This window comes from Shewanella sp. NFH-SH190041 (genome assembly GCF_024363255.1).
Classification (GTDB): domain Bacteria; phylum Pseudomonadota; class Gammaproteobacteria; order Enterobacterales; family Shewanellaceae; genus Shewanella.
On record NZ_AP026070.1, the window covers coordinates 2476648 to 2591990 of the forward strand.

At 46.6% G+C, this 115343-nt stretch carries 95 protein-coding genes, 3 tRNA genes, 3 rRNA genes, 2 pseudogenes and 1 riboswitch (2 of these 104 only partly in view); of the genes and pseudogenes, 47 read left to right on the forward strand and 56 right to left on the reverse strand.

Annotated elements, in window-relative coordinates; genetic code table 11:
- The 4 genes in view from pabC to apbC are tightly spaced (at most 32 nt apart) and all read right to left on the reverse strand, a layout consistent with a single transcriptional unit that may run on beyond the window.
- Positions 1 to 33 carry the 5' portion of an aminodeoxychorismate lyase gene (pabC, locus tag NFHSH190041_RS11025; protein WP_261921900.1) on the reverse strand. Its footprint begins 771 nt before the window's first position, so 33 of the gene's 804 nt are visible here — the first part of the coding sequence; it begins with the start codon at positions 31 to 33; its stop codon lies off the left edge, out of view.
- On the reverse strand, positions 33 to 617 hold the full coding sequence (gene dcd / locus NFHSH190041_RS11030; protein WP_261921901.1) for a dCTP deaminase: 585 nt from the start codon (positions 615 to 617) through the stop codon (positions 33 to 35). The genes pabC and dcd overlap by 1 nt, the downstream gene beginning before the upstream one ends.
- 32 nt (positions 618 to 649) lie before the next feature.
- Positions 650 to 1288: a uridine kinase gene (gene udk, locus NFHSH190041_RS11035; protein ID WP_261921902.1), complete on the reverse strand. Its 639-nt coding sequence runs from the start codon at positions 1286 to 1288 to the stop codon at positions 650 to 652.
- Between the two features lie 9 nt (positions 1289 to 1297).
- Positions 1298 to 2422 (reverse strand): iron-sulfur cluster carrier protein ApbC, encoded by a 1125-nt coding sequence (gene apbC, locus NFHSH190041_RS11040; RefSeq protein ID WP_261921903.1) that lies wholly within the window; start codon positions 2420 to 2422, stop codon positions 1298 to 1300.
- 159 nt (positions 2423 to 2581) lie between these two features.
- On the opposite strand from apbC, the gene metG reads away from it, so the two are divergent.
- Positions 2582 to 4603: a methionine--tRNA ligase gene (gene metG / locus NFHSH190041_RS11045; protein ID WP_261921904.1), complete on the forward strand. Its 2022-nt coding sequence runs from the start codon at positions 2582 to 2584 to the stop codon at positions 4601 to 4603.
- Between the two features lie 308 nt (positions 4604 to 4911).
- Here metG and NFHSH190041_RS11050 read toward each other — a convergent pair whose 3' ends face one another.
- Positions 4912 to 5484: a malate synthase gene (locus NFHSH190041_RS11050; RefSeq protein WP_261921905.1), complete on the reverse strand. Its 573-nt coding sequence runs from the start codon at positions 5482 to 5484 to the stop codon at positions 4912 to 4914.
- 216 nt (positions 5485 to 5700) lie between these two features.
- Here NFHSH190041_RS11050 and NFHSH190041_RS11055 point away from each other — a divergent pair, with 216 nt between their 5' ends.
- Positions 5701 to 7215: a DUF3612 domain-containing protein gene (locus NFHSH190041_RS11055; RefSeq protein WP_261921906.1), complete on the forward strand. Its 1515-nt coding sequence runs from the start codon at positions 5701 to 5703 to the stop codon at positions 7213 to 7215.
- A gap of 323 nt (positions 7216 to 7538) precedes the next feature.
- Here NFHSH190041_RS11055 and NFHSH190041_RS11060 read toward each other — a convergent pair whose 3' ends face one another.
- On the reverse strand, positions 7539 to 8291 hold the full coding sequence (locus NFHSH190041_RS11060) for a Nif3-like dinuclear metal center hexameric protein (protein WP_261921907.1): 753 nt from the start codon (positions 8289 to 8291) through the stop codon (positions 7539 to 7541).
- Between the two features lie 283 nt (positions 8292 to 8574).
- On the opposite strand from NFHSH190041_RS11060, the gene NFHSH190041_RS11065 reads away from it, so the two are divergent.
- Positions 8575 to 8886 (forward strand): hypothetical protein, encoded by a 312-nt coding sequence (locus NFHSH190041_RS11065; protein ID WP_261921908.1) that lies wholly within the window; start codon positions 8575 to 8577, stop codon positions 8884 to 8886.
- 684 nt (positions 8887 to 9570) lie between these two features.
- Here NFHSH190041_RS11065 and NFHSH190041_RS11070 read toward each other — a convergent pair.
- On the reverse strand, positions 9571 to 10056 hold the full coding sequence (locus NFHSH190041_RS11070) for a hypothetical protein (protein ID WP_261921909.1): 486 nt from the start codon (positions 10054 to 10056) through the stop codon (positions 9571 to 9573).
- 208 nt (positions 10057 to 10264) lie between these two features.
- A complete protein-coding gene (locus NFHSH190041_RS11075) occupies positions 10265 to 11125 on the reverse strand; it encodes a putative selenate ABC transporter substrate-binding protein (RefSeq protein ID WP_261921910.1) in 861 nt (286 codons plus the stop codon).
- A 278-nt stretch (positions 11126 to 11403) separates the two neighbouring features.
- Between NFHSH190041_RS11075 and NFHSH190041_RS11080 the strand changes: the two genes are divergently transcribed.
- Together NFHSH190041_RS11080 and NFHSH190041_RS11085 are read left to right on the forward strand one after the other, a co-directional pair.
- Positions 11404 to 12078, forward strand: coding sequence for a response regulator (locus NFHSH190041_RS11080; protein ID WP_261921911.1), 675 nt, complete (start codon positions 11404 to 11406; stop codon positions 12076 to 12078).
- Positions 12069 to 13412 carry an ATP-binding protein gene (locus tag NFHSH190041_RS11085; RefSeq protein ID WP_261921912.1) on the forward strand — a complete coding sequence of 448 codons (1344 nt, stop codon included), beginning with the start codon at positions 12069 to 12071 and terminating at the stop codon, positions 13410 to 13412. The genes NFHSH190041_RS11080 and NFHSH190041_RS11085 overlap by 10 nt, the downstream gene beginning before the upstream one ends.
- Before the next feature lie 32 nt (positions 13413 to 13444).
- On the opposite strand, the gene NFHSH190041_RS11090 is transcribed toward NFHSH190041_RS11085, so the two are convergent.
- Positions 13445 to 14155 carry a 2OG-Fe(II) oxygenase gene (locus tag NFHSH190041_RS11090; RefSeq protein WP_261921913.1) on the reverse strand — a complete coding sequence of 237 codons (711 nt, stop codon included), beginning with the start codon at positions 14153 to 14155 and terminating at the stop codon, positions 13445 to 13447.
- A gap of 226 nt (positions 14156 to 14381) precedes the next feature.
- Between NFHSH190041_RS11090 and NFHSH190041_RS11095 the strand changes: the two genes are divergently transcribed.
- Entirely contained in the window at positions 14382 to 14687 is a 306-nt protein-coding gene (locus tag NFHSH190041_RS11095) for a DUF3135 domain-containing protein (protein ID WP_261921914.1), read from the forward strand.
- 23 nt (positions 14688 to 14710) lie between these two features.
- Here the strand turns inward: NFHSH190041_RS11095 and corA are convergent, their stop codons facing one another.
- Both corA and NFHSH190041_RS11105 read right to left on the reverse strand, forming a co-directional pair.
- On the reverse strand, positions 14711 to 15658 hold the full coding sequence (corA, locus tag NFHSH190041_RS11100) for a magnesium/cobalt transporter CorA (RefSeq protein ID WP_261921915.1): 948 nt from the start codon (positions 15656 to 15658) through the stop codon (positions 14711 to 14713).
- A gap of 127 nt (positions 15659 to 15785) precedes the next feature.
- Positions 15786 to 16148 carry a hypothetical protein gene (locus tag NFHSH190041_RS11105; RefSeq protein ID WP_261921916.1) on the reverse strand — a complete coding sequence of 121 codons (363 nt, stop codon included), beginning with the start codon at positions 16146 to 16148 and terminating at the stop codon, positions 15786 to 15788.
- 331 nt (positions 16149 to 16479) lie between these two features.
- Here NFHSH190041_RS11105 and NFHSH190041_RS11110 point away from each other — a divergent pair.
- A protein-coding gene (locus NFHSH190041_RS11110; RefSeq protein WP_261921917.1) for an IS3 family transposase occupies positions 16480 to 17603 on the forward strand; the annotation gives its coding sequence in 2 pieces (ribosomal slippage) (positions 16480 to 16732 and positions 16732 to 17603; 1125 coding nt in all).
- 165 nt (positions 17604 to 17768) lie between these two features.
- Positions 17769 to 18740, forward strand: coding sequence for an IS481 family transposase (locus tag NFHSH190041_RS11115; RefSeq protein WP_261921918.1), 972 nt, complete (start codon positions 17769 to 17771; stop codon positions 18738 to 18740).
- 293 nt (positions 18741 to 19033) lie between these two features.
- On the opposite strand, the gene rrf is transcribed toward NFHSH190041_RS11115, so the two are convergent.
- The 7 genes from rrf to gmhB form a co-directional block, all read right to left on the reverse strand.
- Positions 19034 to 19149, reverse strand: a 5S ribosomal RNA gene (gene rrf, locus NFHSH190041_RS11120).
- A gap of 34 nt (positions 19150 to 19183) precedes the next feature.
- Positions 19184 to 19259, reverse strand: a tRNA-Val gene (locus NFHSH190041_RS11125).
- A gap of 85 nt (positions 19260 to 19344) precedes the next feature.
- Positions 19345 to 22237 (reverse strand): 23S ribosomal RNA (locus tag NFHSH190041_RS11130).
- 336 nt (positions 22238 to 22573) lie between these two features.
- A tRNA-Ala gene (locus NFHSH190041_RS11135) sits at positions 22574 to 22649 on the reverse strand.
- A gap of 107 nt (positions 22650 to 22756) precedes the next feature.
- A tRNA-Ile gene (locus NFHSH190041_RS11140) sits at positions 22757 to 22833 on the reverse strand.
- A gap of 195 nt (positions 22834 to 23028) precedes the next feature.
- Positions 23029 to 24571: ribosomal RNA gene (locus NFHSH190041_RS11145) — 16S ribosomal RNA — on the reverse strand.
- Together the 16S, 23S and 5S rRNA genes with 3 tRNA genes alongside form the textbook arrangement of a ribosomal RNA operon.
- A gap of 449 nt (positions 24572 to 25020) precedes the next feature.
- Positions 25021 to 25569: a D-glycero-beta-D-manno-heptose 1,7-bisphosphate 7-phosphatase gene (gene gmhB / locus NFHSH190041_RS11150; RefSeq protein ID WP_261925099.1), complete on the reverse strand. Its 549-nt coding sequence runs from the start codon at positions 25567 to 25569 to the stop codon at positions 25021 to 25023.
- Between the two features lie 474 nt (positions 25570 to 26043).
- Between gmhB and NFHSH190041_RS11155 the strand changes: the two genes are divergently transcribed.
- Entirely contained in the window at positions 26044 to 27111 is a 1068-nt protein-coding gene (locus NFHSH190041_RS11155; RefSeq protein ID WP_261921919.1) for a ketoacyl-ACP synthase III, read from the forward strand.
- Positions 27112 to 27192: 81 nt separating this feature from the next.
- Here the strand turns inward: NFHSH190041_RS11155 and NFHSH190041_RS11160 are convergent, their stop codons facing one another.
- A complete protein-coding gene (locus NFHSH190041_RS11160) occupies positions 27193 to 29415 on the reverse strand; it encodes an NADP-dependent isocitrate dehydrogenase (RefSeq protein WP_261921920.1) in 2223 nt (740 codons plus the stop codon).
- Between the two features lie 277 nt (positions 29416 to 29692).
- Between NFHSH190041_RS11160 and rluE the strand changes: the two genes are divergently transcribed.
- The 6 genes from rluE (at position 29693) to cysK (ending at position 35569) form a co-directional block, all read left to right on the forward strand.
- Positions 29693 to 30478 carry a 23S rRNA pseudouridine(2457) synthase RluE gene (gene rluE / locus NFHSH190041_RS11165; protein WP_261921921.1) on the forward strand — a complete coding sequence of 262 codons (786 nt, stop codon included), beginning with the start codon at positions 29693 to 29695 and terminating at the stop codon, positions 30476 to 30478.
- The gene (locus NFHSH190041_RS11170) at positions 30475 to 30927 is read left to right on the forward strand and encodes an NUDIX hydrolase (protein WP_261921922.1); all 453 of its coding nucleotides are present in this window, start codon (positions 30475 to 30477) and stop codon (positions 30925 to 30927) included. Before rluE ends, NFHSH190041_RS11170 begins: the two co-directional genes overlap by 4 nt.
- 146 nt (positions 30928 to 31073) lie before the next feature.
- On the forward strand, positions 31074 to 32192 hold the full coding sequence (gene mnmA / locus NFHSH190041_RS11175) for a tRNA 2-thiouridine(34) synthase MnmA (protein ID WP_261921923.1): 1119 nt from the start codon (positions 31074 to 31076) through the stop codon (positions 32190 to 32192).
- 3 nt (positions 32193 to 32195) lie between these two features.
- A complete protein-coding gene (gene hflD, locus NFHSH190041_RS11180; RefSeq protein WP_261921924.1) occupies positions 32196 to 32813 on the forward strand; it encodes a high frequency lysogenization protein HflD in 618 nt (205 codons plus the stop codon).
- Positions 32814 to 32857: 44 nt separating this feature from the next.
- Positions 32858 to 34228, forward strand: a complete 1371-nt coding sequence (gene purB / locus NFHSH190041_RS11185; RefSeq protein WP_261921925.1) for an adenylosuccinate lyase — start codon at positions 32858 to 32860, stop codon at positions 34226 to 34228.
- 372 nt (positions 34229 to 34600) lie between these two features.
- Positions 34601 to 35569 carry a cysteine synthase A gene (gene cysK, locus NFHSH190041_RS11190; RefSeq protein ID WP_261921926.1) on the forward strand — a complete coding sequence of 323 codons (969 nt, stop codon included), beginning with the start codon at positions 34601 to 34603 and terminating at the stop codon, positions 35567 to 35569.
- A gap of 478 nt (positions 35570 to 36047) precedes the next feature.
- On the opposite strand, the gene NFHSH190041_RS11195 is transcribed toward cysK, so the two are convergent.
- A protein-coding gene (locus tag NFHSH190041_RS11195; protein ID WP_261921927.1) for an IS3 family transposase occupies positions 36048 to 37123 on the reverse strand; the annotation gives its coding sequence in 2 pieces (ribosomal slippage) (positions 36048 to 36871 and positions 36871 to 37123; 1077 coding nt in all).
- 325 nt (positions 37124 to 37448) lie between these two features.
- Between NFHSH190041_RS11195 and NFHSH190041_RS11200 the strand changes: the two genes are divergently transcribed.
- Complete coding sequence (locus NFHSH190041_RS11200; RefSeq protein WP_261921928.1) at positions 37449 to 38417, forward strand: TDT family transporter; 969 nt, start codon at positions 37449 to 37451, stop codon at positions 38415 to 38417.
- A 120-nt stretch (positions 38418 to 38537) separates the two neighbouring features.
- Here the strand turns inward: NFHSH190041_RS11200 and yfcC are convergent, their stop codons facing one another.
- The 3 genes from yfcC to NFHSH190041_RS11215 all read right to left on the reverse strand — a co-directional run bounded on the left by yfcC (position 38538) and on the right by NFHSH190041_RS11215 (position 41833).
- On the reverse strand, positions 38538 to 40016 hold the full coding sequence (yfcC, locus tag NFHSH190041_RS11205; protein ID WP_261925100.1) for a putative basic amino acid antiporter YfcC: 1479 nt from the start codon (positions 40014 to 40016) through the stop codon (positions 38538 to 38540).
- 198 nt (positions 40017 to 40214) lie between these two features.
- A complete protein-coding gene (gene panF / locus NFHSH190041_RS11210) occupies positions 40215 to 41645 on the reverse strand; it encodes a sodium/pantothenate symporter (protein WP_261921929.1) in 1431 nt (476 codons plus the stop codon).
- Positions 41642 to 41833 carry a hypothetical protein gene (locus NFHSH190041_RS11215; RefSeq protein ID WP_261921930.1) on the reverse strand — a complete coding sequence of 64 codons (192 nt, stop codon included), beginning with the start codon at positions 41831 to 41833 and terminating at the stop codon, positions 41642 to 41644. The genes panF and NFHSH190041_RS11215 overlap by 4 nt, the downstream gene beginning before the upstream one ends.
- A 233-nt stretch (positions 41834 to 42066) precedes the next feature.
- On the opposite strand from NFHSH190041_RS11215, the pseudogene NFHSH190041_RS11220 reads away from it, so the two are divergent.
- Positions 42067 to 42582 (forward strand): annotated as a pseudogene (locus NFHSH190041_RS11220) (transposase); the annotation flags it as partial.
- Positions 42583 to 42750: 168 nt separating this feature from the next.
- Here NFHSH190041_RS11220 and NFHSH190041_RS11225 read toward each other — a convergent pair.
- Both NFHSH190041_RS11225 and NFHSH190041_RS11230 read right to left on the reverse strand, forming a co-directional pair.
- Positions 42751 to 44397 carry a methyl-accepting chemotaxis protein gene (locus NFHSH190041_RS11225; RefSeq protein ID WP_261921931.1) on the reverse strand — a complete coding sequence of 549 codons (1647 nt, stop codon included), beginning with the start codon at positions 44395 to 44397 and terminating at the stop codon, positions 42751 to 42753.
- Positions 44398 to 44587: 190 nt separating this feature from the next.
- On the reverse strand, positions 44588 to 46228 hold the full coding sequence (locus tag NFHSH190041_RS11230) for a methyl-accepting chemotaxis protein (RefSeq protein ID WP_261921932.1): 1641 nt from the start codon (positions 46226 to 46228) through the stop codon (positions 44588 to 44590).
- Positions 46229 to 46881: 653 nt separating this feature from the next.
- On the opposite strand from NFHSH190041_RS11230, the gene ycaO reads away from it, so the two are divergent.
- Both ycaO and NFHSH190041_RS11240 read left to right on the forward strand, forming a co-directional pair.
- Positions 46882 to 48642 carry a 30S ribosomal protein S12 methylthiotransferase accessory factor YcaO gene (gene ycaO, locus NFHSH190041_RS11235; RefSeq protein ID WP_261921933.1) on the forward strand — a complete coding sequence of 587 codons (1761 nt, stop codon included), beginning with the start codon at positions 46882 to 46884 and terminating at the stop codon, positions 48640 to 48642.
- 195 nt (positions 48643 to 48837) lie between these two features.
- Positions 48838 to 49740 (forward strand): LysR substrate-binding domain-containing protein, encoded by a 903-nt coding sequence (locus tag NFHSH190041_RS11240; protein WP_261925101.1) that lies wholly within the window; start codon positions 48838 to 48840, stop codon positions 49738 to 49740.
- Between the two features lie 109 nt (positions 49741 to 49849).
- Here the strand turns inward: NFHSH190041_RS11240 and focA are convergent, their stop codons facing one another.
- Positions 49850 to 50716 carry a formate transporter FocA gene (focA, locus tag NFHSH190041_RS11245; protein WP_261921934.1) on the reverse strand — a complete coding sequence of 289 codons (867 nt, stop codon included), beginning with the start codon at positions 50714 to 50716 and terminating at the stop codon, positions 49850 to 49852.
- Between the two features lie 830 nt (positions 50717 to 51546).
- Here focA and NFHSH190041_RS11250 point away from each other — a divergent pair.
- From NFHSH190041_RS11250 to pflA, 3 genes are all read left to right on the forward strand, one after another.
- Positions 51547 to 52584 (forward strand): IS630 family transposase, encoded by a 1038-nt coding sequence (locus tag NFHSH190041_RS11250; protein WP_261921935.1) that lies wholly within the window; start codon positions 51547 to 51549, stop codon positions 52582 to 52584.
- 965 nt (positions 52585 to 53549) lie between these two features.
- On the forward strand, positions 53550 to 55832 hold the full coding sequence (gene pflB / locus NFHSH190041_RS11255; RefSeq protein ID WP_261921936.1) for a formate C-acetyltransferase: 2283 nt from the start codon (positions 53550 to 53552) through the stop codon (positions 55830 to 55832).
- Between the two features lie 131 nt (positions 55833 to 55963).
- A complete protein-coding gene (gene pflA, locus NFHSH190041_RS11260; RefSeq protein WP_261921937.1) occupies positions 55964 to 56701 on the forward strand; it encodes a pyruvate formate lyase 1-activating protein in 738 nt (245 codons plus the stop codon).
- Between the two features lie 20 nt (positions 56702 to 56721).
- Here pflA and yfbV read toward each other — a convergent pair whose 3' ends face one another.
- Positions 56722 to 57165: a terminus macrodomain insulation protein YfbV gene (gene yfbV / locus NFHSH190041_RS11265; RefSeq protein ID WP_261921938.1), complete on the reverse strand. Its 444-nt coding sequence runs from the start codon at positions 57163 to 57165 to the stop codon at positions 56722 to 56724.
- Positions 57166 to 57350: 185 nt separating this feature from the next.
- Here yfbV and ackA point away from each other — a divergent pair, with 185 nt between their 5' ends.
- From ackA to NFHSH190041_RS11280, 3 genes are all read left to right on the forward strand, one after another.
- A complete protein-coding gene (gene ackA, locus NFHSH190041_RS11270; RefSeq protein ID WP_261921939.1) occupies positions 57351 to 58550 on the forward strand; it encodes an acetate kinase in 1200 nt (399 codons plus the stop codon).
- Positions 58551 to 58640: 90 nt separating this feature from the next.
- Positions 58641 to 60779, forward strand: coding sequence for a phosphate acetyltransferase (pta, locus tag NFHSH190041_RS11275; protein ID WP_261921940.1), 2139 nt, complete (start codon positions 58641 to 58643; stop codon positions 60777 to 60779).
- Positions 60780 to 61211: 432 nt separating this feature from the next.
- Positions 61212 to 61631 carry a hypothetical protein gene (locus NFHSH190041_RS11280; RefSeq protein ID WP_261921941.1) on the forward strand — a complete coding sequence of 140 codons (420 nt, stop codon included), beginning with the start codon at positions 61212 to 61214 and terminating at the stop codon, positions 61629 to 61631.
- 747 nt (positions 61632 to 62378) lie between these two features.
- On the opposite strand, the gene NFHSH190041_RS11285 is transcribed toward NFHSH190041_RS11280, so the two are convergent.
- Positions 62379 to 63290, reverse strand: a complete 912-nt coding sequence (locus NFHSH190041_RS11285) for a class I SAM-dependent methyltransferase (protein ID WP_261921942.1) — start codon at positions 63288 to 63290, stop codon at positions 62379 to 62381.
- Between the two features lie 321 nt (positions 63291 to 63611).
- Here NFHSH190041_RS11285 and NFHSH190041_RS11290 point away from each other — a divergent pair, with 321 nt between their 5' ends.
- A complete protein-coding gene (locus NFHSH190041_RS11290) occupies positions 63612 to 64493 on the forward strand; it encodes a TIGR01777 family oxidoreductase (RefSeq protein ID WP_261921943.1) in 882 nt (293 codons plus the stop codon).
- A gap of 195 nt (positions 64494 to 64688) precedes the next feature.
- On the opposite strand, the gene NFHSH190041_RS11295 is transcribed toward NFHSH190041_RS11290, so the two are convergent.
- Positions 64689 to 67154 (reverse strand): ABC transporter permease, encoded by a 2466-nt coding sequence (locus NFHSH190041_RS11295; RefSeq protein ID WP_261921944.1) that lies wholly within the window; start codon positions 67152 to 67154, stop codon positions 64689 to 64691.
- A complete protein-coding gene (locus NFHSH190041_RS11300; protein WP_410010827.1) occupies positions 67151 to 67999 on the reverse strand; it encodes an ABC transporter ATP-binding protein in 849 nt (282 codons plus the stop codon). The genes NFHSH190041_RS11295 and NFHSH190041_RS11300 overlap by 4 nt, the downstream gene beginning before the upstream one ends.
- Before the next feature lie 79 nt (positions 68000 to 68078).
- Between NFHSH190041_RS11300 and NFHSH190041_RS11305 the strand changes: the two genes are divergently transcribed.
- The 3 genes from NFHSH190041_RS11305 to NFHSH190041_RS11315 all read left to right on the forward strand — a co-directional run bounded on the left by NFHSH190041_RS11305 (position 68079) and on the right by NFHSH190041_RS11315 (position 69875).
- Entirely contained in the window at positions 68079 to 68645 is a 567-nt protein-coding gene (locus NFHSH190041_RS11305; RefSeq protein WP_261925103.1) for an arylesterase, read from the forward strand.
- A gap of 492 nt (positions 68646 to 69137) precedes the next feature.
- Positions 69138 to 69470: an SMI1/KNR4 family protein gene (locus tag NFHSH190041_RS11310; RefSeq protein WP_261921945.1), complete on the forward strand. Its 333-nt coding sequence runs from the start codon at positions 69138 to 69140 to the stop codon at positions 69468 to 69470.
- A 51-nt stretch (positions 69471 to 69521) separates the two neighbouring features.
- Positions 69522 to 69875, forward strand: coding sequence for a hypothetical protein (locus tag NFHSH190041_RS11315; protein ID WP_261921946.1), 354 nt, complete (start codon positions 69522 to 69524; stop codon positions 69873 to 69875).
- 127 nt (positions 69876 to 70002) lie between these two features.
- Here NFHSH190041_RS11315 and NFHSH190041_RS11320 read toward each other — a convergent pair whose 3' ends face one another.
- The 9 genes from NFHSH190041_RS11320 to NFHSH190041_RS11360 all read right to left on the reverse strand — a co-directional run bounded on the left by NFHSH190041_RS11320 (position 70003) and on the right by NFHSH190041_RS11360 (position 80501).
- The gene (locus tag NFHSH190041_RS11320) at positions 70003 to 71991 is read right to left on the reverse strand and encodes a TonB-dependent copper receptor (RefSeq protein WP_261921947.1); all 1989 of its coding nucleotides are present in this window, start codon (positions 71989 to 71991) and stop codon (positions 70003 to 70005) included.
- Between the two features lie 371 nt (positions 71992 to 72362).
- Positions 72363 to 73388 carry a protease SohB gene (gene sohB / locus NFHSH190041_RS11325; protein ID WP_261921948.1) on the reverse strand — a complete coding sequence of 342 codons (1026 nt, stop codon included), beginning with the start codon at positions 73386 to 73388 and terminating at the stop codon, positions 72363 to 72365.
- A gap of 109 nt (positions 73389 to 73497) precedes the next feature.
- Positions 73498 to 74751 carry an ABC transporter permease gene (locus NFHSH190041_RS11330; protein ID WP_410010828.1) on the reverse strand — a complete coding sequence of 418 codons (1254 nt, stop codon included), beginning with the start codon at positions 74749 to 74751 and terminating at the stop codon, positions 73498 to 73500.
- Positions 74748 to 75950: an efflux RND transporter periplasmic adaptor subunit gene (locus NFHSH190041_RS11335; protein ID WP_261921949.1), complete on the reverse strand. Its 1203-nt coding sequence runs from the start codon at positions 75948 to 75950 to the stop codon at positions 74748 to 74750. The genes NFHSH190041_RS11330 and NFHSH190041_RS11335 overlap by 4 nt, the downstream gene beginning before the upstream one ends.
- On the reverse strand, positions 75950 to 77134 hold the full coding sequence (locus tag NFHSH190041_RS11340; RefSeq protein ID WP_261921950.1) for an efflux RND transporter periplasmic adaptor subunit: 1185 nt from the start codon (positions 77132 to 77134) through the stop codon (positions 75950 to 75952). The genes NFHSH190041_RS11335 and NFHSH190041_RS11340 overlap by 1 nt, the downstream gene beginning before the upstream one ends.
- The gene (locus NFHSH190041_RS11345; RefSeq protein WP_261921951.1) at positions 77127 to 78113 is read right to left on the reverse strand and encodes an HlyD family secretion protein; all 987 of its coding nucleotides are present in this window, start codon (positions 78111 to 78113) and stop codon (positions 77127 to 77129) included. The genes NFHSH190041_RS11340 and NFHSH190041_RS11345 overlap by 8 nt, the downstream gene beginning before the upstream one ends.
- Positions 78103 to 78801, reverse strand: a complete 699-nt coding sequence (locus tag NFHSH190041_RS11350; protein ID WP_261921952.1) for an ABC transporter ATP-binding protein — start codon at positions 78799 to 78801, stop codon at positions 78103 to 78105. Before NFHSH190041_RS11350 ends, NFHSH190041_RS11345 begins: the two co-directional genes overlap by 11 nt.
- Positions 78802 to 79414: 613 nt before the next feature.
- On the reverse strand, positions 79415 to 79792 hold the full coding sequence (locus tag NFHSH190041_RS11355) for a hypothetical protein (RefSeq protein WP_261921953.1): 378 nt from the start codon (positions 79790 to 79792) through the stop codon (positions 79415 to 79417).
- A gap of 226 nt (positions 79793 to 80018) precedes the next feature.
- Positions 80019 to 80501, reverse strand: coding sequence for a hypothetical protein (locus NFHSH190041_RS11360; RefSeq protein WP_261921954.1), 483 nt, complete (start codon positions 80499 to 80501; stop codon positions 80019 to 80021).
- Between the two features lie 361 nt (positions 80502 to 80862).
- On the opposite strand from NFHSH190041_RS11360, the gene NFHSH190041_RS11365 reads away from it, so the two are divergent.
- Positions 80863 to 81543: a chemotaxis protein gene (locus tag NFHSH190041_RS11365; RefSeq protein ID WP_261921955.1), complete on the forward strand. Its 681-nt coding sequence runs from the start codon at positions 80863 to 80865 to the stop codon at positions 81541 to 81543.
- On the forward strand, positions 81543 to 82286 hold the full coding sequence (locus tag NFHSH190041_RS11370; protein ID WP_261921956.1) for an FprA family A-type flavoprotein: 744 nt from the start codon (positions 81543 to 81545) through the stop codon (positions 82284 to 82286). Before NFHSH190041_RS11365 ends, NFHSH190041_RS11370 begins: the two co-directional genes overlap by 1 nt.
- A 53-nt stretch (positions 82287 to 82339) precedes the next feature.
- Here NFHSH190041_RS11370 and NFHSH190041_RS11375 read toward each other — a convergent pair whose 3' ends face one another.
- Positions 82340 to 82888: an NAD(P)H nitroreductase gene (locus NFHSH190041_RS11375; RefSeq protein ID WP_261921957.1), complete on the reverse strand. Its 549-nt coding sequence runs from the start codon at positions 82886 to 82888 to the stop codon at positions 82340 to 82342.
- Between the two features lie 265 nt (positions 82889 to 83153).
- Positions 83154 to 83753, reverse strand: a complete 600-nt coding sequence (locus NFHSH190041_RS11380; RefSeq protein WP_261921958.1) for a DoxX family protein — start codon at positions 83751 to 83753, stop codon at positions 83154 to 83156.
- Positions 83754 to 84222: 469 nt separating this feature from the next.
- Between NFHSH190041_RS11380 and NFHSH190041_RS11385 the strand changes: the two genes are divergently transcribed.
- Positions 84223 to 84837 (forward strand): hypothetical protein, encoded by a 615-nt coding sequence (locus tag NFHSH190041_RS11385; protein ID WP_261921959.1) that lies wholly within the window; start codon positions 84223 to 84225, stop codon positions 84835 to 84837.
- Between the two features lie 238 nt (positions 84838 to 85075).
- Here the strand turns inward: NFHSH190041_RS11385 and NFHSH190041_RS11390 are convergent, their stop codons facing one another.
- The 6 genes from NFHSH190041_RS11390 to hinT form a co-directional block, all read right to left on the reverse strand.
- The gene (locus NFHSH190041_RS11390) at positions 85076 to 86479 is read right to left on the reverse strand and encodes an aminoglycoside phosphotransferase family protein (protein ID WP_261921960.1); all 1404 of its coding nucleotides are present in this window, start codon (positions 86477 to 86479) and stop codon (positions 85076 to 85078) included.
- On the reverse strand, positions 86476 to 87147 hold the full coding sequence (pnuC, locus tag NFHSH190041_RS11395; protein ID WP_261921961.1) for a nicotinamide riboside transporter PnuC: 672 nt from the start codon (positions 87145 to 87147) through the stop codon (positions 86476 to 86478). The genes NFHSH190041_RS11390 and pnuC overlap by 4 nt, the downstream gene beginning before the upstream one ends.
- Before the next feature lie 7 nt (positions 87148 to 87154).
- Entirely contained in the window at positions 87155 to 87415 is a 261-nt protein-coding gene (locus tag NFHSH190041_RS11400) for a hypothetical protein (protein WP_261921962.1), read from the reverse strand.
- Between the two features lie 175 nt (positions 87416 to 87590).
- Entirely contained in the window at positions 87591 to 89804 is a 2214-nt protein-coding gene (locus NFHSH190041_RS11405; protein WP_261921963.1) for a TonB-dependent receptor, read from the reverse strand.
- Between the two features lie 50 nt (positions 89805 to 89854).
- Positions 89855 to 89966: riboswitch (TPP riboswitch) on the reverse strand.
- Between the two features lie 176 nt (positions 89967 to 90142).
- Positions 90143 to 90559 (reverse strand): acyl-CoA thioesterase, encoded by a 417-nt coding sequence (locus NFHSH190041_RS11410; protein WP_261921964.1) that lies wholly within the window; start codon positions 90557 to 90559, stop codon positions 90143 to 90145.
- A gap of 45 nt (positions 90560 to 90604) precedes the next feature.
- Complete coding sequence (gene hinT / locus NFHSH190041_RS11415; RefSeq protein WP_261921965.1) at positions 90605 to 90967, reverse strand: purine nucleoside phosphoramidase; 363 nt, start codon at positions 90965 to 90967, stop codon at positions 90605 to 90607.
- Positions 90968 to 91103: 136 nt separating this feature from the next.
- On the opposite strand from hinT, the gene NFHSH190041_RS11420 reads away from it, so the two are divergent.
- Complete coding sequence (locus tag NFHSH190041_RS11420) at positions 91104 to 92867, forward strand: M61 family metallopeptidase (RefSeq protein ID WP_261921966.1); 1764 nt, start codon at positions 91104 to 91106, stop codon at positions 92865 to 92867.
- 231 nt (positions 92868 to 93098) lie between these two features.
- Here the strand turns inward: NFHSH190041_RS11420 and NFHSH190041_RS11425 are convergent, their stop codons facing one another.
- The 3 genes from NFHSH190041_RS11425 to NFHSH190041_RS11435 all read right to left on the reverse strand — a co-directional run bounded on the left by NFHSH190041_RS11425 (position 93099) and on the right by NFHSH190041_RS11435 (position 95937).
- Entirely contained in the window at positions 93099 to 93731 is a 633-nt protein-coding gene (locus NFHSH190041_RS11425; protein ID WP_261921967.1) for a LuxR C-terminal-related transcriptional regulator, read from the reverse strand.
- A 533-nt stretch (positions 93732 to 94264) separates the two neighbouring features.
- A complete protein-coding gene (locus NFHSH190041_RS11430) occupies positions 94265 to 94588 on the reverse strand; it encodes a cytochrome c3 family protein (protein ID WP_261921968.1) in 324 nt (107 codons plus the stop codon).
- A gap of 398 nt (positions 94589 to 94986) precedes the next feature.
- The gene (locus NFHSH190041_RS11435) at positions 94987 to 95937 is read right to left on the reverse strand and encodes an IS30 family transposase (RefSeq protein ID WP_261921717.1); all 951 of its coding nucleotides are present in this window, start codon (positions 95935 to 95937) and stop codon (positions 94987 to 94989) included.
- A 674-nt stretch (positions 95938 to 96611) separates the two neighbouring features.
- Between NFHSH190041_RS11435 and gloA the strand changes: the two genes are divergently transcribed.
- The 3 genes from gloA to NFHSH190041_RS11450 all read left to right on the forward strand — a co-directional run bounded on the left by gloA (position 96612) and on the right by NFHSH190041_RS11450 (position 98408).
- Positions 96612 to 97022, forward strand: coding sequence for a lactoylglutathione lyase (gloA, locus tag NFHSH190041_RS11440; protein WP_261921969.1), 411 nt, complete (start codon positions 96612 to 96614; stop codon positions 97020 to 97022).
- A 324-nt stretch (positions 97023 to 97346) separates the two neighbouring features.
- A complete protein-coding gene (locus NFHSH190041_RS11445; protein WP_261921970.1) occupies positions 97347 to 97766 on the forward strand; it encodes a secondary thiamine-phosphate synthase enzyme YjbQ in 420 nt (139 codons plus the stop codon).
- Positions 97767 to 98177: 411 nt separating this feature from the next.
- Entirely contained in the window at positions 98178 to 98408 is a 231-nt protein-coding gene (locus NFHSH190041_RS11450; RefSeq protein ID WP_261921971.1) for a hypothetical protein, read from the forward strand.
- An 88-nt stretch (positions 98409 to 98496) separates the two neighbouring features.
- On the opposite strand, the gene NFHSH190041_RS11455 is transcribed toward NFHSH190041_RS11450, so the two are convergent.
- The 4 genes and pseudogenes from NFHSH190041_RS11455 to NFHSH190041_RS11470 all read right to left on the reverse strand — a co-directional run.
- Positions 98497 to 99711 carry an RsmB/NOP family class I SAM-dependent RNA methyltransferase gene (locus tag NFHSH190041_RS11455; protein ID WP_261921972.1) on the reverse strand — a complete coding sequence of 405 codons (1215 nt, stop codon included), beginning with the start codon at positions 99709 to 99711 and terminating at the stop codon, positions 98497 to 98499.
- A complete protein-coding gene (locus NFHSH190041_RS11460; protein ID WP_261921973.1) occupies positions 99677 to 99838 on the reverse strand; it encodes a hypothetical protein in 162 nt (53 codons plus the stop codon). The genes NFHSH190041_RS11455 and NFHSH190041_RS11460 overlap by 35 nt, the downstream gene beginning before the upstream one ends.
- A gap of 232 nt (positions 99839 to 100070) precedes the next feature.
- Entirely contained in the window at positions 100071 to 101231 is a 1161-nt protein-coding gene (locus tag NFHSH190041_RS11465; RefSeq protein WP_261921974.1) for a cupin domain-containing protein, read from the reverse strand.
- 143 nt (positions 101232 to 101374) lie between these two features.
- A pseudogene (locus NFHSH190041_RS11470) lies at positions 101375 to 101989 on the reverse strand (DUF3334 family protein); the annotation flags it as partial.
- Between the two features lie 297 nt (positions 101990 to 102286).
- On the opposite strand from NFHSH190041_RS11470, the gene NFHSH190041_RS11475 reads away from it, so the two are divergent.
- The 11 genes from NFHSH190041_RS11475 (at position 102287) to NFHSH190041_RS11525 (ending at position 111565) form a co-directional block, all read left to right on the forward strand.
- Positions 102287 to 103876, forward strand: coding sequence for a methyl-accepting chemotaxis protein (locus tag NFHSH190041_RS11475; RefSeq protein WP_261921976.1), 1590 nt, complete (start codon positions 102287 to 102289; stop codon positions 103874 to 103876).
- 96 nt (positions 103877 to 103972) lie between these two features.
- Entirely contained in the window at positions 103973 to 104371 is a 399-nt protein-coding gene (locus NFHSH190041_RS11480; RefSeq protein ID WP_261921977.1) for an ACT domain-containing protein, read from the forward strand.
- 65 nt (positions 104372 to 104436) lie between these two features.
- Entirely contained in the window at positions 104437 to 104718 is a 282-nt protein-coding gene (locus NFHSH190041_RS11485) for an HPr family phosphocarrier protein (RefSeq protein WP_410010829.1), read from the forward strand.
- Positions 104718 to 106556, forward strand: coding sequence for a phosphoenolpyruvate--protein phosphotransferase (ptsP, locus tag NFHSH190041_RS11490; RefSeq protein WP_261921978.1), 1839 nt, complete (start codon positions 104718 to 104720; stop codon positions 106554 to 106556). Before NFHSH190041_RS11485 ends, ptsP begins: the two co-directional genes overlap by 1 nt.
- A gap of 45 nt (positions 106557 to 106601) precedes the next feature.
- Positions 106602 to 107114, forward strand: a complete 513-nt coding sequence (crr, locus tag NFHSH190041_RS11495) for a PTS glucose transporter subunit IIA (protein WP_261921979.1) — start codon at positions 106602 to 106604, stop codon at positions 107112 to 107114.
- A 109-nt stretch (positions 107115 to 107223) separates the two neighbouring features.
- Positions 107224 to 107580: an ArsC family reductase gene (locus NFHSH190041_RS11500; protein ID WP_261921980.1), complete on the forward strand. Its 357-nt coding sequence runs from the start codon at positions 107224 to 107226 to the stop codon at positions 107578 to 107580.
- The gene (gene dapE, locus NFHSH190041_RS11505; RefSeq protein ID WP_261921981.1) at positions 107553 to 108698 is read left to right on the forward strand and encodes a succinyl-diaminopimelate desuccinylase; all 1146 of its coding nucleotides are present in this window, start codon (positions 107553 to 107555) and stop codon (positions 108696 to 108698) included. Before NFHSH190041_RS11500 ends, dapE begins: the two co-directional genes overlap by 28 nt.
- Positions 108689 to 109372, forward strand: coding sequence for a M15 family metallopeptidase (locus NFHSH190041_RS11510; protein ID WP_261921982.1), 684 nt, complete (start codon positions 108689 to 108691; stop codon positions 109370 to 109372). The genes dapE and NFHSH190041_RS11510 overlap by 10 nt, the downstream gene beginning before the upstream one ends.
- Before the next feature lie 84 nt (positions 109373 to 109456).
- Positions 109457 to 110071, forward strand: coding sequence for a carbonate dehydratase (gene can, locus NFHSH190041_RS11515; protein ID WP_261921983.1), 615 nt, complete (start codon positions 109457 to 109459; stop codon positions 110069 to 110071).
- A 464-nt stretch (positions 110072 to 110535) separates the two neighbouring features.
- The gene (gene kdsB, locus NFHSH190041_RS11520) at positions 110536 to 111273 is read left to right on the forward strand and encodes a 3-deoxy-manno-octulosonate cytidylyltransferase (RefSeq protein WP_261921984.1); all 738 of its coding nucleotides are present in this window, start codon (positions 110536 to 110538) and stop codon (positions 111271 to 111273) included.
- 22 nt (positions 111274 to 111295) lie between these two features.
- Entirely contained in the window at positions 111296 to 111565 is a 270-nt protein-coding gene (locus NFHSH190041_RS11525) for a DUF2897 family protein (RefSeq protein WP_261921985.1), read from the forward strand.
- A 223-nt stretch (positions 111566 to 111788) separates the two neighbouring features.
- Here the strand turns inward: NFHSH190041_RS11525 and NFHSH190041_RS11530 are convergent, their stop codons facing one another.
- On the reverse strand, positions 111789 to 114881 hold the full coding sequence (locus tag NFHSH190041_RS11530; RefSeq protein ID WP_261921986.1) for an efflux RND transporter permease subunit: 3093 nt from the start codon (positions 114879 to 114881) through the stop codon (positions 111789 to 111791).
- Positions 114878 to 115343, reverse strand: the final stretch of a protein-coding gene (locus NFHSH190041_RS11535) for an efflux RND transporter periplasmic adaptor subunit (RefSeq protein ID WP_261921987.1). 620 nt of this gene lie beyond the right edge of the window; the window shows 466 of its 1086 coding nt (coding positions 621-1086); the start codon falls outside the window, past its right edge; the stop codon is at positions 114878 to 114880. The genes NFHSH190041_RS11530 and NFHSH190041_RS11535 overlap by 4 nt, the downstream gene beginning before the upstream one ends.

Below are 115343 nucleotides of genomic sequence, written 5' to 3' on the forward strand. Positions count from 1 at the left end.
GTTTGGCGCATCTGCCACCCAAATTTCTGTCATCAGGAATCCTGACTGATCCGGCTCGCAACCGCTTCTTGCTGATCCTTATATTTCGCGTTTTTACGCGTGTTATAAGGACGAGCAACCGGCTGTGCCAAACGTTCAAAATTCAGTGCACCAATCGTCATCATTGGCCGCAGTGCCAACGGCAATTTACCGCTGTTATAAAACTCCAGCACAATGCGGCCATGCCAACCCGGATCGATCCGATGAGCGGTCACATGCACCATCAACCCCAGACGAGCTAAAGATGAACGACCATCTAACCAGCCAACGATATCAGCTGGCAATGTGGCGCTTTCATAGGTCACGGCCAAAGCTAATTCTCCCGGGTGCAGGAAAAAGGCATCACCATTTTCAATGGTAATCTGCTCACTCATCACCCGATCCATCGCCTGTTGTACTTCAGCACTTGGGCCACTGAGATCTATATAAGGTGCGGTGTGGTCTTTAAATACCCGAAACTGGTTTCCCAGCCGGACATCAACACTGACGCCACTGATAGCATCCGGTGCCGGACGCGGTTCCATCACTATAGTGCCATTATCCAGACACTGTTCAATTTCAATATCGGTTAAGCGCATTACTGCGTACTCCTCCAGTCTGCCCCGTGCCGTTATTTTGCCAGCAGGTGCTGGATACGGGCCTTAAGAATATCAGTCGCGATACGGTTTTTACCGCCACGCGGTACAATAATGTCCGCATACTGCTTGGAAGGCTCAATAAACTGTAAAAACATCGGACGCACAGTTTTCTGGTACTGGGAAATCACTGATTCCATCGTACGGCCACGCTCTTCCACATCCCGGGTTAAACGGCGCAAGAAACAGATATCCAGCGGGGTATCCATAAAGACGGACGCATCCATCAGTTCACGCAGTTTAGGGTCGGTCAGCAGCAAAATACCTTCCAGTATGATCACTTTCTTAGGTGTCATGCTGTTAATTTCACTGGTACGGGTATGCTCTTTATAGCTGTATACAGGGATATCAACCGGCTGACCGGCTTTCAACTGCTTTAGGTGCTCACCCAAGAGTTCATGATCCAGCGCTTTAGGATGGTCATAATTGGTCAGTACCCGCTGTTCCATGGACAGATGGCCCTGATCCCGGTAGTAGGCATCTTCATTGATTACGCCAATTTGATTGGTGCCCAAATCACGGCACAGCTCTTCATAAATGGTTTTGGCAATTAAACTTTTGCCTGATGCAGATGCCCCGGCGATACCGATAATGACACATTGCGAAGAATTCATATTATTACCTTACTCGTCGTCTTCAACGCTGATAGAAACTTGAGGCTGGTTGTGTTGTAACACCAGCTGCGCCCCAACTTTGCGGGCAATTTCCCGGTATATTCCGGCAACATCACTGTCCGGCTGTGCCACCACCAGTGGCGCACCGTTATCCATGGATTCACGTAAATCCAACTGCAAAGGCATACTGCCCAGCAAAGGTACCTGATAGCGTTCAGCGATTTTGCTGCCACCATGGGTACCAAACGGATGATCCTTGTGACCACATTCAGGACAAATGTGGTAACTCATATTTTCAACTATGCCCAGTACAGGAATATTTACTTTCTGGAACATGGTGATACCTTTTTGAGCATCAGCCAAAGCAATATCCTGCGGTGTAGTGACAATAACAGCACCACTGACCGGTACTTTTTGGGACAGGGTCAATTGAATATCCCCAGTGCCCGGTGGCATGTCGATAAATAGATAGTCCAATTCAGGCCAGGCGGTTTCTGACAATAATTGTATCAGCGCACCTGCAGCCATAGGGCCACGCCATACCGCAGCTTGGTCATCGGTCAACATAAAACCGATAGACTGAGCTGCGACGCCGTACGCCTCTGCAGCCGTCATAGTCTTGCCATCTGGCGAGGTTGGGCGAAATTGGGTTAAGCCAAACATCAATGGAATGGATGGGCCATAAATATCCGCATCCAAAATACCCACCTTGGCCCCTTCTTGGGACATGGCCAGCGCCAAATTCACCGCAGTGGTGGATTTTCCCACCCCGCCTTTGCCTGAAGCAACAGCAACCACCTGCTTAACATTGGCAATGGGTGCCACTGCACTGTGCTGCGCCTGAGCCGGCTGAAAATCAATTTCACATTCGACCTCGTCAATGGCATCAAGTTGTGCCAATGCTTTGGTCAGTGTCATAACAGTGTCCCGGTACTGACTCTGACAGGGGTAGGCATATACCAGCCCAAGTTGCAGACGTTTACCGTCCAATGCCAATTTGCGTACACAGTTAGCCGTTACCAGCCCTTGGCCCAGATATGGGTCAATATGTGCATCCAAAATGGCCAGAACCGGCCCCAGAAGTGACGCTTCAAGACGGAAATCCACGGTGTTACCCAGCAGTGCTGATGACAAAACAGCTACCCCCTAAATTGAATTTGGCCAAGTGTATCAGATAATGGCAAAAACATTAGCGTAGAAATAACACAGTCAGACCGTCATTTGATGAAAATCCCACATTAATCGGTTAGTATCTAGGCCAATATTTCAGGACCAACACGATTTCGAGAAAAGATGGCAAATTCACAACGTAAAATTCTGGTGACCAGTGCACTCCCTTATGCCAATGGACCTATCCATCTGGGTCATATGCTGGAGTACATCCAAACTGATATCTGGTCACGTTTCCAAAAAATGCGCGGTCATGAGTGTCACTACATCTGTGCCGATGATGCCCACGGCACGCCAATCATGCTTAAAGCGCAACAACTGGGTATGGCTCCTGAAGAGATGATCGCCCAGGTCGCGGTAGAGCATCAGCAGGATTTTGCCGATTTCAATATCGCCTTTGATAACTATCACAGCACCCACAGCCCAGAAAACCGCGAACTGGCAAGCCAAATTTACCTGACGCTGCGGGATAAAGGCCATATCAAGAGCCGCACTATCTCTCAGCTGTTCGATCCAGAAAAGGCCATGTTCCTGCCAGACCGTTTCGTTAAGGGCACTTGCCCAAAATGTAAGTCTGAAGATCAATACGGTGATAACTGCGAAGTGTGCGGTGCAACTTACAGCCCAACCGAGATGATCAACCCTAAGTCTGCCGTATCTGGTGCGACACCTGTCATGAAAGACACTGAACACTTCTTCTTTGATCTGCCGGCATTTGAAAGCATGCTCAAAGAGTGGACACATTCAGGCGCCCTGCAATCTGAAATGGCTAACAAGCTGAACGAATGGTTTGAGCAAGGCCTGCAACAGTGGGATATCACCCGTGATGCCCCTTATTTCGGCTTTGAAATCCCAGATGCACCAGGTAAGTTCTTCTATGTATGGCTGGACGCGCCTGTGGGTTACATGGGGTCATTCAAAAACCTGTGTGACAAACGCGGCGATCTCAACTTTGACGAGTTCTGGGGCAAAGACTCCACCGCTGAGGTATACCACTTCATCGGTAAAGACATTGTTTATTTCCACAGCCTGTTCTGGCCAGCCATGCTGCACGGTGCCAACTTCCGTCAACCTACCAGCGTCTATGCCCATGGCTATGTCACCGTAAATGGCGCCAAGATGTCCAAGTCCAAAGGCACCTTTATTAAGGCCCGTACTTATCTAGACCATCTGAATCCTGAGTACCTGCGTTATTACTATGCAGCCAAACTGTCTAGCCGGATTGATGATCTGGACTTAAACCTAGAAGACTTTACTCAGCGGGTTAACTCTGATCTCGTCGGTAAACTAGTGAACTTGGCATCCCGTACAGCAGGTTTTGTGACCAAGCGTTTCGATGCCAAACTGGCCAAGCTAGAAGACACTACGTTGGTAGACAGTTTCCTCGCCAAGCAAGAGCAAATTGCTGAATTCTACGAAACCCGTGAATACGGTAAAGCCATGCGGGAAATTATGGCACTGGCCGATATAGCCAATGCCTATGTTGCCGATGCAGCCCCTTGGCAGTTGGTTAAACAAGAAGATCAGCAAGAACAGGCCCATCAGGTGTGCAGTGTTGCCCTGAACCTGTTCCGTATTTTGGTGACTTATCTTAAACCTGTACTGCCACGTCTTGCTGCTGATGTTGAAGCCTTTATGCAGCTGGAACTGACCTGGGATAACCTGAATATGGATCTGACCGGTCATGAAATCGCAACCTTCAAAGCAATGATGCAACGGGTTGATATGGATAAAGTCGCCGCCATGGTGGAAGCTTCCAAAGAAAACCTGCAGCCCCAAGTCACTGCCACCGGCCCACTGGTTGATGACCCGATCAGTGACACCATCAGCTTTGATGATTTTGCTAAAGTGGATCTGCGTGTTGCCCGCATTGCTAAAGCAGAACATGTTCCTGAAGCCAATAAACTGCTGAAGTTGCAGCTGGATTTAGGCGGTGAAATGCGTCAGGTATTCGCTGGTATCAAATCTGCTTACGCTCCGGAAGACTTAGAAGGCAAGCTGACTGTCATGGTAGCCAACCTGGCACCACGCAAAATGCGCTTTGGTATGTCTGAAGGTATGGTACTCGCAGCCGGTCCTGGCGGCAAGGAGCTGTGGATCCTAGAGCCACATGATGGCGCACAACCTGGCATGCGTATCAAGTAATATGTGGTAATGCCATAATAATGATGTCACGAAGCTAAGGTTTCTCTGAGATCATTGAACAACAAAAAAGGAGCTGACATCAGCTCCTTTTTTACAAGCTAAAACGGTTTTGGTCAGCAAAGCCAATTGAGTCAATACTCGGTGACATCATACAATTTGACTTATTTATTGTGCTCATTCAGTAGGGGCACAAACCTCTGAAAACAACATGTTAAACACATAACCTGCCGACCAAATCATCTTGATGCAGTTTCGCTGACTCAACACAGTCATCAATGCACAATCGAATTAACGTCATACAGCCCCAATTAGCCAAGTCGGTAGTTATCCCCATCCGTAGTGGTATAGCGGCGAGGATGGCTATCTGATCGCCCTTGAGACCCAAACAGTAAACTTATCCACATATTGCTGCCGCTACGAGGTTGTAATGCCGTTTCAATCATAATATCTGCAATCTGAGACATTGCCCCAGCCGTATGGGAAGCATCCATATCCTGCATGGTATCCGTCTGACAAGTGGCCAATAACAACTCGATATGGCCACCGTTAGGCATTTTAAATAACAAGGCTTCAGGCGCAGTTTTGCTACCGCACAGCGCCGCTAACTGCGCCGGTTGCTGTAAACCGGTATGACTGCCATCGGCAAAGAACACGAGCAGATGTTGGTAATAGACCAAATAGCTGCTGACATCTTGATGTGAGCCCTGCTGTAAAGGGCAATATTGATCTAAAAATTTAGCCCCTTGATGATGTAAAGACATCATCGCCCTATGCTCACCTGCCGAAACGCTTACATGACCGCGACCATGCTGCGATAAAGACGCTTGGCTATCCCGCGAATCATGCCCCTGTATTTGACCTGCTGTGGCTGCGATTACCATCCTATGCTCCCGTTTAATCTGCTAACTCATCGTTTAACTGCGCTTAATTGCCGTAGAGCCAATCCAAAACCACTCTGTCCCTTTTTCCAGCGATAGACACTGAATGACATGCGGCACACAAAGATGTAATGGCAATAACCTTGACTGACATTGCCAGCCTAATGTTATTTTTTATACAATTTGACAATAAAAATTTTACAGTGTGAATTTTACAAAATGCCCCGACATCAACGTATCAATCGCCGCAGCCATTTTCTTGGCACTAAAATCCGTCATTTACGTAAACGGCATGGCCTGACGATGGAAGATTTATCCGCTCGGTGTATTGGGGTTAATCCAGATGCTGCGCCATCGGTATCATATCTTTCCATGATTGAACGGGGAAAAAGGATCCCCAGCAACGCCATGCTCGCGGTAATTGCCACGGTTTTTCAAAAAGAGATAGGCTGGTTTCTAGATGATGAGCCCGCTGGTGAAGCCATCATCCCGGTGAAAGGTAACCGTGGGGGCATTAATGGCATGCCATTAGAGCCAAGTTTTTTATTTTCAAATGACATACTGCAAATTGCCATTCCAGAGTTATTATCTCAAGCGGGAATTAGCGGGCGAGAATTTGCCCATTTACTGATTAGGGCTTATCAGGAACATCATCAGAATCACTTTCCTGATCTGGAAAAGGCCGCAGAAGAGATTGGACAAAAACAACTGGGATTAACAGTCAAGCAATTAATGGCGCTGCTGCAGCGGCAAGGGATCAAAATCCGTTGGCTCTCATCATCCGCACTATCAGTTCAAGCGCTACATTCCCCCCAGCATGGACAAATCATCACCTCACACTTTGAATGCCCGGCAACACTTTGGCTTAATCCATTACTGCAACAACATCAGGCCAGGCTTAAGTATGATCTGGCGGTACATATCGGTCATTCAGTACTTCACGGTAATACAATAGAGCGAAGTGCTTTATATGCCGGAGAGGGCCTTCTGCGGAGCAATACCGCTATCAGCGCAGACAAAGCACCAGATGCAACAGATATTCTTCAGGCCTGGCGTGACTTTGAGGCCCGCTTTTTTGCCGGTGCACTCTTATGTCCCAAGGTGCCATTTCGTCAGTTATTAGATAGACAAGGCTACGAAATCAACCTGCATCAGAAACTCGGGATCTCCCCCGCGGTGGTCATGCGGCGTATGACCGTTGTCTCCCCCTATCCCCATTGGCACTATTTCGATGCTTATGCACCGGGAAAACTTAAAGCCATCTACCGCGGTAATGGCATCCCCCTACCTTGGGGTAACATGCGTCAAGTCGATGACCCCTGCCGTCATTGGGCCGTATTTAGATTGATCTCAGCAACTCAGCAGGCTAGTACCGCTCAGCTCTCTATTATGCACGTTGCGCAGCAGCCGCGTCTTTATTGCTGTGAGTCTCTGCCAGTCAAAGATCTGGCTGGTAATCATCATGTTCTCTGCACAGGAATAGATCTCACTCCAGCGATTGAGACTCAATTTGGCCAGGCTGACGAATTGCTTGATTCATTAAAACAGCATTGTATCGCACATGGCGGTAGCGCCTTGCTACCCAGCAAATTAAAAGCAAAATTACTTCCACTTGCCAAGCTATTAAACATTAATTGGATCCAGCGGGGAATTGATAATGAGGCCAGACTGATCTGTGCCAGAGGAGCAGCCTGTCCTAGACAGCCAGGCTGCTATCAACACAATAAAGCGTAATATGATGTTATCAGCAAAATAGCATTATTTACCCGGCTCGGATGTTATCAAATCCTACAACGGCTAATGACATCACTGATGTCCCACTAAGAGGTCAATAACGTTCAGTAACAATTAATAAGTCAACCAGATATACACAGCGACGTTAGGCGTTGTGGCCAAGCATAAACAGAGTTAGATTGCATATTTAGCAAAAAAACTAAAAGCTAAGCCGCCCAAATACCTTCCCTTGAGCAAATACACAGCCCTGATTAAGATTTTAATTGCCAGAATATCTACAGAGGGAGGTGTGACTATAATGAACCTCCCCCATTATCATTTCGTTATACCGGATTGGGGATATCAATAAACTGATGTTCTAACCCGAATTTATCAGCTAAATGCTGCCCTAAAGCTTGAATACCATAACTTTCGGTAGCATGATGTCCAGCGGCATAAAAACTGATACCTTGCTCCATCGCAGCATGGAAAGTTCGTTCAGACACTTCACCGGTAATAAACGCATCAACGCCAGCGGCAACAGCGATATCGATATAATCTTGCGCCCCGCCTGTACACCAAGCAAGCGTTTTAATCTGCTGTGCATTATCGCCAATATGCAATGGTGCTCTTCCCAATACTGTGGCAATTCGAGTAGCAAAATCTGCCGCCGTTATAGATTGGGATAACTCCCCTCGCCAAACTAACCCTTGCGCAACACCCGTAATTGGCTCAGCATCATTTATAGCAAGCTTTTGTGCCAACATCGCATTATTGCCCACGAGGGGATGGGCATCCAGCGGTAAATGATACCCCAGTAAATTAATATCATGCTGAAACAACGCCTTAATCCGACGTCCTTTCATCCCCACCAATGGCGCAGGTTCATTTTTCCAAAAAAAACCATGGTGAACCAACAATGCATCAGCACCAGCAACAACCGCCTGATCGATTAAGGGCTGACAGGCCGACACACCGGTAACAATCTTGTCGATATTTTCCCGCCCCTCAATCTGCAGACCATTGGGCGCATAGTCTTTAAAAGTATCTGCCAGCAAAAACTCTGACAAATAACTCACTAAATCACTGCGTTTCATTTTCTATATCTTGTTAAGAGCTAAGGTTGATCATTCTACTCTACCCAACGGCATTATGACCAATGCCTCATTTTTTATCTTTGATAATATTTTTCAGTACAAGCAGACAATTAGACAAATAAACCATAACAAAAGTATCGCAGATTAGTGTCTATCTATCGTATTTATAGCCTATGAAATGCGGTAAAAATAAGCGATCTATGCCTAAAATTGGACTTTTTAGGCCATTAACCTTTAAAATCTGTGAAAACTTCCAAGTGAACATTAATAATAGGTCCAAACTATGTCAAAACTGACCAGAGAAGAAGTAATCAACACTCTGCAATCAGCACTGGAAAAACAGAAATCATCTCCAGTGGTTATCGAGCAGAAAGGCGGTTGGTACAAAATCGATGGCGGTAAATCAATACGTTTCAGTGAACTGGAAACGATGCTGCAAGCGATCAATGCGGTTAAGCCAACACAACAACCTGCAGCAGTTCAAGCCACTCCAGCAACAGATAAAACTGTAAATACAAAAGCAGGATTGAAGCCAAAAGAGTTATGGCGCCAAAAACTGGCAATCAAAGGCGCAACACTGCCACGGGGCTGTTGATACACTCAACTTCTCATACACAAAAGGGGCGCTTTGCCCCTTTTGTGTCTTTTCAATACAGATAAAACAAGCGCAATAAGTTAACGCGACTAAATGTTTAAGCCTTAAATTTTCTACTTAAATTGATCAAACTAAGTATTATCGAATTTTACTGGGATAGTAAACCTGAAACTCTGGCCATTTATCCGGCCGTAAATCGCGTAACGCGTATATCGGCTACTGTCAAACACCATATCTCTGGTGAAATAACCTGCAGGTCTGGCTTGTTCCTCATTCATCGAGCCGGACGCAAAATGATAAAATATTTCTGAATGCGCTGTACTATAACTCTGCTTCATATCAAACGTATTTTTACCTTGCTTTAAATTGGCAATAACTCGTATACGATATGTTTCATTTAAATAATAATTAAATGTCGTACACTCATCAACATGCTGATGACTTGATGAAAAACTATAAGCATACATTAATAGATTATTATATTCTGGGTGATATATTTCAACGCGATAAGCCCCATCCAAATTACCGGGCTTGAATGCGCGGGATTATAACTCCCGGGATTTTCCCAAGATGCTTTAACCGGAGCAATTAATACAAACATAAGTAAAAGCACAGTATGTAATTTCAACATATTAACCTCTAACACTGAAGATTGAATTTAAGTTTCAATAGATTAAGTAGCTATTAATAACTAAACTTCAGTGGAATAGTAAAACGGAAACCTTGCCCATTTAAACTACCATGGATAGAAAAACGCTCGGCTCTTTTATCCTCAAATTGCACGTCTCGGGTAAAATATCCTGCGGGTCTAACATTAGGCTCATTCGTAGAGCCAAGGGCAAAAATATGGGTTAATGTAGAAGATGCACGCTCAAAGCTTCTCTTAGTATCAAAATAGTTTTTCCCTTTATGAAGCCTTCCAATCAACCTAACCCTATAGGTGCGATTTAATGTGTAGTTAAATTTACTACAAGGCTTAGCCGCCTGATGACTTTTGGTAAAACTATAAGTATAAACAACCTTATTATTTTTAGTTGGATCGTAAATTTCTATTCGATATGCGCCATTAAGTCCCCCTGGATTATAACTACTTGGTTTTTCCCAAGATGCAAATACCGCACTCGAAAACATCGCAATTATAAAAGTAACAACATAAGATAAATTTCGCACTGCGCCCTCCAGATACAATGGATAAACATCAGTTCTATATCTACTAAATCAATAGAAAGAGAAAACAAAAAGATATATTGATATAACATAAATATAAATAACGAGAAATCCATCAGTATTACTGTTATTTCCCAAATAGATACAAAATAAATATGGACCTATCTTTTATATAATTATTTTTTATATAATTAAATTTTAAACCTATATATCAAGGTAATAAACCTATACTTCTCGCCAAATCCTCTATAGGTTGATAGTCCTGATTCACGGCGGGCACGAAAGACTGGCGAGAAAAAGATTGTAATAATTCAGGCTCATCCATATTAATTAAGACGCCAGCTAGCTTCTGTTTAAATCCCTTGCCCCACACTTGATCTATCCCTTGTCGAACTGTCCATTGACAATCAGGATATGCCGGAGACTCCCAGATAACCTTCACCTTGTTGGTATCAACTTTTCCCGCCGCAAGAGCGGATTCCCAGACCATATAATTAACTGCTCCCACCTGATATTGCCCCGATTGCACCTGGGCAATTGTTTGACTGTGATCACCAGAAAAACCAATCCGACTGAAGATATCTTCAGGTCGCTTACCCAAATTACGTTCGATAAAAAATTGTGGCATCAAACGACCAGAAGTAGAATGACGAGAACCAAATGTAAAACTCAAACCATTAAGAGATGGAAAACTACCAGTTGCGCTCAACTGACTCGAATGATGTGCAATAAAATAACTTTTAAAAAACTGATCTTCATAACCTTGCGCTATCGCTTCAGAACCCGGAACAATACGCCGCGCTTGCACGCCAGATAAGCCACCAAACCAAGCTAATTGCATCTTATTATCTGCAAATGCAGCCACCGCTTCAGCATAAGAGTTAACCGGTATGTAGTGAACATCTATTCCCAACTGCTGCTGCAAATAAGTCGCAATCTGGGTAAATCTATGTTGTAAAACCTCAGCATCTTCGTCCGGTATAGCAGTAAAGCTCAGCGCCTGCGCCCAAACACTATGCACAGTTAAACTCAGCCACAACACAGCTATACCGATAAATGTGCGCCTTTTCATATGACATCTTATTGATAACTTTTACACATTGTTAACTAAACAAATAAAAAAACGCAAGTAAAGTGAAACAGTAAAGGAGATAAATGTGAGCAAAGCATTCAGTCAGCTAGGGTTAAGCAACATGCTGCTAGCATTATCCGTAATAAATCATGCGATATCACTAGTTCACGTATTGTATGAAAATATAACTGATTAACCATTTACCAATCTTTAGCCGATATTTTCACACTGACAGATTCAAGCAGTGTACACTCGCCTATCTAAACAAAGGAGTTTATATGCGTATTCTTGTGGTGGAGGATGACCCCCTACTGTCTCATCATCTCAGTGTTCAATTAACTGAATTAGGAAACCAAGTTCAGATTTCCTCAACCGCAAAGGAAGGATTATACCAAGCAGAAAACTACCCTATTGATGTCGCTATTGTTGATTTAGGACTACCAGATCAAGATGGTATTAGTCTTATTCAGCAGATGCGCAGTTGTGGCGTAAAAGCCCCCATATTAATACTCACAGCACGGGTTAACTGGCAGGATAAAGTCGCAGGCCTCAATGCCGGGGCAGATGATTACTTAGTTAAACCCTTTCAAAAAGAAGAACTGGTTGCCAGATTAGATGCATTAGTACGACGAAGCGCTGGCTTTGTCCGCCCAGAAATAATCAGCCAGCATATTCGGTTAGATTTAGCTGGAAAACAAGTCTATTGGGATAATGAGGTAGTGGATATTACCGCTTTTGAGTATCAAATATTGGAATATTTAATGCGCCATAATAAAGAGGTGGTCGCCAAACAGCGTTTACTGGATGTCCTATATGGCGATAAAGAAGGTGATCCAAATACCATTGAGGTAATGATCAGCCGATTGCGTAAAAAACTAACGCGTTCCGGAACAGATAATCCCATCACCACAATCCGGGGCCAAGGTTATAAGTACACTCTGCCATGCAATTGAAAATGAAACCCCGGCTGCTGACCCGGATTTTTTTTACGTCACTTTCCATTATCGCACTGGTGGGATTTGGGCTGGCCGCACTGGTGAACGTTCTGCATAAACAAAATGGCTATAATGTTGAAACTGCAGCACTGATTGCTGAAATTCCCAGTGTTGCCGCAGAACTAAAACAAAGTCGTATGCTGCCAGAAAATAGCCAATGGCTAGAAAGCAACCAGCAGCCACAGCGTTATATCATGGCCAGTTGTAATAGCCAATTTCAGCAAATCTGGACCTCATCAAGGGCCAGTGAGTTAGGGTTATTTCAAGCCTGCGAAAAATTTAATGCTATACGTCATTCATCTCCCCCCTATCTACTCAGTTTCGCCAATAATACTGATTATTATGCCTACCTATTGTCCGTTGAACTCGACGGCAAGCACTACAACCTATTGGTGATGAAAAATGCAGCCAGAATCCAACAAGAAAACAGTGAATTTAGCAATAGAACATACCTTCGTTTAGCCATGGTTATGTCGCTGGCTATTGTACTGTTAATCAGTGCTGCTTATTGGGGAATGCGGCCACTGGCCAGAATGCGAGGTGAATTACAAGCGATTAATAATGGCAACGCTTCAGCTTTATCTGAAGATTATCCGGTTGAACTAGAAGGTATTACCCATGCCTTAAACCAGTTATTGCAACAGTCTGCCAACCAACAGTTGCGTTACCAAACCGCCATGGATGATCTGGCCCACAGTCTGAAAACGCGTTTAGCTGCCGTCCACGCCATCACCGATGATACTCAGCTATCTAAGCAGCAAATGAGTGAACGGATCATGGAACAAATTGGTCAGATGGATCTGCTAGTTAAATATCAGTTGAAGCGAGCCATGCTAGGACGACGTGGGCTGAAACACGAGACAACCCTCTTACTGCCAGTGATTCATGCCATAGTGCAAATGATGGATAAAGTTTACCGGGATAAACAAGTTCAGATCACGATAAATATTAGTGATGAACTGCACTTTCCCGGCACCGAAGGCGATCTATTAGAACTGTGCGGTAATTTACTGGAAAATGCTTTTCGCCTATGTATCAGTCAGATCAGTATTTCAGCTACGAGTAACCAGAATGAGCCATTTTATTTCATCATTGATGATGATGGCCCTGGCGTCCCTCCAGCGCTCAGAGAACAAATTCTCCAACGGGGTGTTCGTGCCGATAGCCGTTCACCAGGTCAAGGTATTGGTCTAGCCGTATGCAGCGAAATCGTTGCCAGCTATAACGGCACGCTCAGCGTAGAAACTTCGCCTTTAGAAGGAGCCCGCTTTACTATCTGTCTGCCCCGTTAAATCGTCCAGCACACAGCAAGGAAAAAGTATCCTTAGCGCTTAACCGGGCCATAAAGCTGCTCAGCCCGGTTAAACATGATCCAAGAGGTCGCAATATACTTATCACCACTGATAGGAATATTACCTCTATGGCTATGCGTAAACCCAGCCGGGGCAATCACCATTGTCCCCTTGGTCGGTTTGATCAATCGGCGCTGATAATAAAATTCAGTCTCTCCACCTTGCGCAACATCATTGAGGTAAAACATATAAAACGCTATTCGGTGTAACGCCTCATTATGCCCTGGCTGAGGAAACTGCTCACTATGCCAATGGGGATAACCACCAACACCTTGTTGATATTGCTGGATATTAACATTACCGCTTCGGTACAGATATTGAGTCAACGCCTGTGCTCTAGGGTGCCCCAACTGCGGATAATTATCCGGGGTTAAAGTATGATTAACGCCCTGCACATCACTTACCTGAACTGCCACACTGCCCATTAATGCCATGGCATATTTATCCAGATATTGCACCACACCAGGCAATGCAGCAGTCAAAAATGTCGCTCTCAGATCATCTAAATCCCGAAAAGCATCAAGCGTCAAATCCCGACTCAGTTTTTTTTGCTTATCAACGCCATGCCCAGTTTGGCCTTGTTGTACCCCTGGGTGCTGTGCAAATGTGTCCAATAGACGATCACATAAACTCGCTGGCAATAATCCCGGATAAACCTCGATAAAATCCCTTTCAACATCCATACCTCACCCCAATATCCTATTAGTCTCATTCGCTCCAGCCATGACCATACCGAGACAGTCACCTCAGCGCAAATGGCTTGATAATAAATACAGGGAATAACCAAGGGAGGCTTATAACTATTAACAACAGTTATACCATTATCTAGTGCGTTCTTATCTTGTTGTACCGCCCACCTTTCGGTAGCGTAATTAGGCAAGCTATCTTTTATCAACACGAGGGGCAGGTATGACGCAATTACCCGACTTCGACACGCTAAAGCAGTTGGCCGAAAATGATCCGGCACAATTAGCACATCTACAGGAAACCCTCACGGAAGAGCTTATCAGTAACTCCAAGCATCAAGAGCAGCTTAGACAGTTACATCATCATTTGAAACAGCGGGTGGCACGGTGCAACAATCCCTACCATAGGTGTATTACAACCATGGCGATGATGCATAGCAAGCTCAATACCATGGCCCATGTCATGAACAACCCGGATGAATTCAGGGCGCATAAAGCAGATATTTTACCCCTGAAGCACAGGGGCTAATGGTCGAAAATCGGTGAAGGAGATTAGAGCCAGCGTTTACGCTTAAAGAACAAGTAAGTTCCCACGGCGCTGGCTAACATCATCAAAATAGCCAACGGATAACCATATTCCCACTGAAGTTCTGGCATATTCACAAAGTTCATACCATAACTACTGGCGATTAAGGTTGGTGGTAGAAACACCACAGCGGCCACTGAGAAAATTTTAATAATCTTATTTTGCTGCAACCCACTAAAGCCCATTGCAGCATCCAGCAAGAAGTTTAATTTATCGAAGATAAATTGACTATGCGGCATCAAAGATTCAATATCAGCCAACATCTCACGCAACTCTTTCATATCATCATCGGACAGATTCCGACGATAATAACGTTGGATATAACGTAAAGAACGCTGAGTATCGAGCAAACTAAGCCGGATTTTACCGTTAGAGTCTTCCTGCAAGGTGATCATCTTAAACACATCATCTAACTCTTCACTCTCAAACACTTGGTGTCCGACATTATCCAATACGGTATATACGTCTTCAATCAAGTCAGACAGATAGTCGACCTTAAGGGTAAACAGTTCAATAAAGAGTTCTTGGGGAGTATTGACTTCTAAACGTCCAAGCCGCAAATAGTTACGCAGCAAACGTACTAGACCAACGTCTTCCTCACGCATGGTGATTAACACATTGTCTCGCAGGTTAAAGGAGATGTTCACCGCCCGCACTTCCTGACCAACCCGTTGAGGAAATAGACTGTTGATATGCAGACCATCGCTGTTCTGGTAGAAACGGGCAGATGCCTCAATTTCATTCATATCTTCTTCGTCAGGTACTTCTTCAACTGAGAATTTACTCAGCCAAATCCGTTCATCATCTTCCGGTTTATACAAATCAAGCCATATCGTCGAGTCCGGCAGGCTATCCTCTACATTAAGTTCTCTTACCGCTAATTTGCGGTCTTCATAAACATAAGCAGTAATCATGTAGCCTCCTGAAAAAACACCCGAATCGATAAATGACAATCCCGGGGCAGGGTTAAAGTGTCGCTAGTTTACCTGATAGGGCGACAATAGACAGCAACAAATGCTAATTTAGCCGCGATTCAGGGCCTTATCGCGCAGAAATTGTCATTCTTTCTTGGGAAGATACCCGAATTTGTAACCCATCCAAGGTTGTTAAGCGTTCTCCTTCAATATCTTTCTTACGTACCTGATATTGTACACTGACACCATCAAGTGGTGAGGTGATGGTAACTGTCATGACCCGATAGCTGTCATATAGATGCCAAGCCCCCAATGTTAGCCCCCCTAAAGCCACAATGCCCAATACAGCGAGGATAATATAGCGACGAATCACAGCCTGCCCCGTTAGCAATGGCGCGCTACGTGACTCATTAATAGGTTGGCGGCCTCGAGTTAAAAACCACCAAGCCAAGCAAATTACCAATAGGGTTAGTAAAAATTTAGTCAGCAAGAGCCACTCCAACAATGCATTATCAATGCGACATCATTCCTAAAAGAAATCAGTCATAAACGACAAAAAACCTACCTAATCAGATAGATGAAATAATGAACAAAACGGTAAATCCAATCTATAAGCATACCAATTCCCCTCTCAATTTGCGCTGTCATGGCTGACATTTATGAAACGATGTAGTGATAATGACAAATTGACTGGGTACTTTCAGGTTTGCTCTTTATTAAACAACAAGTAGGTTGGTAGTCCCAGAAATGGCTCCAATTTTTAAGACAGTGATTAAGAGCAAATAATCTGCTTTAATTGTAAACAACAAAAGGAGCAGAGCATGAGCAAAAAAAGGAAAAATCACTCGCCGACATTCAAGGCTAAAGTTGCACTCGCTGCGGCCAAGGGAAACAAGACGCTGGCTCAACTTTCTTCTGAATTTGGTATCCATCAATCCCAGATTGGCAAATGGAAGCAGGAGCTTCTAGATAATGCCTCGACCCTGTTTGAAAGCAAGGCTGACAAGGCTAAAAAGAACGAAGTCGACTGTGAAAAACTCCATGCAAAAATCGGTCAACTGACCATGGAAAATGATTTTTTAGCCAAAGTGCTCGGTCGTTAACGAGAGCACAACGGAAAAATAAAGTCGACCGTAAGGATAAATTGCCCGTTTTACACCAGTGTCGTTTGTTGGGTATTAGCCGCTCTAGCGCCTATTACGAGCCTGCTCCGTTTTCAGCAGAGCAGCTTGAAATCATGCGCCGGATAGATCAAATTCATCTGAAACACCCGTTTTATGGCAGCCGTAAAATCACGCTGGAACTTTGTGCCAGTGGCTTTCATGTCAACCGTAAACGGGTGCAGAGACTGATGCGTTTAATGGACATTGTGCCTCTGTACCCAAAGAAGCAAACATCTCGGCCCAATCAGGCTCATACCATTTATCCGTACTTACTGCGTGAGCTGAGTATTGAGCGGGCAGATCAGGTCTGGGCCACGGATATCACCTATATTCCGATGGAAAAAGGGTTTGCTTATCTGATCGCCATCATCGACTGGCATAGCCGAAAAGTGCTGGCATGGCGCATGTCCAATACCATGGATACACAGTTTTGTCTTGATGCACTCGATGAGGCATTGGCCAAATACGGTAAGCCTGAGATTTTCAATACCGATCAGGGTAGTCAGTTTACCAGTGATGCGTTTACCGGCAGGCTGAAAGAAATGGATATCAGGATTAGCATGGATGGCAAGGGGCGTTGGGTAGATAATGTGTTTATTGAGCGACTCTGGCGGAGCTTGAAATATGAGGAGGTGTATATCAAAGCTTATGGCACTATTACAGAGGCAGAACTTGCTATTGGTGAATATTTCGTGTTCTATAACGAACAGAGATTTCATCAGGGACTGAATAATCACACACCTGATCAAGTCTATTTCGCTAAAAAGAAGTTTGCCGCTTAACCAAACAGATTATTTCTCTTAAAAGATGAAAAATCTGTCTAACCAATTGGGTCCAGCTTAGACTACCGGTTATCAATCTCGGTATACTGCTAAACGTGGTATCTCAGGGTTTCTTACCAATAACCTGTGTGATTCATAGACATCATTTCAATATAATGAGTGTCTATGAACAGAGAAATACAACAGCGTTTACAGTGGATTAAGCTATACGAAGAGACCCGTGATGCGGGCTTGGTCTGTCGTCGTTGTGGCATATCCAGACCTACCTTAAGAAAATGGTGGCAGCGTTATCAGAAAGACAGTGTAGATGGTCTGGTCAGTCAAAGCAGACGTCCTAAGAGTTCACCTTCAACCAAGGTTGGTGAGACAGAAGAGCAGTTAATTTTATCTTTGCGATGCTCTCGAAACCTTGGAGCTAGGCGTATTCAAAGTGAACTTGGCCGCCTACATGGGCTCTCTCTTGGAATTGCAACTATTCATAAGATTTTGACGCGGAATGAGGTAAAGCCTGTTGTTACCTATCGTAAGAAACCAGATTACATCAGGTATGTTCGCCCAGTTCCTGGCGATAGAATACAAATGGATACCTGCAAGATAGGGCCGAATCTCTATCAATACACCTCGATTGACGATTGCACCCGCTATAGGGTTTTAAGGCTGTATAGCCGCAGAACTGCTGCTAACACACTGGATTTCATTGATTGCGTTATTGATGAAATGCCATTTCCAATTCAGCGTATTCAAACAGATCGTGGCCGCGAGTTCTTTGCCTTTAAAGTCCAAGAGAAATTGAAGATCCATGGAATCAAATTCAGACCAAATAAACCTGCTTCACCTCACCTAAATGGCAAAGTAGAGCGCTCGCAGAAAACGGATAAAGCTGAGTTTTATGCAACGGTAGAGTTAGCATCAGACGATTTAGATAACCTGCTTGCTGAGTGGCAGCATTACTACAACTGGGAGAGGCCTCATAGCGCACACCATGGGAAAACACCCATGGAGCGATACTTCGAAATGGCTGAGCAAACGCCTTATTCTGAAGAGGTTCAGGAGCTTTATGAACCAGCAAAAGAACCCCTTCAAGAACAAAACTACAGGCTTGAATTGGAGCTGAGAAGATTGAAACGATCTCTATGAATCACACAAATAACCAATCTTATCATCCGAGCGACAATATTCAGACAACACAGTCCTTTAAGGCAGAATACCAAACACCTTAGACGCTTTTGTTCGGTAATCTACTCCCCCTATTCTAGGCAGATAATGTAAAGGCTAATGAGTAATCTCGCTGCACTATCACATGAGTGGTTGCCTCACTTCGTTCGGAATTTTTATTTCCCCATGTTCGTTCTGTCATGGCGCGCATAAACGAAAAAAGCCCGTTGCATTAGCAACGGGCTTTCTCGCTTCTCTTACGAGAATAATTAGGTGCTTGGCGATGACCTACTCTCACATGGGGAAGCCCCACACTACCATCGGCGCGACTGCGTTTCACTTCTGAGTTCGGAATGGGATCAGGTGGGACCACAGTGCTATTGTCACCAAGCAAATTCGTTAATTCGGAAAGCTGTACAAAAATATGGTGGTCGCTACTGGGCTCGAACCAGTGACCCCCTCCTTGTAAGGGAGGTGCTCTCCCAGCTGAGCTAAGCGACCTGGGATTCTTTTCGCTTTGAGTTCAAAACTTCAATCAAGTCTTGATTATTCTATCAAGGTTTCCAACAAAACCCTTTTGGGTTGTATGGTTAAGCCTCTCGGGTCATTAGTACAGGTTAGCTCAACGCCTCACAACGCTTACACACCCTGCCTATCAACGTCCTAGTCTCGGACGGCCCTTCAGTAGACTCTAGGTCTAAGGGATGACTCATCTTGGGGCTCGCTTCCCGCTTAGATGCTTTCAGCGGTTATCGATTCCGAACGTAGCTACCGGGCAATGCCATTGGCATGACAACCCGAACACCAGCGGTTCGTCCACTCCGGTCCTCTCGTACTAGGAGCAGCTCCCCTCAATCATCCAACGCCCACGGCAGATAGGGACCGAACTGTCTCACGACGTTCTGAACCCAGCTCGCGTACCACTTTAAATGGCGAACAGCCATACCCTTGGGACCGACTTCAGCCCCAGGATGTGATGAGCCGACATCGAGGTGCCAAACACCGCCGTCGATATGAACTCTTGGGCGGTATCAGCCTGTTATCCCCGGAGTACCTTTTATCCGTTGAGCGATGGCCCTTCCATTCAGAACCACCGGATCACTATGACCTACTTTCGTACCTGCTCGACGTGTCTGTCTCGCAGTTAAGCTGGCTTATGCCATTGCACTAACCGTACGATGTCCGACCGTACTTAGCCAACCTTCGTGCTCCTCCGTTACTCTTTGGGAGGAGACCGCCCCAGTCAAACTACCCACCAGGCACTGTCCTCAACCCCGATTCAGGGGCCAGAGTTAGAACATCAACACTACAAGGGTGGTATTTCAAGGTTGACTCCACGATGACTGGCGTCACCGCTTCAAAGTCTCCCACCTATCCTACACATGTAGGGTCAATGTTCAGTGCCAAGCTATAGTAAAGGTTCACGGGGTCTTTCCGTCTAGCCGCGGGTATACGGCATCTTCACCGCAATTTCAACTTCACTGAGTCTCGGCTGGAGACAGCGTGGCCATCATTACGCCATTCGTGCAGGTCGGAACTTACCCGACAAGGAATTTCGCTACCTTAGGACCGTTATAGTTACGGCCGCCGTTTACCGGGGCTTCGATCATGAGCTTCTCCGAAGATAACCCAATCAATTAACCTTCCGGCACCGGGCAGGCGTCACACCGTATACTTCCTCTTGCGAGTTCGCACAGTGCTGTGTTTTTGATAAACAGTTGCAGCCACCTGGTATCTGCGACTCCCGTCAGCTTAGAGAGCAAGTCTCATCACCAACAGGAGCGTACCTTCTCCCGAAGTTACGGTACCATTTTGCCTAGTTCCTTCAGCCGAGTTCTCTCAAGCGCCTTGGTATTCTCTACCCGACCACCTGTGTCGGTTTGGGGTACGATTCCTACTAACCTGAAGCTTAGAAGATTTTCCTGGAAGCATGGCATCAACCACTTCAGTGCCGTAGCACCTCGTCATCAATTCTCAGCATTATGTGTCCGGATTTGCCTAAACACACTGCCTACCATCTTAAACACGGACAACCAACGCCGTGCTGGCCTAGCCTTCTCCGTCTCTCCATCGCAGTTAGCAGAAGTACGGGAATATTAACCCGTTTCCCATCGACTACGCCTTTCGGCCTCGCCTTAGGGGTCGACTCACCCTGCCCCGATTAACGTTGGACAGGAACCCTTGGTCTTTCGGCGAGGGAGTTTTTCACTCCCTTTATCGTTACTCATGTCAGCATTCGCACTTCTGATACGTCCACGGTGCCTTACGGCTTCCGCTTCAACCGCTTACAGAACGCTCCTCTACCGCACTAGCACAAGTGCTAGTACCCATAGCTTCGGTGTATTGCTTAGCCCCGTTACATCTTCCGCGCAGGCCGACTCGACTAGTGAGCTATTACGCTTTCTTTAAATGATGGCTGCTTCTAAGCCAACATCCTAGCTGTCTAAGCCTTCCCACATCGTTTCCCACTTAGCAATAACTTTGGGACCTTAGCTGATGGTCTGGGTTGTTTCCCTTTTGACAACGGACGTTAGCACCCGCTGTCTGTCTCCCGCATAGTACTCATTGGTATTCGGAGTTTGCAAAGGGTTGGTAAGTCGGGATGACCCCCTAGCCTTAACAGTGCTCTACCCCCAATGGTATTCGTGCGAGGCGCTACCTAAATAGCTTTCGAGGAGAACCAGATATCTCCCGGTTTGATTGGCCTTTCACCCCCAGCCACAAGTCATCCGCTAATTTTTCAACATTAGTCGGTTCGGTCCTCCAGTTGATGTTACTCAACCTTCAACCTGCCCATGGCTAGATCACCGGGTTTCGGGTCTACACCTAGCAACTAAACGCGCAGTTAACACTCGGTTTCCCTACGGCTCCGCTATTCGCTTAACCTCGCTACTAAATGTAAGTCGCTGACCCATTATACAAAAGGTACGCAGTCACGGTCTCAAGAACCGCTCCCACTGCTTGTACGTATACGGTTTCAGGTTCTATTTCACTCCCCTCACAGGGGTTCTTTTCGCCTTTCCCTCACGGTACTGGTTCACTATCGGTCAGTCAGGAGTATTTAGCCTTGGAGGATGGTCCCCCCATGTTCAGACAACATATCACGTGTGCCGCCTTACTCGATTTCATCTTCAGTTAGTTTTCGTGTACGGGACTATCACCCTGTACCGTTAAGCTTTCCAACTTATTCCACTAACACCCTGAAGACTTAAGGGCTGGTCCCCGTTCGCTCGCCGCTACTTGGGGAATCTCGGTTGATTTCTTTTCCTAAGGGTACTTAGATGTTTCAGTTCCCCTCGTTCGCCTCATATACCTATGTATTCAGTATATGATGACACCTTATGGTGCCGGGTTTCCCCATTCGGACATCTGTGCCTCAAGTGCCTTTTATCGGCTAAGCACAGCTTTTCGCAGATTAACACGTCCTTCATCGCCTCTGACTGCCAAGGCATCCACCGTATACGCTTAGTCGCTTAACCATACAACCCAAATGAGTTTCATTCAGGTTGCATTGCAACTTGCTGGTTTGATAATTGTAATTCTTTCGAATCACAACGCCTTGATTAGAATACTCAATTTACTTGATTAAAGTGTTTGAGAACTCAATTTTGTATTAACAAAGCCTTTCTTAAAAAGAGAGGTTTGTTTCTACTATCAGCTTTCCAAATTGTTAAAGAGCAATAATTTTCGACCTTTCAGCCTAAAATCGGGCTTAAAAAAGCCAAAGATAAAGCATGTTTATCTTTGGCGTCTCTATCCCCTGAGACTGTATGAGTCACTTCCATCTCTTCATCCCCGAAGCGTGTTGAAGGAAGTGGTGGAGCTATGCGGGATCGAACCGCAGACCTCCTGCGTGCAAGGCAGGCGCTCTCCCAGCTGAGCTATAGCCCCATACAGTTGAACATTTATCTGAAAAGAATTTCTTCTGAGACGCGGCGAAGTGCGACGACGTTTAGCCTGCTAAACGAGTTGCGCTTCAACAAAGTATCAGGAGAAATTGGTGGGTCTGAGTGGACTTGAACCACCGACCTCTCGCTTATCAGGCGAACGCTCTAACCACCTGAGCTACAGACCCATTTCGCTTACTCTTTTGAGCCATACCTGTGTTGCTTTCGCGCTTCGGTCGTCATGTAGCGCTGCTACACATTCTTCCTCATTGCTCAAGCGCCTTGGCCTGACTCAAATTAGCTACGCTTAATCTCGCAGATAATTGTTCTTACTTTCTATCAGACAATCTGTGTGAACACTCAAAGCAATTTCATCGCTTAGGTAAGGAGGTGATCCAGCCCCAGGTTCCCCTAGGGCTACCTTGTTACGACTTCACCCCAGTCATGAACCACACCGTGGTAAACGCCCTCCCGAAGGTTAAGCTATCTACTTCTGGTGCAGCCCACTCCCATGGTGTGACGGGCGGTGTGTACAAGGCCCGGGAACGTATTCACCGTGGCATTCTGATCCACGATTACTAGCGATTCCGACTTCACGGAGTCGAGTTGCAGACTCCGATCCGGACTACGACCGGCTTTCTGGGATTAGCTCCACCTCGCGGCTTGGCAACCCTCTGTACCGACCATTGTAGCACGTGTGTAGCCCTACTCGTAAGGGCCATGATGACTTGACGTCGTCCCCACCTTCCTCCGGTTTATCACCGGCAGTCTCCCTAAAGTTCCCGGCATGACCCGCTGGCAAGTAAGGATAAGGGTTGCGCTCGTTGCGGGACTTAACCCAACATTTCACAACACGAGCTGACGACAGCCATGCAGCACCTGTCTCAGAGTTCCCGAAGGCACTAAGCTATCTCTAGCGAATTCTCTGGATGTCAAGAGTAGGTAAGGTTCTTCGCGTTGCATCGAATTAAACCACATGCTCCACCGCTTGTGCGGGCCCCCGTCAATTCATTTGAGTTTTAACCTTGCGGCCGTACTCCCCAGGCGGTCTACTTAATGCGTTAGCTTGAGAGCCCAGTGCTCAAGGCACCAAACTCCGAGTAGACATCGTTTACGGCGTGGACTACCAGGGTATCTAATCCTGTTTGCTCCCCACGCTTTCGTGCATGAGCGTCAGTCTTTGTCCAGGGGGCCGCCTTCGCCACTGGTATTCCTCCAGATCTCTACGCATTTCACCGCTACACCTGGAATTCTACCCCCCTCTACAAGACTCTAGTTCGCCAGTTCGAAATGCGGTTCCCAGGTTGAGCCCGGGGCTTTCACATCTCGCTTAACAAACCGCCTGCGCACGCTTTACGCCCAGTAATTCCGATTAACGCTCGGACCCTCCGTATTACCGCGGCTGCTGGCACGGAGTTAGCCGGTCCTTCTTCTGCGAGTAACGTCACAGCTACTGGATATTAGCCAGTAACCTTTCCTCCTCGCTGAAAGTGCTTTACAACCCGAAGGCCTTCTTCACACACGCGGCATGGCTGCATCAGGGTTTCCCCCATTGTGCAATATTCCCCACTGCTGCCTCCCGTAGGAGTCTGGGCCGTGTCTCAGTCCCAGTGTGGCTGATCATCCTCTCAGAACAGCTAGGGATCGTCGCCTAGGTGAGCCTTTACCTCACCTACTAGCTAATCCCACCTGGGCTAATCAAGATGCGCAAGGCCCGAAAGTCCCCTGCTTTGACCCGTAGGTATTATGCGGTATTAGCAGTCGTTTCCAACTGTTATCCCCCTCATCTCGGCATATTCCCAGGCATTACTCACCCGTCCGCCGCTCGTCAGCAAAGTAGCAAGCTACTTCCTGTTACCGCTCGACTTGCATGTGTTAGGCCTGCCGCCAGCGTTCAATCTGAGCCATGATCAAACTCTTCAATTAAAAGTTTTGGTTGAACCCGAAGGTTCTGCTCAATGAATTCTGTCTTTGCATCATTACCCATTAAGGCAATGACTGCATTTGCATGCTGCGCGATTCATCATTGATTAAAATCGTTTGTCGATGTCAATCACTGTGAATGTCCACGCAGATTGTCTGATAAATTGTTAAAGAACAGCCTTCTAAAGGCTAACTTGAGCAACCACTCAAGCTGCGCGCCGTTTCCAGCAGCGTCTCAATGGAAGCGAATTATAGGTAAGACAAAATTTACTGCAAGTGCCTTACGCCATTTTTCTAGCAAAAACCGTTCAACCGATGCTTTTTGATACAAAGTGACCGTTATTACACCAATAAGGGTAAATTTAAGCTCATAGCACAGTCTGTAAATCGCAAAAACCACTGCATTGCAGTGGCCTTTTACAAGAAGTCAAACATTGAAATGAGATTCGGTGCTACTGCTTTAAGAAAGCTGGAACATCATTAATGCTATCAAGCACGACATCGGCCAACTCTGTAGCGGTATCATCCACAGCCTTACCTGAGCGAACTAAAATCTTAGTCCCGATACCAGCAGCAATACCAGCCTGCATATCAGCGGCTTTATCACCCACCATCACCGACTGACTTAAATCGATCTTTAAAAAACGCGCCGCAGAATTTAGCATTCCAGGTTTAGGTTTCCGACAATCACAATCCTGCCGGTAGTCGCCAATACCTTTTTCCGGATGGTGAGGACAATAATATATACCGTCTAGCTCCACCCCTTTATCGGCAAAATTCCAATCCATCCATTCCGTCAAGGATTGAAACTCATCCTCTGAGTAATACCCCCTGGCTATACCAGATTGATTCGTAACCACCACCAACTTATAGCCTTGCTGTTTCAATGCCCGGCACGCATCGAACACCCCTTCGATATATTCAAAATCATCCACCGTGTGGACATAACCACGATCAACGTTGATAACACCATCGCGATCCAAAAACACTGCTTTATTCACCAAAGGGCACTCCGTATGCGAAAATCTTGCGTATTATTTCATTCCCGCCAAGAAATGCACAGCCCTAATCCACAGCAAATATTCCACCTAAGTCATACATAAAGCGCATAAGACAAGACATTAGTGTTATCACAACAAATCAGTTAGCCCTATCTGCAGCATATCAGTACATCAAAACACACTAGATCTGAGGCTATCAGATAAGATACTCAGGAAAATGCTTGTCAAAGGCTAAACCGAAATGCAGGATAAATAGAAACTGAAAGAGATAATCTTTTTTATATATTATTGCGGTAACACAGCAAATAAGAATAACAACTCATTAGGGTATTTCCTTTTTCACTGCCAGTAATAAGGCCAATCGTGCACTGTCTATGACTTTATTACTGCCAAACCGCAATGACATCATACAGTGCTGCGTTACAGCGCTGAACTTTGGCGGCAATCACCGCCGGGACTGATTGAGAGAAAATTATGCAGTACGCCACGATAACCGGCTGGGGAAAATGTCTGCCACCAGCGGTATTGACCAATCATGATCTTGCCACTTTTATTGAAACCTCGGATGAATGGATTAAACCCCGCACCGGGATTAGTCAGCGCCATATCAGCCATGTTGATACTTCAGCCTTAGCTTCTGTCGCTGCCCAACGGGCATTGGATGCCGCAGGGCTAACCGGGGCTGACTTAGATATGATCATTCTGGCCACCGCCAGTCCTGATACCCTGATCCCCAATATTGCTTCCACGGTGCAAGCCAATGTTGGGGCACACTGCGCAGCATTTGATATCAATGCTGCCTGCAGTGGATTTCTATACGGTTTAGGTTTAGCAAGTAGCCAAATCCGCAGTGGCCAGTGCCAAAAAGTACTGGTCATTGGTGCTGAGCGACTTAGCTTTTATCTGGACTGGTCGCGTCGTGAAACTGCCGTATTGTTTGGCGACGGCGCCGGCGCCGTCATACTGGAAGCGACCGATAAGGCTGAGGGAGTATTAGGCTATGAGCTAAATAACGATCCGGCTGGCCGTGAAATATTGAAAGCCGGTTTTGGCACGGCAATGGATAGGTTTGATGCCGCATCACTGGATTTTTATATTCAGTTTGATGGCCAAGAGATTTTTAAACGGGCCATCACAGGAATGGGCAAATTAAGCAAACAGGTTTTAGCCAAATGCCAATTGGATAAAGATGATGTAGATCTCGTCATTCCTCATCAAGCCAATGAGCGCATTATCGATACTTTAGTTAGCCGTATGAAAATTGATAAAGACAAAGCGTTTGTCAATATTGCCAACTATGGCAATACTTCAGCGGCGACTATTCCGATTGCGATTTGTGATGCACTGGAGCAAGGCCGTATTCAGCCAGGGCAAACTATTTTATCCTGCGCCTTCGGTGCCGGTTTAACCTCTGCAGCAGCTGTGATTAAATGGGGCAGCCGCGTCACCCCCCTCAAAACCAGCCAAGCACAATTACCGCCTTGTGACAAAACAGGCTTGGAATTAGTCAAACGAGCCGCTGATTATTTCTGTAAACGTTAATGCTTTACTGCTCACTAAAACAACCACTAAAAACGCACCCTTAAGGGTGCGTTTTTTAATGACTTCTCAAAAACTAAACTATCAACCCAGAATGTTATTTAATGTCGCACTGGGTCGCATCACCGCCGCGGCCAGTTCAGTGTTTAAGCGGTAATAGCCGCCCAATTCGACCGGCTGACCCTGCACTTGATTCAGCTCAGAAACAATTTGCTCGGCACTTTCAGCCAGCGCCTTCGCCAAGGGGGCAAAGTGCTGCGCCAATTGCGCATCTGCGCTTTGGGCCTGCAATGCTTCGGCCCAATACAGTGCTAAGTAAAAGTGACTACCTCGATTATCCAACTCACCAACCCGGCGTGATGGTGATTTATTCTCATCCAAGAATCGACCAATAGCAGCATCCAACGCATCTGCCAATACTTTTGCTTGATGGTTATCAGCATTAAAACTCAAATGTTCCAATGAGGCCGCTAATGCCAAGAACTCCCCGAGGGAATCCCAACGCAAGTGATTTTCCTGTTCCATCTGCTGCACATGCTTGGGGGCACTACCGCCAGCCCCTGTTTCAAATAGGCCGCCGCTATTCATTAGCGGCACAATGGAAAGCATTTTTGCACTGGTACCCAACTCCAAAATCGGAAACAGATCAGTCAGATAATCCCGCAGCACATTACCTGTAACGGAAATCGTATCCAAGCCGGCCTTCATCCGGGTCAATGAGAAACGGGTCGCATCTACTGGAGCCAAAATACGAATATCTAACCCAGTCGTATCATGCTCCTGCAGATAACGCTGTACTTTACGGATAAGTTCCGCATCATGAGCACGCTGTTCATCAAGCCAGAACACCGCTGGAGTTTGAGATAAACGCGCGCGATTAACGGCCAGTTTCACCCAGTCTCGTACCGGCGCATCTTTCACCTGACACATACGCCAAATATCACCAGGCGCAACCTGCTGGCACATCAATTCTCGTCCCTGCTGATCGATCACTTTTACTGTACCAGCAGCCGAAATCTCAAACGTTTTATCATGACTGCCGTACTCTTCGGCCTTCTGTGCCATCAGCCCCACATTAGGCACACTGCCCATGGTTGCCGGATCAAAGGCACCATTGGCCTTACAAAAATCAATGGTTGCCTGATAGACCCCGGCATAGCAGCGATCAGGTATCAAACATTTAGTATCATGCAACTGACCGTCCGGTCCCCACATCTGCCCAGAGGAGCGGATAGCGGCTGGCATAGATGCATCAATAATAATATCGCTAGGCACATGCAGATTGGTGATACCTTTATCTGAATTGACCATCGCCAATGGTGGCTGGAACTGATATACCGCAGCTAAATCCGCTTCAACTTCTTGCCGTTTGGCATCGTCCAGATCAGCAATTTTGGCATACACATCCCCAATGCCATTGTTAGCATCCACCCCCAGAGACTCAAACAATTCAGCATGTTTATTGAATGCCTGCTGATAGTAAGTTTTTACACAATGGCCAAACATAATGGGATCGGACACCTTCATCATGGTGGCTTTCAGGTGCAGGGACAGTAACACACCTTCCTGTTTTGCCGCGGCAATTTCAGCGGTAAAAAAATCAACTAACGCTTGTTTACGCATTACTGCGCAATCAATCACTTCCCCAGCTTGCAAAGGCAATTTTGCAGACAATAGAGTAGGTTTAGCAGCGCCATCTACCTCATGAACAATGGTCACCTCAGTGGCTGACTCTAATGTCAGCGATTGCTCACTGGCATAGAAATCACCTTGCTGCATATGGGCAACGTGTGAGCGAGAATCACTAATCCAGCGACCCATCGCATGGGGGTTTTTACGAGCATACTGTTTAACAGATGCCGGCGCGCGGCGATCAGAATTACCCTCCCGCAATACCGGATTAACAGCACTGCCTTTTACCTTGTCATAAATAGCTTTGATCTGCCGTTCATCTGCAGTATTCGGCTCATCGGGATAATCTGGCAAATCATAGCCTTTAGCCTGTAATTCCTTAATACAAGCTTTCATCTGGGGAATGGAGGCGCTGATATTAGGCAACTTAATAATATTGGCACCGGGAGTCTGTGCTAACTCACCCAACTCCGCGAGATGATCGCCAATCAGCTGCGTGGGCGTTAGCCGGTCAGCAAAGCTCGCAATAATACGCCCAGATAGAGAAATATCTCGGGTTTCAACATTAATCCCCGCCGGCCGGGTAAAAGCCTGGATGATAGGCAGCAGAGAATAGGTCGCCAGAGCCGGCGCTTCGTCCGTCTCGGTATATATAATGGTGGGTAGCTGTTTCATGTTTCATCCTACAGTGATTGGTTTTGATATTATTGTTATCGTACAGAGTGGATGGACCGGACTGGCCGGAAAAACAGGCTGTATGGCAATGCCCTTTTACAGGCATTTGTGATCACAACCTATCCTGGTCGAATGTTGCCAAACCGTATATATCCTTCAACAAAGATCACATTTGTTGGCGCTCATCATAGAGCATTACGTTGTAGATTCAAATTCCACTGAGCGCGAATGCCGGTTAAAATGTAAAAAATTCTTAACTGTCGAACCTCGTCCAAACGTGCAAAATTCCAACAGCGCTCGTCCTCGTCTATCTCTGTCAGCGACTCGCCGTCAAGCTAACCGCTCCCAGCGTCACAACCAACAAAACACCTCTCAACAACAAGGTCATCAACAGAAAAAGTCTCACGCCACAGGCGCTCGCCCAGTCCGCAGTAACACCGCCGCCGGCACACGTCATCGCTCAGGTAAACCGACTCGCCCTCGGGCAGAGAATCCGGTCATTATGCTGTTTAATAAACCCTTTGATGTACTGTGTCAATTTACCGATGAGCAAGGGCGACAAACACTGAAAGACTTTATCCCAGTTGCAGATGTGTATGCCGCGGGTCGCTTGGACCGTGACAGTGAAGGTCTGTTGCTACTCACCAATGACGGACAATTGCAAGCACAGCTCACCGCCCCCAAAAAACAAACCTATAAAACCTATTGGGTGCAGGTAGAAGGCATACCGACAGGAGCAGCTCTCGCGCAACTGCGTAGTGGCGTCACCCTCAAAGATGGTCCGACTCTGCCAGCCAAAGTGACCCTGATCCCAGAGCCATCAGTATGGCCACGTAACCCACCGGTGCGGGAACGAAAAAGCATTCCCACCAGTTGGCTGGAAATCCAAATCTGTGAGGGACGAAATCGTCAGGTTCGTCGCATGACAGCCCATATCGGTTATCCAACATTACGTCTGATCCGCTATGCCATTGGCCCGTATCGACTCGATGATCTTCCCCAAGGAGAATATCGCATACTGGCTCAGCCAAACCGTACTAATCAGCAAGGTCGTCGCCCATGAATCAGCGTTACCGCCCCAATGTGACCGTTGCCTGTGTGATCCATTGCCAAGGACATTTTTTGTTGGTTGAAGAAGAAATCAATGGCCAGCGTTGTGTTAATCAGCCAGCGGGGCATCTGGAAGCCAATGAATCACTGCTTTGCGCCTGTCAACGCGAAGTGCGCGAAGAAACTGGCCTGATGGTAATGCCAGATAAACTGCTTGGCATTTACCAGTTTTCCGCGCCAGATGGACTGGCATTTTTGCGCTTTACCTACTTGGTAGAGCTGCCACAAATGCAAGCGCCTACACCACAGGATAGCCAAATTAATGCAGCCCACTGGCTCACTATAGAGCAAATCCGTGGGATAACTGCTTCCCACCGCAGTGTACTAGTCATGCAATCAATTAATGACTATCTGGCAGGTAAAGGCACTGATTTGAATCTGATAAATGCGGACTTTCTGTAGATAGCGACGTCCTGTAAAGCGTGATAGAATACGCCCCCGCGTAATAAACCCGGTGACAGTTCACCTTTGGGGCAGGCCAACGGGCCTCCGGCAGACGAAGCCGGGCTCTGAAACCGGACATTGACTATTTTTCAGGTTTTATATCCATGACATCTATTGATCCTGCTCATAAAGGCAAAAAAGTCATTGTCGGCATGTCCGGCGGTGTGGACTCCTCCGTTTCTGCATACCTGCTCAAACAGCAGGGCTACGAGGTAGAAGGCCTGTTTATGAAGAACTGGGAAGAAGATGACACTGATGAATACTGCGCTGCAGCTGAAGATTTAAAAGATGCTCAAGCTGTCTGTGACAAGCTGGGGATCACGCTGCACACGGTCAACTTTGCTGCTGAATACTGGGATAACGTCTTTGAGTACTTCTTGGCTGAATATAAAGCCGGCCGTACCCCGAACCCGGATATTATGTGCAACAAGGAAATTAAATTTAAAGCCTTCCTTGAGTTTGCCCAGGATATTCTGGATGCCGACTATATCGCCATGGGACATTATGTTCGCCGTCAGGATACCGCTGATGGACAGACACTGATGCTGCGTGGTCTAGATGGCAATAAAGATCAGAGTTATTTCCTTTATACCCTGAGCCATGAACAGGTTGCCCGTAGTCTGTTCCCCGTAGGCGATCTGGAAAAACCCCAGGTACGTCGCATCGCTGAAGAACAGGGACTGATCACCGCCAACAAAAAAGACAGTACCGGTATTTGCTTTATCGGTGAGCGAAAGTTCAAAGACTTTTTGGCTAACTACCTACCAGCACAGCCAGGCAATATTGAAACGCCAGAAGGCGAGGTTATCGGCCAGCATCAAGGGCTGATGTACCATACGCTAGGCCAACGTAAAGGGCTGGGTATTGGTGGCATGAAGAACAGCAATGACAACCCATGGTTTGTGGTTGATAAAGAGATGAACCGTAATGTGTTAGTTGTTGCCCAAGGGCATAAACACCCTCGCTTGATGTCTGATGGCATGATGGTTAACCAGCTCCATTGGGTTGACCGTAAAGGGCCAGATGACGGTGCCCGCATTACTGTAAAAACCCGCTACCGCCAACAGGATATTCCCTGCACGGTGACATTGGCAGATGATGGCTTTATCCGTGTGATATTTGACGAACAGGTCGAAGCCGTTACTCCCGGTCAGTCGGCCGTCTTTTATGATGGCGAAATTTGTCTTGGCGGCGGCATTATTGACTCATTAATAAGAGAATAAATCTTGAGCAATCCGTTAAATGACAGGACCATGGCCTTTGCTGGGGCGCTAACCGCCCTGGCTCAGGTGCAACAGCTGGCCCGGTTGGGTGAATCCGATCCCGACACTGTCAGTGCCAGCTTAAACACCATCACCATCACTGATCCCGATAGCTGCAGTGATGTTTACCAAGATAAATTTGCCCTACAACGGGGCTACCGCTTGATACTGGATCAACTGGGTGATGGTAAACGCAAAGATATAGAAATTACCCGCTACCTCGTGGGTATTCTGGCACTGGAGCGCAAGCTGGCTAAAAATGCCAACGCAAGAGGTATGTTGGCAGAAAGGATTAATCAGGTTCAGCGCCAGTTGAACCATTTCAGTATCACAGACGAACAAGTGATCGCAAATCTGGCCAGTATTTACAGCGATGTCATCAGTGATCTGGGACCGAAAATTCAAATCACGGGTAATCCCGCCTGTCTTCAGCGTCCGCTAATACAGCAAAAAATTCGTGCCCTGCTGTTGGCGGCGATGCGCAGCGCCGTGCTCTGGCGTCAACTGGGCGGTAAACGCCGCCAATTGGTCTTCAGCCGCAAAACCATCATTGACAGCGCTAAAAACAGCCTAAGCCAATAACTATATACAGCTAACAATCAGCCAAGTTCATCAAGGAGCTTTTAATGGAACTTTCCGCACTGACTGCGATCTCTCCGGTAGACGGTCGTTACGGCAGTAAAACCGCCGCCCTCCGTGACTTTTTCAGCGAGTATGGTCTCACCAAATATCGTGTTCAGGTTGAAATCAACTGGCTGAAAATGCTCTCCAGTTGCCCGGAAATCACCGAAGTCCCCCCATTTAGTGAAACCGCATTATCCCTACTTGATGCTATTAAAGATAACTTCAGTGAAGCCGATGCCCTGCGAGTAAAAACCATTGAAGCCACCACAAATCACGACGTGAAAGCGGTGGAGTACTTCATTAAAGAAAAAATTGCCGATAATGCCGAATTGGCTGCCGTAGGCGAGTTTGTGCACTTTGCTTGTACATCGGAAGATATCAACAACCTGTCCCACGGCTTGATGTTATCCGAAGCCCGTACCCAAGTATTGCTGCCATATTGCCAGCAATTAATTGATGGCGTGAAAAATCTGGCCCGTGAATATCGCGATGTGCCATTAATGTCACGGACCCACGGTCAGCCAGCCACCCCATCGACTCTAGGCAAAGAGATGGCCAACGTTGCGGTCCGTTTAGAGCGTCAAATTAAGCAGATCGCAGCCGTAGAAATTATGGGGAAAATCAACGGTGCTGTAGGTAACTACAATGCACATTTATCCGCCTATCCTGAAGTAGACTGGCATGCGCTATCACAGCGCTTTGTTACCAGTTTGGGACTAAACTGGAATGCCTACACGACCCAAATCGAACCCCATGACTATATTGCAGAGTTGTTTGATGCCGTAGCCCGCTTTAATACTGTACTGATCGATTTTGATCGGGATATTTGGGGCTATATCGCCATGGGGCATTTCAAGCAAAAAACCGTGGCCGGGGAAATCGGCTCCTCTACCATGCCACATAAAGTTAACCCTATTGACTTTGAAAACTCTGAAGGCAACTTGGGTATCGCCAATGCCATCATGCAGCATCTGGCCGCTAAATTGCCACTGTCCCGCTGGCAGCGCGATCTGACCGACTCTACCGTGCTGCGTAATCTGGGCGTGGGTATGGCCCATTCCTTAATCGCCTACCAGTCCACACTAAAAGGCATTAGCAAGCTGGAAGTGAACCAAGAACATCTGCTTGAAGAGCTGGATCAGAATTGGGAAGTACTGGCTGAGCCTGTTCAGACCGTTATGCGCCGCTATGGTATCGAAAAGCCATACGAAAAACTCAAAGAGCTAACCCGTGGCAAACGTATCAATGCTACGCAGCTGGCTGAGTTTATCGATTCACTGGAACTGCCAGACAATGTTAAAACTGAGCTGAAACAGATGACGCCGGCTAACTACATTGGTCGCGCTGCAGCATTTGTTGATGATCTGAATTAACAAGTACTATCAAGCTTATTGCGCTAATAGCGGTAGCCCTTGGGCTTACCGCTATTTTTTTATCCAGACAAACGAATCGTTAACAGTTCAATTGCTATTTTGACTAATAGTTGTATTTGTCGCAAAAACGAACGCCACATGCTTTAGCCACGCACACCTGCACCATATGCCCCGCTTTTCTCATGCAGCAAGGTGATCCCCCAGTCTGCTCTATATAACTAATAAAACTAAATAGCGACGATGTATAAACTTATGCCTTATAAAAAGACCTTTCTTATATAACCAAAAGTAATATGAGATAGCAAAGCGGCACTTCAAAAATCCCGTAACAGGATTATTCTCTTATAACGCAATAAAAGGAGCATACCCCCAATGAGCAAGATTTATGAAGATAACTCCCTCACCATAGGCCATACCCCACTGGTCAGACTGAATCGCGTCAGTCAAGGCAAGGTGCTGGCTAAAGTTGAAGCGCGCAACCCCAGCTTCAGCGTGAAATGCCGCCTAGGAGCCAATATGATTTGGGAAGCGGAAAAACAGGGGCTGCTCACTGAAGGTAAAGAACTGATTGAACCCACCTCGGGTAACACGGGGATTGCCCTTGCCTACGTGGCTGCCGCTAGAGGCTACCCGCTGACCCTGACCATGCCCAATACCATGAGCCTTGAGCGACGTAAACTTCTAAAAGCATTAGGGGCAAACCTTATCTTGACCGATGGTGCCAAAGGCATGAAAGGGGCGATTGATAAAGCCGAAGAAATCCGCGCATCTAATCCAGAAAAATATGTCCTGTTACAGCAGTTTAGCAATCCAGCTAATCCGCAAATTCACGAAAAGACCACAGGACCAGAAATTTGGCAAGACACGGACGGTGCAGTTGATGTCGTTATCGCTGGGGTCGGTACAGGCGGTACCATTACCGGCATCAGTCGTTACATCAAACAAACTCAAGGTAAAGCAATCACCTCTGTCGCTGTCGAGCCAGCTGATTCACCAGTGATAAGTCAAACCCTTGCGGGCGAACAAATTGCCCCAGGTCCACATAAAATTCAAGGTATCGGTGCCGGATTTATTCCACAAAATTTGGATTTGGAATTACTGGATCGCGTGGAAACCGTCACCAATGAAGAAGCCATCGAAATGGCTCATCGCTTGATGAAAGAAGAAGGTATTTTAGTGGGTATTTCATCTGGCGCAGCTGTTGTAGCGGCTAATCGCATTGCTGCACTACCAGAGTTTACCGGTAAAACCATTGTTACTATTCTGCCATCTGCATCGGAACGTTATCTTTCATCTGTCCTGTTTCAGGGACACTTTGGTGACGAAGAAAACCAGCAGTAGTTTTTATACTAACTGATTAACGTAATCGCCCTGAGCCTTATACGGTCAGGGCGATTGCAATTAAAACCACCCTTTGTAACAAGATCCTCTCGATGCAATGGTATTTGCCGATAATAGTTAATAATGCCTTGTTTCCCCGACTTGATTATCACCTGCCGTTAGCTGGTAATCTGAGTCACACAAATGCCCCCCTATTATTGAGTGGTTTGAATCACTTCAGCGACTTGGCCAACTACCTGCACTCTGCACTTTTATACTCCATCAAGAGCATCATTTATTCTCGTATAATTAAACACGACGGCTCCATTTTCGCATTACGCCAAAACACGACCCAATCAGATAACTAGACCAGTGCCGATAACTGCCATCAACACTCATGTGGCCATTCATACTGTTCTTTATAACTTAAGGCATAAGAACATTCATACAGAATTATTGTGGTAGTCCTCCCTTTTTTAACCGCAGTTTAAAGTAGAGGCTAAGCAGCCATCAGTGGTGGCCTGCCATTGTTTGCTTTGTGTGGTCGTTCATGATTGTAAAACCAAAGCCACTTTGTTGCGTAGTCTTGTACCTCGTCTATTGAGTCGAAAAGATGCTTGCTGACCCAACTGTATCGAATTGTTTTGTTGTGCCTTTCTATGTAAGCGTTCTGCTGGGGCTTACCTGGCTGAATATATTCAATCCGAATGTTGTGTCGCTTAGCCCAATTGACAAACTCACCGCTAATGAACTCAGGCCCATTATCACAACGGATAATTGAAGGCTTTGGCCGCTGCTCCAAGAGTTGATTTAGCGTCCTAATAACTCGTAATGCTGGCAATGACAATCCCGCTTCAATCGCCAAACCTTCACGATGATAATCATCGATAACGTTGAATAAGCGGTAGCGTCGGCCATCGGCTAATTGATCATGCATGAAATCTACAGACCAAACTTGATTCGGCCGCACGGGTTCTTTTAGAGGCTCTGGGGCATGGCGTTTTAGCCGTCGTTTGGGGCGAATACGCAGGTTTAACGCCAACTCGCAATAAATACGATATACGCGTTTGTGGTTCCAGAGTTTGCCTTTCACATTGCGCAGGTAATCAAAGCACAGACCAAAGCCCCAGTCATTTTCATCTGTCGTCAGCTGGATAAGCCAATCGGCAATATCCGCATTTTCATCTCGAAGGACTGATTGGTAGCGGTAGCAACTTTCACTGACACTGAAAATGCGACACGCCATTCGAATACTGATGTCTGAAGCCGCCACAGACTGCTGAGCAAGCACTCGCCGCTCACTGGGCTTCACCACTTTTTTGCCATGGCTTCCTGAATGATTTCGGCTTTGAGGCGTTCTTCTGCATACATTTTCTTGAGCCGCCGGTTTTCGTCCTCAAGCTCTTTCATGCGTGCCATGAGTGACGCATCCATGCCACCATATTTTGCACGCCATTTGTAAAAGGTCGCACTGCTCATGCCATGCTCACGACAAAGCTCTGGAACGGGCGTTCCTGCTTCAGCTTGCTTGAGGATGTTAATTATCTGACTGTCTGTGTATCGCGATGTTTTCATGTCGAATCTCCTACGTTTTACCTTACGAGAAAATTCTACTTTTGGCTGCTGTTATTTTTCGGGGGGACTACCTTGTCATACCTAAGCCGAATAATACTTCCCATAAAACCAAGAGCAGATCCCACTGCAATCAAGCTAACAGGACGGCTGAGCCAACATCATCCACGCATACGCTGACTCACAGCCGAAGGAATCTTACTACGATTAAGTTTTTCTTAATTCAAAACTAATTAAAATCAAATTTCATTAATACAGTGAACATCATACAATTTGTGTCAATCGCTTTTCGGCAGTTTCTGCCCCTTACAAATAATCAGGACACGAAATGAGTCAACCCACTGTCTCCTGGACACAAAAATTCGCCACCTTACCAAGTCCAATGGCTGGTTTAGCACTGGCTATCGGCAGCCTTGGCTGGACTTGGGAAAATTTAGCTCCGCTACATGGCGCTGGCCAACTGACAGGGGCCGTTATTGCCAGCGTTATGCTACTGGCTCTAGTGGTTAAGTTCGTCTTCCATCCTAAAGTCTTGTGGCAAGAACTGACTCACCCTGTAGTCGGCAGTGTTATTCCCACTTTTGCAATGGCATTGATGGTAATTTCCAAAGCTGTCGGGTTATATGCCCCAGCGACCGGGTTAATGCTCTGGTTAGCTGCAATTGCAATCCACATAATTTTTCTGGCCGCTTTTGTTTATTACCGCGCCATTGACTTCAATTTAGATCATATGGTTCCCAGCTGGTTTGTGCCCCCTATCGGCATTATTGTGGCAGCGGTCAGCTTCCCAGGTCAGGGGTATGATTGGCTGGCGAATGCCATTTTATTATTCGGTATGCTCAGTTATTTAGTGATGCTGCCACTGATGTTGTACCGTTTAATTTTCGGTCAACCTGTGCCAGCTGCAGCCAAACCAACAATCGCTATTCTGGCCGCACCAGCCAGTCTGTCTCTGGCTGGTTATCTGACAGTATCAAGTAATCCCAATATTGTGATTGTGGGTTTGCTGCTAGCTGTAGCCGTGCTGATGACCGCGGTGATTTATCTGGCATTTTTCCATCTGCTGAAACTGCCCTTTTCACCTGGCTACGCCGCATTTACTTTCCCCATGGTAATTGGCGCAACAGCATTATTTAAAAGCTCAGTATGGACAACGCACTTCCAAGGCATGGGCGGCTTTTCAGATTTACTGCACCTTATGGCTGTGGTTGAATTACTGATTGCAACCTTGGTGGTGAGTTATGTGGCACTGCGTTATGTCCTGTTTTATGCGCCACGCCGTCACGCTATCAATTGATTTCGATACTTATTCAGGCACCTAAGTTCGAACCTCAGGCACAGAACATCTAACCCTAAACCCCAACAGATAAAACCCTGCCCAATGGCAGGGTTTTATCTTATTGCGAGCATATACACATTAAACAAATCCGCCATAGTGACAACCAATCACCATCGCACTGGAACACAGCATCAACGCCAACATAAAGCGCCAGATAAACCGCAGCCAATCTCCCCAATCAACCCGGCATACGCCAAGTGTTGCCATCAGTGATGCCGATGTCGGTACCAAAATATTGGTCAATCCGTCCCCCAGTTGGAATGCCAACACAGCAACTTGACGGCTGACACCAACCAAATCGGCTAATGGCGCCATTAATGGCATAGTCAATGCCGCCTGCCCAGTCCCTGAGGTAACAAAAAAATTGAAGACCGACTGAAATAGATACATAAACCAAGCCGAAAGCACATCCGGCAATTGGCCAATTCCTTGCCCAGCAGTGTTCAGTACAGTATTGAGTACACTGGGTTCTGTGGCCTTACCACCGCCCAGCAATAATAAAATCCCAGATGCACACCCCACTAACACCGCAGGCTCAATCATGGTTGCAGCCCCCTGTTTAAAGCTTCGGGCAACAGTATTAACCGTCATACCATTTAAACGGCACACAACGCCTACGACACCAACAACTAAACCCATGGTAAAAAATTGACTGGCAATTTCTGGAATAAACCAAGCATGAACGACTACGCCCCAAACAACCCAACCAATAGTGACGGCAATCGTAAGCAGAACTAACCAATCACCAATATTGAAGCGGCTATCAGGTAAGGTCTTTGCCTGCTCTGCCCGCATAGGAGCATCAGTATGATAGCTGAATGATTCAGTAGGCTCGCGCCGGATCCGGCTGGCATAACGCATAGTGAACAAAATACCAAGCAGGGTAAAACCAACCCACATAGGCAAACGCACCTCAGTGCCAGATAATACCGGCACTCCGGCTATGCCTTGGGCTATCGCAACACCAAATGGATTCATCCAACTACTGGCAAACCCCACCTGGGTTGCCACATAGGTCACCATCACAGTGGTAATACCGTCATAGCCTAGTCGCAGCATCAATGGGCAAATAATAATGGCAAAAGCAATGGCTTCTTCCCCCATGCCAAATACCGCCCCCCCAAGAGAGAACAAGGTAAAAAGGGACGGAATAAACAGCATTTCATTACCGCGGGTTTTATCAATCAGACGCAAAATACCGTTATCAATTGTTCCCGTTGCCATCACCACACCAAAGGAGCCACCAATCACCAACATAAACATGATGACACCAATGGCACTGCCCCACTTAGAGCCAGACGTCAGCCCCTCAAAGGCAAAATTCAGTAATCCGACACCACCACCGCCTTCAAATAGGGGGACAGGCGCCTTAATTGGCTGGCCTTGACTATCCAGTTGATACTCAAATGAATCAGGATTGACAACAGTGCGGGTCTTCTCCACACCATCCGCCATATAATAAATTACTTCAGTTTGAAATGAGCCAATCGGCACAAAATAGGTTAATGCTGCCGCTAACAGTGCAACAAAAAAAATGATGACGAGGGTATCAGGCATCTGCCAACGTTGGACTCTGGCAGCAGATTCAGCCCCGGAAGCGCCCGGGGCAATAGCTGGTTCGTGCGGTTTCATTGGCCTTACCGAATCTTATTATAAGTCTCGGCAATATAACTAATTTATGCATAGCTTACAGCCCAAAAGCTGTAAGAAATTGAAACCATACGCATACTCAGTCACAAAACTGGCATAACTACATCATTTATGTCGATAACGCGCTAAAGTTCGACATAGCAGCATCGCCAAAATCGACAGCAGCAATGAGGGCACAATAGGATGGACTCGCCACGGCAAGGTTCCGGCATTCAATAATAATAAATAACTGATCAATCCGGTGAGCATCGCCGCAAAAGCGGCATTACCACTGATTTTTGGCATAAACAGCCCCGCAATGACAGGCCAGAGAAATACGGCCTGCAATGCGCCGAATGCAGCTAAGTTGAGCCAGACAATCATTTTCGGCGGCGACATTGCCCACCAAGCAGCTAAGGCACTTATCACCACCATCGCCACTCTGGTCAACGCCAACTGTACTGTCGCAGCGACCTCTTTTTTACCCTGGCGGTTACGCTCCCGCACCCAAGCATCACGGATAAAGGTCACAGCAGATTGCAGCAACATAGAATCCACGGATGACATGACCGCCGCAATCGGTGCCGCCAGAAAAATACCTGCAACCCAAGGCGAAAATAACCCGCCGATAAGCGTGGGCATAATTTTGTCGGGAACAGTGAGATCAGGATATAACGCCCGACCGAAGAAACCACATAAATGAGGAATAAGTGTCATTAACGCACTGATCAACGTCCCCCACAGCATGCCTCGCCGAAGCGCCTGACTGTCTTTTACTGCGAGCAACCGTACAACCGTGTGAGGCAGCCCCATGGTACCAAAACAGATAAGCACCCAAAAAGACAGCATCATAGGCCATCCCAGCAACTGCCCATCACCCATAGGTGTAAACAGTGCAGGTTTGTGACTGGCTAACTGCCCCAATTTAGCACTAAAGTCAGGCCGCGCCAGAATAGCAAACAGCAACATTAACACCCCAAGCAGCATAACCACGCCTTGTACGGCATCTGTGGTCGTCACCGCCCGAAAGCCCCCGGTCAGGGTATAGGCCAATACAGTCAGCACAAAAATGGCTAAACCAATTTCGTAATTTATTCCGCTGACACCCGCAAATAAGCGCGCGCCACCGATAAACTGCACGGTGATCATGGCAACAAAGCCTAAAATCAGTGACAGCACAGCCAAGCGGCTAAGCCAAGGGTGCCCAAAGCGCTGATCTAACCACTCAATCAAGGTGGCATGTTGGGTTTTCAGTGACAAAAACTTAGGGCCTAATACCCCCAAAGTCAGCATGGCGACCGGCACCTGGATCAAGGCTAACCAAACCCATCCCAGACCAATATGATAAGCAGCACCAGGGCCACCAATAAATGAGCTAGCACTGGTATAAGTTGCTACCAAGGTCAATGCCAGTAGCGGGCCGTTAAGGAAACGGCCACCGATAAAAAAGCGTTTAGCTTTATCCTCATGCAGCCCGTCACTAAAACGCCGTCCCAGATAGCGGCTGATCAGCAAGCTCAGTAACAGATAAGCAATAATGGGAAGCAAAGTACTCATAAGACGTTTTTCATTCGCAGCAAACACAGCGCCAGCACCAAACATGCAGGTGCGGCAATAATGGAGAGCCAAAACCACAATGGCATCCCCAACCACATTAGACGGGGGTCAATACACAAAGGGCCGGCGACCCAGAGCAGAAAATAGCCCAGGGTTAACAGCAAGGTAATTTTGGACAACTTGGGCATGCGATCCCCATGGTTCCGGATTGCGCCAATCGATAATCAGCGCAGATTAATGCAAAGGAGCGGAATTTTAAATGACATCGCACCCTGGAGCAATAATTCAACCAGTTTGTGACATGTATTGCAGCGAATTGTGTTTGATTTAAGCTGAATATCAATGATTTTGTATGCAGGCCACCTCTGATGACTGCTTAACCTCTACTTTTAACAGCGGTTAAAAAAGGGAGGACTACCGGCTTAAAGGCTTTCCAGAGGCCATTGAAACCCTTTATCCACATACGGAAGTGCAGTCCTGTATTATTCATCAAATCCGCAATTCACTGAAGTACGTGGCGTCCAAGAATCAAAAGGCGTTTATGGCGGACTTGAAGTGTGTCTACAAGGCTGCCACGCTGAATGCCGCCGAAATGGCGCTGGATGAACTGGAAGCTAAATGGGGCGATAAATACCCTATGGTGATTAAGTCCTGGCGTAACAAGTGGACACTGTTATCGACTTATTTTAAGTACCCGGACTACGTGCGTAAGGCCATCTATACCACCAATGTTGTTGAGGCCGTACATCGTCAGTTCCGTAAACTGACAAAAACCAAGGGTGGTTTTGCCAACGAGAACAGTTTGCTCAAACTGCTCTACGCCGGGATATTGAAGGCTCAAGCGCGATGGTCACACCCGATACAAAATTGGAATTTGACGCTGTCTCAGTTATCAATCCATTTTGAGGGCAGACTCGAAGCCTACATCGATCTGTGAGTGAGGGTGACACAGAAATTTGAACACTCTCAGCATAGAGAGTTACCTTTGGTTTTGAACAAAGATTCAGCACCTTTATCAAAACGGGTAACTCCCTACTTTTCAAGAAGCAGTGTCAGATATAGTCGGAACTAATACAATTAATACTCAACTAGCCGACACAGTAACTTAATTTACGCTGGCTAATTTAAATTGATCAACTTGGTTTTGCAGTAAAGAAGCTAATTCCGCTAATTCCTGACAAGAGTTAGCTGTATGTCCAGCCCCCTGGGCAACTTCAAATGAAGAGTTATTGATAATTTCAATATTTTTACCTAATTCTTGAGTCACTACATCTTGTTCACTACAGGCCGTTGCTATTTGAGCGCTCATTTGAGAAATATTATTAACTCTAGACTCAATCGTTTGCATTTTTTGACGGAATGACTCACTTTGTGAAACACAAGATTTTATCATTTGGCAACTTTCATCTGTCGCCATCAAGACCGAATGAACGCTTTCCTGTAATCGTTTGATAATCTCAACAATTTCGCCGGTTGAATCTTGAGTTCTCCCAGCAAGAGTTCGGACTTCATCAGCAACAACAGCAAAACCACGCCCTTGTTCGCCAGCTCGAGCAGCCTCAATAGCCGCATTTAAAGCCAGCAAATTGGTTTGCTCTGCTATCCCTCGGATGACATCAACAACCACATTAATATTAGTTGTCTCCTGCTGTAGTTGATTAACCAATATACCAGCATCATCAATTTTGGCTGAGGCTTGCTCAATTTCATCCAAGGTATGTTCGATATCTAATGCCCCTTCTCGGGAAGCTTGATTTGCATGTTTAGCAACAACAGACGATTCTTCAGTATTACAGGCTACTTCCGCTACAGCACTACGCATTTGCTCAATCGCAGAAGCAACCAAGATAACTTCGTTTTGTTGCTTCTGCATACCACTAGCAGATTGCTCGGCTACAGCGCTAACTTCTTCGATAGAAGACTGCAACCGAGACACTGCAGAGCTAATATTAGTGATTAAAGTAGATAATTGCTGTTGCATCACCATACTGGAATCTGCTAACTGACCAAATTCATCATCCGCAATGGCATCACGATTAATCTGATAACCGAGATCTCCCTTAGCAATGGCTCCAATAAAGGCAAGAATTTGAGACAAAGGCCGAGTAATTTGACGACTTAAAATGGTATTGATAATCATTAACAAAACAGATAACAACACAATACAAAAGATGGTACCATTCAAATTATTTGCCATTGCTTGCCGTACCGCATCACTTTCACTGTGAACATACTCCAGATTTACTTCATATAACTCAGTAGTTAAGTCATCTAATGGTTTATATTTATCATAACTGTCATCAAACGCCTTACTTGCTTCGTCATATTTTTTCTGATTAATTAAGGTCGTAAAATAAGCACCTTCATGCTTATAAATCTCCCATTTCTCTTTAAACTGTTCATATAATGCCAATTCTTTTTCACCATCAACATAATCAGCATATTTAAAAACAAAGTTATCTATCGCAGAATAATAACCGGCTATCTTTTCTAAGTTTTTAGAAAAATCGCTCATCTTATCTTTTCGAGATATAATATACAGCTGAGTTCGTCTTGAATCAGATAACCGTTCATAGATTGAATCAATCGCACTTAAACTAGGAACCGCCTGTTCCGTCAAACTATCAAGTTTTATATTAATATCGATTGAGTTATTATAAGTATATGCACTTAACAATATTAATAATGAAATGACTAACAAAAATGATAGTGTGATTTTTTTACTGATAGAAAGATTTTTTAAAAAGTTCAACTTCAACCCACATTTACTTTTAAATATTAATCAAAATAATATATGATATTATATCCTTGCAAAGGATCGTTACTCATAAGAGCTCCCCGTAAGATATAATAGTATTTAAGTATTAACAGCATAAACTAAATCAGATAGATTAAGCTTATGCTATTAAATATACTTACTACAGAAGACAAATTTCAGCTGACTATACTAGCTTAAACTTGTTTACCTCACTCTGCAACATTGCAGCTAGCTCTGCCAGTTCATGGCAAGATTTAGCTGTGTGCGCTGCCCCTTCCGTCACTTCAAAAGAAGAATCATTAATACGTTCCACATTTTTCCCTAACTCTTTTGTTACAACATCTTGCTCACTACAAGCACTGGCAATTTGCTCACTCATGCGGTAGATTTGTGATACTTGAGTTTCAATGTCAGTCATTCTCTCGCCACTTTGCTGGCTTTGTTGAACACATGATTTAATCAGCTCACAACTTTCATTGGTGATATTAAGAACAGAAAATGAACTTTGCTGTAATTTCTTAATTATCTCTATAATTTCACCAGTAGAATTCTGGGTTCTTCCCGCTAACGTTCTAACTTCATCAGCAACAACCGCAAAACCTCGCCCCCGTTCACCGGCACGAGCAGCTTCAATCGCAGCATTCAAAGCTAATAAATTAGTTTGTTCAGCGATCCCCCTAATCACGTCAACCACAATATTAATATCTGCAGTTTCTTGCTGTAATTGGTTAACTAACATGCCTGCTTCATCAATTTTAGCTGACGCTAATTCAATCTGATTTAGGGTAAAACTGATATCTTTTGCACCATCTTGAGAAGTCTGATTTGCATGATGGGCAAGCGTACTCGACTCTTCAGTATTACTTGCGACATCTGCAACTGCAGCACGCATTTGTTCAATAGCTGATGCAACTAACGTTACCTGACTCTGCTGCGACTGCATACCATTTGAAGATTGTTCCGCTACAGCACTAACCTCTTCAATTGCTGATTGCAAACGAGCTACAGCATTCGCAATATTCTCTACTAAACTAGCAAGGTTACGTTGCATTTCAATGCCTGAATCAGCTAAATAGCCAAATTCATTTTCCGCAATAACTTTACGATTAATTTTATAATCTAGGCGTCCTTTTGCGATTGCATCAATAAAATCTGTAATTAATTTTAGCGGTAAACCTATTTCTCGGCCTAACCCAAACTTAATTACCATCAATAACATAATTAAGACAAAAATACAGACAAATGTACCATATAAACTATGTTCCATCGCCTCACGGACGCTTCTTGTTTCTTGATGAACTTGTTCTAAATTATCTTGATAAAGCAGAGTTGTATAATCATCGATAGGTTTAAAAAGACTATAACTCTCTTCAAATTTTTTCCCAGCAGCCGAAAATTGATGCTGCTCAATCAATTCATTAATATTAAGACCAATTTGCTTATAGTTTTCCCAAGCTTGTTTCAAACCTTGGTAATACTCCATCTCTTTATCATTATCGACATAATTAAGATACTTATTGACAAATTCATCTGCAGCACTATATTTCTCAGTAATCAAATTAATTTCTGATGAGAATTGATTCCTTTTCTCTGTCTGCGAAAAAATGTAGAGCTGAAAACGACGAGAATCAGCAATTCTCTCGTAGATACTATCGACAGTTCTCAACGCAGGTATCGCTTTCCCTGTTAAACTATCCATCTTATTATTCATATTATCAGAGTTAAGATAGATATAAAGACTTAAGGCTAAAAGCAACGCAATAACAAAAAAAAGTGCAATTGTAATTTTTTTGCTAATTGATAGATTTCTAATAAAAGCTAACATTTTACCTTCTAACTATTTTTGTTTTCTCGTTGTAACTTCAATGACACACAATCATGCTACGATAATAGAAGATATTTTTCTTCCTTTGTCATGGGAAAGCCATATGACAAACTATTTTATCAACATAAGATGTTTGGTTTTTAAACACCACCATCATCTAATGATAACATTCCTGCACTCTCTACAATTGCATCTTAGTCATTTTAAAAACACCGTAACCAAAACATTCTGAATAATATAACATAAAATAATTAAACTCTTTATTAGAATCCTACAGTTCTTATTTCTTGTCCAGAAAAAATCAAATCTATATTACCTTATAGGTATTATTTGCTTATTATTTATACTTAACAGCTGCAAAAACCAACAATAATTTAATCGGGTTTTATTTCCTGACTTATATGAACCTTTAATCATCAATATGATTTATTCTAAATCGATATAGCATAATATTTTAGCTTTCTTTAATTTAAAAAATCAATTCTTGGCATTACTATACTATTACGCTATTACACTTAATAATTTCGATATATTGACCGCTGCATATCGGAGTATTTTCATATCAAGCAAGAATATTTCCTAAATATTGGTGTTGTGCATTTCTCTCACATACAATATGCACCTTTATACTGTTACGCACCATTGAGGATGCTATGAACCATACGTATATTCCGGGTAAAGACGAAGCCTTAGAAGTGTCTATCGCCACCATGCAGCAACGCCTAACCAAGTTTGGTTTTGATATTGAAGAAGCCTCATGGTTAAACCCAGTGCCCCATGTCTGGTCAGTCCATATCCGGGATAAAAACTGTCCAGCTTGTTTTACTAATGGTAAAGGCGCTAGTCGAGAAGCCGCGCTAGCCAGTGCGCTGGGTGAATTTTTTGAGCGCTTAGCATGTAACTATTTTTTTGCTGATTTCTATCTTGGAAAGCAAATTGCTAACAGTGAGTTTGTCCACTATCCCAATGAAAAGTGGTTTCCGATTTCAGAAAACTCTCGTCCAGATGAATTAATGAATCCAGAATTATGGCAACACTATGATCCTGACCAAGAAGTAACACTATCAGATTTAGTGGATCTGCAATCTGGCAACCCTGAGCGGGGTGTTTGTGCACTGCCTTTTGTTCGTCAACGGGATCAACAAACCACTTATATTCCAGTCAATCTTATTGGTAACTTATATGTCAGTAATGGCATGGCTGCCGGTAATACAGCGACCGAGGCACGCACCCAATCATTAAGTGAATGTTTTGAGCGTTATATTAAAAACCGTATTATCGCTGAAAGCATCAGTTTGCCAGAAATCCGACAAGATGTGATTGCGCGTTTTCCTGATGTGGTTGCAGCAATTACTGAATTGGAAAAACAAGGATTTCCAATCACCTGTTTTGACGCATCCTTAGGAGGTGAATATCCCGTTATCTGTGTCACACTGTTTAATCCAGCTAATGGGGGATGTTTTGCCTCTTTCGGTGCCCACCCACGATTTGAAGTCGCACTGGAGCGAACAGTCACAGAGCTACTGCAAGGCCGTAGTCTAAAAGATCTGGATATTTTCCCCCAGCCGTCTTTTGATAATGAAGAAGTTGCAGAACATACAAATCTTGAAACGCATTTTATTGATTCATCAGGATTAATTTCATGGGATCTATTCTGTCAGACCCCAGATTATGAATTTGTTGATTGGAACTTTAATGGCAGCACCGAAGCTGAATGCCAATATTTGCTGGATAAATTCCACCAATTAGGTGCAGATGTGTATATTGCGGATTATCACCATTTAGGCACTTATGCCTGCCGAATTTTGGTGCCTGGATTTTCTGAGATCTATCCGGTTTATGAATTAACTTGGGTCAATAATAACCGGGCAATGTCATTCAGAAACCTGCTACAGCAATGGTTACACACTCCGAATCAATTAGAGTTGGCACAGACCCTGCTCGATATGATGGACAGTTTGGATTTAGATGAATTTCAACCACTAGATCAACTTCTGGGCTTAGCCGTAGATGATAACTCTCCATGGTCGACTCTGCGAACTGGGGAATTACGCTGTTTATTGTCGCTCAATTGTGGCGAATTAGAGGATGCTTTGGAATGGGCACAGTGGACCACAGGGTTCAATGCTGGCGGCATCAATCCTGCGCAACAACAACGATTACGTTTTTATCATGCTGTGACGGCTATTTTAACTGTATTACTTGAAGAACGAGAGTTAAACGAGTACGAAACACAATTCAAACGTATGTTTACTCCCGAAGATTATGAACAGGCATTGGCACATATTGAAAATCGTCAGCAAGGGTATGATTTAAAGCTTAGCGATGATTTACTCAGCTTCACTAAACACCAAAAACTGTTAGCCGCTTATCATAAATTACAACAAGCCAAACAAGCCGCTACCGAAAAATAAACCCACCTAACATAGCGCCACAGCAATAACTGTCGCTGGGGCGCTATTCCCAATTATCAGCACCGCAATATGACAAAGATCTAATTTATGCCGTTCTATTTTGTGAAATAGATCGCAACACACTATGATCTCGTCATGTATCCGCGCATGAGCATGCAACCACTTTCAGGCTACATGCATAGCCATTCCATCAGAATGAAATATTCTCTTAAACAAATTGCTGTATTTGATGCCATCGCCAGTGAAGAAAGTGTCAGTGCTGCTGCAAGAAAATTAGCCATGACCCAGTCAGCCGTGAGCATGTCACTTTCACAATTGGAAAATTTACTGGAAAGACCCCTGTTTATCCGCCAGGGAAACCGGCTAGTACTGTCTCACTGGGGTCACTGGCTCAGACCTAAAGCCAGGCGGCTATTGCAAGATGCAGAACAAATCGAACTTGGATTACATGATCAGCATCTACTCAGTGGCCTGTTAAACCTGGGCGCTAGCCAAACAGCGGCGGAGCATTTGCTACCTACCCTGATTAGCAGTTTAGATCATGATTTTCCTGAATTACGCATTGGGCTATCAGTAGAAAACAGCGATCAAGTGATCCAGGGAGTATTAAGTTATGAATATGATATAGGTATCATTGAAGGGCGCTGCGATGATAGCCGTATTCAATATATGCCTTGGCTGGATGATCATCTAGTTGTGATTGCCGCACCAGAACATCCTTTTGCTCATCTAAATAAAGTCAGTGCGATGCAGCTACAACAAGCCCGGTGGGTACTAAGAGAACAAGGGGCTGGTACCCGCTGCATTTTTGATGCTGCAATTCATGGCGTGATTGATAGAGTCAATGTTTGGAAAGAATACAGCCAAATTAGCGTATTAAAATCTTTAGTCAAACACGGGGTTTATTTATCAGCCCTGCCTTGGCTTGATGTTGTGCAAGATGTCAGTGCTGGCAGTTTGGCAGTGTTACCTACTCCGGAGTTAGATATGCATCGACAATTGGCGTTTATTTGGCGTCAAGATGCAGGAGAAAACCCATTACGCAATTGTATTATTAGCCAGGGGAAAAAACAGGTGCGGGATCACCCCATGCCTTAAAGCCAAAATTTTTATTTATACAGAAAAACAAACAACAAACACTAAAAGAGATAGCCTTCGCTATCTCTTTTAGTGCGTGGCGTTAGCCATGAGTTTCGACTACAGCTAATTAAGCCGCTTCATCATCATGCATTGCTTTACTTTCAATAAACCAGTTACCCAGCCCAACAATCACACCACCACCAACAATATTACCTAAAGTGACAGGGATCAGATTGGCAGTAATAAAATTACTCACAGTCAAATCAGCAAACTGCGCTTGAGATACACCCAGTGCGGTAAAAAACTCAGGACTAGCAAAATGGGCAATGGCAATACCCAGTGGCACCATAAACATATTGGCAATACAGTGCTCAAAGCCACTGGACACAAACATGGCAACCGGCAAAATTAGCATAATTGTGCGAGCCATAGCTTCTTTGCTGGCAAATGTCATCCATACACCTAAACAAACCAGCATGTTACACAAGATGCCCAATACAAATGCCTGCGCCCAATTATGGTGAATTTTATGCTGGGCAATTTTCAAGGCATTCAGCCCCCAATGACCACCATCGAGCAGATACATGCCGGCAACCATAATCAGCGCCAGCATCACCAAGGACCCAATCAAGTTACCCAGATAGACACGGCCCCAACAGGCTAACATTGCACCTAAACGCACTCGCCCCTGCGCCCAAGCCAGTGTGGTTAATACCGTACTAGTGAATAGTTCAGCACCACAGATCACAACCAGCATTAATCCTAAACTGAATGCCAGACCACCGATAAGTCGAGTAGTGCCCCATGATGCACTACTACCGGTTGTCACCGTAATATAAAACACGAATGCCAAGGCAATAAATGCACCGGCAAACATGGCTAAGCCAAAAGACTGTGCCGGGGTTTTCTGTACCTTGGCATAGCCGTATTGTTCGGCTTGTTTGCTCATACTCAATGCTGATGCAAACGGGTTGGATTCTGTTTTTGTAGTCATCTAACAACACTCCGGACAAACAAATAAGGATGGCTAATGCACACAATGGGCAAAGCGTATCCTTTAATCGGGTCTATTTTCAACGCAAGCTTAACTAAATTAGCGTAATAGGAATAATGGATAAATCTGATCCTAAGTATCAGCAGGATTGAATATACCCTTTCGCACAGGGCTATACAGCGACATAAAACTTTAAAATACAATATGATACATATGCAAAAGGGACATTTAAGCTTAGCCATACCACAGCTAAACGCCCCAAAGAACACCAAACTTATTGGCAAACAGGGACAAAACGCCAAGCAGTTTAAATTCTACAAAGGTGCGACGCTCATGGGAGATGTAGATAAATAACGCAACAGTAACCGTAAATTAGTCCTACAGCGCATTATATCAGCACCATTATCAACAAAACTGATGGTAAATACATTAACCATCAGCGTAAATCGGCCGACTCTTGGGTGAGTAGTCACCGAAACGTCAATAAATTAAACACAAAATGCGGAGTTAATTGGTAAGACCAAAACTAACGACATAAGTTCCACTATTATTGCTATTTGTATCATTTAGTGTCAGCCCAAAATATGGCCCATGACCCATATTTAGGAGCCATGGTAGCCTGATATCTAAGCCCTTCCGCTATCTAGGCTCAATCAAGAAAAATAAATACCCCAGTAACAGTACGCTTAGTCGTCTTTAACCTACCGTTTGCTAAATAGCTGTTCCTAAATGTAGATCACTGAGTTTCGAAAATAGAAGGGAACTCGGCTCAATTTGAGCGATCTGATCAATCGCCAAACCAACCAACTCACACAAGCCGAGCCGAGACCATGATTCTAACATTACCAAACCGTTCTGAGAGACGTCGAATCCAAAAAAAGATGCATAAAACCAGAGACAAAGATGAGTATCGCCCTTTGAATGCTATTCTCTTGCTGTCATCTGGGCGCTCTGTGACAGAGGTATCCGGTTTGATTGTAGCGGCTCGTTCTTCAATTAACCAATGGGTAGGTTGGTACACTGAATGTGGTATTGAAGGTTTAGAGTCATCAACCCGGGGCTGTTCCCGGGTACTGCCTTTCTACCAAATAGGCCGCATGCTCAAACTCATGCTTCAATTGCCACCGCAAGCACTGGGGTATCAGCGCTCCCGTTGGAGAACAGAACTGATGGCGATTGAAATTAACCGCATGTTTTCATTGCAGGTTCACTCTTCAACGATTCGGCGATGGTTGCCAAAACTCGGTATTGTTTGGCGTCGGGCGGCTCCGACATTGCATATTAGAGATCCCCTCAGAGACGACAAACTTAAAGCAATTAGGGATGCCCTACAGCACTGCGATATCGACCATCCAGTGTTTTATGAAGATGAAGTTGATATCCATCTTAATCCGAAAATCGGTGCAGATTGGATGGATAAAGGTCACCAAAAACGCGTGCCTACACCAGGCCAAAATGCCAAGCGATACCTTGCAGGTGCGCTTCACTCAGGAACCGGGAAAGTAAGCTATGTCGCCAGTGCCAGCAAAGATTCAACGCTGTTCATTTCGATGTTGAAGTTACTGAAAAGACAATACAGACGCGCCAAAACAATTACGCTCATTGTTGATAACTACATCATTCACAAGAGCAAAAAGATTCAGGTATGGCTCAAGCAAAACCCGAAGTTCATTTTACTGTTTCAACCAGTTTACTCCCCCTGGGTTAACAAGATAGAGAAGCTATGGCATGCACTTCACGAAACGGTCACTCGGAACCATCAATGCCGGAATATTTCGAAACTGATAGAGCGGGTTAAGTATTTTATGGATCATGCCTCACCATTTCCTGGTGGTGGGCATGGGCTCATGAAAGTGGAGCACAATTAGGATCACTTATTTAGGATCTTACTCCCTTATCCGCCCCAGCCTAATATTGTGCAGTTCATCAATATATTACTTACAGCTCAAATTCTTAGTAACGGTTGTTCTCCTAAATAAACACAATAAAAGTTGTCACTATAAGCGCACTGATAAAAACGCTATTTCCAGGGTAATGACTCGCAGCGGCTTACGAGCTGAAACGGCCATGAGCCAATCATGCTGACTGTGTCAGTAATAATGGTATCCATATGACATAGTCCAGATGCCCGCTAAAAACAGATGGCAGATACCAATGATAAGTTCGCCGCACCAATGAGTGTAAAAATATGACGCAGGTAGCAAAAATGGACTATCTGAGCTACCCAACGCCAACACACAGAACAATGAACCGATATCGGTATGAGCCTCAACAAGCTTATTCATCTGTTTCAACTAAGTGATACAACAACTTAGTAAGCCACCCGCCACGCAGCAGACAGAAACACTAGCAATACCGTTACCGATGCATATAATTGTTTACCGTTAATTAAATCTGACCAAAGTAAACACCAGTTAGCACCCAACTATGCAACAATCTCACTCCACATTTTCACCAATGGATATTGATCACATTTTCCCGCAAGCCGTTGGTTAAAAATTGCTAACTCGGTAGCAAATGCAACATCTTTTGGTGGTTAAATAACCGTATTGGGGTGCGGGTTATCTAGGACTGTGCTAATATACTTATGGACAATTGGTCTGACCAATTTGCTGACAGCCTAATCCAACTCTTCGTCATCATGGTGGGCTGTCAGAGACAAAATTCCTACGGAATAAGTTTTGCTCCGTAAACTGGTTCCCGTCCCATGGGTAAAGACGCATCGAGGGGAGCTGGTAGTGCAGGACTTTAATATTGGTCTGTCGGATTAGCGGGGGTTACCTCCGTGTCGGCAGATCTATGGCCTTTATCTTAACAAGAAGGTATTTGTACGATGACTGATACAACTGATCTGTTTGCAAGCGCTTGGGAAGGTTTCGTTCCAGGTGATTGGAAATCTGCTGTCAATGTACGTGACTTTATCCAACAGAACTACACTCCTTATGAAGGCGACGACGCTTTCTTGGCCGATGTGACTCCTGCCACCACTAAACTGTGGGACAAAGTCATGGAAGGCATCAAAATCGAAAACAGCACTCACGCGCCTGTTGATTTTGACACCAAAGTAGTTTCTACCATTACTTCACACCCAGCCGGTTATATCGAAAAAGAACTGGAAACCATCGTAGGTCTGCAGACTGACGCTCCTTTGAAGCGTGCGCTGATCCCTAACGGCGGTATCCGTATGATCGAAGGTTCTTGTAAAGCCTACGACCGCGTACTGGATGAAGATGTTAAGTACATCTACTCTGAACTGCGTAAGACTCACAACGCTGGTGTATTTGATATCTACACTCCATCAATCCTGGCTTGTCGTAAGTCTGGTGTACTGACTGGTCTGCCAGATGCTTACGGTCGTGGCCGTATCATCGGTGACTACCGTCGTATCGCCCTGTACGGTATCGACTTCCTGATGAAGGATAAGTACGCTCAGTTCACTTCTTTGCAAGAGCGCTTTGAAAAAGGCGAAGACCTGACTGCAACCATGCAGCTGCGCGAAGAAATCGCTGAACAGCACCGTGCTCTGGGTCAGATCAAGAAAATGGCCGCCTCTTACGGTTGCGATATCTCAGCTCCTGCTAAGAATGCTCAAGAAGCTATCCAGTGGACTTACTTCGGCTACCTGGCTGCAGTTAAGAGCCAAAACGGCGCGGCTATGTCTATCGGTCGTACCTCTAGCTTCCTGGATATCTTCATCGAACGCGATCTGAAGAACGGCGTGATCACCGAGCAACAAGCTCAAGAAATGGTTGACCACTTCGTCATGAAGCTGCGTATGGTTCGCTTCCTGCGTACCCCAGAATACGATGAACTGTTCTCTGGCGACCCAATCTGGGCAACTGAATCAGTTGGCGGTATGGGTCTGGACGGCCGTACTCTGGTAACCAAGAACAGCTACCGCTTCCTGCACACCCTGTACACCATGGGTCCAAGCCCAGAGCCAAACATTACTGTTCTGTGGTCTGAAAAACTGCCTCAGGCCTTTAAAGAGTTCTGTGCCAAAGTATCTATCGATACCAGCTCTATCCAGTACGAAAACGATGACCTGATGCGTCCTGACATGGACTCTGACGACTATGCTATCGCATGTTGTGTGAGCCCAATGGTTGTTGGTAAGCAAATGCAGTTCTTCGGTGCCCGAGCTAACTTGGCCAAGACCATGTTATATGCAATCAACGGCGGTGTTGACGAGAAGTCTAAAGCACAAGTTGGTCCTAAATCAGCCCCTATCGCTGACGAAGTACTGAACTACGACGACGTAATGGCTCGCATGGATACCATGATGGACTGGCTGGCTACCCAGTATGTGTCTGCTCTGAATGCTATCCACTACATGCATGACAAGTACAGCTATGAAGCTGCACTGATGGCACTGCATGACCGTGACGTTAAGCGCACCATGGCTTGTGGTATCGCTGGTCTGTCTATCGCTGCTGACTCTCTGTCTGCTATCAAGTACGGCACTGTTAAGCCAGTTCGCGACGAAAATGGTATCGCTGTAGATTTCGAAATCTCTGGTGACTATCCTAAGTTCGGTAACAACGACGCTCGCGTTGACGATATCGCTTGTCAGCTGGTTGAAACCTTCATGAACAAGATCCGTCACATGAAGACTTACCGTGATGCGATCCCAACTCAGTCTATCCTGACCATCACCTCTAACGTGGTTTATGGTAAGAAGACTGGTACTACTCCTGACGGTCGTCAGGCTGGTATGCCATTCGCACCAGGTGCTAACCCAATGCACGGCCGTGACGAAAATGGTGCAGTAGCCTCGCTGACTTCTGTGGCTAAACTGCCATTTGCTCACGCTCAGGACGGTATCTCTTACACCTTCTCTATCGTGCCTAACGCACTAGGTAAAGAAGACGCTGCCCGTCGCACCAACCTGGCTGCACTGATGGACGGTTACTTCCACCACGCAGAAGGTCATGAAGGTGGTCAACACCTGAACGTTAACGTACTGAACCGCGAAACTCTGGAAGATGCTATCGAGCACCCAGAGAAGTACCCACAGCTGACCATCCGTGTGTCTGGCTATGCAGTTCGCTTTAACTCTCTGACTGCTGAACAGCAGCGTGACGTAATTACTCGTACTTTCACCAAGTCTCTGTAATTACTGACTAATTAGTGAGTTTTCAGGCTGTATCCGTTTTGCGGGTACAGCCTGCTTTACCAATCATCGTATTGAATATTTTTAATTAAGTGTGCAATACAATTGTTGGTTGTTTCATCGCAGGAGTCCTTATGACAATCAAAGGTCGTATCCATTCCATCGAATCATTCGGCACCGTTGATGGTCCGGGTATTCGCTTTATCGCCTTTATGCAGGGCTGCCTGATGCGCTGTCTATATTGTCATAACCGTGACACCTGGGATCTACACGATGGTAAAGAAGTGACCGTTGAAGATCTGATGAAACAAATCCGGTCGTACCGCTCTTTTTATGATAATGGCGGTGGTGTTACTGCATCCGGCGGTGAAGCGATTCTGCAAGCGGATTTTGTCGCCCAGTGGTTTAAAGCCTGTAAAGCAGAAGGCATTCACACCTGCCTCGACACCAATGGCATGGTGCGCAAATATACCCCTGTTATTGACGAGCTGCTGGATAACACAGATCTGGTGATGCTGGACATTAAGCAAATCGATGATGACAAGCATATTCTGCTGACTAAAGTCAGTAACCACAGAACACTGCAATTTGCAGAGTACCTGGCAAAACGTAACCAGAAAACCTGGATCCGTTATGTGGTTGTCGGTGGTTATACAGATGATCTTGACTCTGCTCGTCGTTTGGCTGAATTTATCAAGCCAATGAAAAATGTAGAAAAAGTAGAGCTACTCCCCTACCACGAGCTAGGCAAACACAAGTGGGAAGCGCTAGGCGATACTTATCAACTAGACCAAGTCTCTCCCCCTAGCCGGGAAACTATGGACGCCATCAAAGCAGTCTTTGTAGAAATGGGGATTAATGCTATATATTAATCCCGCTAAAGTAGAATACGCTAAACCGTATCCCAGTAATGTTTATCTAAGCGTTCAAATGCGGTTTTAAGCAGGGTGGCCATGTCCTGATAACAGGCCTTAGCACCCAATTGGCGGCAATTAACCCCCATAGACAGCAACTTAGCTGACAGTTGATTGCCCCAATCCAGTAAAGATAACGGTAAGGGATGACGGGCACGCCATCCCAGCCACATCAGCCCCTGAAAAGGCAAGCTGAGAAAAAACAGCGCTAAGGTCAGCGCCTGAGGCAAAAATGCCCAACCGTAAAGGTAAACCTGACCAACAGCGGCCATCACGGCCAACGCAGGGGTAACACGCTCCGCCAATTGAGTAGCGCGAATAACGCGGTATTCCGGAAAATGGAACCCCAATTGTCTGACCATGGGCCAGGTGTGCATATAGCGACGACCATCACGCACGGTAGTTAATATTTGCAGGCTCAAAGAAGACACCGAAAAAATTTGGAATATTGTTGATACCTTAGCACAGCCAAGCGCCCGCGCCCAAGCTGAGCTATAAGCGCAACAACAGTATCCACCGTCCCCTTGGGGACAAATTAGGCGCTTCAGCGTACCGCTGAAGACAGTTTAATGAGTGATATCACTCACACAATGGCAAAGGTTTAAACATGTCCGACAAACTGGTATTGGTACTTAACTGCGGTAGTTCATCGCTGAAATTCGCAATCATTGATGCTGCCTCCGGCGAAGACCACATCTCTGGTCTGGCTGAGTGCTTCGGCCTAGAAGATTCTCGCATCAAGTGGAAAGTAAACGGTGAGAAGCACGAAGCTGCTCTGGGCGCCTTCACTGCACACCGCGAAGCTGTAGAATTTATCGTAGAAAAAATTCTGGCCGCTCACCCTGAACTGGCTAGCCAGCTGCAGGCTATCGGTCACCGTATCGTTCACGGCGGCGAAAAATACACTCAATCTGTTATCATCGACGACTCTGTACTGCAGGGCATCGAAGACAGCGCCATCTTTGCTCCGCTGCACAACCCAGCTCACCTGATCGGTATCCGTGCTGCTATGGCTTCTTTCCCAGAACTGCCACAGGTTGCTGTATTTGATACTGCTTTCCATCAGACTATGCCTGAGCACGCGTACATCTACGCACTGCCTTACAAACTGTATCGCGAGCACGGTATCCGTCGCTACGGTGCCCACGGCACCAGCCACCTGTTTGTAAGCCGTGAAGCTGCAAAAGCACTGAACAAAGATCTGGCTGACACCAATGTGATCACCGCTCACCTGGGTAACGGTGCTTCTATTTCCGCAGTTAAAGGCGGTAAGTGTGTTGACACTTCTATGGGTCTGACTCCACTGGAAGGTCTGGTAATGGGTACCCGTTGTGGTGATATGGATCCTTCCATCGTTTACCACCTGATCCATCAGCTGGGTTACACCGCTGAAGAAGTGAATAACCTGATGAACAAGCAATCAGGTCTGCTGGGTATTTCTGAGCTGACCAACGATTGCCGCGGCATCGAAGAAGGTTACGCTGACGGTCACAAAGGTGCTACTCTGGCACTGGAAATCTTCTGCTACCGTCTGGCTAAGTACATTGCTTCTTACACTGTATCTCTGGGTCGTCTGGACGCTGTTGTCTTCACCGGTGGTATCGGTGAAAACTCTGAGCTGATCCGTGAAAAAGTGCTGAACCTGCTGGAAATCTTCAAGTTTGAAGTTGATGCAGAGCGCAACAAAGCTGCCCGCTTCGGTAACGGCGGTGTGATCACTAAAGAAGGCACTCCAGTTGCTATGGTGATCCCAACCAACGAAGAGTGGGTAATTGCTGAAGATTCTATCGCACTGATCACCAAGTAATCAGGCGATTCCGGCGGCCACTGCCGGACTGTCTTTTCAGACTTCACAGCAGCCTTCGGGCTGCTGTCTCCATTGAAACCTGAGGTTTTTATGACCCGCAAGATTATGTTAGTCCCAATCGGTACCGGCGTAGGCCTGACTTCTGTCAGCCTGGGTATGGTCCGTACACTGGAACGCCACGGCGTGAAAGTGCAGTTTTTCAAGCCTATCAGCCAACTGCGCTCCCACGACACCGGCCCAGAACGCTCTACCACTATTCTGAGCAAGTCTCCTACTGTTAATCCGCTTGAGCCATTTGAAATGGAACATGCAGAAGCACTGATCCGTGCTGAGCAGCAGGATGTCCTGATGGAGCAAATCATTGCTCGTGCTTCAGAATGTGCTGATAACACTGAAACTCTGATTGTAGAAGCACTGGTTCAAACCCGCAGCCATCCTTTTGCCGATGACGTAAACTATGCCATCGCCAAAGCGCTGGACGCAGATGTGATTTTCGTTGCTACGCCAGGCAATGACAGCCCAACTGCGCTGATGAACCGTTTGGAAATCGCCTACAACTCTTGGGGCGGAGCTGAGAACAAGCGTCTGATCGGTGCCATCATCAATAAGATCGGTGCACCGGTTGATGATGAAGGCCGTACTCGCCCAGATCTGACTGACATGTTTGACCGTGAAGCGCCAGCACGTCTGGACTCCACAGCTATGTTCCAGCTGCCAGGTAAGAGCCCTCTGCGTATTCTGGGTAGCGTGCCATACAACCTGGAAATGATTTCACCACGTGCTTCTGATCTGGCCAAGCACCTGCGTGCTCGTATTGTCAATGCCGGTGATATGAACACCCGTCGTCTGCGCGGTGTGACTTTCTGTGCCCGTAGCATTCCAAACATGATCACCCACTTCAAAGCTGACTCACTGCTGGTAACCTCTGGTGACCGCTCTGATGTCATCGTAGCGGCCTGTCTGGCTGCCATGAATGGCGTGAAGATCGGTGCCCTGCTGCTGACCGGTTCTTATGAACCAGAGCCAGAAGTGATGGCACTGTGTGAGCAAGCATTCGAAACTGGTCTGCCAGTATTCCTGATCGACACCAACACTTGGCAAACCTCCCTGAACATCCAGCGCTTCGACCACGAAGTACCGGTTGACGATGCGGTTCGCATCGAATTAGTTCAGGAATATGTTGCCAGCCATATCGATCAGAACTGGGTTGAGAGCGTTACCCAGAACTCACCTCGTGAGCACCGTCTGTCTCCGCCAGCATTCCGTTACAAGCTAACTGAGCTTGCACGTGCTGCCAAGAAGACCATCGTCCTGCCAGAAGGCGACGAGCCTCGTACCATTAAAGCGGCCAGCATTTGTGCAGACCGTGGTATCGCTCACTGTGTTCTGCTGGGTAACCCAGATGAAATCCGTCGTGTTGCAGCACAACAAAACGTGACTTTGGCTGACGGCATCGAAATCGTTGACCCAGACCAAGTGCGTGAAAAGTATGTTCCTGCACTGGTTGAAATGCGTAAAGCCAAGGGGATGACCGAAGTGGTTGCCCGTGAGCAACTGCAGGACAACATGGTACTGGGTACCATGATGGTTGCGGCCAACGAAGTTGACGGTATCGTATCCGGTGCGGTTAACACCACAGCCAATACTATCCGTCCACCACTGCAGCTGATCAAAACTGCTCCTGGTTCAAGCCTAGTATCTTCCATCTTCTTTATGCTGATGCCAGATCAGGTTTATGTATACGGTGACTGTGCGATTAACCCAGATCCAACTGCTGAGCAGCTGGCTGAAATCGCTATCCAGTCTGCTGACTCAGCTAAAGCGTTCGGTATTGAACCACGCGTAGCGATGATCAGCTACTCTACTGGTAACTCAGGCAAAGGTAGCGATGTGGATAAAGTCCGCGAAGCAACCCGTCTGGCTCAGGAAAAACGCCCTGATCTGGCTATTGATGGTCCACTGCAGTACGACGCTGCGGTAATGCCAAACGTTGCTCGTTCTAAGGCTCCTGACAGCCCAGTTGCAGGTCAAGCTACTGTATTCGTGTTCCCAGATCTGAACACTGGTAACACCACCTATAAAGCAGTACAGCGTAGTGCTGACCTGATCTCTATTGGCCCAATGCTGCAAGGTATGCGTAAGCCAGTAAACGATCTGTCTCGTGGCGCACTGGTTGACGATATCGTTTATACCATCGCTCTGACTGCGATCCAGGCAACACAAAACTAATCGTTGCCGACAGTAAAAAAACCGGTCTATGACCGGTTTTTTTGTATCCAATCCCATTGCGTGGTTATTTTGCAGCCAAAAAATGGGCTAAAAGTAACGATCCTGACTAAGTCAGCTGAATAATTTTCAATAGATAAAAGTTAAAACACAAAAATGCGGAAAAATTAAACAGCAAAAAAAAACATTTAATTTCATATAGATATGAAGTTACTGTATATTCGTCAACAAACTTGTCCACAGATTTTGTGGATAAACACCAAGGGGTGAGCTATTCAGCATTACCCTGATATCAAATTTTGTCAAGCCCGTTGGATCAAAACGGGATCGTTACCCTGTTAACCCACACACTGACATCAACTTGCGAACTGTCAAATTAGCCACAATACTCAAATAACAAACCCAGTTAACATTCGGAAAGTTATGCGTATTATAATGACTACCCTCACTCTGTTCGCCACATTACTGCTCAGTGGCTGTTCAGAAGATATCAGTGGCCCACCTAGCACACCAGAAATGACCGCTAGAGGTTTCTTCTCTGCCATTTATGTCACTCGGGATGTTAGAGATGCCAAGCCTTTTGTTGATAAACCTATCTGGGATCTATTGCAACACTATCGTATTGCCTCATCAGTGCAGCGCCATATGCTTAATTTGCCGCTGACTAATGTCAAAATAAAGATCACAGAAGTAGATTTAGACTTTTTCCGAAAATTCAGCGATTCAACCAAAGTTGAAGTAAGATTAACCGGCTTGCGGGATGGACAAAAATGGAAAGATGATCGCACTCTGCGACTTGAAAAACGCAAAAATAAATGGATTATCACAGAAATTGTGCCGGAAAAAATGCGCTAACCGCACTGATAACATTATTTTTGCTTGCACCAATTACCCATAAAAACAGCAGCTATAAGCTGCTGTTTTATTCAAACTGAGTATTTTCATACATTTGCTTCAAACACATCGGCAACAGCAGTATTCAACAAAAATATTGAAAACAGGCTTTGAACAAATAGAACTATCAATTACCGATTGGCTCCACAAAAAGCACTAGATCGCACAAAAGCGATGTCCGCTATCAGTCTAAAAATGCTTCTTCGTCCATCTCTACCGGCAAGGACTCAATCACATCATCCTGCACTTGATAGTATGCGTTTTCGTAATCTTCAACTTCCATAATAACTCCGGATTGGGTACAAAGTGATGCCCTGTTTCGGGCATTTAAGACGGTAATATCCGGCAGCATATCCTCGCTGCACTGTTTGCGAGTTTACCATTATCGGTCAAAAGTTACAGAAAACTTTCAGTTATGTTTTGTATCAACAAGCAATATCGACAAAAACCCGTGAAATATGAAATAACCCCCGAAAGTCTTTCTATACAACAGATGGCATTACTGCAATATGCTTGCACAAGGTAATTGGTATCGCGACAAGAAAAAAATTGGATAACAAAGATAGCTGCCACCAGTAGCCAACTTGGTATAACAACTTGGTATAACAACTTGGTATAACAACTTAAACGACATAAACCAAACAACAATATTCATCATGGCGACTATGAATGCTGCTGCCCTGATTAGGTCAGCAGCATGAGGCGCCATCAGTGACTTATGCGGTAACGTAGTACCTTTAAGGATTTTTCTTCATCGATATCAGCAAAAACAGCAGGGTTTGCCACCCGCTCAATAAATTGCAACTGTGGTGCTTGTGCCACAACCTGTTGCTGTAAGAAAGCACAGTCCAACTCAGGGGCATTCAGACAAAGTAGTAACTCTCCCTGCTCACTCAGCAATTCAGGCAGTTTACGCAGTAAACGGGCATAATCTTTGGTCGCGACAAAGCTCCCCTTCTGGTTACTTGGCGGATCTGCCACAATGAGATCAAAAGGCGCCGCTTTACGTAGCTTACCCCAAGATTTAAAGATATCGTGCCCCAAAAAACTAACGCCATTTTTAATGCCATTTAGCTGATGATTCTGTTTACCAATAGATAAGGCACCTTTGGCCATATCAATATTTACCACCTTTTCTGCTCCCCCCATCATGGCGGCAACCGAAAAACCACAGGTGTAGGAGAACAGATTCAGTACCCGTTTACCTTGCGCCATCGCCTGTACCCAAGCGCGACCAGCACTCATATCTAAAAACAGCCCATGATTTTGCCCACGCAACAAATGGATCATAAAACGGTTTCCATGTTCCGTCACAATGTGGGGCTCGGGTACACTGCCACACACCAACTGGGTATGGGTCTGGCCACCGGCGCGATATTGATACACTAAGTTCAGTGTTTCCGTTGGCCGCTGCATCTGCCAGAAATGTGTCACGGCCTGCAACAAGGGGGCAAGTTCAGCATCAGACAGCTGTTTAAAACTGGTCAACAAGAGGACAGGCTCAAACCAATCAAGGCAAAGATGCTCTGCGCCAGGGAAACGCCCCCCCCGGCCATGAAAAATACGGCCACACCCTTGGGGCAGTGACATAACAGCTAATTGTTCAGTCAATACTTGCATAATACTCAGATATTCAGGGCAGCTAAGCTACCGGGAAAAGAATAAATCCGGCGATGCGGATAACGGCGCCAAGCATACCACAGACCAGCCAACCGCTTTAGCCCGACACATGACTCATTAATGCCGAGCATCGCCATGCCCACCGTTGTAGGCTTGCCTGACGCCTGATGCTGCCATTCCTCGCTACAATGGAAATACCTAAATAAAGTGACGACTTCCAGCTAAAAAATAATTGCTACAGATGCCGTACCATAATGTAATAAACGGATAAAAAGCATAATCTTATTAGCAATAGCTGTCGTAAACAGGATGGGAGACAAGATGCATATTCTTATCACCGGTGGCACAGGGTTTATTGGCCGACAATTAGTCTCGGCATTATTACCAGCACACAGGATCACAATCCTGACCCGTAATCCAAACCGTTATTCCTCAACCGATAAGAATCCAAGTTATCTTGGCTCATTGGCGGAGCTAACTGAGCTTAATCAATATGATGCGGTCATTAATCTGGCGGGAGAGCCGATTATTGGCCACCGCTGGAGTGAGCAACAAAAACAGCAGTTATGCCATAGCCGCTGGGATATCACTGAGCAGCTAAGCAACCTTATCCAGCGCAGCAGCCAACCGCCAAAGGTCTTTATCAGCGCATCCGCTATTGGTTACTACGGTTGTCATGATGATAAACCTTTGGATGAACAAGGCGCAGTTAAGCCAGACTTTTGCCACAACCTGTGCCAACGTTGGGAATCGCTGGCATTAGCAACCACCAATACCCGGGTCTGTATTGTCCGTACCGGCATTGTGCTGGGGCCTAGTGGTGGTGCACTAGCCAAAATGCTATTGCCATTTAAACTCGGTCTAGGTGGCCCTATCGGCAATGGTAAGCAAGGGATGAGTTGGATCCACCAACAAGATATGGTTGCCCTGCTGCTGTTTTTACTACACACAGATTCAGCCAATGGAGTTTACAATGCCACAGCCCCAACTCCAGTCAGTAACCGAGAATTTAGCCAAGCATTAGGCCATGCGCTGCATCGACCAGCAATATTGCCCACCCCCACACTCATGCTGCAACTGATGCTTGGAGAAAGCGCACTCCTACTGACCCACGGCCAATATGTTGTTCCAGCACGAGCCTTAGCGGCGGGATTTCAGTTCCAGTTTCCCACGTTAGATGCAGCACTGGCTGATTTGTGTTGATATCTCTCGGTATGGGTTTATCAAAGACACATCCTACACACTCAAATCTTTAATGAGCCGTGATTGGCGTTTATCGCAAGGGAAGTTTATAGCAAGATAAGTTAATCGCGATGTCAGCAGCAACTGACATCGCAACTCGCCCTAAGGGAAATAACCGCTACACATCCTTGCCCAAATAAAATACCTATCCGCAATTTATACGCCTTTTAGCAATGCTACACAGGAGCGGGAAAGCAGTTGTCGGCAACGCCACAGGCCCAATAGTGCAACAATCACCGCGCCACAAACTGGTGCCAATAACCACCAGTGCCAATGGAAAAACACCCTCAGCTCAAATACCTGAGTTTTCAATAAATAGAGAGAAAATTCAGCCACTATTGCCGCCAACACACCGGCAATTAGTCCCAACAACGCAAACTCCAATGCGGTGGCCAAACGCAATAATCTGCCAGAGCCGCCAAAGGTTCTTAATACCGCTAACTCGCGCTGACGCATAGCCATACCGGCTTCAGTCTGCGCCACCATTACCAGAGCACTGGCCAACACAACCAAGATCAATACCAAGGTCAATGACAGAGACACCTGATCAATAATCTGTCGCAACTGACTGACCATAGCGCCAACATCTATTACCGCCACGGTAGGAAAAGTTTTAATCAAATCCACCACCAACTGGCGCTGATTGTCCGGCAAATGGAAACTCATCATGGCGGTATGGTCAAAATCAGCCAGATCTTCCCGGGTCAAAATCATAAAAAAGTTCGGCTGCAAAGTTTCCCAGTGTACAGTCCGAATACTGGTAATTCGCACTGTCAGTTCCCGGTTATCAATCATATAGGTCAGGTGATCCCCTAACTTCAGATCCAGCCGCTCCATCACCTTGGTTTCAATCGATACTTCACCTTTAGCCTGATTAAAACGCCCTTCAAGTAAATCATTATTGGGGGGCAAGCTATCACGCCAAGTTAGATTCAGCTCCCGGCTAATCCCCCGTCGCCCTTCCTGTCCGCTAGCGGCCTGCTGACCCGATACAGTCGTATCATCATTAATACGGATCAGTCGAGCGCGCACCACAGGATAAATATCCGTCGCTTGCACCTCGGCCAAAGCAAGAAAATCTGCCAATGGCTGCTCATCTTGTGGCGCGATATTAAACAGAAAATAATTCGGCGCATTGTCCGGTAACTGCTGTTGCCATTCCTGCAGCAAATCTTGTCGCAATGCCAAAATGGTCAGCAGTAATACCAATGCCGCGGAAAATCCCACTAACTGCACAGCATTATGCCGAGCCCGCCGCCGCAAACCCGCCAATGCAAGCTGCAAAGGATTGGTGGTCTTCATACCGATCCCGTGCCCTAAACGGATCATCAGCCACCCCAGCCCCGCCAATAACATACCCAATAATAATGCCGCGGCCAGCACTGTCAGCGTCAAAGGCAAAGAGCCAGAATATAGCCAACCCAACGCCCCGATAGCTGTCATACTCAGCAACAAGTGCAACCCCGCCCAATGGGCTCGTCCTTCCAATTGCCGTTGTAATACCCGTAACGGCGGGATATGCAGTAATCGCAGCAGAGGATAAGCAGAAAACATCACGGCACTCAGTACGCCGGTGCTGATCCCAAGCCATACCGGTCGCCACAATGGTGTCGGATATGCCGCGATCTCGGCCGGTAGCAAGGTCGATATTCCCATCGCCAACAATCGGCCGCCGATTAACCCCGACACGATCCCAGACACACTCACCAGTAGCAGATGCAAGGCAAAAATACGTGTCACTTGCCCAGAGGATGCACCAAAGGTTTTCAGCATCGCCACCACATCATAATGCCGCTGACAATAACGTTGCGCCGCAATCCCAATAGCGGCGCAAGCCAGTGCAATGCCAAGTAAACTCGCCAACAGCAAAAAACGCTCGGCGCGCTGCACCGCACCAGCAATCGGAGAATCACCAGACTGCACATCTACCCAGCGCTGTGACTGCGTCAATTTGGGTTTAGCAAATTTGGTAAAGTCCGCCAGCGCATCGGCACTGCCCGCGAACTGATAACGATAAGTAACCCGACTTCCGGGACTGATAATGCCGGTCGCCGCCACATCAGCCAGTCGCATCAATACCACGGGAGAAGATGCGAACGGATTAAATCCAGCATCGGGCAGGCGGCGGATTTCCTGCCCTAAAATCATCTTGGCGTTACCTAGCTCTACCCTAGCCGGTTTACCTCCGGCTGCGCCCAACAGCCCTGCCAGACGGTGTTCATACCATAACTCTCCCGCAGCCGGTAAAGTAGCAACCGGGCCGGAGTTGAGTTCAATCTGACCTTTAAGGGGATACTCAGGCCCTACGGCTCTGACCGTCACCAGCTGAAATGACTCTCCGGCGTAAATCATCGAGTTAAATTCCAGCCCGGTAACCTGCTGCAGCCCTAAGGACTCGGCCTGTTGTAATAACGCAGGTGCCAAAGGCTGAGGAGAGGTGATAATCCTATCGGCGGCGATAAATTTCGCCGCCTGACCATTAATGGCCTGCTGCAACCGCTCACTGATCCCAGCCAAGCCGCTAACTGAAAGTACTGCCAGCGCGATAGCTAAAATAATCAGCAATAATTGGCCTTGTTTCAGTTCCCGACGAAACAGCCTCAGTGCCAGCGTCCAACTCATGCTCCGGCCTCCTTCTGCGCGGCTTGCTCGCCAGGGTTGCCCCCCTGCACTACGCTATGTTCTTGATTTGGATTTGGCTCTGGCTCTGGCTCAATGTCAGACGTAGAGTGATGCTGTTGCTCGCAGGTTAAGTCTGCCACTTTTGACGGTACCGGCTGTTCTTGAGACAATGCGGTGAGCATGCCATTTTCCATCAACAATTGGCGCTGACAGCGCTTAGCTAACTGCAAATCATGGGTCACCAGTACTAGCGTGGTGGCATGTTCGCGGTTCAATTCAAACAGCATATCTGCAACCCGCTGTCCATTGGCTGCATCTAAATTCCCGGTTGGCTCATCTGCAAACAGTACTTGCGGTTGACTGATAAATGCCCGGGCAATCGCGACCCGTTGCTGCTCACCACCAGATAACTGCTTTGGTAAGTGGCCGAGTCGGTGTGCTAACCCAACGCGGCTAAGCATAGCTTCTGCTTGCTTGCGGGCATCAGCCATCCCCGCAAGCTCTGCCGGCAACATCACATTCTCCAGAGCAGTGAGGGTGTCCACCAGCATAAAAGATTGAAAAATAAAACTGAGCTTTTGTTTACGCAGTGACGCTTTCTGCTCCTCATTCAACCCCGAGAGTGCCGTACCGCCGAGCCAAATCTCACCATCACTGGGAGTATCTAATGCCGCTAGCAGGCCAAGTAGCGTGGATTTTCCGGAGCCGGAAGGACCTAAAATAGCAACACTTTCTCCCTGCTTGACATCTAAATCAATGCCTCCCAGGATAGTCAGGGTTCCTTCCTGCGTAGTAACGGATTTACTGAGGCGGCTGACAATAATGGCACTGTTCACGGGTATCACTTCCTTTTATGGCTGTGGGATAACAGCCCGGGCAAAACGCCGGCTTTTATCCTCAATTCAACTCCTTGCTCTAGTGCTTATGGTACACAATCCAGCTTGGAGTGCATCCATTCTGATCCTCGGCGACAGCCTCAGTGCCGCCTATGGTATCCCTGAACAACAAGGTTGGGTTGCTAAACTGCAACAGCAATTACCTCAACATCAAATTATCAATGGGTCAGTCAGTGGTGAAACCAGTGCCGGTGGCCTGCGCCGGCTACCGGCACTACTGGATTCCGCTACGCCAGATATCCTGCTGGTGGAGTTGGGGGGGAATGATGGGCTACGGGGATTTTCTCCTGCAGCATTGAAATCAAATCTTACAAAAATCATTGAGCTAGGACAGGCAAACGGAGCCTTGGTATTACTGACAGAAATGATGGTGCCACCCAACTATGGCCGCAGATATAGCCGTCAGTTTAATGGGGTTTACCATGATTTAAGTGAGCAGTTTGCGATTCCACTTATTCCATTCTTTATGACTGAAATAGCCATCGACAGCAGTCTGATGCAACGAGATGGTATTCACCCTAATGCAACGGCACAGCCCAAAATCACACAATGGATGGAGCCATGGATAAGTTCTGCACTTGAGCAGATAGAATGATGTTTATAGCAGAGATAAATCCGTTTCACTGAGTACATGATACGGATTGAATCGCCCTATTGTCATCCGATGATTGTTATCTAACGTCTGCATTTTAGGTAATTCCATTATAATAGGGGTGATTTTTATTAAGAATTACTCTAAAGCACATAGTATTATAATATTTTGTGTATTACTTTTAATAATGATGCGCGATACAAATCACACTATTACTTCATTAATAAAATATCCCTTAATAATTACCCTATAAATGCAACAGCTTTGCCGCTATGAATAGTTTAAAAAATAGATACCATAATAAATAAACAGGACATTTGATATGCAGAGATATTTTTTATATGTCATTAAAATAGTATATGGTAACATTCTGTTGCTAGAATAAATCTAACACAATTAGTATTAATTAGAATAAAAGTAGATATTATAGATATGAAAACCCATAAAAATACATTCTACTTTTATACACAAATTTATTAACACGAAATTTAAACAATGAAAGAAATAATAATTAGTAAACAGTTCCCCGCTCTAAGCACTAGTGAAATAGCTGACATTGAATCAGCATTATCAACACGCTTTGGCTATCATAAAATACCAGATGACTATAAAAAGTTTTTGCAACATACCAATGGCTGCCTATTTCACTTTGCTGATAATGACGAAGATGAAGATGAAGATGAATGCGACTATGTTATTGATGTAAACTTACCTTTTACAACAACATCTCCTGTCGCGGGTTTGTTTGGGATTTGGCTCGACAAATATCGGCATGATAAAAATATCAATTCTCATTGGCCTGAATTATTCGCATCAAATGAAAACTAAAAAGAGAATTTTGATGTATTACCTAATGAAATGATGTCATTTGCCTATGAGATGGAATCTTCTGGTGGATTATATGCAATGTCTGTTGCAGAAAAGGATTTTGGTAAAGTTTATTTTTATTATGATGAATATTACTATTCTGTTCGCGTTAGAAAATATATGCTCGAAAAACACGGATACTGCTATTATGACCAAAAAATAAAGACCATACTGGAAAAGTATTCTATTGACCTTAACAAAATCACGGCAATTCAATTAAGTCATCGTTTAATACCAGGGGTCATCATCGATGAAGTAGATAATTTACCGCCAGAATGTATTTTTGAACTAGAACGCGCAAATTTCATTCCAATTGCAGATTCTTTCACCGACTTTATCAATAAACTTTTTGTCGAAAAGATATAATAAATGGATTTACTCCTCCTAAGTCCACTAACTTACATCTGTTCATAACAAAAACCTGCCTTGAATAATTCATTTTCTTGGCAGGTCCATACCAATCTATTAAGAAGCACATTTTCGTAAAACTATATCAAAACAAATATTCCAATTTGATCCAGCCATTGCGGCTCGGTTCATTAACCTTAAAGGTCGGCACGCTACCAGGAATATCATTGCCAGCGCCGGTGCGACTAATATGTTCGGCATACTCACGGTTAAACAGATTCTCAACCCCTAGCGTCAAACGAATATGTTCTGAATGCTGCCAGCTGGCGTTCAATGCTAGGGTGCCAAAGCCGGCACTTGGGCCCAAATCTTGCCCAGAGATGTTACCCTGTCCTAGTGCAATCCTGTCTTGCGCCGCAACGACTCGCCACAATATGCCAAGATGCCAATTCGCCACACGGTAGTCCAGACTCCAACGCCCTTCCAAGGGTGATATCTGCCCCAGTGCTTCATTGTCTGTGTCATTATCACCATAGGCATACACCAGTGAGATCTGACTTGCCAGACTCTCCTGCAGTTGCCAATTTATCCCCAGCTCACCACCCCATACCGTAGCGTCAATATTGCGCGATTTACTGTAATTTCTATTATCTATTAAGGTGTAATCCCAAATTTGACCATAATAGAGCGCGCTGGAAAGGGTGAGACTGTCAGTTTCATAGATCCAGCCCATATCCAGCTGACTGGTTTTTTCCGGCTTGAGATTAAATGCTTTGAGGTTTTTATCACTCTCTGCAGATTTCATTATCTCCCAGTAATCCGGTATCCGCTCAGCATAGCCAACCCCGGCATAATATTGATGATGTCCCAGCTGCTGTTCGATACGGGTAAAACCACTGTAGAAATTATCCTGCCGCGTGCCGCCTTGCCCGACATAAAGCTCAATCTGCCATCTGTCATAACGCAGCCCGGATACCCACGTCAGACTATCAAGCTGATGGGAGAATTCAGCAAACAGCCCATACTGGTGATAAGTCATATTATCCTTAAATGGCTTGGCCAGCAGCTCATCTAAACCATTATCCAATTGAGGATTAATGCTGCGCCCCTTATGGTTGGAATACTGTAAATCAGTCCCTGTCACCAAGGACAACGCCCCCAATACCAACTCAGCCTGAACATGTCCCCCTTGGGTATCGCGCCGAACATTAGTACCAGCATTAATGCCCTGATCAAACTGATCCATCACATGATCATTTTCATTATGGTAAGCCTGAAATGTCACCAGTTGCAGATAATCATTATCAAAGCGATGTTCACCCATCAGGGTGATATTTTCATTCTTAATCACCCGCGCTTTATTGGCGCGATCCGCATACTCGGCCTCACCATCTGACTTACCGTAACTCAGTTCTAGTACCGTATTTTCTGTCGGAGTCCAGCCCATAGCAAAATCCATATTACGTCGGTCATAACTGGACTGTACTGGATTACCATTGCCATCGTGATAATGATCACTCGCCGATTGATTAGCATCTAAATCGATATAATGGCTCGTATCACCGGCTCTGAGTTCAACAATGTAATCTAGCCGCTCAAAACTACCAGCGGTAACGCTGGCGCGCCCTGTCGCATCTGGCGCAGAAAAGGTATGTCTATCTTTGGTAAACAGCACAGTACCGGCGGAGCCTACCGGGCCATGGCGTACGGTTTGAGGGCCTTTAATCACTTCAATGCTGTCATAAGATTCCGGGTAAATATAGGCTGTGGGCGGATCCATCCGGCCGCCACAAGTGCCATACACATGCTGCCCATCATCAACAATATTAATCCGCGAGCCCCCCAATCCCCGCAGCGAAGGGTCACCACCAGCCCCACCTTTACGACTGATACTAAAACCAGGAATTGTCCGTAAAAAACCGGCGCCGTCATAAGCGGGCAATGGTAGCCGCGGCTTTTTCGGATCGGTCATCACGCTCAGAGGCTTTTTCATCAGCTCACCGGTCACAACAATGCGCTCATCACACTGTGATTTATCGGCGCAAGAAAGTGGCGATTGCTCATCTTCCGCCCAAACAACACCCGTGCTCAATCCCCCAGCCAACAAGGCCCAGTACCAAAATACTTTGCTCATACCTTTTCTTCTCTTCCATGTATGTTGCTGATATAGCAGTGGCTTTCACTCGCGCCATATCCTTGTTGCGCAGCATTGTGCCGAGCAAGTATCCAGGCAGCAAAGGGGATGGCGCAAAGTGCGACAATGTGCCGCACCCTCTCCGTGCACTGGATCAGATTTTGCCGGGATTGAGCTTGGCTCATATTGAAAAAGTAAAATAAGTGACAGGCAATCTTGGCAAAAAAAGATAACGCCGTCTTTGCGCATTCACAGCTAGACAAAAACGCACAAAGAGGAAAAATAAATTAAAACGAAATTAAAATGGCAGGCAACAAAAAGCCCGTCATCATAACGGGCTTTGAACGTTAAGCTTTACTCAATATGCAGTATCAACCCAGTGGCTGGTTTTTCTCTGCCAGTTTATTCATCACAGAGCCAAACACCACACTGGCACCATGACCCAACTTATCAGCCAACTTTTTCTTCTGCCGATAAGCGACTTTAATGACCTGATAATCTTGACTCAGCTTCATAATAATATCGTCACTGGTCGCAATTTCGTCCACCAGCCCCAGTTCAATGGCCTGCTGACCATACCAATGTTCACCATTGGCAACCCGGTCCAAATCCAAATCAGGACGATATTGCCCGACAAAGCCCTTAAATAACTGATGAGTTTCTTCCAACTCCTCACGGAATTTCTCCCGCCCTGCTTCAGTATTTTCACCGAACATAGTCAAGGTGCGCTTAAAGTTACCGGCTGTATGCTGCTCATAATCAATCTCATGCTTTTTTAGCAAGCGATTGAAATTAGGTAATTGAGCAATCACACCGATAGAGCCGACAATGGCAAATGGTGCGGCATAAATCTTATTGGCCACACAAGCCATCATATAGCCGCCGCTGGCAGCGACTTTATCAACACAGATGGTTAAAGGCAGCTTAGCCTGACGCAATCTGTCTAACTGACTGGCCGCCAAACCATAACCATGAACCATACCACCACCGCTTTCCACATTCACCAACACCTCATCCTTAGCTGGATCGGCAATGGTTAAAATGGCGCTAATTTCTTCCCGTAGGCTAGCCACTTCATGGGCATCAATACTGCCTTTGAAATCTACCACAAAAACACGCTTATCCGTTTCAGCGTTATCATCCTGCTTTTCAGCGGCTTTTTCTTCCGCTTTACGGGCTTTTTCATAGGCCTTAAACTGCTTCTTGCTTAACAGTTCCCGCTTCAGGTGATGTTTTAACTCTTTAAGTTCAGCGGATAAATCCGTGATCTTCAGCTCGCCCTTATCGCTTTTGTGTTTTATCGTGGCACCCAGCACCACAATCACAATAGCCAGCACAGCCACCACGACAGTTACGGCCTGAGCCAGAAACAGCCCATATTGATATAAAAACTCCACATTCTACTCCGTGAAAGCACGTATGCGGGCCATAACGACCCCATTTAATATGGCGTTATTCTAACAGGCATTATTACTATGGGAATCATTGATTAATATTTTACTTACGTTAATCCCGCTGTAATGCCGAAATGGGATCCAACCTAGCGGCTTTTCTGGCTGGATAAAAACCAAAGCCTATACCCACGGCCATACACATAGCCAAAGACAGGAGGATAGCAAATCCTGACCAAGCGACTGGCCAACCGGCCACAATGGCAATAACCCAAGCTAGCAACAGACCAAAGCCTATCCCAACGACCCCACCGGTAACTGAAATGACCATACTTTCTATCAAGAACTGCCGAGCAATATCCCGCTGCCTCGCACCTAGTGCCCGTAATAAGCCAATTTCACCGGTACGCTCCAGCACAGTCGCTAACATAATATTCATAATGCCTATGCCCCCCACTAGTAAGGAAATACCAGCGACACAGGCCATGACAATATTGAAAATGTTCTGAGTCTGTTGATGCTGTGCCAGTAAATCGGCCGGCACTACCAGAGAAAAATCCGTTTCGCCACCATGACGGCGCAATACCACAGCTTTAACAGCAAGGGCCGCCAGTGAAGGTGAAACCCCCTCGTTCAGTGCCAGTTTGATCCGATCCAGTTGGTTTTCAAGCCCATTAAAGGCCATTTTTTTCAGTGCTGTATGCAGTGGAATAAACACCTGATTACGCTCACCGCCCAGTTTCACTCCCTCAATACTGGACTTCAGCTGGGGCCGGTCTGCCAACACGCCCACCACGGTAAACCACTGATGGTTGATCTTAATCAGCCCACCCAGAGCCGGTCCCTGAGGAAATAAACTACGCGCCGCCTCCGGCCCCAATACCGCCACTTGAGCAAAATGGCTATCATCCTCTAGGGTAAATGTACGCCCCTTGGCCAGATGAAAAGCACTTAAGGTAAAATAACTGGGGCTGACCCCCTGAACCCCGGCATCACTGCGGCCATGGGCACTGAACAGACTGTAAACTTTAAGCTGTTTTTCTCCGCTCCAGTTATGGATAAAAGGCAAGCTGTCTTTAATGGCGGTGATATCATGTAAATGCAGACCAATACTGTGTTCCCGCACCGTTTTTTGCGCCTCATTATCCATAGGTTTACTGTTAAGCACCAGATTCCGCACCCCCATGGACTCAATCATTTTTAGCGCTTCCTGCTCAGCGCCCTCCCCGACACTGAGCATGGCTATCACGGCTCCGACACCAAAGATCATACCCAGCAGTGTCAAGGCTGTGCGCAGTTTATGCTGATACATCTGGGTCAGCGCCTGATGAATCTCGGCCCCATACTCCCGCCATAATATTAAATTCATTGCTTTCTTCCTGGAGGCAAAGTCAGAGCTATCTCCTCCCCTGGCTTAAGCCCACGGTGGATAACACTAAGATCCAGACTCCGGGCTCCTAACGTCACCGAATGGCGAACAAAACCAGTATCTGTGCGCAAATAAAGCCAGTAATCCTGCTGTTCATTATGGAAAAGTGCCTGATTTGGCACTGTGAGCACATTGTTCCGCGCCAAGACATCAATCACGGCATTAATCTGCCGACCGGGTTTCATCAGACCCGGGACGGTATTATCTAGGCTGACCACACACTCAAAGTAATTCACCGGGCTTTGCTTATCTCTGGGACTGGCCAGCGCCGAGACCTGAGTGACAGTGCCGGTAAAGATTTTATCCGGGTAGGCATCCAATCTAACGCGAGTCTTGAGTCCAGATTTAAGTCCGGCGGCCTCAGATTCCAGCACATAAAGTCTAGCCTGCATCTTTGTGGTATCGGGCAATATACCCAGCGCCATACCGGCCCACACCATATCTCCCACCGCAGGCTCCTGGCCGTCCCAATCCCTATGGTATACAAATAGCCCATCATGGGGCGCCTTAATCTCAACCTGTGTCAGATTTTCCCGATAACGGACGATATTATCCTGATAACTGCGCTGCTTCAGTGCCAGTAAAGATTGCTCCGCCAAAGCCTGCTGCTGATGCTGAGTCTCCCCCCAGTGCAAATAATCCTGTTTGGCGATCAGATAATCCTGGTTACGGCGCTGATCAATGATATCGAGTTTCGTATAAACCCGTTCATCTTCAACAAAAAAGCGCTTTGCCAGAGCCAGTTCAGCCGTCGTGACCCCAAAATCAAGCTCAAGGGCATCACCGGTACTATTATCTTTCCTCTGCTGTATCTGCTTATCCAGCGTTAGACGATCAAAGGCAAACTGCTCCAGCTGCAGATTATACTGCTCCCGATCTGGATCAAGCCGGGCAACGGTATCCCCGGCTTTTACCCAAGTAAAATTATCTACCAGCCATACCAAAGATTGGGGGCCGCGCAAACCTCCCGGTATGGTAACCTGTGTTGCCACACTAGCCTCTAATATCCCATCGGCGGAGATCTGTACCTGAAAATCCTGTGGCTGCACCCTAAGGGTCAGTACCTGCTCATCGCCATAATCACAGCCAGCCAACAGCAACAGGCTGGTGAATATCAAGAATCGGCTCAATAACACCATTATTGCCCCACCACAGACTGCCCCGGCAGCAACCCACTTAACACTTGGATATACTGACTGTCACTGTTTCCCACTGTGATATTTTGTTTGTGGGAAACAAACCTGCCCGGCACATTGACATAAGCCTGCTCAGCGTCATAGTGCACTACAGACTTGGGCAACAGCAGCATGGTGTCCACTGCTGGCAACTCAATAGTCAACTTGGCTGTCATCCCCGGCCGCATCAAAGCCGGGTCCGGATGTTCAATACTGGCAACGGCATCAAACACCACCTGGGGCAAGGCTGGATTTTTAGCCCTGAACACCTGACCAAGGTGAATAATTTTACCGCTAAAACGCCGCTGTGGATTGGCATCCAGCCGGATCTGTACCTGTTGCCCCAGCTTTACCCGACGGGCATCCATTTCCGCTATTGCCATATTGACCTGCATTTGACTGAGATCTGCTATGCTGACCACAGTATCGCCTACATACACAGACTGGCCCTGCTGAATTTTATTGCCATCATAATCCAGCCCATAAACCAGCGTACCGGCTGACGGAGCCTTAAGTGTCATCGCGGCCAGAGTGGCCTGCAGCTCCGCCTCTTCACTGCTGGTCTTGTGTTGATCCTGGGCAAGCATTTTCATTTTCTGACGGTTACTTTCTTGCTCCAGTTGCTGCTTTTGCTCCATTAACTGCACTTTAGCCTGAGCCAATTGCAGATCCTTTTCATATTTAAGCTGTTCAATGCGGGCAACTGTGTTATCAGTCAATCGAAATTTCAGCTCTGCTTTGTTATATTCCATTTTTGCCTGAGCCAAATCCAGCTTAAGCTGTGCCAACTGCCTATCATTACGTAGAGCTGAGGTTTTCATCTCCTGCTTAATGGCGGCCAATTGCGCCGTTTTGGCCTGTAGCCGACGCGTTATTTCTGCAGTATCCAATCTGGCAACCACCTGACCTGCCTCAACCTGCTCTCCTTCAGGAGCCAGTTGAGTTATCTGATATTGCCATACCCGACGCAAAGCCGGTGGAGTCAATGATTGATTATGGGCCGATGCTAGCTCACCACTGACCTGAATATCCTGATGTAACCGGCCATTAACAGCACTGACAGTGGCAGGCCCAGAGCAGCCACAGATGCATAACGCCAGTAACAGGGGGAGAGTCAGCGACACATACCATTGCCGAAAATTATCCATGTTGCTCCTCCAGCTGGATCTGTACACTCATTCCCGGCTGCAGGGTTAAATCCTGACTTTGCAGCGTCAGAGTGATCTCAAACCAATAGCCCTGCCCCCAGCCATTTTTTCGCCGGGCTTGCTGACCTATTTGGCTTACACTGGCTGATACTTGGCGAGCCAAATCAGCATCCAGTCGTATCAAAGCGTTATTGCCTGTAGCCAACTTGTCCACATCTACCTCATTAACCCAAGCTTTTATCTGTAAACTATCCATGGCCGGAATATGGGCCACTGGGCGGCCAATCTGCACTGTGTCTCCCACGGCAATTTTCCGGCCAGTATTATCATTTACGCCATACAATACCGGGCCGGCCACTCCTGCGCGCAAAGTCAGACTATCCAACTCAGCAAAAGCCCGGTGTAATTTTAATTCAGCCTCCTGCCGATCCAGCGCCAGTTGCGCCAATGCAGCATGACGACGAGCAATATTTTCAGCCAATGCCTGACGGGCTTTGTCACTGGCAGTCTGGGCACGATAGAGATTGAATTGATTATCAGCGTATTTTTTAGTGGCAATATATTTCGCAGGAATATCAGCATCCAGTTGTGCTTTTTGCTGCTCAATTTCGGCCTGCTTAACATTGAATCCAGCCTGCAACACCTGGACATCCAACTCATTTTTCAAACTTTGTCGCTGAGCTTTTACCCGTTGCACTTCGGCTTCAAGTTGTTCTATCTGACTATTTATTTGGCTTTTATCAAATATCACTACGGTTTGCCCCACACTGGCAATCTGCCCTTCCGGCATCATCCACTGGATTTGGTAACGCCAGACATCCCCAGCTTTGGGCACAGTAAATGATTGAGAGTTGGCGGAGCTAATCTGTCCTGTCAACAATAACGGCGCACTATAGGCAAAATGACAGTTCCCCGCTTGCCCGCCACAGCAAAATAATATGAGCCAAAAGCAGCGCCGCAAAAAAACGTCAGGCAACATGATGTGTCTCTCCGCCGACAGATACAATGTCAGACACAATACAACCATCCCGCATACGGATAATTCGTCCCGCACAAGCAGCAACGTCCTCTTCATGGGTGACCAGCACTATGGTCTGCCCAGCTCGGTGCAGTTCGGCCAGCAGCGCCATAATGTCCTGTGATGTTTTACTGTCCAGTGCACCCGTTGGTTCATCTGCCAATAAAATAACCGGTTTGTTCACCAGCGCCCTGGCTATGGCCACCCGCTGACGTTGGCCTCCGGATAATTGGTTGGGCCTATGATCCAGCCGATCCCCCAGTCCCACTCGGTGAAGCAACGCGATGGCCTCATCCCGGTTGCCCGCAGGGGGATGAGCAAACCTTAGAGGTAAGAGCACATTTTCTAGTGCCGATAATCTAGGCATAAGATGAAAATTCTGAAACACAAAACCAATATCGCGGCTGCGAACGGCAGATAAAGCATCATCATCCAGTTCAGCGACATTTTGACCATTAAGCCAATAATTACCGACAGTCGGTTTATCCAGACAACCAATAATATTCATTAAACTGGATTTACCTGAACCCGATGGTCCCATAATGGCAACAAATTCATGGGGAAAAATATGAAAACTGATATCCGTCACTGCCTGCACCCGGATATCTCCCATAAAATAATTTTTTTCTAATTGACTAACTCGAATCATCTTATTTTTATGTATAACATTCACAGTCAAACTTGCTTTACTTTAATATATCTTAACCCGATATCCTACTGATAACTTTGTGAATGCAAATATTTATATTTAACAATAAAACAAACCATTAAAAACATTGCTACATCATGTAATCACTACTTAAATATCAAAAAGTAATCAAGATATTTTTAAATATCAATATGAATAATAAACTATACCTCAACAAATGTTATCAATTGGAATAGATTAATAAGTCATAGATGAAACCTTTAAATGCCTACTCAACAATTTATAAAACTTTCGTTTTGAGGGATTATAAACATTTTTAAATTTCCTCTCTTTATATGAATTCGAGGCCAATAACTCGGTATAAAGACGTCTTAAACGCTGCCAGAAGGCAAAGTAATATGAAGGAAATAGAGTATTACGGTATAACACTATGAAATCGAAATTTTGTGCTTAATTACCTCAAACACCTACATTTATGGAGGTATCTAAGGCATCTGCATAAATATTTCTTATACGGGCTTTAACTGCACCACCAACAAAAAGAGCGATTAAGCTTGTCTGTTGTACTTTTATCGCAAATATCTCATGCAGATGCTTTCGTGATTGAGCATTATTAGAGTACAACTGCAGAAATCACCATACCTGCACTGGCAAATTGGATAAGCCAGATATAGCGCTTACCACCATCCATATGAGGCATATGCCAGCTTTGACTAAATTGCCAAAACAGTGCCCAAACTGCATTAAGTAGGTAACATAAGGCAATAAATAAAAACAGAGTAAAAGACTGCTCATGATTAATCAGATGAAAGCCTCCCACCAGCAAAAAGAGTAAGGCCAACAGCTGAAAACACAAATAACCAACAATCATGCCTGAAAACCCAAGAGTTTGCGCTTCGTCTAAGCGAGGTCGCAACTGAGTTCGTCCCAATTGCAGCCACAAAGTTAATACCGTCAATATTGCCGCGCCAATTAATCCCAGTGAAATCATGCTGTTCTCCTAGTATCAAGAGGTGAAACCACAGTGTGTAATCGCGGGACACAATCCCGCTTCGGTACTGCACTTACGTCATGACTCGCAATGACTTAATTGTTATCGGTATTAGCGCGTCTATCTAAACCATTATTATCACTAACTGCCCACATTGCGGCGTTAAGCCAAACAGAACTGAGTATCAATCCATCAGCCGAAAACCAAATCCTAAATGCGTTCTTCCTTACATTGTGGCCATAATCCAGTACTGCAGTCGCTGCTGCGGATCAGCCAACACCTGTTTACAGCTGGTTTGATATCTGGCCATTAAGCCTCTTAAATCTCGAGCATCTTTCATCGTCATCACTTGACGAGCTTGAGCCTGTTTCAGCTCTTCAGCTAAATCGGCATCTTGACTATATTTGGCGGCTAAAGTCTGCGCCTGCTGTGATTGGCCAGCCAATTTCTGCGCCACATTTTGCATTTGCGGCACATTCGCAGCTGCAACAGCTTCAGAGGCAATCTGGTAATAAGCGGCGCAATCCATCAACTCTCGGGTTAATCCTTGCTCGGCCGTTTTACCTCCTGACTTAGCAAACGCGGAGGTCGTGGCCAGTATTGCCGTTAGCAGCAGCCCGTTAACGAACCATTTAATCGGTTCTCTCTCCTTGTGGTTAATCTTAGTCGTCACTAGATGTGCTTTTACCCCATGCCAACATACTGACATATTCAATACTCCCTTAACTGCTAGCCTTAACTGTTGCCCTTAACTGTTATCAGAAGAAAAAGCCTATTCGTATTAAACCTTGCCCTCATGACACACAGACCCGCATAAGCTAGGTTCTATTACAGGCTGACACCGAAAATTTATCCCAAAGTGATAACCAAGAAGCGCTACCTAAGCGACGTCATAGAGAAGCCTACAACAGAGCCAATCAAGAGAGGTATCCCGCCCACAACAATGTCGCTCTGAGCTAGCAACAATATGGACAAGGTTTTCACGGCAGCAATGGCACAAATCGTGATGGGCTAAAACAGTAATAGTCAGAAAACATGCAATTATCGTTTGATTTTTAAATGGAAAATAAATGGCCAACTATACTTGCAGCACAGTCAAACAGATAAGCCACTTTGTGGATGGATGGCAGATGGAGCAAAAACATTTTAAACGGCCTTATTATGTCATCGTCGCGCAGGTTGCTGCCGAGCTGAATAACACCCTATCAAGCTGTCGGGAAATTAATTTGACCGCCAGTAATGCCCAGGCGGCGTCCAGCCGCATTGGTAATGCCGCTATGGGGTTTAAAGTACTTACCCATTTTATTGATGAGCTAGCCAGTGATACGCAAAAAGCGGCTCGTGATATCAATAAATTGGCCAGGCAAGCCAGTATGTTCGCGACTACAACGGCCAGAACTCAAATGGCATTAGAGCGCTTTGAACTGGCACGCAGTAAAGCTGCCGGGGCGGACATGACCAGCCTAAGCCAGACCATTAGCCAAACAGAAGATAATTATCAGCAACAGCAACAAGCCTTTAAAGGCATGATTGGCCAAATCCAGTCCAAGCTTGATGACCTGAAAAAAACGCTGCGCACCGCCAATGCCCTGGCCTCGGTATGTCGTATTGAAGCCTGCAGGGTCGATGCCAGTAACCAAAATACCTTTATCGGAGTAGCAGACAAGGTGGATGAGGTGGCTGAAGCCATCCGCCAGCGAGTTGATGCTGCCATCACATTATTTACCGCCACAGACAAGGACGCAGCCTGATGCATTGCCAAACACTGATTGAAACCCCCAGCCACAAATGGCTTTATTTCGGTCGTGACCCTGATAAACCAGACAAAATTATCGATACCAACCAATATATGCTGGTAACTGCGAATAAAGCCCTGCTGATGGATCCAGGTGGTATCGAGCTGTTTGCCCCTATGCTGGCCAATATTGTCAAACAGATCCCGCTAGAGCAATTAACGCATCTGTTTGCCTCTCACCAAGACCCGGATATTATCTCTTCACTGGGCTTATGGGATCAGACCCTGCCCCAAGCTAAGCTTTATTCTGCTTGGCTATGGGAGGGCTTTATCCGCCATTTCGGCATGAACAATATCAGTTACGAAGCCATCCCAGATCAAGGTATGAGCCTGACGCTGGAACAAACCGAAATTAAATTTATTCCCGCGCATTACCTGCACTCTTCAGGGAATTATCATGTCTATGATCCCACAGCAAAAGTGTTAATGTCCGGCGATATTGGCGCAGCGCTTGAAGATGATGCGGATGATATTTTTGTCAGTGACTTTGACAGCCACTGCCAGAAAATGCGCTATTTTCACCAACGCTGGATGCCCAGCAACACCGCCAAAGCTGACTGGATCGCCCGAGTGAGGGAGTTAGATATTGAGTATCTTTGCCCGCAACATGGACGCATTTTCAGAGGTGAGCAGGTCGGCATGTTCCTTGATTGGTTTGAACAGCTGAAAGTTGGTACAGGTATCGGTGGGCAAGATTAGTATCCCGCCAACACCTGCTGACAAGGACACTAATCAAAAAAACAACCACCAGATTAAAGGTAACGGGTAACAGCATCAGAAGACTTAGCTGCTTTTTCTGGTGCTTTTACCACCGGGGTTCCCACATATAAAAAGCCCACAATCTGATCCTCCCCACCAAGTTCCAGTGCTTCATGAACTGAGCGATCAAAAGCATAAGTCCCTGTACGCCAGATGCTACCGAGCCCCAACGCAAATGCGGCCTGTTGCATCGCCATCACAGCGCAACCCGCGGCAATCTGCTGCTCAAGTGCTGGCACTTTCGTATGGGGCTGAACCTTAGCCGCAACAGTAATCACCATGGGCGCTCTGAGAGGCAATTGTGCCGCACGGGTAATATTGGCCTCATCACCTCCAGCGGCACTCGCAGCGGCAGCAAAAATATCCCCTAATCGAGTTAACCCCGCATCTTGAGCAACAATAAATTGCCAAGGGGTTAAACCACCATGATCCGGTACTCGCATGCCCGCCGCTAGAATTTGCGCTAACTGGTCAGCCGTCGGTGCGGGAGCCTCTAGGCGAGGACAAGATTGCCGTTTAAGTAATAAATCCAATGCTTGCATACTACTTACATCCTTTTTACTGCGTTATCTCGCGGTATTTGTTTGCACTATTTGCCACCCCTCGACGCATATGGTCACAAAGTACCTGAAGGCAATGCTAACGCTTTAGGTTAACTGTTGTTTTAACTTAACATTACCCATTAAAAGTGCAATGACGACGCATGCTGTCAACACAAAAAAGCCCACCTTGTCAGGTGGGCTTCACTACCTAATTAACCTTCTTGGCCCTCAGCCAAATTTACATCTGATGTCGATACTGTCCCATTTAGCTAGAGTGATGCTTTGGCATAAAGCGGCGCGCCAAATAATAATCCAGACTGGTATAACGCCCACCGCCGTACATCAGCAGCACCAACAACATCAGTGCATAGGTAGCCGCGAACTCAATACCATTGTTTAACACCACAAAGCTGCCCGATGACGTCAGCCAATCATAATTGCCATACTCTTGCAGGATCTCTTTGGCTCGGCTCAATTTATCTGCAGAGGCCAATACCTGTTCATTGGCCAGCCAAGAGGATGGATCGGCAATGGCCAGCCAACCGTTTTGCCAGTGCACTGTTACAGCGGCCACCACCATGGTAAATATCATCGGAATCGCCACCAGCCGAGTGGCTAACCCCAGCAGCAGGAAAATGGCCCCAAACAACTCAGTGCCCGCGGCTAAGGCTGCTAACACTGCCGGCATGGGTAGCCCTAACCCCCAATCTGGGTTAGCAAACCATTCAACAGTATCACTAAAATGAGACAATTTGTTATAACCGGCTTGCATCAGAATCGGTGCAAGGTAAATACGGATTGCCAGCGGGGCGAGCCCGTCGAAGTGCTTGAGCAAAGATAATAGTTTTTCTGCCAACTGGATCATCGGATCATCCTTTTAGGTAGATTGTGGTGCAGCTGTGCTGACGGCGGGATGTTGTGATACGACCCGTATGGGCAGTATTTTCTTTCACCATTAACCATGATTGTCTATCTCAGGGCGTCATGAGTTGCTGGTATTGAGTACATATACTTTGGCACACTTGAACAGACTTGCCATGACACACTCATAACGAAAAGCGGCTCAAACAAGCAATACCGCTATGTAAGGGCTCTAGAATCTAATGGAAAAGCAAGCAAAGCTTAGATAGATAAACGGAAAAGAAAGACGAAGAAGAAAAATAGCAACAGCACAAGATGAATTAGTCAAGCTGCAACCGGCTATCTTTCAATTCATGCTCTAGTCAGAACTAGCTGATTACTAAAACACATTTCCCCCAAGCTGCCTCTGGCATGACAGGGGATACGGTGGTTTAATGAACACGTTACAAGGTAGAGTTTGCAAGGATATCTAGTTGGAAGAAATACTTTTAAAAAATGCTGCATTAGTTATCGGTGCACTTTTCACTGCAATGATCGCTGGCTTTTTTGCTTTTATAAACCTCATTTCAAGTAAAGAGCAAAAAGTCTCAGAATTCAGACAGGATTGGATAAATCAACTTAGAAATGCAATTTCTGAGTACATATCGTCATTATCTTATTTATCAATTTTGTATAAACATCACTCAGAGCAAGAAAGTTCTAAGAAAAAGTCAAAACTCGATATGGCTCAGTCTGTTGATGAAACATATTCTAAGCTAAACAAATCATATAATGACATTTTGTTTCGAATTAATCCGAAAGAAAAGAATAAAAAACATACATTGATAAATAATGAATTTCTGACAGCTTTAAGTGAAACGCGAGAACTTTACATGAAAAGTGACTTTCTCGGAGCTGTAAAGGCTTGTGACAAACTTAGAAATAAGACAAAACCATTGCTCAAATATGAGTGGATTAGAGTTAAAAGTGGTGAACCAAAATTTAAATTTTGGAAAAATTTTGCTGTTCTAATTCTTGCTATGGGCTTTAGCTTGTCATTGTATTGTGGATATCAATTGCTTAATGCAGTACAAGCTGGTGTATTGTAGAAATGCAAATATAACAAGGTCTCAAGGTTGGGGTTGTAACAGTTGCCGGTTTCGCTTCCCTTCACATTTTAACCAATAATTAATCACTGCTTAAGGCAGCGCTTCCAAAGTAACTCCTGTCCCATTATGAGTTTTGCAATCAGCAGCTTATCTGTACATTCGAGCCATAATTTATCGCATTAATATATAGAATCGGCTTAAACCACTATCCACAAGAAAAGGCCTGCGATAACAATCCTTAATCCGTCCCCTCAAGATAGGAGACTGACAGGGCAAACCAGGCTAAATACTCATCTGCACTATTAATATTCTCGACAGTGGCTTCAGAGGCATGAATAGCATTAGACTCTGACGTAATAGCCGCACTGGCCTGCAGCAGCGCCCAACAAGCACTAAACAGCCAATAAATATTTACTGCGGCATCAATCTGCATGGCATTGCAGTCTGGCAATCCCAAAGCATGAATATACCCAGCACTCAGTGCCAGACACTCCGCATCACTCAGTCCATGGGTTGCCAGTACCGTTGCCAACTCAGCCAAGGGGCCACCAGCACAAGCATATTCAAAATCAATACAACACAGGCTATCACCGCAACGCAGTAAATTGGCCGGATTTAAATCCCGGTGACAAAACTGTTCCCACCCATTCTCCCCTTGCGCCATTAATGTCAACCAATGCGCTATCTGCGCCGAGCATTGCAGTAATTGCGCGGCGCCCTGCTGCACGGCTTTTTTCCGGGTGTTAACCGCTTTATCCCTATCTGCTGCAAATTGCTCTATCGGCTCTTTTATGCCCCCGACGACCAACGTACTTGTGCTCTCCAATGATTGCAGCTTTATCAAGGCATCATGGTACTGCTGCCATTGCACCGTAGCAGTAATCTTATGTTCTGGTAGCGGTAATCGAGCCAATGACAGCAACAATGTCAGCAAAGCCTCAACCCGGGGCGTCAATCCCGCGGGATAACTATGTGGCAAACTATCTATTGCAGCTGATTGACCTATTACTTGGCCTGCTGATTGATTAAAGAATCGATTTACCAATTGACTTAGCCTGGCCGGTAACTGCACAACGGGTGCAATAATGCCCTGCCGAATATCCTTTTCGAAGCTTGCATGACTCAGCCCATTTTCTGCGGCAAGTTCTAATTGCCGTCGCTCTGATTGCGATAATTTCTGTTGCTGCGCTTTCTGTTGCGATGGATCTAGTTGCAATGATTCCCGTGCCGGTGAACTAACCTCTTTTTGTGGCAAATAGTCACTGAGGTAATATTGTCGCTCTGAACTCACCGCCAGCAATACCGGGGCGAGCCCTGCAGCACAAGCCTGCTGCCAACAGGCCACTTCTGCTGCGCGGCCAACGCCAAGTGCATCCACCTGGCGGTTAATCCTTAACACCCAACGTCCATCCACCACATAATTGCTATTGGATAACCCATCAGTAAGCACCTGCAGTTTCATCTGAGCATATAACCGGGCAGAAGCGGCAAATACTGCAAGCCCGACATGCTCCGCATACAAATCACCAAGCACCAGCCCTGATGGATTGCCTTGTGAACAAACACGAGGAGGGACTGCTTTATCTGTTGCCGCTTCAACCTCAGAATTGACGGCGCCGGAGGTAAGTTTCAACTCACTCATAAAGCACGTTCCTGATGGTGGGAAAGTGTTCCTGCCAATTCAGGGCGAGCCAATGCCAGCCACTCCCGTCGCCACATCAGATAACCGGCAATGGCCATACCGACATAAAGCACAAACAGCATGGAGGTGAGCATCAGCCCTTTACTGAGATAGAGATAGATTGAGACCAGATCAATCACGACCCAATAAAGCCAGTTCTCCAACACTTTTTTCGCCACCAGATAGGTATTGACTACAGCAAAGCAGGTGGTCGCTGCATCCCAATAGGGCAATGCCGCATGGGTAAACTTGGCCATACCCGCCCCAACCAACAATGACACTAATGCCGTAATTCCAATCAAGCGCACATGCTTCTGCCACGGCCAAGAGGTTACCCGCAACCTCTGCTCAGAACCGCCGCCCCAGCGCCACAACCAGAACCCGTATATTGCCATGCCCATGTAATAGACATTCAGTACTGACTCCATCAACAGGGCCACATGCCAAAACAGCACAGTGTAAATCGCGGTACTCAATAGCGCCGCAGCCCAACAGGCAATATGTTCTTTCATTGCCAGCCAGAGATAAGCAATCGCAAGTAACACGGCAATGCCTTCCCACAGCGTTATAGCCTGCATTTGGCTCAGTGCCGGTAACAAGGAATCGGACAGAGTTTGCCAGGTATCCATAAATGAATTACTCGCTGTGGCTTAAATCGAGCTGACCGCCGATAAATTTACAAACAAACACTGCCTTGCCAAATTTTTCATGGGCAGCCTGCATCTCTGTGGCCAACATGGCCATGACCTCGGCATACTCCCCCACCACCTGAGTTGCCATCGCATTGGTGACTCGCTCAATATTGGGATAATTATCCAATCGGTGGATAAACCAATGGATAGGTTCAACATATTGTTCACGCAGTGGGTACATACTAATTTCAGCCGTTAATTTCATTATTTTTCTCCTTGATAAAGCGGGCAGACTAACAACAAGAGTCAGTCAGTCTGCCTCACCGATAAACTTGCTAAGCCAATCGCAAAGACTAGGTGACTCATTGGCTGAGTAATTGCGCTACTAAGTCATTCGCCCAAAGTCACTGAGCCAGCCTAATCATGCATGTTCTGGAGGATCACCAGTAATCGTATCTAAAGGTCACCCCTAACTGACGCGGGTCGCCATAACGGATATATTGCTGGGCTGCCCAATCTTTATTGGGCTCATTACCAAAGTAAAAACCGCGCACGCCATAGCTTTCATCTGTCAGATTACGGCCCCAGAGAAACAGCGCCCAATGATCAGCCTCATAACCTAACCGCAGATTCAATAACTGATAATTATCCGAGACAAAATCATTGCTGTCGGAATAATAAAAGCTATCCATACCGGATAGACTGGCATGGGCAAACAGCCCGCTATCTGCACGCCAAGTGGCTGCCAACTGATAGTTATAGCTAGGCGCATGGGCCAATTCCCGGCCAGACAAATCCACCGGCTGGCCATTATCATCTTGGTAAATATAAGTATCGTACTTGGCGTTCAGCAGCCCCAGTGTGGCACTTAAGGTAAGGTTGTCCGTCACAAAATACTGGCTTTGCGCCTCCAGCCCATAATTGGTCGAGCTGGTGGCATTGGCGGTATACAAAATAAAATTACCACTATCGGGGATCTGCACGGAGGCATCCACCTGCTGATCTTGCCGATCCATGAAGAATAATGACAAGCGGGTTGCGAGCATACCATCCCACCAAGCACCACTATGACCCAACTCGTAGTTATACAGCGTTTCAGCATCAAAACTGCGGTACTGACTCAACTCAGCGGGCAAGTCTGTATTAAAACCACCCGGCTTATAACCCCGTGCCACTTTGGCGTACAACAATTGCCCCTTTGCTAGGGTATAAGACAGAGATAAATGCCCGCCCCACATGGTTTCCGCTGGGGTAAAGGCTTCATTATCACTGTCGCGATAATCTGCATCCCAATGCTCTAGTCTCAAGCCCGCAGAATAATGCCATTCCCCAAGATACGTATCTAACTGTGCAAAACCAGATAATTTTTTTGCCTGGTAGTCACTGTCTCGATGGCTAGTGTACAAGGGACCCGCTTCGTAACGCTCTTCAACCAGCAATTGATTACTTTCGTCCAACTGGTTGGCATACAGCCCCACCAACCAATCTGTGGTGTCAGAAAAAATCCGCCCTTCATCAGTACTTAACAAGCGGATATCTTGACTGAAGTTTTGCCGCTTGGCCGTTTTATCCCACCAGTAGTCGTACACGCAAGGAGCACCATAACACTCAAACTGTTGCCAATAGGTAGGATTGGCCCAATCACCATCATACGCATGACGTTGTGTGGTATCGGCGTAACTGGTAATGGACTCCAGAGAAAACGCCCGATGAGCCTGCCAAGTGAGTTTCAGCCCAGCGCCGGTAGTACGCTGGGTATCCACCCCGGGGCGGTCGGTATAAGTAGTGCTGCCATTAGAGTCTAATGACCAAGCATCATAGCCATTATCAAAATGGCCTTGCAGTAAGGTTAAATCTGCCTGCAGCGTATCCGTAGCGTACCAGCGTAATTTGGCTTTAGCAGAAAGCTCATCCCGGGCATTGGTATCGCTGCGCCCCAAATAGGCATTATCCATATAGCCATTTTGCTGGTGGGACTGGAGTGACATTCGCCCTAAAATATCACCATCACGGCTTAATGCGCCGCCCGCATAAGCGCCAATAGTCAACAGATCATCACTGCCACCACTGAGTTCAACCCCTGCTTCCGGTGCGGCGGTTGGCTCAGCGCTTTTCAGATAAATGGCCCCGGCCAGCGCATTACCGCCAAACAAGGTACTTTGTGGGCCGCGCAGCACCTCGACCTGATCAATATCAAACAGCCCGGAAGCCATTCCCAGCCCTGATAGGTCGATATCATCAATAAAAAAGCCCACCGAGGCATTAGGTGCGCCTTCATATTCTTCCTGATCCCCAACGCCCCGGATCTGAAAATAACGCGCCCGGGAGCTGCCACCAGACCAGTTTAAATTGGCAATACCGTTGAGCACATCTTGAAAGTTTTCACCGCCATCATCCTCTAACTGCGCCCGGTCAAGCACACTGATACTGGCAGGCACCTGATCCAGTGCCGCTGCGCGAAAATCGGCAGTGACCACCAAGGTTTCTATTGTGCGCGCCGCCTGAGTATCCGGCGGTGCTTGATGCAAATAATGGGACGATTCACGGTCTGTGGTCACCGATGATGATTCAGATTGAGACTCCTGCGCGAATGCAGGAACAGAGATTGCAGCGATCAGAGCTGCGGATACAGAGGAGTAATTATTATTTTTCATGGGACCTCAATACAGGTTGAGATCCGGCATTGCAAAAAGCGTGGTTAATGCACAGAGAGTCAGCCCATTCCTACGCCGGTATCAGCCGGATCAGGTTCTAAGGGTTTGTCACAGGACATCTCAGTCTGGCGCTAAACGCGCCAGACACCCCTTGGCGGCGCTCATTATACAGACAATTTAGCGAAAAGCATCTGATACTGTTCGTATTTCATACATAATAAAAAGCCCCGCAATAGCAGGGCTTAAGCATGATGGGTAATAACGAAAGGAAACTATCCAGCGCTATTTTGTCATTGGCATTAACTGCACTAATTCACTAATGCCTCTCAGTATGGGGATTACACGCCAATATTGAGTTTACGCAGTGATGCTTCAGTTTCCGTTTCCAAATCAGCCATGGTCTTACCATGGGGTTCAGGCAGACCGGTGTCAGGATTGACCCGCACAAACACCATTTCATCTACCGCACAAATGGTCTTGCCGGTAAATTTATTCCGCAGCAGACAAGAAACCGTGATCGATGTCCGTCCTACCGCCTTGGTCGTCAGACCAAACTCCACCACATCGCCTTCTGAGGCTGGGTTCTCAAAAGAAATAGCCGCCATGTGCTTGGTCACAATACACTTAGTGCCCAGCTGACAAATCACATAAATGGCCGCTTCTTCATCAATCCAGGCCAGCGCCCGGCCACCGAACAGGGTTCTGGCGTAATTAAGATCTTCCGGCATAACCAGACGTCGGGAGAGAAACTTCATAATCTTTCCGTTATTACATAGAGGTGCCGCTCAAGCGGCCACAGGTTAAACAGACTGCTTTTTCGCCAACAGCGGGCCCAGTGGCTCACCACCGACCAGATGCATATGGATATGGAACACTTCCTGACCGGCATGCTGGTTGCAGTTCATGATCAAGCGATAGCCATCTTTCGCAATACCGGCCTCTTCAGCCAGTTTTGCCGCTACCGTGACCATACGGCCTAAAGCTTTTTCATCCGATGCTTTTACGTCATTCACGGTCGGGATCAGATGATTAGGCACAATCAGCACATGGGTTGGTGCTTGAGGGGAAATATCCCGAAATGCAGTGACCAGCTCATCCTGATACAGAATGTCAGCCGGAATTTCCCGGCGGATAATTTTACTGAAAATAGTCTCTTCGGCCATCGTGTTATTCTCCACAGCTGATAGCGATATAAAGTCCCAAGTATACCCGTATTTATCGTGGCGGCTACGCCAAATTGATTGCCCGGCCGACGCAATTTTGGCAGCATGGGCGATAAACTTCAGTGAGTTAACTGCTATGATCCACTATCAGATTACCCCGGCTAATCCCCACGGCCACCTGTTTGATGTCACCATGACCATTTCCCACCCCGCCCATGAGCAGCAGCTTTGGCTACCCGCTTGGCTGCCGGGAAGCTATATGGTGCGGGACTTTGCCAAAAACCTAATTGATATCAAAGCCTTTAATAGTCAAGGCATGCCATTACCCCTGACCCAACTTGATAAGCAGAACTGGCAAATCAGCCACTGTGATGACACAGTGCGGATCACTTATCAAGTATATGCATGGGATTTGTCGGTTCGCACCGCGTTTTTAGATGCTCGACGCGGCTTTTTCAATGGCTCCAGTGTGTTTCTTGCCGCCCGAGGACTAGAGCAATCTGAGCACAGTGTTGAGATCCTGCCGCCTTCTTTGCCAGCCTGCAGCGAATGGGAAGTGGCCACCCGGCTTAAACGCGCCAGTGGAAATGACTGGGGCTTTGGTCGCTTTTATGCCGAAAACTATGATGAACTGATTGACCATCCGGTTGAAATGGGTTGTTTTACCCGCGGCAGTTTTGAAGCCTGCGGCGTCAGCCATGATGTGATACTAGCTGGTCGTCATCATGCCGATATGCCGCGCTTGTGTCGCGATCTACAAACTATTTGTGAATATCAAATCCAACTGTTCGGCACACCTGCACCTTTTGAGCGTTATCTGTTTATGACGGCTGTGCTGGATGAAGGTTTTGGTGGACTTGAGCACCGGGCATCCACTGCATTAATGTGCGGCCGGGGCGATCTCCCCCGGGTAGGCCAAGATAATATTGACCGCGGCTATCGCACCTATTTGTCTTTGTGCTGTCACGAATACTTCCACAGCTGGAATGTTAAACGTATTAAGCCAGCCCGGTTTGTGCCTTATGAGCTGGAAGCAGAGAGCTATACCCGCCAATTGTGGGCCTATGAAGGAATTACCTCTTATTACGATGATTTTATTACTTATCGCGCAGGGCTGGTGGATGAAACCAGCTATCTGGAAATGCTCAGTGAAACCTTTACCCGAGTTTATCGCGGCGCAGGGCGTTTTAAGCAAAGCCTGACAGATTCGAGTTTCAATGCCTGGACCAAGTTTTATCAGCAAGATGAAAATGCCGCTAACGCTATTGTCTCCTACTACACCAAAGGGGCACTGTTCGCCCTATTACTGGATTTAACTCTGCGGCAAGAAACCCAGGGTCGCTACAGTCTCGATGATGTGATGCGGCGGCTATGGCAAGAATTCGGCTTGACCGGTACGGGCACCACAGATAACAGTCACCAGCAAATTGTCTCAACCCTGCTGGGACGAAACTGTGATGAATTGTTTGCCTGGCTGGAGCGGGCTGAAGATATGCCACTGGCAGAGCTACTGGCACAGTTTGGTATTAACATGCAGCTTAGAGCCAGCAGTGGTAATACTGATACCGGTGGCACAGCTGAAGGGCTTACTGTGGGGTTTGGCGCTAAATACCGGGCTGAAAATGTCGGGGTAAAAATTATCTCTGTGGCTGAACACAGTCCAGCGATGACAGCAGGACTAAGTGCAGGAGATCTACTGATCGCCGCGGATGGCCTGCAAGCCACCGCCACTTTGGATAAATTCCTGCAACAATATCAACTAGGTGAACAAATTGAATTAGTCTGGCTACGCCGGGATGAGCTGATGCTGGGAATGCTACCTATTACGGCAGCGAAAGCAGATACCGTGATGCTATCGATTACCGATGCAGACAAAGCCGCTAATTGGCTAAAACGCTGAGTGAAATCTGCTCACAAATACCAAGGCAGGCTAACTATCCCTGTCTTGATATGCAATAGCGCATTAGTGGCATTACGTCATGGTGGCCTCACGGCCATTTAATGCCCCATCAACACAAACAATGCCATGTAAACGCTATCTGTTACATGGCATTGCAACCTCGGCTTCAGCACTAATTGCTGGCACTTAGTCTTATCACTTAGACTTATCACTTAGACTTATCGCTTAAATTTATACCTGCACTTCGTGTAAATGAGTTTGCGCCCAGGCTATCGCTTGTCCTCGGCTAGAAACCCCAATTTTTCGAAAGGCCCGGTATAAATGAGTTTTGATGGTACTTTCACTAACAAACAACTTACGGGCAATATCCTGATTGGTGGCACCGCTTAGTAGCGCCTGCAACACTTCCCGTTCGCGAATAGTCAAACTGTCAGTATCTTCGCCATCCTGATCATCATCACTGCTGTTTTTCAGTAATTCCGTGGGGATATGATAACGACCATTCATAATATCTGACAGCCCCTGACTAATAAAACTCAGGTTATTATCGATATAAAATACCCCCGCTGTGACTGAGGGGTTAACCAGAAAACGGGCATCTACCCGGCGAGGATAATGAACAAATACAGTTCTTACAGCCACGGCCAAGCGCTCGATTTGCCGTTGTAATTGATAGGCTTTCTGTAGATCAACCGTCGCCAAATCAATCACCACCAGCGACTGCTCCTGCAGCAAATGTTCGGAGACCTTTTCCGGCTCAGTTAAGGTTAATTTCACCAGAAATTCCTGTGGCCAACGGGTATCTAATAATTCAGCCAGCAGATTGGAGCGTGAAACCAGCATCCAATGAATGACTTTGAACATAGTGCTCTCTCCCTGTCCTATTGCGATCCCTATTTCCCTCATTCCATTGGCTATGATGCCTTTACACGAAAGGCGATAGGTTCGTATGAAATGAACTGGATACCAAATTACACGCTTTTTACAACATTGCAACATTCATCCTTATCTAAAGTAGTAATTATTCTGTTGCATACCACCAATACCTTTACCCATCCTCGCTTTTTTACCCCCAAAGCTCATCTTATTGTTTTTAATTATTTTAATGATTTATCTAGCTTAAAAAAACACACTTACCAGTCAATAGATTACGATATGAAACTGTTTACCAGTTTTTAATTCTAAACTTTAGCGGTACATCATTATGATTATTACCCTCAATAGAACGGGTAACACTAAAACGCTGTGATATCGGCATTAACACTGCCAGTGCAACAGGACAATCTCTGACAGAATTTATCGTTATTAACTAGCCTGCATTATCCGCAGACTCGCCCCATTTTTGCAGCAACAAAAACGCCGGCTTAAACCGGCGTATTTATCAATGCTATCTAACCTTACTTACGACCATCATCATGACAAGCATCACAAGTCGGCTTCTGTCCAACATTCATATCGTGAGTTGCATGACAGTCCTGACACATCAGCATCCCATCATGGGCCTTATGCTTATCATCCATTTCCGCTAACGTGCCGTGGCAGGACTGACATTGCTCAGCCTCATAAGCCCCATCGTTTGAAGCATTGGCTCCATCTTCATGGCATGATTCACAACCACCCATTTCAGTATGGAATTCTGCAACAGTCTGATCTACTGCAAACACACCTGGGGATAGGCCTAGAGCAACACCGAATAACACTCTCAGTAATAATTTACTCACTTACATTCTCTCCGAAGGTATTGGCCAAGTGAGAGTTCTTATATCAGGTGACCCTCATCTCCATGCCAGAATAAGTTGCCCACCAGTCAGGCAGTGGCGGGGATAACCACATATCACCCGACCGTGAGCAGAGTGACTTTAACAATTTACCTTTATGAAAAATGTGCGACACATCATGCAAACATACAGTTACATGCAAATTTCACTTTTTAATCATATTAGTAACCGTATTTGATACAAAATGAGATTTAGAATGACCTTAGATTATTGGCCAGCTTATAGAAATCGTAGCGATTTAATTGATGATCTATGCTTGAAGAATTAAATTGAACTTAAAAAACCTCCAAATACGAACTTTTTGTCCGCGCATTCAACCCCGAAGTGCACCACTCGCTTCATTAAGCTGCTTTTCGTAATTCATCGAATACTACAGCAGGCTGTTTGAAACCAAGGCACTTTCTCGGACGTGAGTTAAGTGCTCGTTCGATGTCAGCAATTTGCTTATCCGTTACCGTGCGTAAATCAGTTCCCTTGCGGATATACTGCCGCAACAGACCATTGAAATTCTCATTCAACCCACGTTCCCATGATGAGTATGGGTTGGCGAAATAGATATCTACCTTCAGTGCTTGTGCAACCTTTTGATGGTCACAGAACTCGCTGCCATTGTCCGCTGTGATAGTGTGAACGTGACTGCGATACCGCCAAAGCATGCCTATCATGGCTCGGCTCACATCGGCTGCGCTTTTGGCGGGCACTTTACGGATTAGATACAGTTTGCTTTTGCGTTCAACCAAACTGACTATAGCGCCAGTGCCTTGTTTTCCCAACACCGTATCGGCTTCCCAATCACCTAATCGTGCTTTTTCGTCGACAACTGCCGGCCGGTGTTCAATACCTATGCGATTTGGAATGATAACCCGTTTCGCACGACAGCCTTTGCGGTATTTACGATGACCGCGTCTCAGCGCTTTATAGAGCTTTCCGCCACGCTGCTTGTCCTGCTGAACAAAGCCATAAATCCATGCATGACTGACAGGGTAACCGATAAGTTGACCTACGCCCGCGATTTGTTCTGGACTCCACTTTTGCTTCAGTCCGAACTCAACGAAAGTGACGGTCGTTACAGACACTCGATTTTTGGCAGCCTGGCAGCGGCGCTTAACTGTCTTGGCCTGTGCAACTTCAGGCAAATAATGATTGTCACGAATACGGTTACGACGAACCTCTCTACTCACCGTGCTGTGGCTCACTTTTAAGCGTTTGCCGATTGCTCGATAGCTGAAGCCCTCGCGTAGGTAGGCTTCGATCTGGTATCGTTGCCCTTCGATCAACTGCTTGTAACTCATGGTAATGACTTCTATTTGTTTGGCGACGATAGAGTACCACCTACAGGCAGTTGATCTCTTCTTACCGTTTAACCATGAGTGGTGCACTTATTATCTGAATTCAAGAGTAAATCTTGCAGTGACTATTTGTGAACCAAACTTACTCACCTATCCTGAGCAATCTTCAATGAATTATATTGATTATTATACTCATATCCAAAAATGATATTTTCTAGCTTACGCTCTTTTAAACAGCAAAAAACCGCTCTATGAGCGGTTTTTTAATGCCTCAATTGGGCTATTTCCCCGGTTTATCAGCTACATAAAAATTGACACCAAACTCACTGCAGCACTGATAACCTCGGGAAAAATTAAAACATAGACACGAAAAATGCGACAAAAAACAGTGCAATCACAGCAACAGTCCCTATCGCCATTTTGAGTTCAATGTTCATCAGATACTAGGCTCCCTGAAAAATGAATACTGATTACTTCCCTATCCCATCCAGCTCATCCCTGCGTTGAGCAGGGGCAATCACTAAATCAGGGGAATGTAATTGACAATATTATCGCCACAGCACCACCCGAAACCTATGATCATGCTCTCAATTTGTGATGTCAGGCTCGATTTATTTCCCCGCCGGTTATCAATGGCTTTTGATATACTGACGGCCTTATCAAGAAGGAGTTTTGTTATGTCACAACTGTTACACACCATGATCCGAGTCGGCGATCTGAAACGCAGTGTGGATTTTTATACCCAAGTGTTGGGGATGACACTGCTGCGCACCTCTGAAAATGAAGCCTACCAATACACATTGGCCTTTGTGGGTTATGGCGAAGAGTCCTCTGGTCAGGCTGTCATTGAACTGACCTATAACTGGGGCACCCGAGAATATGATTTAGGCACCGGCTTTGGCCATATCGCCATTGGGGTGGATAATATCTATGCCAGCTGTGATGCCATCCGCGCAGCCGGTGGCAATATTACTCGAGAGCCAGGCCCGGTGGCCGGCGGCCGCACTGAAATCGCCTTTGTGACCGATCCTGACGGCTATAAAATTGAGCTTATCCAATTAAGCAGCGCAGAACACGGTCTAGGTTAACCCTGACTATCGCAAGACTTCCCGAGTCCACGTCAGCGCCTGATGACACGCTATCCATAAGACGCTGACTCATCCTAGGAGATAATGGCACTGATTGGCTGTATAGCTAAAGGGGACTTCTTATACTGCGCAGTGAATAGCGTCCTATCCTGACAAATCAGCTTATCAGCAGCCCCATAAGATAAATGCTATCAGACAGACGGCATATTAACTGGGTATCTACTAGCGCTCCAAGTATCATAGGCAGGCATTAAAATCCCAGTAGGCGCTACTGCGGTTTATTGCTAATGGCATTACGCACTATCGTTAACAAGCGAGATAACAATGTGGCAGCAAAAAACCATACAATTACGCCCCCGGCAACGGGGCTTTCACCTGATCACCGCTGAAATACTGCAACAAGTTCCTGAATTATCACAATTTAATGTCGGTTTGATGCATTTACTATTGCAGCACACTTCTGCATCCCTGACCTTAAATGAAAATGCCGATCCCAGCGTACGGGTCGATTTTGAGCGTTATTTCAATACCAGTGTGCCAGAAAATGCCCCTTTTTATACTCATACCTACGAAGGGCGCGATGATATGCCGGCTCATCTAAAAAGCAGCTTACTGGGAGTCAGTTTGACGCTCCCTATCACTGCTGGGCAATTGAATTTAGGGCTATGGCAAGGTATTTACCTGTGCGAGCACCGTAACAGCGGCGGAAGCAGGCAATTAGTGATTACTTTGCAAGGGGAGTAAATGTAGATAGGCGGTATTGGTGGCATCATGCAGTTTAATAACGGTTTATCCCTTAGGCATGCCTGTATGACCCAGTGTCAATGCACATAGCCACCAATCAACATGCTGCGGGTTAATTTGGCCAATATACTTACGGCCCTATAAATACTGATACCTATACAAATAGACAGTTCAAGGCCGCATCTAGATTCAGATTGAGCAGTCATAGCAATATTGCAATGATGCCTATTTATTATCGTAATTTCTTGAAAAGGTGAGCTAATGTGCCGCTACGGCCAATCTACCTATAAAGAACACTTTGCCTGTTTTCATTGCTGTAAAATGTTTCGCCAGCCTAATGTTGCTGATGTAATAAATATTCGCGAACCTGCCATACAACGACAATGTCCTTGCCCACAGTGCGGCAATTTAATGGCTGACTTAGGTAAAGATTTTAAAGCACCGCCCAAGCAACAGATTAAACAATGGCAAAAAATAAAATTGCTCTATGAACAGCAGATCACATTTCATTCCTGCGGTTGTGATGGACCGGGCTATCGCCCCGCAACACTCCAGCAAACCCCTGCCTTTATCACATCACAGCAATCGTTATCTGCAGGAGAGCAACTGTTGCGGCGTATTCAGTCCAGTCGTAAAAGGTGATCTGTGTGGCACATGACAATATCGCCATGTACACAAAAAAGCCCCTCAAGTAACGGAAGGGCTTTTTTAACTAAGCGACTGAGCTATCTTACTCCGCTATCCGCTCAATGCGGGCGAGATAGAAACCATCAAATCCGGAATTTGCTGGAGTAATGGTTTCATCATCCAGCAAGCGGAAGTTAGGATGGGCCGCAAGGAATTTATCCACCTGTGCCCGGTTTTCATCCGGCATAATTGAACAGGTGGCATATACCATCAAACCACCGACTTTCAACATCCGGCTATAGCTATCGATAATGTGCGCCTGCAGCTCATGCAGTACGGTTAGCCGCTCAGGTGTATCACGCCATTTGGTATCTGGATTGCGCTTTAATACCCCAAGGCCAGAGCAAGGCACATCGAGTAACAGGCGGTCTGCGCTAAGCTTTAAACGCTTAATGGTTTTGCTTGATGCAATCAAGCGGGTTTCCACATTGTGAGCGCCCGCCCGGCGAGCTCTGTCTTTTAAATTATCCAGTTTCCAAGACTCGACATCCATCGCTAACAGACGGCCCTTGCCTTGCATTTGTGCAGCCAGATGCAGGGTTTTTCCCCCAGCACCAGCGCAAGCATCAATCACCCGCATACCCGGCTTGGCATCCAATGCAGCAGCCACATGCTGAGAACCGGCATCTTGCTGTTCAAACCAGCCATCTTTAAAGCTCTGAGTACGGAACAAGGCAGAGTCTGACTCAACCTGCAGCGCGGTCTCTACCCCCTCCACTGCAATTGTCTGCACCCCTTCTTTGGCCAATCGCGCCATCAGTGCATCAAGCTGGCACTTAAGTAAATTGGCCCGCAGATAACGATGAGGCATTTGTCGCAGCGCGGCGCGCTCAGCTGGCCATTGCTCGCCTAATTGCGCACTACCTAACTGCTCTAACCAAGCTGGACACCCATCCCACAGGGGCAAATCCGCTTTAGCTTGGGTGATACGCTGTTGCAGCTCAGATTCTTCCAAGACTTCACAATAGCGGAATTTTGGCGCGGTCAAACCGTGAAATCTGTGCCAGACATTCAGCAGAAGCGTCCCTTTACGGTTAACTTCGCTAGGCTCAATGCCCGCCAAGAAACAGTACAGATTCAGCCGGCGCATAATATCCCCGGCAACAGTGGTGATCCGTCCCTGCTCTGCAGGCTGGAGTTTCAAACCGGAAAATGCAATAGAATAAGCCCGATCAAGGGGCTTGTTGTCACACAATACAGAGCACAGAACCTGAATAACCAGGTCAGCCGAAGGTGCAGACAGAGAAGAGTTCAACATAATTGACACCAGGGAATAAAAACTGGGGGATCTTAGGGGCTGTTGTGCCGCTTAGCAAGTCAGGCATAACAATTGCGGCAATAAAATCATTAATGCCGTGAAAAACGACTAAGCGACGTCCTTTCATATAGGAGTTGTTCCACGCTCAACGCAAACATACCTCCTTGATATCAGCCCCAGTTTCTGTTCATCACACAACATGCACGTTATGCACGTTGAAAGCTATCGCGCGAGTAACTAATCAGCGCTCGTTCGTGCTAATTAGCCACTCTAGATCGACAATAGCTGTGTTTGACATCAACAACAAAGCCACCATTTCCACTTGTTTGCGATGTCACCCCATTGACACTAACGGGGCTTTACTCCTCCAGCTCATCAAAATACCACCAGCCGCGAACAATCCAGTCTGTCATCAAATTAATGACTGCATCATATTCCAGCCAAGGGCGCATACAAGCAAAGTCCAGCTGGTATTCATTGCATAGTAGCGGGATTAACCCAGCGCACTCTCCCGGCAGTCGTACCATCTCACCGTTGAGATAAAACAATCCCTGACGATAATTATGCTCAAAATAATGGCATCTTAGCCCGCCCAAACGCTGCAATGGTTGCTGCTGCAGCACATCCAGCCACTCATCAGCTCTGATCTCGGCTAAGTCATCAGCTTCGGCACCATTATCGGCCAGTTGGCATTTGGAATAACTTAACAGGCGACCGGCAAAATCGCTGACAGCATCATCGGTCAGCGCTTGCATCAACTGCTCGCGGATGCGGGCTAAATCATCATTATCAATGCAGCCAGGTGTCATTGTCGGTTGGCGATCAGGATCGGTAATTTGCATGCTGCCAAGCTGATTATCAATCACATAATCAGCAAACGCACTGAGCATATCCTGGGTTGATGGCGTCCGAAATCCCACAGAAAAACTCATGGACTCTTCCAGTGTTACGCCATCGTGAGGGAATAATGGTGGCAAATAAAGAATATCACCGGGCAAGAGCTCTACATCAATAATCGGCTCAAACGGTTCAGTGTGCAGCAAGGCTTCATGGGCAGCAAACTCACGATATTGCCCCTTATCCCCAACCCGCCACCGACGGCGACCGGAGCCCTGACAAATAAACACATCATAGCGATCAATATGTGGTCCGACACTGCCGCCAGGCACAGCATAACTCGCCATAACATCATCAAAACGCCAACGGGGAATAAAATCAAAGCAACGCGCCAGCTGTTCAGCTTCTGGTAACCAATTATTAAGTGCTTGCACCACCAAGGTCCAATTCTGCTCACCCAGATGGTCATAGCTTTCAAATGGCCCAAATGCCGCTTGCCATTGTTCAGCCTCTTGCCAGATAAGCCGGGACTCTACTGACTCTTCCATTGCCAGCCCAGCCAGTTCATCGGCCGAAAGTAAATCGGCAAACCGGTTGAAGCCCTGACGGATCACCACAGGTTTTTTCTGCCAGTATTCAGCCAGAAACTGTGCTGGCGTCAGATTATTGAGATTTAATTGCATGAATAACACCTGTTGCTGATGCGGGTTAGCATCCTAACAGGTTGTTAGCGTGAGAGGTCGTTAAATAGAGGAAATATAGTGATCTTTGTCACATACAGATGGCAATGCGCAGCTTGCACTGCGCACTGGTATTGTATTTATCGCCCGTGCTGAGCCAATAACGCATCTGGATCGAAGTCATCTTCAACGTCAGTGAGAATATCGCCGTCAGCAATACGGACAAATTCCGTTTCACTCATAGCAAACTCAATGTAGAAAGTGTGGTTATCTTCCGTCATAAAGGAAACGCGGCTAGCAACCGGCTGCTCAAGGTTGGCGTCAATGGCAATACTGAGTGCTTTATTGATGCTTAGCATCCGCGGCTGACTCTGATTGATTGATGTCTGCAACTCACGGGAGATTTTAACGATAAAGTCACCCAGAATTTGGTTGGTTAATTCCCCCATCACATTGCTGACATCATCAGAGGTATGAGACTGGGACAGCTCTTCTTCCGGCATGCCCATGTTGACCATATATTTACGGTAAATCTCCACCGCAGCAACACCACTAAAATTCAGTATTACCAGACCAGAAAAACCACCATCGAATACGGAAAAACAACCGATTTCCGGTTTCAGTTTCGTTTGGCTGATCCGCTGTACCATACCAGAGTGTCTGATTTGACTGCCGCTAGTATTAGACAGCACCTCAGTAACACTGCGGCACAGTGTCACTAAGATATCATCTGAAGTCACCACATCGCGATTTGTCGTCATGATCCTAACCATTTATTGATTGACAAGATTACTTTCGCTAAAGCTTGAGCCGCAAGTGGGAAAAAATCAAAGATTCATCGTGTTTAATTTGTTCATTCTATCAATATTTTATTCCGTCTTGCTAATTTATGAACAATGCGGACACCATTTAGTCAAACGCATGTATCAAAATTTAACCACAAAGCACACATGTGTTGATAAAACAGGCGAGCACTCAGGTATCACGACCCACCTCAATTAACATTAGTTGCCAAATATGTATCATTGGCAAATCTCCTCGCAGCAACGGACGCCTCCATGGCCCTATTAAGACGTCTAACCATCCTTCAACGCCTTATTCTTATGCTGGTGTTAGCCGCCATCGGTACCCTAATTTTTGCCTCATTTTCCATATGGGAACAAAGAAGTAACCTTATCAAACAACAAAAGCTGCAAACCATCAGCCAAATTGAAACCATGGCTTCAATACTGAATCAATTGGCTGATACCGAGCCGGAACAGGCTCGCACATTAGCCATTAAATTGGTCCAGCATAGTCATTACGGCTCACGGGGAGGATTTATCCTGCTGGATAATAAGGGCAAGGTATTAGCAGACAGCCATAAACAAGGGCTGCAGGGCGCCTCCTTACCGCAATTAGCTGAATCAGATGATCTTACACAATTAGTGCATGACGCTAAGTATCAAGCTGTCGCTCAGCGTAGCTATTTCCATCAGAATATTCTCTACACGGCCGCTTGTGCTTATATTCCTAAATGGCAGTGGAGTGTCATTACTGACAGCAATATCACTGAAATCAATGCCGCCATGCTGGACTTAAGTGAAGATTACTTGATTCTGATGACATTGATTGCAACGCCAATTTTCCTGTTTTTCCTTATGCTAAATGCATCAATTAATCGCCCGCTGAAAGCTGCAATTCAAGCAATGAATAACATTGCCAGCGGTGATGGTGATTTAACCAAGCGGTTAGACACACAAGGACGGGATGAAGTGGCAGCCTTAAGCCACGCATTTAACCAGTTTACCGGTAAAATTGCCCATACAATCCAATTGATGCATCCAATGGGCAGCGCGTTAGAAGATGAAGGCAAACGTCTGTTAACGGCGGTCGGGGAAGCCAATGCCAGTGCCAGTCATGTGCACAAAGAAACCGCCAGTGTAGCAACGGCCATTCACCAAATGCTGACAACCACCCATGAAATGGCGGGAAATACCACCAAAGCAGCCGATGCCGCCTTGGGAGTCAAAGATGGCGCCAGTAGCAGCCAACAGATGATGCAATCAACATTACAGCAAATCCGTGAGTTGGCCGGAGAATTGGATTGTGCTCGAGATGTCACCCTGACTCTGGAACAAGCCAGCAGTAAAATCGGAGATATTCTGGCAGTCATCCGCAGTATTTCTGATCAAACCAACTTGCTGGCGCTGAATGCTGCCATTGAAGCTGCTAGGGCCGGTGAACACGGCCGAGGCTTTGCTGTGGTGGCGGACGAAGTGCGCGCACTCGCTAATCGCACTCAAGCGTCTACCGATGAGATCCAACAAATTATCAGTAGTATTCAACAAGGGGTGGCTGATGTGCTAAGTAGCAACACCACCACACGGGAGCAATCTGAAGCATTGAAAACCAGTGCTAATCAAGTTGCTGACGCAATGGATCATATTTTATCTCTGATAAACCATATCAATGATATGAATACTCAGTTAGCCAGCGCCACCGAAGAGCAGTCTTTAGTGACAGAAGAAATTAATCGTAATATCACCACGATTTCAGAGCTAACCGAAGTTGCGGTAAAAGCAAATGAAAGTAATGCCGCCGCAGCCGATGCCCTACACAATATCAGTGATGATATCCGTCAATCACTGGATCACTTTAAAGTCTGAACGCCCATGCCCGGCTGAGATGCCGGGCTTATCAGTGGGCAATATTGTGTTAAGCTAGAGGATATTTAAATCAGTTTAACCACAGGGAGGCATACGGTGAGAATGACATTGGCGGTACATCCCCAGCTTTATACCATTCACAGTTTCAGCCCGAGCACAGCTATCCCCGCCTCAGTATTCAACCAGCCGATGTTCTTTATTGGCAAAACCCGTGAAGAGTTATCCGTCGTCGTCCCCGACGACCTTTCTCTTGACAGTCTTGAACAAGAAAATGACTGGCGCTGCATGGAAATACTCGGACCGCTGGGGTTCTCAATGACGGGGATTCTGGCACAAATCTCCACCACTTTGGCCGATGCCCATATCAGCATTTTCGCTATTTCCACCTTTGATACCGACTATATCTTGGTCAAAAAAGATAAACTGCAGGATGCAATCACCGCCCTCAGGCAAAAAAATTATCAGGTAATCGAACATCAGCCGGAGTCTAACTGACTCTCAAGCCTCTTCACCCTCGCAGCAGCCAACCAGTGTGCCAGCGATAAATCAGGAACTGCCCCATGACCATTGCCCCTGATGAGTGTATCTGTGAAGCCACGGTAACCATCTCAGCCCGCCACGGATTACATACCCGACCCGCAGCGATTTTTGTCAAAACCGCCCGTAATTTTCAATCTGAGATAGAGTTGTGTAGTGAAGGCAAATGTGCCAATGGCAAAAGCCTCTTTAAAATGTTGACTCTAGGACTCTCCCTCGGCACCCAAGTTACCCTGAGAGCCAAAGGAGACGATGCTCCCCAAGCTATTGCAATATTGAGCCACTTAATGGAGACATTGCAATAATGACTGACGCCCTCTTCCCGCCATCATCGGCTCAAACATTAACCCCCAGCGCAAATATACTGTATGGCTGTGGGATCAGCGGTGGTATCGCCTTTGGCCAAGCTATCTTTCTCCCCTCTATTTCATCAAGCACCTCATCAGCAAGTGCCGCAGCCTCAGACAGTTCATACGCCACACCACATTCACCTGACACTGCCTTGCATGCCACTTCACAGGCAGAAAACCAAAATACCACGCCTGACCAACAGCAAGCATTTACCCAAGCACTGTTACTGCTGACCGATTTATTACGTCAACAATTGGCACAAAGCGATAATGCGACGCACGCGGAATTAATTGAAGCCGAATTGCTCCTACTGGAGGATGAAGAGTTTATCCAAGCAGTTATGCAAAGCATTGCCCAGCTGCATCTCAGCGCAGACAGAGCAATTGAGCGAGTGATCCGCCAACATGCAGATGAATTGGCAGCATTGGGGGATAATTATCTGGCCGCGCGGGCGGAGGATCTCATTAGTCTCGGCGAGCGACTTAAGCGGGTATTACAAGACGGTATCGCCTCTCCTTTCGCTAATCTGCCCAAGGACTGTATTTTACTGGCTGATAGTTTAACCCCAGCAGAGTTTTCAGCGCTGCCACTTGAGAATATCCAAGCTCTGGTGCTGCGCCGGGGAACATTAACCTGCCATACTGCCATTTTGGCTCGTAGTGCCAATCTGCCAGCACTGTTGGGCTGTGACTTCAACCAAGCGAATATCTCCCCCCACACCCCCTTGGTTCTGGATGCCACCGAGCAGTGTCTTTATATCAACCCTGATGCAGTCCTAGCTGACAACTTAAAGCAGAAACAACAACAACTGGCGCACTATCAACAAGCATTAACTCGTTTTTGCGACCAACCATTTGCGACCCAAGATGGCCAGCGCGCACAACTGCTGGGCAATATTGCCTCTGGGGCCGACATTAGCACGTTGCAACAACTGGGTATGGATGGCGTGGGGTTATTACGTACTGAATTAATGCTGCTTAATGCCCCAACCTTGGATGATGAGGAATTACAGTATCGGCTTTATTGTGACTGCCTGCGCCAGCTCAATGGTCAAACATTTACCGTTAGAACCTTAGATATTGGTGCCGATAAAGTACTAGCCTGCTTACCTACAACTGACGAGGTTAATCCCGCGCTGGGCGTTAGGGGGATCAGATACAGCTTGGCCCATCCCGCGACCTTAATACCGCAACTACGCGCTTTGCTTCGGGCTGCTAACCAAGGCCCGCTCCGGCTTATGGTGCCCATGCTCAACCAACCGGAAGAATGGCAGGCCTTTACAGCGTTACTGCAGCAGTGCCGTGATGATTTGACAGAATCAGAGCAAGGATATGGCCCATTGAGTCTGGGGATCGTTATCGAAACCCCAGCCGCCGCGTTAAATTTGGCCGCCATGTTACCGCAACTGGATTTTATCAGTATCGGTACCAATGACTTAACCCAGCACACCATGGCGGCAGATCGCAGCAATACCTCTCTTAGCCAACAATATCCCAGTCTCTGCCCACCTGTGCTCCTACTTATCAAACACTGTATCACGCTCGCCCACCAGCAAGGGATCCCTGTATCACTGTGTGGTGAGCTGGCCAGTAACCCCGTGGCTGTTCCTTTATTATTTGGCATGGGGTTGGATGAGTTTAGTGTCTGTCCCAGTCAAGCACTGGCTGTGAAGGTCGCGCTGGCCAATGTCAGTGCCAAACAGTGCAGCGAAATCGCAGCCAACGCCCTAAAAGCCCGCTATATCAGCGAACTGGAAGCCTGTATTTCAACTATCAATTCCCAAACGGATTGAGTATGCTGTTTGTCACATTTATCTAGGGATAACAGGCAATAATATATGGGATTTTTTAGCCGCATCCGCCGCATGATCTCAGCGCAGCCCCCAGTTGAGGGCAGTATCGCTATTTATGCTCCCATCAGCGGGGAAGTGGTACCGCTAAGCAGCGTACCTGACAGTATTTTTGCAGATAAAGTGGTGGGAGATGGCGTTGCTATCGCTCCCACTGGTGACACCCTGTATGCGCCTATCGCTGGCACGCTTGCCAAAATATTTGACAGTAACCACGCCTTTAGTATCGAAACACCTCAAGGGATTGAACTATTCGTCCATTTTGGTGTGGGCACGGTTGAACTGGGCGGCAAGGGCTTTACCCGCCTGATAGAGCCAGGCTGCCAAGTGAATGTCGGCGATCCTATCATTGGGTTGGATCTTGACTATCTCAGGCAAGAAATTCCCTGCATTCTTACCCCTGTTGTGATCGCCAATATGGAAGATATTGCGACCCTGCAACCATTAAATGGCCATGTCACTGTCGGCAAACAGCCTATTTTTTCCGTCACTATGCAGTAATTCCTCGTGCCATCATAGTGCTGCTAATTCCCCATCCCTGCAGCCTACTTGTCGCACATATCCATACTGCTATCGCAGCTTTACCACAATATTTACAAGGAGATAAAACGTGACGCTATACGGCATTAAAAACTGCGACACCGTTCGAAAAGCCCGTAAATGGCTTGCTGCGCAAGGTGTTGATATTGATTTTCATGACTTTCGAGAACAAGGTCTCACAGCGCAGACACTGCACCAATGGGTGGCACAGGCTGGATGGGAAGCACTGTTAAATAAGCGCTCAACCAGTTTCCGCGCCTTAGCTGAAACAGACAAGAATGACTTGGATGAAGCCAAGGCCATTACCTTAATGCTGGCCAATCCTACCCTGATAAAACGGCCAATACTGATGGATGAACAACATCTCTTAATTGGTTTTAATGCAGCGGAATATCAAACATGGCTCACCCAATCCCAACAGATGTAATCACCTTAGCCAAAGCACTTATTAGTCGGGAGTCTGTTACCCCGGAAGATGCAGGTTGTCAGCAACTCATGGCAGATATCCTCGCCCCATTAGGCTTTAGCATTGAATCTATGGTATTTGAAGATACCACCAATATGTGGGCTCGGCGGGGCAATAGCGGCCCACTATTTTGTTTTGCAGGGCACACTGATGTTGTCCCACCCGGTCCCTTGACTGACTGGCACACTCCGCCATTTGAACCCACAGTTATCGATGGCATGCTATATGGCCGCGGCGCGGCCGATATGAAAGGCTCCCTTGCTGCCATGCTGGTCGCAGTGACCCGATTTGTTCAGCAACATCCACAACATGATGGCTCGATTGCATTTCTGATCACCAGTGATGAAGAGGGTCCCTTTATCAACGGCACAACTCGGGTGATTGATACCCTAGAAGCGCGGCAAGAAAAAATCACTTGGGCCTTAGTGGGAGAACCGTCATCATCGCAACATCTTGGCGATGTGGTAAAAAATGGCCGTCGAGGCAGCTTAACTGGCAACCTAACGGTGAAAGGGATACAGGGCCATGTCGCTTACCCTCATCTGGCGGATAACCCGGTACATAAAGCCGCGCCGGCTCTTGCGGAGCTGGCTGCGACCCGCTGGGACAATGGCAATGCCTTTTTCCCGCCCACCAGCTTTCAAATCGCAAATATCCATGCTGGCACAGGCGCTTCCAATGTGGTTCCCGGCACCCTTGATGTTATGTTCAATTTTCGCTATTCCACCGAGGTCACTGCTGAACAACTTATCAGCCGGGTTAACGAAATACTGGACCGCCATAGGCTGGATTACGATATCAATTGGGTATTCAATGGTCTGCCATTTTTGACCGGAGAAGGCCCCTTGTTAGATGCCGCCCGAGATGCCATTTTTACCGTTACAGGTCAAGTGACATCGCCCCAGACCAGTGGTGGTACATCAGATGGGCGTTTTATCGCGCCGACTGGCGCTCAGGTTATTGAACTGGGGCCTATCAATGCCACCATTCATAAAGTCAATGAGTGTGTCAGTTTGGCCGATCTTGAACTGCTGGCGCAGTGTTATGAAAAAATGCTGGAGCAACTGCTGTGCAAATAACAGAAATAAGCCACCAGTTATATGGACTGGATAACCAGCACCTGATCCAGCGAGGCAACATCGCCTTGACTGCTGAAACTTGGCAAGCATTTGAGCGCATGGCCAGTGCCGCTGCTCAAGCGGGTATCCAACTGGCGATTTGCTCCGGCTATCGCAGTTTCGAGCGGCAATGCAGCATTTGGAATGATAAAGCCGCTGGCAAACGGCCCGTCTATGATGCCCATAATCACCTCGTTGATGCAGCAGATTATACTGACGCAGAATTGGTTGACCTTATCTTAACTTGGTCAGCCCTGCCAGGATGCTCACGCCATCATTGGGGCACAGATTTAGATGTCTTCGATGCCGCCGCCATTAGCAAAACTGAGCTGCAATTAGTCAACAGTGAATATCTTCCCCAAGGGCCCTGCCACAGCTTGTATTTGTGGTTGCTGGAGCACAGTCACAGCTATGGGTTTTATTTTCCGTTTCAAACTGGCCTCAGTGGGGTCAGCGCTGAGCCTTGGCACCTGAGTTACTACCCACAATCTCAACCTTTGTTAACGGCTTTCGATATTGATACGCTGCAACAAATTATCACAAACACCAACTTAGCACTCAAAAGTGCCGTATTATGCCGTCTGCCGCAGCTGGTTGATGAATATGTCCGCAGAGTCGCCCCACCCCCGCAATAAAAAATGCAGGATAGACCACTATTTTTTATTACAGATGTTACACTGCCAATCGACCAAATAAAGTTGCAAGCGTGTGAATAAATTATGAAATTACTGAAGCCATTATTTGAGAATAACCGTCGATGGGCCGCTAGGCTGGTCGAAGAAGATCCACAGTTTTTCCAGCAACTGGCACAGCAGCAAACGCCTGAGTATCTCTGGATTGGTTGCTCCGACAGCCGAGTGCCATCCAACCAAATTATCGATTTAATGCCGGGCGAGGTATTTGTCCACCGTAATATTGCCAATATGGTGATCCACACTGATCTTAACTGCCTATCGGTTATCCAGTACGCTGTTGAAGTGCTGAAGGTCAAACATATTATGGTTGTTGGCCACTATGGTTGTGGCGGCGTAAAAGCCGCGATGAGCGGTGGGAAATATGGCCTCATCGATAACTGGCTTGGCCACCTGCGGGATGTGCATAGAATTTATCGTCATGAGCTTGAATCCCTTGATGAGCAAGAAAAATTCGACCGCATGTGTGAGTTGAATGTGATTGAACAGGTAAATAACGTCGTTAATACCTCTATTTTGCAGGATGCTTGGAATCGAGGACAGGACGTTGCTGTACACGGCTGGTTATACAGTATTGAAAATGGACTGTTAACCGATCTTGATGTCACTATCGACCGGGAAAACGGCCTACAACAGAGTTAAGTTTTTATCACAACAGCTTGAAACTAATAGGCTAACGTTAGATAACGATACGCAGCACTTAGTCATCATCTCACTGCAATGAATAATATTGCTGTGAGTAAGCATGACAGTTTTGTTGGTTTCGAGCTGTTTAACCTAGAAAAACGACTGACATTACCTATGAGATGGAACACAGCCTCTCACCTTGATGTCCTGAGAAATAATCCCAGAGACGCCAACCAGATGGGTTATATGCAGTAATCGCACTGGAATGAGCATTATATCCAGCAGTTTTCCTCTGGCTCAGTGGCAATATAGATAGCATTGGCCTTTCATTGGCACCTGTGATGCAACTATTCCCCCTCCCCTTTATCACCGTATCTGCTCCCAGCCTCTTGCACCTCGCGTGAAACAGGTTTACGCTCTGCCGGACAAGGTTAAGACGCCATGGTGGCGTCTTTTTCATAGCAAAATAAGGTAGATTCATGAAGGTTACCCTGTTAATTCCGGCCCGGTATGGCTCTAGCCGTTTTCCTGGTAAGCCACTGGCACCAATTAACGGCAAGCCAATGATCCAACACGTATTTGAACGTGCATCACTGGCCAAAGGCTTGGACAGCATTTATGTGGCCACTGACGATGAACGTATCCGTCAAGCTGTAGAAGGTTTTGGTGGCAAGGTGGTGATGACCGGCAGTGATGCCGCCTCAGGGACCGACCGGCTAGAAGAAGCGGCTGCTAATTTGGGGCTGCCGGAAGATGAGCTGATTATCAATTTGCAAGGGGATCAGCCACTGATCGATCCTATCTGTATTGAGCAACTGGTTCAGCTATTTAAAAATCATCCCGGCGAATTTGAAATGGCCACGCTCGGGGTAGAGATCCAGCGCGATGATGAACGTGATGATCCTATGCACGTCAAACTGGTGTATGACAACGACAACTACGCCATCTACTTCTCCCGAGCCCGCATTCCCCACGGTCGTGATACCAACGATTACCCATTGCATAAACACTTGGGAATTTATGCCTATACCCGCAGTTTCCTGCGCACCTTTGCCAATCTGCCCGTAGGTCGACTTGAAGCGCTGGAAAAGCTGGAGCAACTTAGAGCGCTGGAAAACGGCTACAAAATTAAAGTGGCTATCGGCGCATTTGATTCTCCAGAAGTGGATACCCCACAAGATATCCGCAAATGTGAGCAATTGCTGGCGGTAGACTGATCGTCAAGGACAGGGATGTATTATGTCTGATTTGGAAGCGATACTGATTATTCTACTGGTGATAGGCGTTGTCGCCAGTAACCTAGCGGTATTGAAACACACAGCCAAATTTAAGTTGCCCCAGTTTGGCCGCCCTAAAACACCTGATAACCAGTCGGATAAACCTGCTTCGCAGCAAACGACTGAGCATCAAGCCCAAGGACATAATGTTCAGAAGGTGGATGGGAATAATAAGGCTGATCTTGACAAGGCAGCGCCCCACACGGATAAAAGCCAAGATAACAGTCAATAACGGTAAAACGGCTAACTGAGCAATTAGCCGTTTTTTGTTTATCCCTAACGTATTTACCTAATTACTGAATTTATCTCAGTTGATAGTCATTTTAACCGCCATGCCACGTGAGTAACTTATCTTCTCTGGCATGTTCAGCCTCCCTGAGTAGACTTACAAGCTTAAAAGGCAAGCATCTATGGAATAATTGCAGCAACCGGTTAATTCCACTAATGAGTTAACCTCACTTATCCAGCTCTTGTTGTAACTGTTTTGCCACCGCGCCAGGAGCTGATGTCAGCCCGGCTAACAAGCGATAAGCGACCGGCACCACTAGCAAGGTAAATAGCGTCGCAACTATAATCCCCCACAACACCACAACCCCAATCACAAACCGGGTTTCGGCCCCGGCGCCAAAAGACATGACCAAGGGAACAGCCCCTGCAGCCGTAGTAATGCCGGTCATCAAAATTGGCCGTAATCGCAACTTGGCAGCTTGCAGTACTGCTTGGGATACTTGCAGGCCCTGATCCCGCAATTGGTTGGCAAATTCAACAATCAAAATACCATTTTTAGCCGCTAATCCAACCAACATGATAATACCTATTTGACTGTATATATTGAGACTTTGCCCGGTCATATACAGACCCAATAACGCCCCTAATGTTGCCAAAGGCACCGTTAACATAATAATCAGTGGGTGAATAAAGCTTTCAAATTGCGCCGCTAATACCAAAAACACGATAGCCAATGCCAACACAAAAACAAATGTCATCGAATGCCCAGATTGCTGATAATCCAATGATTGACCTTTATAGCTGATAACAGCTTCCGCTGGCAGGTGTTCTGCCACCAGCTGATTAAGGTAATCCAACGCTTCCCCTAAGCTGTAACCCTCAGCTAATCCCGCCTCCAAGGTAATCGCCCGCATCCGGTTATAACGGTTTAACCGGCTGGCATCGGCAAACTCTTCCACCTGGATAAGATTAGCCAGTGGGATCAGTTGACCGCTGCGCTCAGAACGCACATGGATCTGACTCAGATCCTCACCATTATTCTGAGCACTGCGCTCACCTTCGACAATCACATCATATTCTTCACCCCGGTGCATAAAGGTGGTCACCAGACGCGAGCCTAACATTGACTCTAAGGTACGGCCTATTTGCGCAATCGATACGCCCATTTCCGCGGCACGCAGCCGATCAATGATAATTCTGAGCTGAGGTTTAGTTTCCTGATAATCATGATCCAACCCCACCAAGTTAGGGTTGCTGCGAGCTTTTTCCAAAATAATATCCCGCCATGTTGCCAGCTCAGCATAAGTGGGACCACCGAGCACAAACTGCACAGGTTTACCGATACCACGACCAAATGCTTGACGCATAATCGGAAATGCTCGGATCCCCGCTAAGTCGGACAGGCGCTGACGAATATCTGCCGCAATGGCCGCTGCCGGGCGGCGCTTAGCCCAATCTTCCAGCACAATAATAGCCATACCACCGGAAAAATCTGCCACACTGCCCCACCCCCGCGGAGCCCGCACCAACAAGCGCTTAATTTCACCAGATTCAACCAAGGGCATCAGGCGGGTTTCCACCTCATTCATATACTCGCGGATATATTCATAACTGGCACCCTGTGGGCCATTCACCATCAGAAAAATCCCACCGCGATCCTCTTTTGGGGCAAATTCCCGGGGTAACTCCCTCACCAGCCACACACTGCTGGCCAGAGCAAACAAAGCCAAGATCACCACAGCAACAGGCTTGTCCATCGCCCGAGTCAGCAAACGACCATAGCTGGCAGACAAATGCGCCATACCCGCATCCACCTGCCGTACTAACCAGGGATCGGCCGTAGCTGGCTGCAAGACTTTTGAGCACATCATCGGGCTGAGCGTTAAGGCAACAATACTGGAAAACAGCACCGCGGCACTCATTGCCACAGCGAATTCTTTAAATAATTTGCCTAAATCACCATCAAGGAAGGTGATAGGCATAAACACAGAAATTAATACCAAGGTGGTTGCTATCACAGCAAATGCCACTTGGCGGGCCCCTAAAAATGCCGCTTTTAACGGGCTTTCACCCGTTTCAATCCGGCGGTGAATATTTTCCAGCATCACAATGGCGTCATCCACCACCATGCCAATAGCTAAAATCATCGCCAGCAGGGTTAACAGATTAATGGTGTAACCAAGGGCGTAGAGCACAATAAAGCTGGATAGCAAAGAGACAGGGACTGCTAACGCGGGAATGAGCATGGCCCGGACACTACCAAGAAACAGATAAATCACCACAATCACTAACGCCATGGCGATAAAGAGTGTCTGATACACCTCTTGGATAGAAGCCTCAATAAAGACCGAGCTATCATAGGAGCGCTTAATCGCCATCCCCGGCGGCAAAGTTTGATTTAATTCATCTGCCAACGCATTGGCCAAGCGGGAGACATCCAATGTATTGGCGGTAGACTGCTTCGCTACCCCAAGACCAATCATGGACTCACCATTACCCCGGAACATAATCCGCGCTTCATCCGAGCCCAGCTCCACCCGAGCCACATCCCCCAGCTTAATCAGGTACCCATCTTCACCTTCACCCAACACTAAGGCCGCAAAATCGGCCGGGGTATAAAAACTGCGGGCCACTCGCACTGAAAAGTGCCGCTCAGCAGATTCTACCGAACCCGCGGGTAATTCGAGATTCTCCGCCCGCAGCACTTTTTCCACATCAGCCACGGTCAAACCACGGGCGGCCAGTGCTTCACGATCAAGCCAGATGCGCATGGCGTAATACTTACCACCGCCGACCCGAATGGTTGATACGCCATCGAGGGCGGAAAAGCGATCAACCAGGTAGCGGCGGGCATAATCACTCAGCTCCAGTGTTGATAGGCGATCAGACACTAAATTAAGCCACATAATGACCTGATCACCACTGTTCGCTTTGCGCACTTCAGGCGGCTGCGCTTCTTCCGGTAAATTGTCAAGTAGGCGAGAAACCCGGTCACGCACATCATTCGTGGCCGATTCAATATCCCGGCTGATATCAAATTCCAGTGTTACCGTTGAGCGACCATCACGGCTACTGGAGCTAATATGGCGGATCCCTTCCACTCCGCTGACCCTATCCTCCACCAACTGGGTAATGCGACTCTCCACCACGGCGGCGCTGGCACCACGATAACTGGTATCAATCGACACCACAGGCGGGTCAATATCCGGATATTCCCGCAGTGGCAATTTATCAAAGGCCACTAAGCCAAGGATCACCAATAAAATACTCAGCACCGATGCTAAAACGGGCCGGGTGACGGCAATATCTGTTATCCTCATTGCCGCCCCTCCTCGGCAACACCAGCATAACTAAAAGGCTCAGCAGCCACCGTGGTAACATCACGTCCTGGGCGAACCTTCATCATGCCGCGGACCATCAATTGCTCCCCAGCTGCAATCCCACCGACCAGTTCCACAAACCCACGCTGCCGCATGCCCAAAGTCACCTGGCGGCGTACCACCTTGCCCGCTTCCACCAAATACACAAAGTGATCTGGCCCGATAGGAATAATGGCCGACTCCGGCACCATCATGGCATCACGGTGGTTGCTTATCAGCACTAATTGCATCAGCATCCCTGGTCGCAACAGCAGATCAGGGTTCGGGATTTCAGCCCGCACGGTGACGGCCCGTGTCGCCGCATCAATGCGAGTGTCAATGCCGCTAACTCGACCTTGGAATATTCGGCCGGGGTAGGCAACACTGGTGGCCTCAATACTGCGACCTGCAGCCATCTGACTG

Bases quoted from the DNA above. Each gene is read 5' to 3' on its own strand.
- dcd (WP_261921901.1), bottom strand. From the start codon at position 617: ATGCGCTTAACCGATATTGAAATTGAACAGTGTCTGGATAATGGCACT.
- udk (WP_261921902.1), bottom strand. From the start codon at position 1,288: ATGAATTCTTCGCAATGTGTCATTATCGGTATCGCCGGGGCATCTGCA.
- metG (WP_261921904.1), top strand. From the start codon at position 2,582: ATGGCAAATTCACAACGTAAAATTCTGGTGACCAGTGCACTCCCTTAT.
- NFHSH190041_RS11050 (WP_261921905.1), bottom strand. From the start codon at position 5,484: ATGGTAATCGCAGCCACAGCAGGTCAAATACAGGGGCATGATTCGCGG.
- NFHSH190041_RS11055 (WP_261921906.1), top strand. From the start codon at position 5,701: ATGCCCCGACATCAACGTATCAATCGCCGCAGCCATTTTCTTGGCACT.
- NFHSH190041_RS11060 (WP_261921907.1), bottom strand. From the start codon at position 8,291: ATGAAACGCAGTGATTTAGTGAGTTATTTGTCAGAGTTTTTGCTGGCA.
- NFHSH190041_RS11065 (WP_261921908.1), top strand. From the start codon at position 8,575: ATGTCAAAACTGACCAGAGAAGAAGTAATCAACACTCTGCAATCAGCA.
- NFHSH190041_RS11075 (WP_261921910.1), bottom strand. From the start codon at position 11,125: ATGAAAAGGCGCACATTTATCGGTATAGCTGTGTTGTGGCTGAGTTTA.
- NFHSH190041_RS11080 (WP_261921911.1), top strand. From the start codon at position 11,404: ATGCGTATTCTTGTGGTGGAGGATGACCCCCTACTGTCTCATCATCTC.
- NFHSH190041_RS11085 (WP_261921912.1), top strand. From the start codon at position 12,069: ATGCAATTGAAAATGAAACCCCGGCTGCTGACCCGGATTTTTTTTACG.
- NFHSH190041_RS11090 (WP_261921913.1), bottom strand. From the start codon at position 14,155: ATGGATGTTGAAAGGGATTTTATCGAGGTTTATCCGGGATTATTGCCA.
- NFHSH190041_RS11095 (WP_261921914.1), top strand. From the start codon at position 14,382: ATGACGCAATTACCCGACTTCGACACGCTAAAGCAGTTGGCCGAAAAT.
- corA (WP_261921915.1), bottom strand. From the start codon at position 15,658: ATGATTACTGCTTATGTTTATGAAGACCGCAAATTAGCGGTAAGAGAA.
- NFHSH190041_RS11115 (WP_261921918.1), top strand. From the start codon at position 17,769: ATGAACAGAGAAATACAACAGCGTTTACAGTGGATTAAGCTATACGAA.
- NFHSH190041_RS11155 (WP_261921919.1), top strand. From the start codon at position 26,044: ATGCAGTACGCCACGATAACCGGCTGGGGAAAATGTCTGCCACCAGCG.
- NFHSH190041_RS11160 (WP_261921920.1), bottom strand. From the start codon at position 29,415: ATGAAACAGCTACCCACCATTATATATACCGAGACGGACGAAGCGCCG.
- NFHSH190041_RS11170 (WP_261921922.1), top strand. From the start codon at position 30,475: ATGAATCAGCGTTACCGCCCCAATGTGACCGTTGCCTGTGTGATCCAT.
- mnmA (WP_261921923.1), top strand. From the start codon at position 31,074: ATGACATCTATTGATCCTGCTCATAAAGGCAAAAAAGTCATTGTCGGC.
- purB (WP_261921925.1), top strand. From the start codon at position 32,858: ATGGAACTTTCCGCACTGACTGCGATCTCTCCGGTAGACGGTCGTTAC.
- cysK (WP_261921926.1), top strand. From the start codon at position 34,601: ATGAGCAAGATTTATGAAGATAACTCCCTCACCATAGGCCATACCCCA.
- NFHSH190041_RS11200 (WP_261921928.1), top strand. From the start codon at position 37,449: ATGAGTCAACCCACTGTCTCCTGGACACAAAAATTCGCCACCTTACCA.
- yfcC (WP_261925100.1), bottom strand. From the start codon at position 40,016: ATGCCTGATACCCTCGTCATCATTTTTTTTGTTGCACTGTTAGCGGCA.
- panF (WP_261921929.1), bottom strand. From the start codon at position 41,645: ATGAGTACTTTGCTTCCCATTATTGCTTATCTGTTACTGAGCTTGCTG.
- NFHSH190041_RS11215 (WP_261921930.1), bottom strand. From the start codon at position 41,833: ATGCCCAAGTTGTCCAAAATTACCTTGCTGTTAACCCTGGGCTATTTT.
- NFHSH190041_RS11230 (WP_261921932.1), bottom strand. From the start codon at position 46,228: ATGTTAGCTTTTATTAGAAATCTATCAATTAGCAAAAAAATTACAATT.
- ycaO (WP_261921933.1), top strand. From the start codon at position 46,882: ATGAACCATACGTATATTCCGGGTAAAGACGAAGCCTTAGAAGTGTCT.
- NFHSH190041_RS11240 (WP_261925101.1), top strand. From the start codon at position 48,838: ATGAAATATTCTCTTAAACAAATTGCTGTATTTGATGCCATCGCCAGT.
- focA (WP_261921934.1), bottom strand. From the start codon at position 50,716: ATGACTACAAAAACAGAATCCAACCCGTTTGCATCAGCATTGAGTATG.
- NFHSH190041_RS11250 (WP_261921935.1), top strand. From the start codon at position 51,547: ATGATTCTAACATTACCAAACCGTTCTGAGAGACGTCGAATCCAAAAA.
- pflB (WP_261921936.1), top strand. From the start codon at position 53,550: ATGACTGATACAACTGATCTGTTTGCAAGCGCTTGGGAAGGTTTCGTT.
- pflA (WP_261921937.1), top strand. From the start codon at position 55,964: ATGACAATCAAAGGTCGTATCCATTCCATCGAATCATTCGGCACCGTT.
- ackA (WP_261921939.1), top strand. From the start codon at position 57,351: ATGTCCGACAAACTGGTATTGGTACTTAACTGCGGTAGTTCATCGCTG.
- pta (WP_261921940.1), top strand. From the start codon at position 58,641: ATGACCCGCAAGATTATGTTAGTCCCAATCGGTACCGGCGTAGGCCTG.
- NFHSH190041_RS11280 (WP_261921941.1), top strand. From the start codon at position 61,212: ATGACTACCCTCACTCTGTTCGCCACATTACTGCTCAGTGGCTGTTCA.
- NFHSH190041_RS11285 (WP_261921942.1), bottom strand. From the start codon at position 63,290: ATGCAAGTATTGACTGAACAATTAGCTGTTATGTCACTGCCCCAAGGG.
- NFHSH190041_RS11290 (WP_261921943.1), top strand. From the start codon at position 63,612: ATGCATATTCTTATCACCGGTGGCACAGGGTTTATTGGCCGACAATTA.
- NFHSH190041_RS11295 (WP_261921944.1), bottom strand. From the start codon at position 67,154: ATGAGTTGGACGCTGGCACTGAGGCTGTTTCGTCGGGAACTGAAACAA.
- NFHSH190041_RS11305 (WP_261925103.1), top strand. From the start codon at position 68,079: ATGGTACACAATCCAGCTTGGAGTGCATCCATTCTGATCCTCGGCGAC.
- NFHSH190041_RS11310 (WP_261921945.1), top strand. From the start codon at position 69,138: ATGAAAGAAATAATAATTAGTAAACAGTTCCCCGCTCTAAGCACTAGT.
- NFHSH190041_RS11315 (WP_261921946.1), top strand. From the start codon at position 69,522: ATGGAATCTTCTGGTGGATTATATGCAATGTCTGTTGCAGAAAAGGAT.
- NFHSH190041_RS11320 (WP_261921947.1), bottom strand. From the start codon at position 71,991: ATGAGCAAAGTATTTTGGTACTGGGCCTTGTTGGCTGGGGGATTGAGC.
- NFHSH190041_RS11330 (WP_410010828.1), bottom strand. From the start codon at position 74,751: ATGAATTTAATATTATGGCGGGAGTATGGGGCCGAGATTCATCAGGCG.
- NFHSH190041_RS11335 (WP_261921949.1), bottom strand. From the start codon at position 75,950: ATGGTGTTATTGAGCCGATTCTTGATATTCACCAGCCTGTTGCTGTTG.
- NFHSH190041_RS11340 (WP_261921950.1), bottom strand. From the start codon at position 77,134: ATGGATAATTTTCGGCAATGGTATGTGTCGCTGACTCTCCCCCTGTTA.
- NFHSH190041_RS11345 (WP_261921951.1), bottom strand. From the start codon at position 78,113: ATGTTGCCTGACGTTTTTTTGCGGCGCTGCTTTTGGCTCATATTATTT.
- NFHSH190041_RS11350 (WP_261921952.1), bottom strand. From the start codon at position 78,801: ATGATTCGAGTTAGTCAATTAGAAAAAAATTATTTTATGGGAGATATC.
- NFHSH190041_RS11355 (WP_261921953.1), bottom strand. From the start codon at position 79,792: ATGATTTCACTGGGATTAATTGGCGCGGCAATATTGACGGTATTAACT.
- NFHSH190041_RS11360 (WP_261921954.1), bottom strand. From the start codon at position 80,501: ATGTCAGTATGTTGGCATGGGGTAAAAGCACATCTAGTGACGACTAAG.
- NFHSH190041_RS11365 (WP_261921955.1), top strand. From the start codon at position 80,863: ATGGCCAACTATACTTGCAGCACAGTCAAACAGATAAGCCACTTTGTG.
- NFHSH190041_RS11370 (WP_261921956.1), top strand. From the start codon at position 81,543: ATGCATTGCCAAACACTGATTGAAACCCCCAGCCACAAATGGCTTTAT.
- NFHSH190041_RS11375 (WP_261921957.1), bottom strand. From the start codon at position 82,888: ATGCAAGCATTGGATTTATTACTTAAACGGCAATCTTGTCCTCGCCTA.
- NFHSH190041_RS11380 (WP_261921958.1), bottom strand. From the start codon at position 83,753: ATGATCCAGTTGGCAGAAAAACTATTATCTTTGCTCAAGCACTTCGAC.
- NFHSH190041_RS11390 (WP_261921960.1), bottom strand. From the start codon at position 86,479: ATGAGTGAGTTGAAACTTACCTCCGGCGCCGTCAATTCTGAGGTTGAA.
- pnuC (WP_261921961.1), bottom strand. From the start codon at position 87,147: ATGGATACCTGGCAAACTCTGTCCGATTCCTTGTTACCGGCACTGAGC.
- NFHSH190041_RS11400 (WP_261921962.1), bottom strand. From the start codon at position 87,415: ATGAAATTAACGGCTGAAATTAGTATGTACCCACTGCGTGAACAATAT.
- NFHSH190041_RS11405 (WP_261921963.1), bottom strand. From the start codon at position 89,804: ATGAAAAATAATAATTACTCCTCTGTATCCGCAGCTCTGATCGCTGCA.
- NFHSH190041_RS11410 (WP_261921964.1), bottom strand. From the start codon at position 90,559: ATGAAGTTTCTCTCCCGACGTCTGGTTATGCCGGAAGATCTTAATTAC.
- hinT (WP_261921965.1), bottom strand. From the start codon at position 90,967: ATGGCCGAAGAGACTATTTTCAGTAAAATTATCCGCCGGGAAATTCCG.
- NFHSH190041_RS11420 (WP_261921966.1), top strand. From the start codon at position 91,104: ATGATCCACTATCAGATTACCCCGGCTAATCCCCACGGCCACCTGTTT.
- NFHSH190041_RS11425 (WP_261921967.1), bottom strand. From the start codon at position 93,731: ATGTTCAAAGTCATTCATTGGATGCTGGTTTCACGCTCCAATCTGCTG.
- NFHSH190041_RS11435 (WP_261921717.1), bottom strand. From the start codon at position 95,937: ATGAGTTACAAGCAGTTGATCGAAGGGCAACGATACCAGATCGAAGCC.
- gloA (WP_261921969.1), top strand. From the start codon at position 96,612: ATGTCACAACTGTTACACACCATGATCCGAGTCGGCGATCTGAAACGC.
- NFHSH190041_RS11445 (WP_261921970.1), top strand. From the start codon at position 97,347: ATGTGGCAGCAAAAAACCATACAATTACGCCCCCGGCAACGGGGCTTT.
- NFHSH190041_RS11450 (WP_261921971.1), top strand. From the start codon at position 98,178: ATGGCTGACTTAGGTAAAGATTTTAAAGCACCGCCCAAGCAACAGATT.
- NFHSH190041_RS11455 (WP_261921972.1), bottom strand. From the start codon at position 99,711: ATGTTGAACTCTTCTCTGTCTGCACCTTCGGCTGACCTGGTTATTCAG.
- NFHSH190041_RS11460 (WP_261921973.1), bottom strand. From the start codon at position 99,838: ATGAAAGGACGTCGCTTAGTCGTTTTTCACGGCATTAATGATTTTATT.
- NFHSH190041_RS11465 (WP_261921974.1), bottom strand. From the start codon at position 101,231: ATGCAATTAAATCTCAATAATCTGACGCCAGCACAGTTTCTGGCTGAA.
- NFHSH190041_RS11475 (WP_261921976.1), top strand. From the start codon at position 102,287: ATGGCCCTATTAAGACGTCTAACCATCCTTCAACGCCTTATTCTTATG.
- NFHSH190041_RS11485 (WP_410010829.1), top strand. From the start codon at position 104,437: ATGACCATTGCCCCTGATGAGTGTATCTGTGAAGCCACGGTAACCATC.
- ptsP (WP_261921978.1), top strand. From the start codon at position 104,718: ATGACTGACGCCCTCTTCCCGCCATCATCGGCTCAAACATTAACCCCC.
- crr (WP_261921979.1), top strand. From the start codon at position 106,602: ATGGGATTTTTTAGCCGCATCCGCCGCATGATCTCAGCGCAGCCCCCA.
- dapE (WP_261921981.1), top strand. From the start codon at position 107,553: ATGGCTCACCCAATCCCAACAGATGTAATCACCTTAGCCAAAGCACTT.
- can (WP_261921983.1), top strand. From the start codon at position 109,457: ATGAAATTACTGAAGCCATTATTTGAGAATAACCGTCGATGGGCCGCT.
- kdsB (WP_261921984.1), top strand. From the start codon at position 110,536: ATGAAGGTTACCCTGTTAATTCCGGCCCGGTATGGCTCTAGCCGTTTT.
- NFHSH190041_RS11525 (WP_261921985.1), top strand. From the start codon at position 111,296: ATGTCTGATTTGGAAGCGATACTGATTATTCTACTGGTGATAGGCGTT.
- NFHSH190041_RS11530 (WP_261921986.1), bottom strand. From the start codon at position 114,881: ATGAGGATAACAGATATTGCCGTCACCCGGCCCGTTTTAGCATCGGTG.